Source organism: Paenibacillus sp. Soil787 (assembly GCF_001429545.1).
Taxonomy (GTDB): Bacteria; Bacillota; Bacilli; order Paenibacillales; family NBRC-103111; genus Paenibacillus_E.
On the sequence record NZ_LMSP01000034.1, the window covers coordinates 189,102 to 304,444 of the forward strand.

Consider the following 115,343-nt stretch of genomic DNA (forward strand, 5'->3'; position numbering starts at 1 on the left):
TCAGAATGCGGGAAATAGAGGATCCTCGTTCCGCCAAAACGTGAAATACGTGTTTTTGAGCAATATAAGGCATCTATGTTCCGCCAGCATAGTGTAGTGCCGGGTAGAAAGATAACTACAATTGATACACCGTAATAAAGCCAGCAGCTACGTTTCCCAAAAAAATCAGAAAGGGTGTACCTCTAGCTCTAGCTCTAGCTCTAGCTCTAGCTCTACCTCGAAACTTATTCTTTCTGTTATCTTAAGAAAAACCTGGCCGATGGCCAGGTCCTTGTCTAAACCCATGCATTTGAGCATGGAGAGGGAATTGGATATGATTGGATATGGGGTTCCAACCTGTTTCTTGAAATCGTAGTGCTGCCTTCTACTTTTTCTGCCTTACTGTGGTGGAGCGAACTTCTCTTTGCTACCACTCGCTTGGATTAATACCAATTCGTCATCTTCTCGTCTGTAAAGATGAAATAGAGCCTGTCGATTAACTGTTCATAAATTCGGAAATTCTGCGGGAGACCACAAAATGTATGCGAAAAATCATACATAATGAGCGGCACACACAAAGAATCAGTCGATTCTATTCGAAATTTCATAAAACTGTCCACAATTAATCGACAGCCCCAAATATATCGTTACAGACACGACTCCACTTCACATCGTCTCTGTAACGATGAAATATATCTTTATAGCTTACGCCCTGGCTGTATGTTGTCGCATGCTTTGCAACAATATGAATCTGAATTGGCTTCATCCAATCCCGTTGGAAAATGTATAGTTCTAAGGGATGGCAGCTGAAAAGGAGATCTCTCATGCCACAGAAACATATACTTTATACCTTAAAAAAGGGGTAAGTTTCGCTCACCCTAAAAACAAAAACATATAAATTCTTAAATATTGAGATAAACCTGCCTACCGGCTAGGTTCTTTAATATAGTCGGGGATGAATAGGCCAGCTATTTGTGCCTATTCCTGCGAACTTCGATGTATCTCATGAGATAAGACCTCAGAGTGGACTTATCTCTTGCATTTCCTCACTTTTAGCGCGAATTAATTAACATGTAAAGAACTTAAACATTCTGATGTGGAAAAAAGCGGTCCACTTTCCGTCACCTGACGCGAAGTTGGGCCGCTTTTGATTTATTGTTTAATCGCATAACGCTGCTTCAAAAGCTCCATCATGCCCTGTATCTCTTCATCACTCGGATAGCCCAGGATATCCCTTGGACTCTGCACTTTCACACCTTTGGCGCCCATCACCTGTACGAAATTATCTGTAAAACGATTCGCACTTAACTCTATTTGTAAGCATTCCGATAAACTCGCCATACTCCCTGGCGCCACTAGAGGATAGTCGCTTGGTGATGCTGAACCCGCCGCGCGCTCGTAAAAGCCTCTGGCCAAAGATGCTTTCGCTTCCCCCAGACCTTCCACGATAATGAACGCTTGAACCGATAAGGCATGTTGTTGTCTACGCTGCGCAATGCCGCAAAACTTACGTCCACCGACACTTAAATCGAATTCCCCCGGACAAAATGAACCCATCACCTCACCCTGATCGATACGGTTGGTAATTGTGCTCATGACATCTCTAATCAAGGCTACCATTAGATCAAAATCCTTACGATGCTCCATGTCACCCGCGCGTTTGGGTAACAACAGGGATACATTCACGACGCCCAAATCGAGAGGCACTGCTGCCCCCCCAGAGTTTCTTACCGCTGTATCATAGCCTTGACCTAGCAACCATTCATTAGCTTCGGCCGCATTTGGGAGGCGACTGTCTCTAAGTCCCATCACAAAGGCTCGTGGATGCCTCCATATGTGTAGAATCGGTGGTGCTGCTTTACCTATTGCTCGGCATAAAAGCTCTTCCAGGGCAAAAGCATAAAGAATAGGTTGCGTTGCGGTTGCACCGGACCGATCATGAATAACCATTGAAGAGGGTAGTTCTAAAGTCGTCATTTGCTTAATCTCCTGAGCCTACGATTTGTATCCATGTACAGAATTGTAAGCGATACAAGCTTAAGCTGCAATAAAGAGCAACTACAGGCAGAGGCACTTTTTACATTGAAAATGGATATACAGCAAGTTTCCGTCAGAACTTGTCAAAAAACATCAAAATTTTGGAAAGAAATCAAAGGAATTTCAAGTTTTCTGTCGAAATAAATATAAACACAAATTTTTAATTAAGTAGGCGAGATCCTTGAATGTAATTGACGACTTACTGCTCAATATACTAGCTTTAACACTCCCCATCTTGCTATGTCATATTTTAGTGCTGGATCGCCCCTGTCCCTTCCGCTTTAATCTTTCGAACCGAGCATCTATTGGGCTCATTTGTTCACTAGCAGCCATATTTAGCATGTCTCATCCCTTTTTCACGATTACAGGCAACAATTTCGATCTGCGTACGATCCCTTTACTAATTGCTTTCCTTTATAGCGGCATACGTTCCGGACTTGTAGTCTCCGCAATTATTCTAGCCTATAGCTACTATGTCGACGGTTCTGATTTTTTATGGATTGTTACCTTGTCCGCTTTGCTTGTACCTTTCATCTTGGCTTTCATTGCACTTAGCAATTGGAAGCACCTAACCCCCAAAGTGATGTTTCCAAGTCTTCTCGCTTTTATTAGCGCCTTAGCAACCTTCTGCATGACGATGCTCTATCGCATTGTTTCGAATGTTCCCGTGGATAAAAACTTTCTACTATACGGCTTATTGTTTTGTATGGTTCAAATGCTGACGATGTGGATGTTAACCTATTTAATTGTTCGTATCAGCGAGAATGTAGCGATGCGCCAAGAAGTCCAGCGTTCCGAGAAACTGAATGTTTTAAGCGAATTAGCTGCTTCGGTCGCCCATGAAATTCGCAACCCGATGACGGTTGCCCGCGGCTTCATGCAAATACTCAGCCAGTCAGAAGTGACTGAAGAGAAAAAACTTATCTATACGACCATGGTTATTGAAGAAATCGACCGAGCACAAAGCATTATTACGGATTACTTATCCTTCGCTAAGCCGCAAGCCGAGAAGCTTGAAGAGGTGGATGTTTCCACGTTATCTCTTAAATTAAGCAATCTCATTAATCCTTACGCGTCAATGCGCGGTATAGAAATTCATATCGATATGGAGTCTTCTCTTCTTGTAAAAGCCAACAGCGAAAAAATGATTCAATGCTTAGTTAATTTAACGAAAAACGGCATCGAGGCGATGCCTAGCGGAGGCACGCTGCTAATAACAGGCTTCAAGAAAAACGCTAAGGTTATTTTGCAAATTAAAGATAACGGTATTGGCATGACACCTGAGCAGGTAAACCGTCTCGGAACACCCTTTTACTCAACGAAAAATAAAGGCACCGGTCTTGGCATGATGGTCTCCTATCGAATCATCAAAACATTTGGCGGACTCATCGAAGTAACTAGCCAGCCAGACCAGGGAACTTGCTTTACAATTTCATTACCTAGCGTTTGAATCACTTGCTAGTATATCCATAATCCCTTTGAACAATGGGATGGACTTATTGCTCTCGGTTGGATCCATGTTCTTGATGACAACAGAAACCGCATATTTCGGTGAATCAACTGGTCCATAACCAATAAACCACTGATTCACCTTTTCTTGCTTACCAGTCTCTAATTGTGCCGTACCGGATTTCCCAGCCAGCTTCCATTTGGCATCCTTTAAGCCTTGCCCCGTTCCATCGGTTACCACTTCTCTCATCCAATTTACTAATGTGCGACTGGTCGCAGCAGAAACCCGCCCCGCCTCGGAAGTTAATAATTGAACAGGAAATTTCTCCATCACACGATCCGTCTGATACCGAATTTCTTGTACAACTCTTGGTGAATAACCCTTTCCGCCATGCAGCAAAGTAACAATCATATTAGACGCCTGCAAAGGGGTCATCCTGACATCTCTTTGACCAATGGCTGTTTGCATAAGCACTCCTTCATCATTATGCGGGGTATGGGCTCCAAATAGCTGTCCTTGCTCCTCCGTATCCAATTGATGGAGGATTTGCTCACTATCCGTCTTCCCCGTCCAGCCTACTTCATCCAATACACCAAGCTTATGTGCGTAGCTTTCCAATTCAGCAGGTGTCAACCGCTGCATAACTTTGGCAAACACAATATTACAGGACTGCGCATAGCCCTGCTCTAACGTTAAAGGCCCATGTCCGTCTCTTCTCCAACACGTAAAACCATATTTCCCAAGGGCACCTTCACAATTGAAAGTTTCTTTGGGATCAACGACCCCCGTATCTAATGCGGCAGCAGCCACAATTGTTTTGAAAATCGAGCCAGGCGCCGTTGCCTTGAGCGCATAATTGCTCCAGTTGTTGCTAGCTAGATCAACTTCTGTCTGATCATAGTTGGGTCTGCTCGCCATTGCGACGATATCGCCTTGTGCCACTTCCTGAACAACCGCCGCACCTTCACGAATATTAAGCTTATCCATGAGAGTTTCAATTCGCTGCTGCACGCTTAAGTCTAGAGTCGTCACTAATTTGACTGGATAAAAGGTATTGTCCGGTGCAATCATTCGGGCATCTAGGCCAGCTAACGGTCTTTTTCCTGCGTCTGTAAAATAGGAGATTGACGTCTCACCAATGCCTCGAAGCCAAAGATCGAACGTTTTCTCAAGGCCCGCACCTCCGATTTTCGAGGTTAGCGCAACTTTTCCTTTCTCCAGATCAGCACCGTAGATACTCATCACTCTATCCGGATTTTGCCCAATAAACCCGATCAATTGACGCGCTGTCATGCCTGACGGATAACGATCCTCCATCTTCACGACTTTCAAAAAGGGCAAACCGAGGGCATTGATTTGATCCTCCTGTTGACTGCTTAACATGACCGGTTTCCCGCCTTCAGCAGTACGCCATATTTGCGGTTCTTTCAAATCACGAGAGAAAGCAAGCCACTCAGCTGTATTCGTCCGCAAAATGCTAGCCAACTGCTTTATTTGCTGTGGATTACCTTGGTAGTAGCTGTTTATAGGAAACGCCACTAGGGCTTTAATGATTTTTCCCGTCATCGATTTTAGATCACGATCTAAGATCTCGCCACGCCCGCTTTCAAGCACAAGGGCACGCTGCCTCTGTACGACCGAGTTTTTGACCAAATTAACTCCTCGAGAAGAGTAACTTTCCGTTGTCGCTATTTGTATCCAAAAAAGCTTGCCAACGATCCCAATAAACAAGAGTAAGATCGTGAGGAGAACAAGAAAAATTCGACGTTTTTCAAAAGAAGATAATTGGTTAATCCTCATGCTACTGACTCCTTTTAACTAACCATAACTGCTGTTGTTTTCAGTATCGTCATTCCTGTAGTTGGTCAAACTGTCCGATCCTGTTAAAGCTCTGTAAAACAAAAAAATCCACCCTCCTATATGGAGAGTGGACTACGTATTCTTTGATGATTATACTTCGAATTTGGATAAAGTGTCGTTAAGTGACTTGGACAGCTGATCCAGCTTGTCCGACAATTTAACTAAACCGTCGCTGATGCTAAGCTGTTCTGAGCTGAGCGAAGCAACTTCCTCTGATGTAGCTAAGGATTCTTCTGCTACCGCGCTGACATTGGTCATTGCATCGGAAAGCACAACTTGTGATTGCTCGAGAGTGGAGATTGAATCACTTACCGTGCTTAGCTGCGTAATGAATCCACCCATGTGGTTCGTTACTTGTTTGAAGATGGTGTCCGCTTCTTTTACAGCTAATATTTGTTCTTGGAAAATGGGTGTTGCCGTCGAAAGCACTTTCACCGTCTCATCGATTTCTTTCGTGATGGTTTCTGTAATTTGACCTACGACATCAATGGATTGTCTGGATTGGTCCGCTAGTTTACGAATCTCATCTGCAACTACCATGAAGCCTTTACCAGCTGCACCAGCACGTGCGGCCTCAATTGTCGCATTCAAAGACAAAATATTCGTTTGCTTCGTCATATTATTAAGAACATCCAGGATTTTACGAATAGAACGGGTGCTGTCTTTCAAATTATCGACTTTATCAACCATCGAGCGGATCATTTCTTCCGTCAGGTTCGTTTTCGAAATAAGTTCAGTCATGTACTTCGTTCCTTGCTCACTGGAGCTTTGAACATCCGCAGCAGCCGTTCCCATCTCGAGGTTGGCTTCGATTACCTGCTTCATTTGCTCGCCAATATGATAAGTCAACTCGTTGCCTCTCTCAGACTCCGTCGCCAATCCTCCGGCACCATTGGAAATCTCATCCGTCGCCACAGCAATTTCTCTTGCAGCTGTAGCTGTTACCTTAGAGGAATTCGTTAACTCTTGTGCAGTTTCGAAAACAGCTTGTGCAGAAGTGCTGGTTTGTTGAACCAAGGTTGTAATCTGCTGCATCATCACATCAAAGCTGGCGCCTAGTTGTCCAATTTCATCTTGTGTTTTGTAGTTCGCACGCACGGTAAGCTTTCCTTTAGCACCTTGCTGCATCAGGTTACGCAGATTAATCAGAGGACGTCCGATCATTCTAGCTACGAATAATCCAATTAGTACGGCAGCAATAGCCGCGAACAAGGCGATTAGAAGCGTATAATTAAAGATTTTCTTTGCATCCTTCACAAGCGAGCTCACAGGTATATCGCCTACGAGATTCCAACCTGATACGGCCGATTTATAATAGGCAACCAAGTGATCATCTTTCGTTATAAAAGAACCATGTTCCTCGTCTAACTGTTCTTTCGTCAGTTTGATGTCAGAATCTTTTTCTAATTCCGAAATTTCTTTATTTGCTATGTATTTGTTCCCTGCATTCGTAATGACAACCTTACTATCATCACCTAATGACATCCCAGTAAGCTCTTTCGTCAGTAAATCTGTATTAAGCTCGATCAGAAGAATGGCTGATGTGGAATTCGTAAGTGTATTTCTCATCACACGACCAATGGCAAATGTATTGGAGGAGCCGCTGGAATACCCTTTGACTTTACTATCTAACCAAGCCACTTTTCCACCATTCTCAACAATCTGCTTAAACCAATCATTTGTGCTTGAATTCTCGCTAAATGACGAACCGCCTGAACCTGTGATAACGATCAGTTTACCATCCGGTCTGTAAAGATGAAGCGTTTTAATTGCTTTGTTCGAGAAAGTCACCACATTCAATTTGTCCGTTAATTGACGAGTAACGTCAAGAGCTTCGTATGAAGATGGGTCTAAGGTAGGAATTGTTGCAAGCAAATCCTGCAGGTCCTTGTTAAGCATAATTTGTAGAGATACTTCATCCAAAGTTTGATAAAGGAAATCTAGTTTTTGCCCCGCTTGTGTTACAGTTTGAAGACTGGATTCAGACACTTTGTTCTTAATCACATTTTTCGATACCGAGTAAGAAATCATACCCACAGTGAGGACGAAAAAAAGAATACTTACAAAAAACATTAAAAACAGCTTCATACCTACGGATTTCACAGGATTTTCCACCTTGACTTGCTTCATTTCTTTAAACGCACTCGAACCCATTTGCTTAGATTTCTTGCTTGCCACGCCTACAATACGCCCCCATGGAACATTACGAATTGATTGAACTGCTTTGTCTAAAATACGTTGAAGTTTCTCTTTCATTTTGTCACCGCCATTAGTTTCTACTTCCTACACATACCTTACTTTTGAACTAGATCGTAAAGGGTTCACTTTACGTTTTTTAATAATTTCGACAACCTTTACCATTATCCTTCAAAATCCGATCTAAAATAAATAAAAAAAGAAACTTTATCCAATATACTAGAGTTTGGATAAAGTTTCCATAGTTTTATTTCCCTGTTTTCTTTCGCATCATATCCCATTTATTCACAGGCTTGTCGGTTTGCAATCTGACCAATTGCAGCGGATGTCTAGCCGCATCTAATTCTTGGCCATCTTCATTTTGTATACGGGCAACCTTTTGCTTAAAATGCGTACCATCCGGCCCGAAAAATTCAATTTCTTGGCCAGGCTTGAAATGATTTCTTTGCTGGATGAGTGCCGTACCCGTTTCAGCATCATACCCCATAACCAGACCAACAAAATCAAATCCAATGACTTTATCCTCTGGTTCAAAAATATGATCTTCATGTCCAGGCGCATCATAGAAGAAACCAGTGTTCAAAGGTCGGTTAGCCGCTTTATATATTTCATCCTGCCATACAGGGTTGACCTCGAAATGCTCTGGATCGGCAAAGTAGGCATCAATAGCTTGGCGGTAGGCATTAACAACCGTAGCCACATAGTGAATGCTCTTCATTCTGCCTTCGATCTTGAAGCTATCTACGCCAGATTCGATCATCTCCGCAATATGATCAATCATACTCAGATCCTTCGAACCCATCGTGAAAGCATCATCTTCCTCGCCAAACATAGGCAAATCCGTGGCCAGAGGAGCAGAAAGAGGTTGATCCTTGGCAAATAAATCGTACTTCCAACGGCACGATTGCGAGCAGCCGCCACGATTGGAATCGCGATCAGTGAAATGATTAGAGAGCACGCATCGGCCCGAGTACGAGCTGCACATAGCCCCATGTATGAAGGCTTCAATCTCTACATCGACATGAGCTTTAATCTCATCGATTTCTTCCATGCTGACTTCGCGGGCTAGAACAACTCGCTCAATTCCCTGGTCTTTCCAAAACTTCACGGTTTGCCAGTTCATAACGGATTGCTGTGTGCTCACATGGACTTCCAGCTTAGGGGCTACTCTTCTGCACGTCTCCATAATAATGGGATCGGCTGCAATAATCGCAGAAATCCCAACCTCTTGAAGTCCTCTCAAATAATCATCAAGACCTTCTATATCCTCATTATGAGCATAAATATTCGTTGCAACGAATACTTTTGCCCCATATTGATTAGCAAACTCTACGGCTTCGCGCATTTCCTCCAACGAAAAGTTATCCGCGTTTGATCGGAGACCATATTTCTGGCCACCGATATAAACCGCATCCGCTCCATAATGGATCGCAAATTTCAGCTTCTCCAAACTGCCTGCCGGAGCCAGTAATTCCGGCTTGTTAAGCCTAACACGTTTTCCTCTCGCTCGGGCTTCTATGGCTGTCGTCATCACGATAACGCACCTTCTTTCATCTATCAATATACCTGTTCTTTGTAGAAAAACCCATATGACAACTCACGTTCAGGATCTTGCAGTTTAACTATCTCATCCAACCATTCCTGTTGAAAAATATATCCTTCAGGATTAGCTGCATACGCATCGATTACAGCCCGATAACTTCTCACAACCGTTTCGTTGTACAGAGAAGATTTCAAAAGACCTTCGATTTTCAAGCTATCTATTTGACCGTCCATAAGCTCAGGTAAATTTTCCAACATACAAATATCTTCGGAACTCATAATGTGCGTGCCATTACTATCTTCGTATACAGGATAACGCTGATCACGGCGTTCATGTTCTATGAGGAAAAGCCCTCTCTTCATAGAACGATCCTGGTTAGCTGCATCTTTCCCTTGGTGCTCGATATAATTCTTCACTAGCTCGCGCTTAGAGTGATAAATATTTGTGATGCCATGCACTTGTACTTCAACAGCCAACTCCGCTTTCTCTTTAAAAGCCAAAACCTGCTCCATATTCAGTTCTCTAGCCAGGACCACACGGGCAGCTCCTTGCTTAGCCCAATAGTTCGCAGTCGCGTAATTGGTTGATGTCATCTCTGCATTCCAGTGCAGCGCTAGCGGCTTAGGTAAACTACGGGCAGTCATAAGTACCGCGGGATCACCGAAAATGACAGCATCCACACCATATTCCTGTAACTTAGCTAAATAATCAAACAGCCCTTCGAGGGCATTATTGTCGAAAATATTGTTTACAGCAACATAGACTTTAGCCTTCTGTTCATGTGCCCAGGACACAGCTTCCTGCATCTCATCCAGTTTCACATCTCCCGGCAGACGCATGCCGTAGCGCGCTTCGCCAATTATAACCGCATCTGCTCCTGCTTCGATCAATCTTTTCAGTTCTGCTACAGTGCTGCAGCTTACTACTAACTCTGGTTTTTTCACCTGCATCCCCTACCTTCTGTCAGCTTCCTATCTTAGTTCGTACTACTAATTCGCAGCCTTCTTACTTTCTGCAATATTCTTCTTGTGCTCTTCAAAAGTTTCTGCGAATAAATGTCCTTTGGTCCCATCCTTCTTTGTTACATAGAACAAATACTTCGTCTCTTCCGGATAAATAGCTGCTTTCATCGAGGCAAGGCTCGGACTTGCGATTGGTCCCGGTGGTAAACCTGTATTTAGATACGTATTATAAGGACTTTGTATCTGGAGATCCTTCTCCAGCAATCTCTCTTTGGACTTATCGAATAAATATTGCACGGTGGCATCAATTTGCAGGGGCATATTCTTCTTCAATCGGTTCTGAATAACGCCGGATACAAGTGCACGCTCTTCATTTACAACTACTTCACGTTCAATTAAAGAGGCAATAGTCAACATCTGGTGTACGCTAAGACCGCGTTCCTTGAGCTTGTCCTTCCACTCTGGCGGAAGTGTCGCCAGCTTCTTATCCAGCTGCTGCAGTGTTCGCTCAATGAAATCTTGTTCCGTGGAGTCCTTTTTAAACTCATACGTTTCTGGGAATAGATACCCTTCGAGACGGTGTTTGATATTTTTATTATCAGGAATCGTTGCGATCATTTCTCCCTTAAGCCCAGCAGGCGCATCCGCCATCTGTAGAAATACTTCCTTTTTCCAAGGAGTCTGCTCACTTAACTTGGCTGCAATCTGATCAATGGTATAGCCCTCAGGAATCGTAATACGGATGACTTCTTCCTTCACCGTCTCTCCATTATTCAGCTTATTAATCATTTCTTCCAAAGTCATGCCCGGCTTCATACTGTACTCGCCTGCTTGAAGTCTGGAGCCCAGTTTCTTCACCTTTAAATAATACGTAAAAATCGTAGAATTTTTAATAAGTCCCTTCGTTTCAAGCTCCTTGGCGATTTGCAAAGACCCCGCGCCTTGTGGGATCGACACCCTTACTTCTTGCTCTGAAGCAGTTACAGGCTGGAGCGCATTCGCGATATACAACCCGATACCGCCTGCAGTTCCAATGATAATGAGCAGCAATAGTCCAAAGATAAGAAGGAAGAGCTTAAGCTTACTTCTTCTAGGCTTATTCTGTTCATTCTCTTGTTCAAGCATGTTGTTCACAATAATCCTCCTAAGAGTTTTCGTAAGAAAACTGACTTCGTAAGCATGTATACCCCAAAGCAAACAAAAACGAGCGGATGCGCTCCGCTCGGTTGTATGCTTCTTACAATTCATCCTCTTTTGGAAATACCATCTCGTCGTAGAGCTCTGAAACGGTTTCCCATTCATCGTCATCCTCGATGGTTTCCAATTCATACTGTCCGTCACTATCTGTCGTCACTCGGAAAACAGCAACTTCGTCTTCCTTCTTGAGTTCATCAGATTGCAGAACAGCATACGTAGTATTTCCATAAACGAATTCTTTAAGAAGATGATACACCGTTGATTCATTTTGCTCATCAAACAAAATAATATCATCCCCGTAAGTATTACGCAATACGTCAGAAGGCATCGTACTCATGCTTCTTCTTCCTCATCGAATTCTGCCATTAAGGTATTAAATGTTTCTTCAACAATATTCCATTCTTCTTCATCCTCGATGGTGAACAGCTTCAAATCCTCGCCGTCATCATCCTCTTCATAACGAAATGCGTACACTTCATCGGATTCTTCATCTCCGCCTTCAGTAGGCACTACCATCATGTACTTCTTATCTGAACCGTCCACTTCGAATTTCATGATAACCTCGAACTCTTCTTCGTTGCCTTCATCGTCCGGGATGTAAATGATTTCTGGTTGTTCTTCATTCAATTCTTCTTTGGACACGTTCGTTCACCTCTTCATATTGGCATCCATATACCCTTGCAGAATGAGCTGTGCGGCCATTTTATCAATAACCTGCTTGCGTTTCTTCCGACTCACATCAGCTTCTAGAAGTGTGCGTGTCGCAGCTACAGTCGTTAACCGCTCATCCCACAAGTGTACAGGTACACTTAGTTTTTGTTCTAATTCTTGTGAAAATGCGATAGCAAGCTCGCCGCGTGGACCTATTGTGTTATTCATATTTTTGGGTAAGCCTACCACAATTTGAGTAACACCATACTGTTTGACAATGGCCTCCAGCCGCTGCATGTCTTCCCCAGGCTTACGACGATGTATGACTTCAAGCCCTTGAGCCGTCCAACCAAGCTCATCGCTCATCGCTACACCAATCGTTTTGTCCCCATAATCCAAGCCTATCCATCTCATGCCGGTTCTCTTTTCCTTCTATTTGTGTTGACCCAGATAAGCACGAACTAATTCTTCAATGAGTTCGTCCCGTTCCCGTTTACGAATGAGGCTCCGAGCATTGTTATGCCGTGGAATATAGGCAGGATCTCCGGAAAGCAAGTACCCGACAATCTGGTTGATCGGGTTATACCCTTTTTCCTGAAGAGCATCGTACACCGCTAATAACACGTCTTTGGGCGATGTCTCAATTTCTTCTGCCTTTACGTTAAACTTCATCGTTTTATCCATGGAACTCATCAGGAGCACCTCGCTTTCCTTGTGATACCTTTGTTAAATAATTGAAAATCAATCCGTGTATACTGGTTATATTCTCTATGGGTTTAAAAATTCCTGTCCCACAGAAAAATAATTATGCAAATTAGGAAAGAAGTCCTTCAACTCCGGACAATGCAGCTTGCAATTTGGATGCATCCTTACCGCCTGCTTGCGCCATATCCGGGCGACCGCCTCCGCTGCCGCCAACAGCCTGAGCCACTTCTTTAATGATTTTGCCGGCGTGGAAGCCTTTAGCCACAAGATCCGGCGTGACAGCAGCCACCAAATTGACTTTGTCATCAGCTACTGCACCAAGTACGATAACTGCGGAACCTAACTTTGTCTTCATCTCATCCACAATGTTGCGAAGCGAATCCATATCCGCTGCATTGACTTGTGCAGCCAGTACAGAAACCCCTGCTATTTGCTTCACTTGATCTGTAAGAGAACCCGCTTCAATTCGCCCAAGCTTGCTGCGCAGCGACTCGTTTTCTCGAGATAGTTCCTTCACTTGCTGAAGCGCAGCTTCCACACGTTTAGGAACATCTTGAATATTTGATTTGAGCAGGCCTGCGGACTCTTTCAGTAATTGCAATTGCTGGTCAAGGTATTCATACGCACTGCGGCCAGAAACTGCTTCAATCCGACGAACTCCTGAACCGATTCCGGACTCGCTGACGATTTTGAATAAGCCAATTTGACCCGTATTCTGAACGTGGCAACCGCCGCACAGCTCTAAGCTGTAATCGCCAACTTGCACAACGCGCACGATATCACCGTACTTCTCGCCGAACAACGCCATTGCTCCCATTGCTTTCGCGTCAGCGATTGCTTTGAGTGAAATATCCACATTCGTGTTGTTCCAAATCTGACGGTTTACACGCTGCTCTACATCCTGCAGCTCTTCACTGCTAATGCTTCCGAAATGCGAGAAATCAAACCGCAAACGGTCAGGTTCAACCAAAGAACCCGCTTGGTTAACATGCGTTCCAAGCACTTCCTTAAGCGCTTTGTGCAGCAAATGTGTAGCTGTATGGTTCTTAATGATGTCTCCACGTTCAGCGGCAGCAACAATAGCTTCTACTGAATCACCGTTACGCAGAACACCCGACACCACAAGAACTTTGTGAACGTGTTGGCCATGAGGCGCTTTGATAACATCTTCAACCTTCAATGACACTTGTTCATTTCGAATTATACCATAATCACTCACCTGACCGCCGCTTTCAGCGTAAAAAGGAGTCCGATCCAATACGACCTGACAGGTCTCACCAACTCCGACAATGTCAACGAGTTCATTCTCATGAACGATTGCCACGATACTAGCAGTAACTACCAATTCATTATAACCAACAAATTCACTTTTAATCGTCAAATCAGACAGCGGTCCACCTTGCACCTTCATGCCGCCTTCTTTATGACTGGCCGCTCTAGCACGGTCACGCTGTTCCTGCATGGAAGCATCAAATCCAGCACGGTCAACCGTTAAGCCCTTCTCAGAAGCAAAATCTTCGGTCAAATCGAAGGGGAAGCCATACGTATCATACAGCTTGAAAGCATCCGGTCCGCTGATCTGATTCGTACCAGCTTGACGTGTCTTTTCTACCATTTCAGCCAGAATGATCAAGCCATCGCTTAACGTTTCATGGAAACGCTCCTCTTCGGTTCGGATGACCTTCTCGATAAATTCTCGTTTATCTACAACTTCCGTGTAGTAAACACCCATTATTTCTCCAACGGTTGGTACGAGCTTATGAAGGAATGGCTTATCAAGTCCAAGTACTTTGCCGTAACGTACAGCGCGGCGCAGCAACCGGCGGATCACATAACCGCGTCCTTCATTGGAAGGCAGCACGCCATCACCAACGGAGAAAGCAACGGTGCGGATATGGTCAGCGATGACTTTGAGTGCAACATCGTGCTCATCGTTCACATGATATTTCACACCCGTAAGCTCACATGTTTTATCAATAATCGGTTTAAATAAATCCGTGTCAAAGTTCGAGTCCACATCTTGCAGAATTGAAGCAAAACGTTCTAATCCTGCCCCGGTATCGATATTTTTGTTAGGGAGCGGTGTATAGCTGCCGTCCTTATTATGGTTGAATTGTGTAAACACGAGGTTCCAAACTTCAAGGAAACGCTCATTTTCACCACCTGGCCAGCATTCTGGATCAGACAAATCACCGTATTTATCGCCGCGGTCATAGAAAATCTCTGTACAAGGACCACAAGGGCCTTCGCCAATATCCCAGAAATTATCTTCTTTGAGCTTATAAATACGCTCTTCAGGTATACCAATTTGTTTGTTCCAAATTACAAAAGCTTCCTCATCATCTTCATGCACAGTAACAGAAATACGATTCGGGTCAAAGCCGATCCACTGCGGATCCGTCAAAAATTCCCAAGCCCATGGAATCACTTCTTTTTTAAAGTAGTCTCCGATAGAGAAATTCCCCAGCATCTCAAAGAACGTATGATGTCGACGTGTTTTACCTACATTTTCAATATCATTCGTACGAATACATTTCTGGGCATTTGTAATCCGCGGATTTTCAGGAATTTCGCGTCCATCCAAATACGGTTTTAAAGGTGCAATCCCCGCATTAATCCACAGCAGTGATGGGTCATTATGCGGGACGAGCGATGAGCTTGGCTCCACCTTATGCCCTTTACTTGCAAAGAACTGCAACCACTTGGAACGTATTTCACTTGCTTTCATCTTGTTCAAACCTCCATATTTATCAATTGTTCGAAAAAAAAACAAAAAACGCCCCTGTAACATACAGGGACGAATAATCGCGGTACCACCCTGGTTATTGCATTCGACTCACCCTTGCTGCGAGCAAGAGGAAACAAACGCAATCTCCTTGTGCGGATCTGTAACGGGTCCAACCGGTGGAGTTCATCCACACTCCGAAACGAGCTTTGGGCCATCCTAGCACCGAAAGGTTCTTCCAGCCACTACTCGCAGTAACACTGCTCTAGCGGAACCTTCTCTCTGACGATGGACTATGGCTTACTAAAGTTTCATCAACGCTTTCAATTCAGATATAGATAAGGCAAATTATAACTATATGCTAATACCCTGTCAACCCGATAGCCGCTATAATCCTTTTGACTATATATTCAAAAATCTTAGTTGACAATCATTCTCAATGGAAGTATACTAACTTTAAGTGATAATGATTTTCATTATCGAACTAAGACATATGGCAAAGAATTCGTATACTTATTCCGTAGCCCATCCGATGGTTTACGTATGGCCACACCTTTCATATCCTCAACCCTCGTGCAGAACCCCTCTGAACCATGATCCCGCAAGTCATGGCTCAGAGGGGTTCTGTGCGTCTAATCCTAATGAAACCTCATGTCGTGGGCTTATGTACATAGTGAAGGAAAACATGTTGAATGATAACCTTCATGACGGCAAAGAAAGGTACAGCCAATATTAATCCCACAATACCCGCGACTTCCCCGCCTACCAGTAAGGCGAAAATGATAAATAAAGGATGCATATGAAGCGTTCTTCCTACCACCTGAGGTGAGATGACGTTCCCTTCGAGAATTTGCACAGCTAAATTAACGAGAGCGACGAACAACAACATTTTCAAAGAGATCGTTGAAGCCATAATGAGTGCGGGAGCCGCTCCAAAAAAAGGCCCCAAATAAGGGATAATATTAAACACCGCCACAACACTAGCCAGCAGCAAGGCATATGGCATACCAACAAGCCAATATCCCAAATAGGCAAGAACTCCTATAATCACGCAAACTAACAATTGACCCCGGATATAATTACCGAGTGCAGTATCAATATCAATGAGTAATTTGATTGTTTTCTTACGATGCTCACGCGGCACGATAGCCAGGGCTGTTTTCTCAATGATTTGAAAATCCTTTAAGATATAAAAGGCAACGAATGGTACGATAAAAGCGATGAACAGCATATTGATGGTATTTCCAATCTGATTCATGTAGTTCGAGATGGCCATGGAAATGCTATTTTCCAGCTTCGTAAGTGAATGATTAAATCCATTGCGTACACTGTCGGGGAGCAGTTGATTTTGATTAAAGCCGTCTACTATCGACTGCGCACGCATAGCCATTTGCGGCATATGCTCATTCAGTTCCGCTATTTGGGACATAAATATCGGTGTCATATTCATGATGATAACAGTCAGAGATGTGAGAAAAACACTATAAATAAGAAGAACAGCAATGGTTCTTGGCACTTTCCGCTGGTTAAGAATATTCACAATCGGGTTTAAAATGTAGGAAATAATGACAGCTATAAAAAATGGTGTCAAGATCGCTTTGATAAAGGCAAATACGTTAAACATGATAGGCTTTATTTGCAGCAGCATATACAAGCTGGCCAGGACAAGCAGGAGGTAAACCAGCCCGACAAACCATTTGTTTTTCCAAAAACGTTCCATTCTGTTCACCTCTGTTTATCCAAATAAACATACGCTCATACAGTATATGTACAACCCGTTCAAATTAACCCGTTGAAACTTGAGCTAAACAACAAAAAAACGCTACTTCTTAAGCGCCGCGGCGCTCAAAAAATAACGTTTCGTAATGTGTATTAACGATTAATTGGCATGTTCATGGACTTGAGGAATTTCTTCCTCAAAAAATAAATCATCCAGAGAACTCAACGTACCGTCTTCCTCTACTTGATACACGGACATTTTGTCTCCGTTCACACTGAGTTCAATAAAGCAACCCCAGCAGTAGAATTGATGGGAACCGATTTTTCCAATATCTTTGGAATTACAGTTTGGACAACGCATAATGCTCACCCTATTCTTCTTTGGATACGAAGAGTTCTTCTACTTCCTGAGCGCAATGTACAGGCACAATGACGGCATCTTCCCCTTTGGTTGCCGACTCCGGCATGGGAAGCCATCTTCGCCCTTCCTTTAAATCAGAAATAAACCCTTCGGACAATTCATAACCTATTATTTGTTTACCCCAATTCTGGTTTAAATAAACATCTTCTACCACGCCTAATTTGTGCCCTCCCACCGTAATGACGGGAAGGCCTTTAATTTTGCGGCTTCCTTCAAGAAAAGCATGGCACTCTTCCACATGCTCAAACTCGCGAATAACACTTTCGTTCGGTATGGTAATGGCATCCTCTCCAGCAGCGACGATTCCCTCCCACGGTATGTAACGTAAGGAGGAGAACCAATTCTTCACTTCGAGCATGATACCTCGTATGTTCCAATCAGGGCCTACCAACAAATCTTTAACTTGACCTATTTGTTTACCGGAATCTACCGTTAGAACGGGAAGTCCGATCAAATCATGCGCTTTGCGCAAGTTTTATTCCTCCTAGAACCACCCGGTACTAAGTAGTACGCAACCGCTTGACAATGGTTGCAATTTTCTGGGCAGCTGTTTCGATTTGTTCTTTAGAATTCCCCATTCCAAAGCTAAATCGAACCGCGGAGGCTGTAACATTTTCTGGGAGCTTCATAGCTTGTAATACATGCGATACTTCAAGTGAACCTGACGTACATGCAGAACCGCTTGCGGCAGCCACTTCTTCTAGATCCAGATTCATAAGAAGTGTTTCTGTCTGGATACCTGGGAAGCTGATATTCAAAATATGCGGGATACACTGTTCCTTGTGACCGTTAATCGTAAAGCTATCACAGCCTAGTTGCTGCTCAAGTATGCTTACCATAAGTTCGCGAAACTCAATGACTTGGGCGTGCATGCTGTCCATCATCGGGAGCGTTACTTCCACAGCTTTAGCAAAGCCTGCGATTGCTGCTACATTCTCCGTACCTGCGCGGCGCTTTCTCTCCTGAGAACCGCCATAGACGTGAGGGGTCAACCTCGTGTTCTTCGATACAAATAAGGCGCCTGCACCTTTGGGGCCGTATATCTTATGAGCCGAGAAACTCATTAAATCAACAGGAAGTTCACGAACATTCAGCGGTAATTTACCTAAAGCTTGAACCGCATCTACATGAAAAGGAATTTGCCGGCTCCGCGCTAGATGACCTACTTGCTCGATCGGTTGAATCGTCCCCACTTCATTATTCACATACATCATGGAAATGAGGGCTGTATCAGGTCGAATAGCCGCTTCCACATCTTCTATTTGAATAAGACCGGTCGGACCTACTGGAAGATAGGTCACCTCGTATCCAAGGCTCTCCAATCGCTCACAGGGATGCAAAACAGCATGATGTTCGATCTCCGTCGTAATGATATGCTTCTTGCCATCCTTGTTCGCATTCATGATCCCGAAGATCGCCATGTTATTGCTTTCGGTCCCTCCGCTTGTAAAAATAAGCTCAGCAGGTAAACAGCCTAACGATTTCGCCATAGAATCACGAAACCGGTTGAGTGCTGTTCTAGTAGCTCTGCCGAAGCTGTGAGTGCTCGAAGGATTTCCAAAAAAGGCTGTATAGAAGGGAAGCATCGCTTCCAATACTTCAGGATGCACAGGTGTAGTTGCTGCATGATCAAGATAAATGGGATTCATAGGACACCCTTAAATGTAAAACATGTAGTTATCGTTCTTGCCTTGGTCTTCAAAAGAAATCAAGTTCGCAAGTGTAGTAGAATCTAGTACGTCCGCAATACTATCGCGAATTCGAATCCACAGATCACGCTTAGCCGGATCATCTTCCTCGGTAAAATCGACCGGACTAATCGGTCCTTCTAATACACGAATAACCTCGCCTGCTGTTACTTGCTCAGCAGATTTTGAGAGAATATATCCGCCATAAGCACCACGGATACTTTTGACCAATCCTGCATTGCGAAGCGGAGCTACAAGTTGTTCCAGATAATGCTCAGAAAGCTGATGCTTTTCGGCAATACTTTTAAGTGAAGTAGGTCCTTCACCAAATCGATTGGCCAGCTCCATCATGATCGTTAAACCGTAGCGGCCTTTTGTAGAAATTTTCAAAGTTACACCTCATTCAACATTATATGCCATCAAGGAGTCTGATCGAGATTGCTAAAACTTCTATTGCCTACCATCTATTTTATCCATGTTCAGACACTATGGTCTTCCCTATCTTGGTACACAGCGTTTCCATTTTTCGCAAAAACATTCCTAAACATCCGTATATCGTATATATGGTATCATAAATTCCTTCTTCTGTGGGAGAAAAACAATGACATTCTCATGAAATATTTTAATTTTGAACAATAGAGAGGTATAATAGGAAGAGTTTTAAAAAAAAGTCTTACAAGATAGAAAAGAGGTTCACAGCTATGAGTAAAAAGACACGTGTCATATTGGGAATGTCCGGCGGTGTCGATTCTTCGGTTGCTGCGCTGTTGCTTAAGGAACAGGGCTACGAGGTTATTGGCATTTTCATGAAAAATTGGGACGATACCGATGAGTTTGGCCATTGTACCGCAGAAGAAGATGCAGAGGATGTTAGAAGAGTATGCGATCAGCTCGACATCCCTTTCTATACAGTTAATTTCGAGAAGCAGTATTACGACAAAGTTTTCGCCTATTTCTTGGACGAGTACACCAAGGGCCGTACGCCGAACCCGGATGTGATGTGTAATCGCGAAATTAAATTCGGGGAATTGCTTCAGAAGGTCATAGATTTAGGCGGGGATTACATTGCAACAGGTCACTATGCGCAAGTGAAAGAGCAAGATGGTGAATATGTGCTATTACGTGGTAATGATGCCAACAAAGACCAAACGTACTTCCTTAACGTGCTCAATCAGCAGCAGCTATCCAAAGCCATGTTCCCGATTGGCCACCTGCCGAAACCAAAGGTTCGTGAAATTGCTGAAGCAGCAGGTCTAGCCACAGCAAAGAAGAAAGACAGCACTGGAATTTGCTTCATCGGCGAACGAGACTTTAAAGAGTTCCTCAGCCAATATTTACCTGCTAAACCGGGCAATATGGTCGATATTCGTAACGGAGAAGTCAAGGGCCGTCACGATGGCTTGATGTACTACACCCTTGGCCAAAGACAAGGACTTGGTATTGGCGGGTCAGGCTCAGGTGAGCCATGGTTCGTAGTAGATAAAGATTTGGAAAGCAATCAACTGCTTGTCGTTCAAGGTGAGCAGTATCCAGGGCTATATTCTAAGGGCTTAACTGCCACAGATGTGAACTGGATATCATCGAGCAGACCTGTAGGCGCTTATGCATGTACAGCCAAATTCCGTTACCGTCAGCCCGACCAAGGCGTAGTCCTTACATTCATGGAGGATGGGACATGTGAAGTGGTCTTCGATCATCCACAAAAAGCCGTAACGCCGGGGCAATCCGTTGTTTTTTATGATGAAGACGTGTGTTTAGGCGGCGGAGTTATTGATAAGGTTCATAAGTAAGTTTGATCGACGGATATAAGAACAGGAAGGATGATCGTATTGGTTAAAGCGAATGATGTTGGTTGGAAAGCTGCTGCTTATGAGGATGTTACAAAGATCGTCAAAGAGGTAGGTATTCTTCCTCTCTCTTCATTCATACCAGATCATCCTTCACTTGAATCTATAACTGTGCCTGAACAATGGCATACCGGCCTCGAGACAGATCCTTGGTTATGGCGAGATCGTCTCCCTGGCGACGGCATAGCCGCTTATGGACGCTTTTTTGCAAAGAAGCCTCTTTTGATTTCTGCTGAGCTCTTCCCATTGATTAAAAATTTGTTAGACGAGCCTTATTCCGTTGAGGAGCGTTATGCAGACGGAGAGCTTCCCAAATCAGCTGTCGAGCTTTTTCAAGCTGTTCAAGAGAATGAAGGCATCGATGTGAAGGAGCTTCGCTCCAAGATCGGGATGAAAGCCAAGGAGTCGAAAAATGAATTCGACCGTGCACTGATAGAACTACAAAGCAAAACTGATATCGTCATAGCTGGGATAAGTGAACGCCTGAATGCCAACGGCACCAAGAACGGCTGGAACAGCACCTGTTATATGACTTCCGAACATTGGATGGAGCTTCATGGGATTAAGGTGAATACACTTCCAACTCCGGAAGCGAAAAGTCAACTCAGAGCGTTGCTTCAAGAGCGGTTTAGTCCTGCCGCGGGTATTTATTTGGGCAAGGTTTTTAAATTATAGGAATGATCATTTAATAGGAGCCCTCAGGGCTCCTATTTCTGTTCGCAGCGCTGTCGCCAGCAAACATATAAAACGGCATTCTTGTAGAAATTTACCGCTTACCTTTCAAGTATGCAGACTTAATTCTAAGCATAGGATAATCGCGAAAGGTGTGAGTGAATGGGTAGAAACTTAGCCGTATTTCTCATTATTTGGGCTTGTTGGACTGGAAGTTTGCAGGTGATAGCAGAGGCGGAAGAAATTATTTTAGGATATAAGCCTGAACAAGACCTTGATTATGCCAAATGGAGTCGTCTTGCCTTTCAGGAGGCTGGAAGACTATACACTTTATTAGATTATAAATATTTAGGGCGCTCAACTATCGCGCCAGGTGTTGTACAGCAGCAGTTTCGCTTCTGGGTAAGGCATCATGGTGTCGAATTTCCGCTGATTGTTTCGATTCGGTACGATCCTATTACAGAGAAGATTTTCACAATCGATATGGAGCAAGAAAAAAGAGAGAACCTACCGATTTTATAACCCTGTAGGTATCCCTCTTCTTTTTTGTTGATTGAGCTTCATCTTTTCTTCTGTTCCCTGTTCACTAGCTGCAAAAATGATCTCATTTCGAATTTCGTCAGGTAAGTACTGCTGCTTCACATAGTGTCCTGGATAATTATGCGGATACATATAGCCTTTATGTCCGAGCTGGTCAGCACCTTTGTAGTGCGTATCACGCAGATGAAGCGGTACATTCGCAGATTTCACTTGGTCCATCAACTGTTCCGCACGAGAGATGGCCATCGGTATCGAATTTGACTTTGGACTCTCCACGGCAAATAAAATTGCCTGGGAAATGATGTACTTTGATTCCGGCCAGCCAATCTTATGATAGGCATCCATGGCCGTTACGGACTGCACCATCGCCTGCGGATTGGCAAGGCCGATATCTTCACTGCAGGCGACGATAAGACGCCGCAGGAACGTCATAGGATCCATGCCGAGCTTCTCGACGGCATATAGGAACCAGAACAGCGCGGCGTCACTGGAGCCGCGTACGCTCTTGTGAAAAGCAGACAAGACGTCATATTGCGTCGACTCGTCCGCTTTCACGATGGGGCGGCGGATCGACTCTTCCGCCACCTCGCGCGTAATCTGAACCGTTCCATCCGGTTCAGGTGAAGTCGTCAGCGCTGCAAGCTCCAGCGCGTTAAGTGAACGGCGGATGTCGCCATTCGCCATCCGCGCAATGTGCTCCAGCGCCTCCTCGTCTACGTGGAGGCGCATGAAGCCGAGCCCCTTCACGGGGTCGGCGATGGCTCTTCGCATGGCGATGAGCGCATGCTCCGCCGTGAGGGCCTCGAGCTGGAACAGCGTCGAGCGCGACAGCAGAGCCCCGTTCACATGGTGAAACGGGTTCTCTGTGGTCGCACCGATGAAGATGAGGATGCCCTGCTCTACAGCAGGGAGCAGGGCATCCTGCCGCGAGGTGTTAAAGCGATGCACCTCGTCCAGGAACAAGGTCGTCTTACGACCGTACATCGCTTTATTGGTCTTTGCTAGCTCGATAATCTCTCGCACATCTTTGACCGAAGCATCAACGGCGTTCAACTTCATGAACTCACCCTGTGTTCGGTTCGCTATGATGTTGGCCAATGTTGTTTTCCCTGTGCCTGGAGGTCCATAAAGCAAGATTGAGGTCACTTGATCGGCCTCAATCGCACGTCTTAGCAGTTTACCTTTTCCGACGATTTGCTCCTGTCCAATATACTCATCGAGTGTTGTTGGCCGCATACGATCAGCTAACAGCTTTCCTGTTGGTTCTTGTGAAGAAGCATATGTAAACAAGTCCATAGGTAGTTTATCCTTTACTTTGCATTGAAAGATATAAACCCTATTATAACCCGCATACGAAACCATGTCATGTTTTGTCAGTAAAAGATCCCCTGATACGAAACCTGGAGGATCTTTCTTAATGCATTTATACAGACTGAGGAGTTGCATTCTCATCTGCGGTTCCGGACGTTGGACAGGTAACGTGAAACGAAGTGGCCCTGATATGAATGTAGCCGCAAGTCTGACAATACCGAAAATAATGCTTAAGATAAAGCAGTGCAGCACTCACGCGAATCAATTGATCAGGGAACTTCGATGCGCTTATTGCTATATAGCCAATGTAAGGCTGGTAAAAGCGGAACGTCGACGCGTTATTTCCTCTTAAAACAGCTTATTTCACTTTTTCGCGGAACGAGGATCCGCTATTTCCCACTTTCGAAGTCTAAAAACCTCCAAAACACCAAATAGCGTACCCATGTTCCCCATAGTGGCCCAACACTGACATATTAGCTGAAATAGCGGATCCTCGTTCCCCGCCAGCCTTAGAATAGCAGCAAATTTTGCCGATTCCACACCTGTACATCCTTTTCCATTTGTCCCTACTCGTAGACAGTGCATAAATAGGATGCTCCACCCATTAGGCAATTAAAAAAAACGGATGCCCGTTTTCATGGGCATCCGTTCTTCTATTTCTTCTTCAAACCAATTTCCAATAGTTCTTTCACAGCCACACTCACCATGATCAGTCCTGCCACAGGCGGGACGAAGGCATTGCTCGCCGGCGGTTGTTTCGCCTTGCGAATTTCTGGTGCATTCGCAGGAACGATTTGCTGCGTCACGTCCTCGCGGGGTTTCATCGGCTCCTCGGTCGAAAATACGACCTTCACGCCTTTTTTGATCCCTTCCTTGCGCAGTTTTTGACGCACCACACGGGCAATTGGATCCATGCTCGTTTTGGAGATATCCGCCACTTTGAACTGTGACGGATCCATTTTGTTGGCTGCGCCCATACTGGATACGATAGGAATCTTCCGCTCTAGACACTGTTTAATAAGATGGATTTTGTAGGAAATAGTATCGCTCGCGTCCAGCACGTAATCGATTGGATAAGCAAATACTTCTTCATACGTTTCCTCTGTATAAAACATCCGTAGCGCGATAACATCGCATTCCGGATTAATTAATTTGATTCGATCACGCATCAGGTCAGCCTTAGGCTGACCTACTGTTGTCGTAAGCGCATGAATCTGACGATTAATATTCGTGATGTCGACCACATCTTTATCGATCAGAATAAGACGTCCAACCCCTGTACGCGCTAGTGCTTCAGCTGCGATTGAACCTACACCGCCGATGCCTAGTACGGCAACCGTGCTATTCTTCATGATTTCAAGGCCCTCAGGGCCAATCGCTAGTTCGGTTCGTGAAAATTGGTGAAGCATAGAAACACTTCCTCTTCTATGTTCTTAGGCTTTGGCAGCAGGCTGTTTAAGCGCTAAGCGAATCGACAGTTGTTCAAGCTGTTTATCATCTACTGTACCCGGTGCATCGGTCAACAAGTCTGTTGCGCTTGCTGTTTTCGGGAATGCAATCGTTTCTCTGAGGTTCGTACGGCCTGTGATCAGCATCACCAAACGGTCGAAACCAAAAGCAAATCCGCCATGCGGAGGTGTTCCATATTCAAAAGCTTCGAGCAGGAAGCCGAATTTCTCAACAGCTTCTTCTTTGGAGAAGCCCAGTGCACCGAACATTTTCTCCTGTACTTCACGTTGGTAAATACGCATCGAGCCGCCGCCCACTTCATAGCCGTTCAAGACAAGATCGTATGCTTGTGCACGAATTTGACCTGGGTCTGTATCGAAGAAATGAACATCTTCTTCATTAGGACGCGTGAACGGATGATGCTCAGCCACATAACGTTTGGCTTCTTCGTCATACCCAAGAAGTGGGAAATCCACAACCCAAGCATACTTGAACTTCGAGTCATCGATAAGGCCAAGCTGACGACCGATTTTCAGACGAAGGTTACCTAGTACGTCAGCAACAACTTTTTTCTTATCAGCAGAGAATAGAAGCAAATCCCCTTCTTCTGCGCCCAAACGCTCTGTTAACGCAGCGATTTCAGCTTCATTGAAGAATTTCACGATAGGCCCTTTGAATTCGCCGTCTTTCACTTGAATCCAGGCTAAGCCTTTGGCGCCGTAACGTGCTGCGAATGGCAGGAGGTCATCGATCTCCTTACGACTCCATGTGCCGCAACCTTTCGCGTTCAATGCTTTTACTTGACCGCCGCCTTTAACGACGTTTGCAAACACTTGAACACCTGAAGTCTCAACGATATCAGAAACATCTTCAAGTTCTAGACCAAAACGCAGATCCGGTTTATCCGAACCATATTTCGCCATAGCATCCGCATACGTAATACGTTGGAATGGACGCGGAATCTCAACCTGAGCTGTTTCTTGCATTAACTTAACGACTAGCTCTTCCAAAATCTCAAGGAGTTGGTCCTGGGAGAGGAAGGAAGTCTCAATGTCGACTTGTGTAAATTCAGGTTGACGGTCTGCACGAAGATCCTCATCGCGGAAGCAGCGTGCGATTTGGTAGTAACGCTCCAAACCACTAACCATCAACAATTGTTTAAAAATTTGCGGGGATTGCGGAAGTGCGAAAAATTCGCCCGGATGCACGCGGCTTGGCACCAAGTAATCGCGAGCGCCTTCCGGTGTGCTTTTTGTCAAAATCGGTGTTTCTACATCAATAAAGCCTTGGGCATCCAGGAAGTTACGGAAAACGTTGGACGCTTTGGAACGAAGCATTAATGTTTTTTGCATTTCCGGACGACGCAGGTCCAAATAACGATATTTCAAACGAACAGCTTCATCCACATCTACGCCATCTTCGATGAAGAACGGAGGTGTTTTGGCTGCATTCATGATTTCGATTTCAGTCACCTGAATCTCAATTTCACCCGTTGTAATATTTTTGTTAACCGTTTCGGCATCACGTTCTACAACTTTCCCTTTAACCGCAAGTACGTATTCATTACGAGCACGGTCAGCAATAGCTAGCGCATCGCCTGAGAAATCAGGGTTAAATACCGTTTGTACAAGCCCGCTGCGATCGCGTAAATCGATGAATAGAACGCCACCTAAGTCACGTCTTCTTTGCACCCAACCGTTTAGTATAACTGTCTGTCCAACCTGAGCTTTCGTAAGCTCCCCGCAATGATGTGTTTTGAGCATCATGATATGTTTTCCTCCTAATATAGGGATCTTTGAGCGGAGCTCAAAGTCTCTCCTTTTTGTTTACCTACTCGAAAAGCGTCTTTGCCGCGTTCGAAGCAAGATCGGCTAAACTCACAGTCAATTGACTGCCTGTATCCATCTTCTTCAGCGTAATTTCGCCGCGGACCAATTCGTCATCTCCAAGAATCGCCACATAGGTGGCTTGAAAGCGGTCGGCCGATTTCATTTGTGCCTTCATTTTACGGCCTTGGTAATCCTTCTCCGCTTTCAGTCCTTGCACTCTAAGCTGGTGCAACAGCTTCGTTACTTCCTTCTCCGCCGCGTCTCCTAGACCGATCAAATATACGTCGAGCGGCTCTGGCTTCGGAATATCGACACCTTGTGCCTGCAGTACGAGCAGAATACGCTCAAGGCCAAGACCCAAGCCAACTCCCGGCTGATCGTTGCCATGGCCGCCAATCTGCTCAACTAGACCATTGTATCGTCCGCCTCCGCCAATCGTATCAATCGCACCGATCCCGGCTGCTTTGTACTCAAAAGCTGTATGCGTGTAGTAATCAAGACCGCGAACAAGGCGCGGATTAATCCGATACGGGATTTCCATTGCTGTTAAATGCTCTTGAACCAGCGCGAAATGCGACGTGCACTCTTCATCCAAATACTCCAAAATTTCTGGAGCACCTTCGCCATACTTTTGATCTATTTTACAATCAAGAATACGCATCGGATTCCGATCAAATCGGGACTGACAATCTTTACAAAGCAAATGTTTCACAGGTGCGAAGAACTCCTGCAGCTTCTCACGGTAAACCGTTCTAACCGCTGGTGTGCCAACGGAGTTAATTTCAACGGTTACTTCCTTAAGACCGATTTCTTTATAGAACGTGTAACCAAGAGCAATCACTTCCGCATCAATGCTTGGATCAACGGATCCAAAAGCCTCAATGCCGAACTGATGGAACTGTCGGTATCTCCCTGCTTGCGGCTGTTCGTAGCGAAACATGGGCCCAATGTAATACAGCTTCGTGAGATCAGGTATTCCGTAAAGCTTATTCTCTACATAAGCCCTAACAACACCGGCTGTTCCCTCGGGACGTAGCGTCATGCTGCGGTCCCCTTTATCGAGAAAGGTATACATTTCTTTACCCACGATATCAGTCGTTTCTCCGACGCCTCTAATGAACAAATCGGTATCCTCAAATATCGGCGAGCGGATTTCTTTGTAATTAAATCTTTGGCACAAGTCTCTTGCTTTGCTCTCTAGGTACTGCCACTTCTCCACCTCACCGGGAAGAAGATCTTGTGTGCCTTTCGGCTTTTGAATGCTCATGGGTCCAACCTCCCTTTATCTAACGTTCAAGCTATAAAACAAAAAAATCCCCCACCCCCGACTAACGTCAGGGACGAGAGATTTGATTAACAAATTCACCCGTGGTACCACCCACATTCAGAAATGCTGCTATCGTTTGCCAGAGGCAACGAAACAGAATTCTGCTCTTTACGGATAACGCCCGCTACACGCACAGCTGCTACTAGGCAAGTTGACATTAGCCAATATGCATTTCCCAGCCGGTCCTCGGGGAGGTCTTTTCGTTCGCTCATCATAGGAAGCTTGCAGCCTAGACTTCCTTCTCTGCTTATGTGGGGGCGACTTACTTTATCCCTTCAACGGATCACAAAAGTATCGAATTACATTATTGTTTATTGTAAACATTGGCAGATACAAAGTCAAGAGATAGAAGTACTAATCCTCCTATACCTCCACTATATTAGTTAATGTAAGTCCGCCCATTTTTGCAACTCGTCCATAACGGGTTTAAGCCCTTTTCCTTTGGCGGTTAATTCATACTCAATCCGAACTGGCGTTTCTGGGTATACATGACGGATGATGATCTCTGCAGCCTCAAGCTCCTTGAATCTCTCAGAAAGCATACGATCACTCATACTCGGGATGAGAACTGATATATCTTTAAATCGCTTCGGTCCAGAGAGCAAGACATGAACAATTAGTCCTGTCCAACGCTTTCCCAGAAGTTCAAAAGCATTCTCGAATTTGGGACACAGTTGATAGTCTTCCATATAAATCATCTCCTCAGAGTTTTCGTTAGAAAACTTGCATCGTAAGCTTTTCTTAAACAATTTTAGCATAGTCGCTTGACAAAAGTAAGTGCTTCGTAATAATATACTAACATAAAGTAAGTAATTAAACAAAATATATTGAAAGAGGAGTTGTTAGTAATGGCGTTAGGTCTTCTTATTATTCGTTTAGTGATCGGTTTATCATTCGCGGCGCACGGTTCACAAAAAGTATTTGGATGGTTCGGTGGCTATGGTCCCAAAGGTACGGGAGGTTTCTTCGATTCTATTGGAATCAAGCCAGGTGTGCTCATGGCTGTTCTTGCAGGTTTGGCGGAACTTGCAGGCGGGCTGCTCTTCGCTGCAGGTCTTTGGACACCATTAGGTGCTGCCCTAATCGTTCTAATTATGCTTGGTGCTATTATTAAAGTTCATGCCAAAAACGGTTATTGGGTAACTTCCAATGGTATTGAATACAATTTAACATTGATCGCTATCGCCGTTGGTGTTGCACTTATCGGAGCCGGTGAATATTCTTTAGATGCTTTGATGTAAAAATGATGTTCAGCCGTCCAGCTCATGCTGTGACGGTTTTTTGTATAAGAAAATAGCCTGCAGCACAGGGGCTGCAGGCCTCAAGTAAATATATTTTAAAGGGGGTCGACTATTATTATATCCGCACTTGATTAAAGGGATATGAAAATTAAATTACAATTTCATTACAGCATTTTCTTCGTATTTTCAGTCATTTTCATTTATTTTCACCGTATATTCAGGCCATTTTCACATATACATGTACAACAAGGCAGATGGCCTTGAATTTATCATCAGGAGGCTGTAACAATGACAATACAAAACGAGTTTCAAGAGGAACGGCAAGATCTAGTGGTGCTCTTCTCTGAAGATTCCGAAACCGAAGCCGAAGTTGAAGACGAAGTAGCTGAAGAAACAGCCGAAGAAGAGGCCATTGAAGAGTCGGACGAAGCTGAGGAAGCGGAAGAAGAAGAAGCTGTTGAGGAAGAAGTAGAAGCTGAGGATGTGTCCGAGGAGGATGCCGAAGCGGAAAGTGAAGAATCCGCCGAAGAAGATTCGGAAGATTCAGCGCAAGCAGAAGAGGATGCTGCGGACGCAGACTGAACCCCGTAAGAATGTAAGCGTAGACACAAAAACTTCCTTAGCTTCGAAAAGTTAAGAGCCTTAGTGCCACATTTACAAGCGGCATTAAGGCTCTTATTTGTTGTTCTATGGCTTACCTGTGACGCCAACTTTTAAATCTTTAATAAGCAAATACGTGTCGGCATTCGTTAATTTTTGCTTGTCGGCAATAAGCTTAACGGTCGTTTCTGTGAGCAGCTTATTCTCCATTAACTTGGATTGCGCTTCTGTAGAGGCAGCTTTCAATCCTAACGCTTGCGTGATTGTATAACTCGCCTGTTCTAATGTCAGAGGTATTTTATCGTTGTTTTGCAGATTCGCAATAGCGTGCGAAACATCCCCGATAAAGGCTTCAGGTTTCATCTTCCTCGCACTGCTGACGAGATTAACCATTCGTTTTGGATTGGCAGCGTCGTCTAGGTGGAAATTGTTATCATATGCACCCGATGCCAAGCCAAGCATTAGCGCAGATTTGAGACCTTCATATGCTTTATGCTCCATGAAAGGTTCCGGCTTCAGCGTAATCGGTTTAATCTCCATACCTTGGTTGTTTAGTTGATCCTGCAGCTTCGTAATCACCTCTTTGGAGACAGACATTTGGCGGAATGTCAGCTTCTCCTGCTTGGCCAACTTCGCGGCAGCACCAGCCGCCTGGCCTACCGCCATGCCATTCGGGATCACACGCGCACTTCCATGAGGCAACGTGTCATAGCTGGCCGCTTTGCTAGCGACAAGCAGACCATCCACTTTGAGCGGAACGATGCTGCGGAACGGAATCGCATACTGCTTCGGATCGCAGACGACATTTCCGTTATCCGTTGGCGATGTACGCTGAATGTCGACCGGATACGAGCCGAATCCGATCCGGTCCCACTGATCGCCGTTCGTGCATACATCTACGATATTCAGCCGATATTCCCCTTGAATATGCCGCGTTTCGCGCACATACAATTCCGATGCTGTGCCGGCCAGCTCAACACCAGCAAACTCAGGGAACGTTTGTTTCATGTAAGTGACGACATTCGGCAGCTCTTTGTTCGCAATGTCTATCGCTTCCTGCACCGACTTGGGATCGAACGTATCGACATTAAAAATTTGCAATGAATTGACAAGTGCCGTGTTATCGTTCTGCCTACCCATATTCAAACCGCGCATCTTTGCACGTTCTTTATTAATCGGCGGATAGTTGCTCATCTCTCCGTAACCCCAGACGCTGACTTCGTTCACACCAGTGCCGTCCGAACTATCGTTGTTCAGACGCTTCGCCATTTTATCCCATACTTCGGACGTAACGTTCTTGAGTTTGAATACCATGGTAACCGCCATCCGCGACTTGGGATCGCCAAGATCCTCGCGACCAAATGTGTAGGGCACACCTGCCGCTGCGGCAAAATCAGCATCCTGTGTCGCGTCGATGACAGAGGCCGCTTTCACGGTTTGTTTCGTTCCATCTGCTAAAGTGAGATTAGCGCCCTGTATGCTCGCATTTCCAGAAGCTTCTGGTACTACAACTGGGTCAATCTTTTGTGTATGCATCAAAATATCTATATTTTTCTCCGCTCGAACGAGGTTATAGAATGCATTGGCCGCTGTATTGACATCGAAAGAATCACCTTCGATTTTGCTATACCATTCCGAGAAGAAACCTTTGTTTAAGACCTCATCTTTGCTGAGTGGATTCAATTTGGGCACATAGTTCATATCAATTGTATTCAGATCGCCAAGTGTCATTAATCCCCCAAGTGCATCCCGATTCCGCCCATCTACAAGCAATGTACTCAACCCATTACGAGCAGCCGAAACGGCAGCAGCAACCCCCTCCGGATCCGTACCCACTACGATAACATCGTATTCATTCTTGGCTTTCTTTACTGATTTCACTTCTTCAATAGCTTGCTTAACTGAGCTATGTTCACCATGTAGAAGATGTTTATATTGATAATAGAGAGATGCGGCAGCAGCCAGCACCGCAAGTACAATCAATACCCCCATCAACCAAAGCCATCCTTTGGATGTGGAATTGTTACGATTCGAATTTGTCATTAGGACGAAAGCACCCACCTTGTCTCCTGCTTTTCATACAACTTACCAGTCATAAGGTTGATAAGTTTCTTCCAAGCAATTGATTAATTTCCAGTCAAAAAACATCACATGTTAGTTTACCACACTTCAGGAGTGTAGAGAAATATTGCGACAGTAACAAATAAAGCCGCGCACAGCTGAACGAGCAGCATGCGGGGCTTTATGGTTACCGGTAGGATTTTTTGGGAATGCTTTTCATCTTTTCTTGCTCGGACGTGAATTCTGCACTAATTTCGACATCAGCGAGCGCAGGTGCTTGACTCATCCGCTCAGCAAGTGTGGTATGGAGCAGTTGCTGCTCTGGTGCCGTCATGGCTCTTTGTTTGATCGATTGACGCATCTGGATGCTCCTAACCGCTAGTATATACACATTAAGTATAACCAGTCAGCTAGTTTATTATCCTTTAGAGCAACCTATTTGCTGTCGATAACCAACGTAACAGGTCCCCAATTCGTCAAAGATACATTCATCATTTCCCCGAAAGCGCCTGTTTCCACATGTAAACCTAAGGACCTTAGCAGCTCATTAAACTTATCATATAGCGGTTCAGCAAGCTCTGGTCTTGCCGCTGACATGAAATTGGGCCGCTTCCCTTTGCGGCAATCGCCATACAAGGTAAACTGCGAAACGGATAAAATTTGTCCTCCTGTCTCCAGGACAGAAAGATTCATTTTGCCGGTTTCATCTTCAAAAATACGCAGTCCAGCCACTTTATCGGCCAAATACTTCGCATCCTGCTCGGTATCGTCATGGGTAATCCCGACTAGCAGCATCAAGCCCTGATCAATACGGCCAATGGTTATATCATTGACAGTTACTTCGGCACGTTTACAACGTTGAACAACTACTCTCATTGCCTACCCTAATCTCCTTAACTTTATTACATCGGCTAGCTTTGCATAATACGCTGGACGGAATAAACATCTTTGACACGTTTAATTTTCTCAACAACGGACTGCAGATGGTCTATATTTTTGATTAAAATGGTCATATGGATTGTAGCCATCTTGTTCTTATCGGATCGCCCGGATACTGCGGAAATCATCGTTTTGCTTTCTGAAACGGCTTGGAGTACTTCGTTTAAGAATCCACGGCGGTCATGACCAGTGATTTCAATCTCGACATTGAAATTGGATTCAACCGCTTCGGCCCAATCGACCTCAATGACCCGTTCCTCTTCTCCCATACTCGTAGGAATGTTCGTACAATCAGAACGATGCACAGACACGCCGCGTCCTCTTGTGATATACCCAATAATCAGATCGCCAGGTACCGGATTACAGCAGCGTGCGAAGCGGACAAGCAGATTGTCGACACCTTTGACACGGACACCGTTGGTTGGACGGCTTTTGCGCTCGGATGACGTCGGCGGCTTGACCTCCTTGACCTCACTTGTAAGCTTCAGCACCTGTGCTTCTTCGGCTTCCTTACGCAGCTTCTCGGTTAACTTCGTACATATTTGTGCAGCTGTAATACCGCCAAAGCCTACGGCTGACAGCATATCTTCAATATCGCTAAAATTAAACTTCTTGGCGGCTTCAAGCATTTTATCGTCGCTCATCAAAGTCGGTGGATCGATCGCCAATCGTTTGAGCTCGCGCTCAATCATATCTTTCCCTTTTTCGACGTTCTCTTCACGCTTCTCTTTCTTAAACCACTGCTTGATCTTACTTCGAGCGTGAGAGGATTGCGCGATTTTAATCCAATCCTGACTAGGTCCGTACGAATGCTTAGAGGTCAGAATTTCAATAATATCCCCTGTTTTCAACTTGTGGTCCAAGGGAACGATCCGGGAATTTACTTTGGCACCAATTGTGCGATTACCAACTTCAGTATGAATGCGATATGCAAAATCCAGTGGCACAGAACCAGCCGGCAGCTCGATAACTTCCCCTTTTGGCGTAAACACGAAAACAAGGTCTGAGAAGAAATCCATTTTCATGGATTCCATAAATTCGGAAGCGTCATTGGTCTCGTGCTGAAGCTCCAGAATTTCACGGAACCAGCTCATTTTGTCCTCGAAAGTGCCCGAAGGAACTACAGAACCGCCTTCTTTGTAGGCCCAATGCGCAGCAATACCAAACTCTGAAGTCCTATGCATCTCCCAGGTGCGAATCTGTACTTCTAACGGCTCTCCCTTAGGACCAATCACCGTTGTGTGCAAAGACTGGTACATATTCGGCTTCGGCATTGCAATATAATCTTTGAAACGTCCAGGCATTGGTTTCCACAAGGTATGAATAATGCCTAAAGAAGCGTAGCAGTCCTTAATGCCATCGACAATAACACGAAGTGCCATAAGATCGTAAATCTCATTGAATTGCTTGCCGCGGGAGCTCATTTTTTTATAAATACTGTATAGGTGCTTAGGTCTTCCGGAAATATCTCCCTGAATGCCCATTTCATCCAGCTTTTCTTTAATGCTGTGAATAACGTCCTCAATATATTGCTCACGCTCTGTACGTTTCTTCTGCATGAGGTTAACGATCCGGTAATACTGCTGCGGATTTAAATAACGGAGGGCAATATCCTCCATTTCCCACTTAATCGTGGAAATACCGAGTCGATGCGCAATCGGACAGAAAATCTCCAGCGTTTCCTCTGCAATACGGCGCTGGCTCTCTTCGGATTGGTACTTCAACGTGCGCATATTGTGCAAACGGTCCGCCAGTTTAATAAGAATAACGCGAATATCCTGCGCCATCGCAACAAACATTTTGCGGTAATTCTCGTTCTGCTGCTCCTCTTTGGACTTGAACTTGATCCGTTCCAGTTTCGTCAAGCCATCCACAAGCATCGCGCAAGTTTTCCCGAATTTATCTAGAACAGTTTCGAGTGAAACTGTTGTATCTTCAACGACATCATGCAGAAGCGCAGCAATCACGGATGTGACATCCATCTGCATGTTCACCAATATATCTGCAACAGCGAGTGGATGCAGAATATAGGGCTCACCCGATTTGCGTACTTGGCCATGATGGGCCTCATCCGCAAATTCATAGGCCTCCCTAATCCTCTGCAAATCATTCTCTTTCAGATAGGTGGCGGCCTTCTCCAGCAGCTGCTCTATACCCATGCATCTACCCATTCCCTTTAATCGATTTTAATTCATTATGCCTGCAAGGCAGGCTCCACGTCAACTGTTCGCTCCATGCATTCGACAAAAAGCAGCATTTTCTCACAATTCACTGAAAATATTCCCGAAATGTTAGCTTTCATTGTACAAGGATAAACGACTCCGTCGCCCCTACTAAAAAAGAATCGAACACTAACATTCGATTCTTAACTTGACGATTTAATATTAATATTGAACTAAGGAAACCACATCAATCCCGTTAAACTTGCTTCTACCGTCTAAGTAGGATAATTCTATCAAAAATGCAGCCCCAACAACTTCTCCGCCAAGCTGCTTAATTAAGTCGATCGATGTTTGAATCGTTCCACCTGTAGCAAGTAAATCATCCGCAATCAGTACCTTCTGACCGGGTTTAATAGCATCTTTATGCATAGCTAATTTATCTTTGCCATACTCAAGAGCATAGTCAGCCTCAATCGTCTCGCCAGGTAATTTGCCACTTTTACGAATTGGAATAAAGCCTACTCCAAGTGAATAAGCGAGAGGAGCGCCAATTACGAAACCACGAGCTTCAGGACCCGCAATAACATCGATTTGTTTCTCTTTAATTAATGCTTTCATCTGATCGATTGCTTCTCTATAGACCGGTCCATTTTGCAATAACGTTGTGATGTCCTTGAAACGAATGCCAGGTTGTGGAAAGTCCGGGATAACGCGAATGTGCTCTTTGAAATTCATATGATTTCCTCCAAAATGTGATTTTCATTATTTATTTGATCGGCAATCCATTCTTCCAGCTCTTTGGCTGAAGAGTACATAACAATGGATTCAACTTCCTGGCGATGCAATCTATGTTGATACAAACGGGATGCTGTTAGATCTCTCTTTGCCGGTGATGCATGCAGTTTAACGAAGCTGCCTTGTTTTTCAACAAATTCAAGCTCCTCAAAAACGGATAAAATAAATTGAATCATTGCAGGAGAAAGACCCGACCGTTTACTAAATGAGGTCATTAATCGTACATCCTGAACATTCAGCGACCCTTCCTTTTGCAAAGTGCCATACAGCATTTTAAACATGTCTCGAGATGGCAGGGTACTGCCGCTGTCAGGCCCCAGCTCCGCAAATACTGGATAACATCGCATCATTCCACTGGCTTGATGAAGCACACTCTGCAAGCTAGCAACGCTTCGTGGGATCGTGTACAAGACAATATCTTGCATGTTAGCAAATTCAATTTGCTGGGCTAATTCGTTAGCGGGCCGTAATTGTTCATTATCTTGAACAATCCAGTAGGGTACTGAGCCACCTAATTGAAACGCAGTTGAAGTGAACAAGGCTGCATCGGCTTCGTCGAACAGAACGATAGCTGGCGTAATTGTACGGTTACTATTTCCTGCAGCAATCGTGCTCTGAAGTACGCTAAGCTTAGTGCTCAATTGACCTGCTCCACGCCAATCAAACAGCTGCATATGCGTTATACGAAGATCCTGCATCATGATTTGCGGCTTCCGCACACCGTTCCACTCGTTGATTGAAAGCTCTCCTAACACATCTACCTTAGCGGCAGGCGCGATCAGACCAACCAAGCTCCCTTTGCCGAAACCGACAGCTTCCACTGAGCAGCTTACTTCTTCCTTCATCTGGGAGAGGGCAAGCTTGAGATGCTGTTTCTCCTTGCCCATCGTCCGGATATCGCCGAGCGATAAATCGGTGAACATGAACCTCGGCGCAGGATTGCCCATACCGAAAGGCGCGAGCTTCTCTAACTGCTCAATACTTGCAATCGGAACATCTGACAAGCTGCACATCGCGTCTGCTTTCAGAAGTGGGATGAAATCCTGTTCCGTTAGTGAAGCAGCTGCTAGTTCGTTCAGCTTATGAGTGAATGCCTCCAAATGGCAGCTATTCAGACTCATACCCGCAGCCGCTTGATGGCCACCGTAGTGGTCGAGCATCTCTTCACAAGCTGTCAAAGCTTTGTGCAAATCGAAGCCGGCAATCGAGCGGGCAGAACCTTTGGCAATACCCGTCAGTGGATCTATGCTTAGCACTAAGGTTGGACGGTAAAACTTCTCAACGATCTTGGATGCAACAATACCGACAACACCGACGTTCCAGTGCTCCTTAGTGACAACTATCACTTTATCTAATCCTTTGGCTTGCTGCTGTTCGGCTAGAACAAAAGCTTCTTTCACCATGTCCTCAACGATAAGTTGACGTTCCTTATTCAGCATATCCAATTCAAAGGCAATTTGCTCTGCTTCTTTGCCATCCGATGTTGTGAGCAGCTTCACGGCAATATCTGCGGCTTCCAATCGGCCGCTTGCATTAATTCTGGGCGCCAGCGAGAAGCCAATATGAGATGCGGTGACTTCTTTATTTTCGATACCAGAAACACCAATGAGTGAACGAAATCCTGCGTAAGCAGAATCCTGCATACGGAGCAGTCCCTGTTTCACGATTAAGCGATTCTCCCCGGTGAGAGGCATTAAATCAGCAACCGTACCAAGCGCTGCAAACTCCAACAGTTCCTCAGGCAATCGACCTAGTAAAGCGTGCGCCAGCTTAAATGCAACGCCAACACCTGCAAGATGTTTATAAGGGTAAGGGCAGCCTGGCTTCTTCGGATTAATGACGGCTAAAGCTTGAGGCAGTATTTCAGGAGGCTCATGATGATCGGTTACAATAACATCTAGGCCTATTTCCTGACAATAGGCTATTTCTTGAACGGCACTAATGCCTGTGTCAACGGTGATTAAAAGCGTGACGCCTTGTTCTTTGGCTAATTCGATCGCAGAACGATTCAGCCCATAGCCTTCTCGAATGCGATGAGGGATATACGTATCGAAACGAGCGCCTAGGCCTTTTAACAAATGGGCCATCAATGAGGTGCTGCTTACACCATCTGCATCGTAATCACCGTAGACACGTATTAATTCATCGTTCTGAAGAGCCTTTCGGATGCGTTCTACAGCTGGCAGCATCCCGTCAAGCAAATACGGGTCATTATAATAGTGGACTCCGCCGTGCAAGAATTGTTCAGCATCTGGCACAGTGCGTATATCTCGAAGAACAAGCATCCTGGCAACGAGCGGTTCTATCTGCAGCTCGCGCGCAAATGTTTCAACGAGCATTTCATCCGCATTTCCTATGCTCCATCTTGCCTTCGGTGCTAGCACTTGGGTAGTGTCCTCCTTAGAGTTTTCCGTTAGGAAAACTAACTTCGTAAGCGTTACTGAGTTTTGCTTTGCAAAACTTTCTTCGTAAGCATATTTTTTCCGCTTATTTAGTGAATAACGGATGATTCATTAAGCTCAGAATCCGTATTATTTTTATAAGGATATCCTGCATCATAAGGGTTTACTTGAACAAAAACATCGGAAACATGATGGAATCGTTTCATCAACTGCTGTTTGATCTTTTTGGAAACTTCATGCCCTTCCCAAACAGATACCCTTGGATTCACGCTAATTTTGATATCGACAACGACATAATGGCCATGTTCCCTTGCCTGCAAATCATCGACGGTTATGACACCTTTAATCATTTGTACGGCAGCAATCAGTTCAGCGGCATCTTCCTGCAGAAGGACATAATCCGTTTTCGTATGTAAGGCTTCCTTAAGTAACGAATACCCCATCTTCACCACCATTAGAGATATAAATAATCCCGCAAGTGAATCCAAATAATAAAGAAAAGATAGGTTTAGGTAATTCCCTATTAAAGCTCCTAGCACACCAATGAGAGCTACAATAGAAGAGTATATATCGGAACGGTGTCCCCAGCTATTAGCAATTAATTCCTGAGATCCCAAACGCTTGCCCAACCTGTATGTATATTGAAACATGATCTCTTTTACCAAGAGCGAAATCCCAATGGCAACAAGTGCATACACCTTAGGAGCATGCTCTACGTCGACCCAGATGGATTTTATGGTTGAGATGCCTAGTTCAACACCTAGGACTAGAATAACTATAGACAGCAGAATAGATGTGATGGATACCTTCTTATCTTGACGAATAGGGTAACCTTCTTGAGGCACCGCTTCTGCAGCTCTTAGTTTAATTAATGCATCAACAGAACTTACTGCCTCGGATGCTGAATGTACCGCGTCAGCGAGAAGTGCTTTACTTTGCGACATAAACCCAACAATAACCTTGAGACAGGCAAGAGCTACATTGCCGGCAAGACCTACCCAGACAATGAGTTCTGTCTTTTGAAAACGCTCGTCATTCACTTGTACACTCCCCCTGAACGGATACAAAGGCCGCGCAACATTCACGCGGCCGGTTATTATGGTTATTACGCTGCAGCTTTCTTTTTAGAACTACGCAAAGAATTTCTTTTCAATAAATACCACAGAGAACATGCAATGAAAATAGACGAATAAGCTCCGCTTGTTAACCCGATTAATTTCGCAAGTGCGAAAAGTTTAATGGACTCACTACCGAAAATATACAAACTGCCTGCGGCTAACAATACCACTAATACGGTATTGATATTACGCGCCATCGTCTGCCAGATACTATCGTTGACCAACGCAACGAGATCTGCGTCCGTTTTGAGTTTAGCAAATCGCAGATTTTCACGAATACGGTCAAAGATAACGATTTTATCATTGATGGAATAACCGATTGTGGTCAAAACAGCCGCTAGGAACGGCAAGTTCACTTCAAAGCGGAAAATCGCAAACATGGCAATAACCATAAAAGCATCATGAAGTATGGCAATAATCGCTGCTACGGCAAAGCGCCATTCGAAACGAATACTTACATACAAACAAATTAAAACGCTGGAAATGGCAACAGCATATACCGCTTTAAGCAACAATTCCTTCGCTAATTGCGGATCAACGGTGTTGATTTCTTTGGAAACCTCAGTGCCATAAGCAGTTGCGAACGCTTTTTGGATCTTATTAACCGTATCATCATTCAAAACATCATCGAATCGAATGGAGACACGATCACGGTTATTACCGCCGATTGTTGGATCCGCAAAGTTCGATTTTACATCTCCACTCGTTGCAAGAGTATGTAAGATCTCTTCAACCTTTGCCTTGTCTAGTTGCTTGCCAACGACAAGATCAATATTCGTTCCTGCTTTAAAATCAACACCGAAGTTCATGCCAGAAAACAGCATTACGGCTAGTCCAATAATAAGTAGAGCACTCGAAACGACAAAAAATTTATTGCGGTTTTTCACAAAATCAAACTTTTTCTTAGAGTCCACGAATGTCTGCCTCCTTCACACCGAAATAACTTGGCTTTTTCAGCAAGTTGCCCCGTATGATAAGATGCAGCAGCCATCTAGAGAACAATACGTTCGTTAAGATACTGATTATAATACTCATCATCGTAATAACCGCGAATCCGCGAATTGCGCCGTTTCCGACGTAGTACAGAACAATACCAGCAATTAAATTCGTTACGTTAGCATCCATAATTGTACGGAAAGAATGTTTCGAGCCTGATTTCAAAGATGAAAGAATGCTCTTGCCGGCACGTATTTCCTCACGGATTCTTTCATAAGTAATAATGTTCGCATCGACCGCCATACCTGCTCCTAAGACAAGGGCTGCAATACCTGGCAGCGTAAGTGTTGCATTCATAAAGTCAAATATAGCTAGTAATACCCATACATAAGTAATCAGTGTAAAGGCAGCCACAAGACCTGGTGCACGGTAATACAGTACCATGAAGATGAAGATTAAAATCGAAGCAATCAAACCAGCTCTAGCCGTTTGGTGCAGCGATGCACTACCTAAAGTGGCATCCACACGCTGAATATACTTCTCTGTTAATTTCAATGGCATCGCACCCAAGTTAATCATCTTGGCTACATTCGTTGCTTCCGTTACACTCGTTTGTGTAATAATCGCCGAATCACTGTCAATGGGAAAATTAACAGATGCTGTCGACTTCACTTCATCATCCAAATAAATGGATAGTGTACTGCCAGTAAGCTTGGTCGTTACTTCTTTAAATTTCTCTCTGCTTTTCATCTTTATTTCGACAATCGGTTGCTTCGTATTTGGATCGTAGCTTAATTTAGCCGCGTTTTCTACGAAATCCGTTCCGTTCATATAAACCGTTCCATCCGGACCTCTAAAGGTAAGAACGGAAGGCTTAGACATTAAGCCTCTAACTTCTTCTTCATTTTTCACACCCGCAAGACGTACACGAATGCGATCCGACCCTTCCGGATAAACCTCCGGTTCGGCTACACCAAGTTTGTCAGCTCGTTTCGCAAGACTTTCTGCTGCTTGCGTAAGCGTTTCCTTCGTCAATGGTTGACCAGCTGCCAAAGGCTCTGCGGTGTACAAAATTTCAAACCCGCCTTTTAAATCCAATCCAAGCTTAATTCGTTCTACAAGACTAGGGCTTGTTGCTCCGATCGCTCCAAGAACAATAACAACCGTTAGAAAAAAGAACGATATTCTTTTCCAATCCACCATCTCTTGCTTGTCTCCCTTCCATACTCAATATGCCTATTATACTCAGGTCTGAAAATCGAGTCAATTTAAGTCGTTTCACGTAAAAATAAGCCCATTCTTAGAATTGGGCTCCTTTATACATACTAATCGTCATCCAGTTCATGAAAGCCGTTGATTTGAGCGACAAAATGTCATTTACGATTTGATGAAGCGATGGGACACCTGTTTTACGGTATTTGTCACTAACGCAATCCCATATATCTTTACCGCTTACATGTTCGTAGCCAAGCATAATAAATTCTTCAACTTTGCTTAAACATAAGCTTTCGATAATCTCATTAAGTTCTATATCTGTAAGGGAAACCACATCTTCCTCTGAGTCTATGGATGCTGTCTCGCTAACTTCTGCCTGTTCATTCTTATTATCCTCAGGATGTTGAGGTACTTGATCGTTATCTTCTCCGTTCATTGGGAGAACCTCCTAAGGTGTGATTTACCTTTACTCAATTAGAATAATTCGCTGTTCATCCACCATTTTCCTGCAAACTGCGACCTGTCCACAAAATGTTAGCATGAGCTTGGCCAGCCTTCGCATAGTCATAGGATATGACATGTATCGGAAGAGGGAATGGCAGTGACCAAGCAGTCGTTTATTAGAGGCACGATGATCCTGTTAGCCGCAGGCATTTTGAACCGTATTCTTGGCTTCATACCTAGAATTACATTACCGCGAGTCATCGGGGCTGAAGGTATCGGTCTTTATCATATGGGCTGGCCATTCTTGTCCGTCATCTTAACTATTATAACAGGTGGAATACCTGTCGCAATTGCTAAGTTGATAGCAGAAGCAGAGGCTGAACACAACGAAACGAGAATCCGCAGCATTCTAAAAATTTCGTTAGCCATTACCATTTGTCTCAGTGTCGTATTTACGATCGCTTGTGTTGCAGGAGCTTCGTGGATTACATCTCATTTATTAACAGACTCCCGAGTTTACTACACATTCCTATGCATGAGTCCAATGATCCCGATTATCGGAATCTCCGCTGTGTATCGCGGCTATTTTCAGGGGAGACAGAATATGATCCCTACCGCTACTTCTCAAATTATGGAGACCCTCATCCGTATTGTCATGGTTCTCGTTTGTTCATATGTAATGATCCCCTATGGGATCGAATATGCAGCAGCCGGGGCAATGATGGGTGTCCTTGCAGGAGAAATTGGCGGCCTAGTCGTCTTAGCCATCCATTTCAAGTACGACAAGAAAGCATCTCCAAAAGCCCCTATCGCGCAAATTGGTACGAATAAAACGAATGGCAGACTTTCTAATTTTCGTAGGATTATGAGAATTGCCATCCCTATCACTGGCAGTAAATTGATTGGGGCAAGCTCCTACCTGTTCGAATCCATTCTGATTGCTCAAAGTCTTGCGATAGCGGGCATTTCAACTTCATTGGCTACAGCCCAATACGGTGCCTTACAAGGGATGATTATCCCCATTATACTTCTGCCTAGCGCTCTTACGATGTCATTGTCAGTCTCGCTCGTTCCCTCCTTAAGTGAAGCTCTTGCCCGCAAAGATATCAAAACGATTCACATGCGGCTGCATCAGTCCTTGAAACTGGCTTTAGTAACCGGCGCTCCATTCGCTGTCCTTATGTTCGTTCTTGCTGAACCGATCTGTACCTACATGTACAATCAACCCGATGTAGGGGTCATGCTGAAAATGATGGCTCCTATCGCCATATTTATTTACTTTCAAGCTCCATTGCAGTCCGCCTTGCAGGCTTTGAACAAGCCAGGAGCCGCTTTAATCAACACCTTGATTGGCTCATCTGTTAAGCTTATTCTCATATATTGGTTAGCCAGCAAGCCGGAAATGGGCATTCACGGAGCTGTTTTCGCCATCAATGTGAACATCGTCTTGGTAACTCTTCTGCATTGGAATAGTGTTGTACGTCTGTTGAAATTTCGTATGGAAGGCAGAGATTTCGGTAAAATTGGAGCGGCTATGGCACTTTCCGGGCTTTGCAGTTACTTCGTCATGTATACGCCTTGGACTTCAACCGATTGGCTTCGTTTTTTGACCTCTTTTCTAATAGGGTTTATTGTATACTTAATGTTCATCACTGTATTTCGTTTAATTAGCTTAAAGGATATAAGCCGGCTTATGAGCATGGGCAAAAAAATCATACGTTGATGAGCGCCTATCTTTTGTGATCCAGAAAGATTCGCCCTCTATGATCAATGGAACAGTAAAACACTTCTTTAAAATCACGGACTCCTTTAACTTGGAGTTGATTTTTCAGCCAAAATCTGGTTTTTCCTATTTTATCCAAATTCTCGTCCTGTACTTTACCATCCATAATGAGAGGCAGAGGAAGTCCTTCATAGCGAATCGTTCCCTTCATTCCGTCATTGACTTCGACTGTCTCTTTCGCTTCTCTTTCTATTACGCTTAATTTCCCCGAAGGTTCTAACACCGCGAACTCCACGTCTGACACATTCATAATCTTATTTTGTCTTAGCTGCTGCATCAAATCATCTAAATTATAGCGATGCTTCTTCATTTGCTCTCGGTCAATCATACCCTTGTTGATTAAGACGCTCGGCTTTCCGTCAAAGAGAACTCGAACCGCTCTACTTTTTAACGTAATAAACGCAATTAAGATTTGGATGAGTACAAGCGTTGTCATCGGGACAAGCCCATCCATGAGTGGTTTGCTGGTATCCTCAATAACAAAGACCGCAATCTCTGCAATCATGATCGAGATCACAAGATCAAACAGCGATAGTTTACCGATTTCACGTTTCCCCATGATCCTTAACATGAGAAAAACGACAAAATAGATCAGCACGGTACGTAAAAAAATGATCAGAATCTCCATCGTAAGCCTCCCCTGATTAAGCTCTTGCTTGTTCTCGGAGTTCAATGGTATTCTGACCGCTCATGCACTTCATCATGCAGTATTTACGTATTCAATTGTTGCCAATTCCTACAGAAATAACTTGAAATAAATTGTAGCTGCTATGAATAAAAGCAGGGAAATCGGAGCTGCCACGATAAAATAGCTGCGTTGGGTCAGCCCTCCTCCCTCCTGATCAGACAGAGAGGCCGCATACATGCTTGTCATAGAACTCAGAAGAGTTACCCCGCTTCCAACGGCAGTTCCCATGATTACGGACCACCATAATGATGAAACGCTTGAGATACCGGATGCACTTTGCAGCATCGTGCCCATGTGATCTACGACTGGAATCATGGCAGCTGTATAAGGAATGTAGTCCATCATGGCAGAGCCAAAGCCAGTTAGCCATAACAGAAGAATGGACAAGAAAGGGATGTTTCCCTGACTGATTTCTAAACCTCTCGCTGCAATAAAGCCGGTAATCCCGGCATAGGTTAAACCACCGATCATGATGAATAATCCAAAGAAAAAGAGCAATTGTGATTCTCTCAAGCCTTGCCATACCGAATAATAGTCTCTTTGTTTCACCAGTTGGACTAGTTCTTTATAGTTTAATGCCAATAAAGTCACTGCCCCACACGCAGCAATGTACGAGACATTCCATCCAAGAGCGCCTTGAAGCAACAAAGCCAATAACGTTAGTCCAGTTACTAGAATGCTCCCAGCAAGAAATCCTCGATCTGAAGCCAAATGAGAGCTGGGTTGTAACATAAGCAGCTCTCTTTTATACGTTTCTGCTACAATCATCTTCTTCCCGTAAATCAACCATATCACGAGATATATGATGGCTAGCAAGATGACTACAAGAGGCCCCAGCTTTATTAGCATCTCCCCAGTTGATAGGTTCTCTGCTGCTCCAATCATTCGGTTTGGCAAATTCCCCATAAGCGTTGCAGCTCCACCAATATTCACGGATAAGAGAACGCTAATCAGAAAAGGAACTGGACTTAATTTCATCATTTTCGTCGTCTTCAGCAAGATGGGAACCAGTACAGCTATAGCTAGTAAACCGTCCAAAAGCGCTGATATGATCGCTGAAAGGACAGACAAACTAAGTAGAACTGTAATAGGCTTTAAACGAAACTTCCGTAGGATATGACTTGCTGTATAATCGATAATTCCAGTTTTCTGAAAAACGCCAGAAATAACAAATAAGCTTGTAAGAAGTAAAAGAACATGCCAGTTCGCGTAACTTGTAACTGCCTTGCCAAGAGGAACAATACCTATAATTACCATCAGAAGGGCTCCGCCTAATGCTGTATATATCCGATCCCATTTCTCAATCAAGATACAAACATAAGCCGCGGCAAAAATGATCAAGGCAATAATAGCTTGCCATAAAGCTGGACCTTGAGAAAATTCCGTCATAATTATCCACTTCCTTTTGAACAGTTTGTACTAATTCTATGTGCTTGGCCATACAATGATGTTAATGAAAAGAACGAATATACGAAAGGATTGGTGGCCTGTGAACCCTATGAAAACGGTCAGTCAGGTTCGAATAACGTCTCCTTTATTTTCCGGACTTGTTTATTCATTAAGCATGATGACAATTGGAACAATAGTGACGTCTTTATTTCTTCTTTTAACCAGCACACAAGAAAGCTCTCTGCATACATTAACTACGATTATTCATGCAGTTTCTCTATTTATTGGCGGCTGGGTTTCTGGCAAGAGAGCTGGAAACCGCGGCTGGTATCACGGGGGGATTGTTGGCTTTGTTTATTTTATCCTCATTTTTTTGGTGGGTTTTCTTGCATTCGATGCAGGTTTGAATCTTCAATCCCTTCAATTACTTAGCATTCTTTTCGTGTCAGGAGCATTAGGCGGGATACTTGGCGTTAACACACACAAATAAGACTTTTCCGTGAAGATATCACTTTCCCCCTTAGATTGTGGTATAATATCATAGTTATTGCCGCAAATAATTTCCAATATTAGGGGGAATACACCATGAGCCCTTTTCATTCTATGACGCATGCAACGGTCTATATAGTGATTACTGTTTTAATTTTCCTGATTGCTGCGACACGCAAAAGTCCATTTAATATTGCTGGGAGCTTTGTACAAGAAATATTTACTTCTCGAAAGTATCTCCTTCATTTTGTGGCACTGATTACGATCCTATTTTTTAATAAAGTCGAGATGTGGGTTGAAAAAAGTATCGATATCAAAACCGATTTCACTAAGTCGATCTATGGCATTGAAGGCAACTTTGTTTCAGCCATTCAGCACTTTTTTCATAATGATACTTTGACTTTAGTTAGCAGTTATTTTTATGTAGTCGTTTTTCCTGCTGTAATGATAACATCAATTGCCCTTTATACGTACCAGAAAAATTATAAACTCTTTTACGCCATTTGCTACGCACTCATGTTCAACTATATGATCGCCATTCCATTCTACCTGTTTTTCCCAGTTAACGAAGTTTGGTCGTTTCATCCTAATGTGAAGCTTTTGATACTTGATGTGTTCCCAACCTTTGAGCAAGATTATCGGCCGCTTTCTGGACTAGATAATTGTTTCCCAAGCTTGCATACATCGATCTCGGTTTCGATGGCTGTAATCGCAGTGAAAAGCCGCAGCACGTTTTGGAAAATATTCGTGCCCTGCTCTTCAGCATTTATTATTTTCACGATCTTTTATCTGGGCATCCACTGGTTATCTGACATGTGTGCCGGAGTTGTACTTGGTGTCGTAGCAGCCAGAGTGGGATTACGTATTGCCGATGGCCGTCTCGTTCTTGGTGAGCAAGTTCTGCTAAAACGCTTAAAGAATAATGAACTATAATGACTCTAAAATCCTTGTAGAAAACCAAATAAAAAGCGAGAACCTGATTGAAGGATCTCGCTTTTTTATTTTATTCTTTTGCTGTAGTTTGAGAAACAGCATTGATAGCAGAGCGATCAAATGTCATTTTTGTCGCATCGTTGACACGAAGTACACAAATGTCATCAGTGATTTCCATAATCGTTCCGTGAAGCCCACCAATGGTAACGACCTTATCCCCTTTTTTCAAACCTCCAAGCATTTGATTACGGGTTTTCTGTCTTTTCTGCTGTGGACGAATAAGTAAGAAGTAGAGAACAACGAACATGAGCACTAAAGGCCCGTATGTATACAAATACCCAACTGCGCCTGTATTCGCAGTATCTGCTGCTAGTAACATAGGTATCCTCCTTTCTTAAAATCCTCTTTCATTATCATTCAGCCCATAAGCTGCAAAGAATTCATCACGGAAATCAAGTAAACGATCTTCCTTGATGGCTCCTCTTACATCACGCATGAGCTGTAGTAGAAAGTGAAGGTTATGAATCGTTGTCAGTCTGATTCCGAAGGTCTCATCCGCTTTAATTAAATGACGAATATAAGCCCGGCTGTAGTTGGTACAGGTATAACATGTACATTTGGGATCCAGCGGACCAAAGTCAGTCGCATGCTTAGCATTACGAATAACAAGCCGTCCTTCGCTCGTCATACATGTCCCATTCCTGGCTATCCTTGTTGGCAGTACGCAATCAAACATATCGATACCGCGGATAGAGCCCTCAATTAGAGCATCTGGCGAACCTACACCCATCAAATAGCGAGGTTTGTTCGCAGGCATAAGAGGTGTTGTGTAATCAAGCACTTCATACATCAAATGTTTAGGTTCTCCGACACTCAATCCACCAATAGCATACCCCGGGAAATCCATGGAAGTCAACTGCTCGGCACTCAACCTCCTAAGATCTTCATGCATGCCTCCTTGAATGATGGCGAACAAACCTTGATCATTCGGCCTGCTGTGACTTTGCAAACAACGCTCTGCCCAACGCGTCGTACGTTCAAGTGATTTCTTCACATATTCGTACTCTGCCGGAAAAGGCGGACATTCGTCAAAAGCCATCATAATATCAGAACCAAGTGCATTCTGTATCTCCATCGCTTTCTCTGGGGAAAGAAACAGCTTGTCCCCATTCAAGTGGGACTTAAACTGTACGCCTTCTTCCGTAATCTTACGCATGTTACTAAGACTGAATACTTGAAACCCGCCGCTGTCTGTCAAAATAGGTCGGTCCCAATTCATGAATTTGTGCAAACCGCCAGCGGCTTTCACTATATCATGACCCGGCCTGATGAAGAGATGATATGTATTACTTAAAATAATATGAGCATCCATCGTCTTCAGTTCCTCAGGGCTCATCGTCTTGACCGTTGCCTGTGTGCCAACTGGCATGAAGGCAGGTGTTTCAATGACACCGTGAGGGGTATGAACACGTCCAAGACGTGCTCCGGATTGTTTACATGTTTTGATTGGTTCGTAAGTAACTGCTGCTGCCAATACATCCACTTCCTAACTTCCTATTCTAAGCGTCTTTCTGATCATTGATCCTAGTAAATTAACATGGCATCTCCAAAACTAAAAAAGCGATATTGCTCTCGAACAGCTTCTTCATAAGCTTGCAACACATTCGTTCTCCCAGCTAATGCGCTAATGAGCATAAGCAGGGTTGACTTAGGTAAGTGGAAATTGGTTAACAAAGCATCCACCACACCGAACGTATACCCCGGATAAATAAAAATGGAAGTCCAGCCTTGTGAAGGCTGAATAACTAACTGTTCGTTAGCGTCGTTACATGCTTGTTTACGGCTTAATCCAGCTGCCGTTTCTAACGTACGCGCAGACGTAGTCCCAACGGCAATCACACGCTTACCATTCATTTTCGTTTCGTTAATTAGCGCTGCTGTTTCCGCAGACAGCATATAATACTCCTCGTGCATCCGGTGCTCTTCAATGGTATCCACAGATACAGGACGGAATGTCCCAAGCCCAACATGCAAGGTGACAAATGCTAGACGGACACCCTTAGCTTGAAGTTTATCCAAGTAGGCTTCGGTAAAATGCAGCCCTGCCGTCGGTGCGGCAGCCGAGCCTTCATGCTTGGCATATACCGTTTGATAGCGGTCCCGCTCGGACAACTGCTCCTTAATATAAGGAGGTAGCGGCATCTCGCCCAATCGGTCTAGAATCTCATTGAAAATACCTGTGTAACTAAATTGGAGTACGCGGCCCCCCATATCTAGAACTTCCATTACTTCCGCTGTTAACAAAGGTTCCTCTTCACCTGTTGAGTTGGCGTTCACGCCAAAAACAGCCACAGCCCCTAATTGCATACGTTTTCCTGGCTTTACCAATGCTTCCCAGCGATCCTCGCCAAGGGGCTTCAGGAGCAAAATCTCCACTTTGGCCCCAGTGTCTTTCTTCGCACCAAAAAGCCGTGCTGGAATGACTCGTGTGTCATTCATCACGAGTAAATCCCCGGCTTCTACGTAATCAATTAGCTGTTCAAACGTCTGATGACTAATCTCACCTGATTGTTTGTTCAGCGTAAGCAGTCTAGACGCCGTGCGATCAAGCAGCGGCGTCTGGGCAATCAATGATTCAGGTAGTTCAAAATCGAAAGCTTGTACATCCATGTTGTGTATTCATTCCTTAGTTATGTTGACTCCAGCATAATAAGACTGAAGTATTTTCTTATAATCATAGCCTAATTCGGCATAACCTCTCGCACCCCATTGAGACATGCCAAGTCCGTGTCCATAGCCCGTTCCACGGAAAATGAACTGATTGCCTTGAACTCCCGTTTGCGGATTAGGAGGGGTCATCGGGGCTACCGACGAAGATGTCGGTTTCGACTGTCCCGCTATGCCTAAAGCCGTTAAATCGGTTATCTTCAAGGCTGTAGGCTGTGACTGACCACCGGATAGTACATAGACCGAATCAGAGCCAGCATTACTTGTCTCACTGCTTCCTGCACCCGCAATAGCTAGTCCCATTGGAACTGGGGTATTACCAGTATAACTTCCTCCCTGTACAATTTCAAACCGGGTGCTGGGTAATCCCCCAAGGGCTGTGCGCAGGGCATCGGGATAAGGCACCTTAACCACAACCCCGTTCGCTTTAAGTTCGGTCACTCTCCCTGAGGGGCCTCGCTTCGATATTTCAAGCGATTGCAGATCTCCGCTTACAATAACATCTGCTGCTGCTAATTTACTTTTAAGCTCATTACCTGTGTAAGGACCTCGAATCCAAGAAAAGGCATTCGATTCTTTTTCTTGGCCTAGCACTAACACTTTCTCTTTATTGGAAAGCCCTACGATCGAAGGATTAGCTGCATTATCTACATACGGTGCCAAGCGGACATTTACACCTTGTTCCGTGGCCTCGTAGTAAGAAGCGCCATCTTTCCCTTTCTGACCGGTATCTTTGAGGTACATGCTGTGCACGTAGCCCGTTCGACCATCGGATAGCTGAACGCGATACCAGATGGCTTTCCCTTTTTCAGCGCCTTCATCCGGGCTTGGCACGCTGCGCAAATAGGTTGATGGATTCCCCCATACTTCAGAGGGATCCGCCGTCATCCCACCTGAATTCGAAGAAAACACAGGTGAAATCAGTCCATTTTTATCCGATAATACTTCGTCTTTCGTCGCATCAACAGCTTGTATTCCCGCAGCAAATTCCTTTTGAATACCAAAGTAAGCCTGATCTAACGTTGTATCCGTAACTTGTGCAATCTCATACTTATCTCCTTGTTTGATTGCAAAAGTACGGGCAGCTACAGCTTGTGCCTTCAACGCCTCTATTGGCCATCCGGAACTAAGCTCAGAGCCCACGACAGCATATAAATATTGCTCCAGCGGCACTTCATTCACCAAGGCTAACTTGCCATGATATGTACTGATCTCCATGTCACCGCGGTAACTGCGGTCAGCTCGCTCCTTGATTGCAATTCCCTGACTCTTCGAAAGAATCACCGTTTTTTGATCCCCTGCTGCCGCAGCATAATGAGGCACCGAAACGGATCCATTGGAGGAAACCGTTACATCCGACCTGCGAAGCAAATAGGAGGATTTCGTATTCGCGAGTTGTAAAGGCAAGTTGGGAGCTGCTTGTAATGCTGCCTGCTTCAATGCTTCTAACTGTCCTGAAGTAGCTTCATTGCCTACCCATACGCTATAGGCTAGTTTACCAGCCGCATCTTCTTGCAGAGCAATATCTGCCTCGAGTCCCGCTTGGTTAAACATAAGCAACTGCTGCAAAGCAGCTGCCTCATTAGCATATGTACCCGCACTCCAATGCAGTGGACCCTTAACTACAGGAGGAACCGTTTTCGTCAACGCCGAAACGGTTGTATCTTTTAGCGTTTGCGCCGCAGCGCCCTCGGCTTCTTCCTTAGAAGGGAAGCTGCCGTAATAAACTTGGTACACCGTTCTTCCTTGTTTCACCCTACTTAACACATAGCTGTCTTCAGGCATCATAGCTAATTTAGCATATAAGGCTTTGGCTGCTGTGTAGTCTATCGTTTCGAGCATATTTACACTATACTGATCGATCGACATGCGAATCGAAGCATCCGAAATCGAGACCCACGGTTTAGCAACAGTACCTGCTGAACTGCGCACATTGATATCCATTCCGCCTGATGCAGTAAGGGTAACTACAGGTTCTACTTTCTTATATTTGGTTGAATCTATCAAAAGTGCAACACGAATCTGATCCAAATGTTTGATCCCCTCTGCATTTGCATGGGGCACCAGCGCAGGGAATGTTCCAAAGGTCAAAGCAGCCGTCGTAATCAAGGCTATTCTCTTAGGGGTAAGCAGCTTATTTCTCCAAGTCATTCGACACAATTTCCTTTCTTTCGCAGCATTCTACTAAGTTAGACTCTAGAAATTGGAAGAAGTTTTGTTTGATAGAATTATTAATAGGCAAAAAAATAACCATAAACCATCCCTATGTGAAAAAATTCTTCATGGGACTTCGATTGTTGTAGAAAGTGCAACAATGTAATCGGATTTCCCCCATAATCCTCCTCATGTTGCAAAAGTATGTAGAACCATATGAAGCCCCGAAATTGTTGTAGCAAGTACTAAACAAAACGTTTTCTTGCTCCACACACCTCGACTGAAATAAAAAAAACGTCAGGGAACTGACGGTCTTTTTTCGTGTTAACCCATACGTTTTGAGTAGGGGGAGGGAGGGATATGGGGTTCCAACCGTTTCTTGAAATGTGCTTCTTTAAATTTATTAAATGGTTATAACACGATTTCAAAGGCGGCCCACCGCAAAGCGCCTTTCCACCCTCACACCCACCCCTCTTCTGTTCTACAAGATGGCTCATTATTGGCAACTTCGATTTCGATGAGCTATCGTGATTACCCATGTTGTAGATTCTGCAACAATTCACATGCCAAAAGGCTATTTTGCTAGTAAAAGTTGTAGTTTGTACAACAATTCGAACCCATTTGTCGCAAAATCTTAAATTGTTGTACATTATGCAACATCGAAGGGATATGAGGTCGATTCTAGGCAGAATTGTTGCACTTTACTTTATACAACATCATTCGACCAAGAATGTGGATTCTACAAAAAATACAGCAATTCTAACACAAGAGTAGCTCTACCTCCTCTAAAAAGGCTAAATTACTCCAAAATAAGGTATCTATGTTCGCGAGCATAGTGGATATAAGCTGCTAATCTAGGTTAACGGGGAACGAGGATCCGCTATTTCGGCARAAATGCCGATATGRGGCTGGTACGCGGAACGTAGCGRCGCTATTTTGGTGTTTTCACRGCTTTTACAGCACGAATRCAGGAAATAGCGCTCCCTAGTTCCGCGAAAACTGGAAATATGCGGTTTTGAGCAAAATAAGGTCTCGATGGATAATCGGTGGTGACGAAAGGCTGTCCATTGCCGCCTGCAAAAATAACGATNACGCGGAACGTAGCGGCGCTATTTTGGTGTTTTCACAGCTTTTACAGCACGAATGCAGGAAATAGCGGCCCCTAGTTCCGCGAAAACTGGAAATAAGCGGTTTTGAGCAAAATCAGGTCTCTACGTTCCGCGAGCATAGTGTAGTGCCGGGTAAAACAGATAATTACAATTGATACACCGAAATAAAGCCAGCAGCTATGTTTCCCAAAAAAATTAGAAAGGGTGTCCTCTAGCTCTACCTCGAAACTTATACTTTTATCTCAAAAAAAATCTTTTGCCCGCCTTTCAGCTGTGGCAAAAGATCTCGAATTACCGTTGTTCCGGCACCGGTAAACCTAAATGATGATAGGCCTGAGGTGTTACCATCCGGCCTCTTGGGGTTCGCTGCAAGAATCCAATTTGCAGCAAATAAGGCTCGTAGACGTCTTCGATCGTCTGACTCTCTTCGCCAATAGTGGCGGCAATCGTTTCGAGCCCCACGGGGCCGCCTTGGAAGCTTTGAATGATGGCGCGCAGCATCTTATGATCAATCTCATCAAGTCCAAGGTCATCGACCTGAATGAGCTTGAGTGCCTCTTTGGCGATGTCCAGCGTGATAATGCCATCGCCCTTCACTTGCGCGAAGTCGCGAACCCGCTTCAGCAAGCGGTTCGCGATTCGCGGTGTTCCCCGCGAGCGCATGCCGATCTCGCGCGCAGCTTCACCGACGATGCCGACCTGCAGGATGTCGGCCGTTCGGCTGACGATGTAGGTGAGCTCCTCTACCGTATAAAACTCCAGCCGACTGACGACCCCGAAACGGTCGCGCAGCGGCGCAGAAAGCAATCCGACGCGTGTCGTCGCGCCGATCATGGTAAACGCCGGCAAGTCTAGACGCACCGAGCGCGCGCTCGGCCCCTTGCCGATGATAATATCAAGAGCAAAGTCCTCCATCGCCGGATACAGCACCTCTTCCACTGTACGGTGAAGTCGGTGAATTTCGTCGATGAAGAGCACATCGCCCTCCTGCAAATTCGTCAGGATGGCAGCTAAATCTCCCGGCCGCTCGATCGCAGGGCCGGAGGTCGTTCTAATATTCACGCCAAGCTCGTTGGCGATGATGTTGGACAGTGTCGTTTTGCCGAGCCCAGGCGGTCCATAAAGCAGCACATGATCAAGAGCTTCCTTACGCAGCTTGGCAGCCTCAATATAGATCTTGAGGTTCTCCTTCGCCTGCTTCTGGCCGATATATTCGGCCAAATAACGGGGACGTAGGCTGTACTCAATCGTGTTGTCCTCCATCATCAAATTAGCCGATATAATCCGGTCATTGTCCATGTTGATCCTCCTAAGAGTTTTGCTTTAGCAAAACTGACTTCGTAAGCATTGGCTAAATCCGCCCAATCCTCTTTCACTACATTGTATACAAAGCTTGCAGCGCAAGCTTCATCAACACATCAACAGAATCCGACGGATTCGCTTTTGGCTTCACTTGCAACCAAGCACGATCAGCTTCGGCTTCCGTGTAGCCAAGCGTCATCAAAGCTTCCTTCGCTTCGCTCCAGGCATGACCGCCATCGCTAAGCTGCGCCGATCCAACCACGCTTAAAGCTACCGCAGCTTCAGGGCTCGAGAAGCTTACTGAACCCAATTTGTCCTTCAGATCCAAAATAATTCGCTGCGCTGTCTTCTTTCCGATGCCGGGAAGCTTTGTTAAGAATGCTAGATTTTCCTGGCTAATTGCCAGAATCACAGCCTCTGGTCTTCCACCCGCAGCAAGAATGCCCAGCGCAACCTTTGGCCCAATACCCGTTACATCAAGCAATAAACGGAACAAGGATTGCTCATCCCGTGAAATAAAACCGAATAGCAAATGAGCATCTTCACGCACATGATAATGAATGAACATCGTCACGTCTTCATTTTCTTTATGCGGCAGCGCATAGGGATTCGGACAGAATACACGGTACCCTACGCCATTCACATCCAACACAGCATAATCGCTTTCACGCTGCGCAACTTTTCCTCTTAAGAAGTCTATCATCGTTTCCCAACCTCATTTATCCTAGATTGCAAAGCTGAAGAATGCGCATGACAAATAGCAATCGCAAGCGCATCCGCCACATCATCTGGTTTAGGTATTTGCGATAGTTTAAGTAAAATTTTGACCATTTCCTGCACTTGATGTTTCTCAGCATTCCCATAGCCAACAACAGATTGTTTGACCTGAAGCGGCGTATATTCAGCAATCGGCAACCCAGCCTGAACACCCGCAAGAATCATGACACCCCGCGCTTGTCCCACTGTGAATGCCGTCGTTACATTCCGATTAAAGAACAATTTCTCTATCGACATCGCGTCGGGTTTATACTTCTCTATTAATTGCGTCGTAGCATCATAGACATCTTTCAGCCTGATCCCAGGGTCCGTATGTGCTTCGGTTTGAATTGAACCATACTGCACAGGAATGAGCTTACTTCCGATCTTATCAATAAAGCCAAAACCAACAATCGCGATCCCCGGATCAATACCCAGAATACGCACAGCCATTCTCTCCTATCTTTAAAAAAGCGAACATATGTAGTCATTTCATTATAGCAGATAACAAAAAAAAGAGATAGACTCAGGAATCTCCCGTTCTACCTCTTCATTTTACTATCACCTAATTAAGGACTTGTCATTGCCCGTTCAGCCTCTTGGGACGGCATGGCATAATCGCTGAAAGTTGATAATACGCTATTATACTCCTCCAAATCAGTGACGCGGATCCCCTCATGGAGCTGCTCCACCGTTTCGCGTGGAAGACTGCTTTCTAAATGCTTAATATTCAATTGAAAAAATGTTCGAATCACATTATCCTTGGCCGGCGTTCCATTAAATAGGGACAGATTGCTGCTGCCGTCGATGCCGAATACCGCCTTTTCCTTGCATTCCGGCGATAAATCATCGATATTTTCGGTAAAAGTGACCTCTCCATTTGCCCCTATGCTCAGAAACCAGTTTGGGTGCTTCATTTGCATTTTCAATAATTCTTGAGAGGTCTGCAGGCCCAACTGACTGCGCTCTTCGCCACAAACATAAGTCTTAAGCAAATAGCTTTCTCTGCTATCCTTTATACTTTTCAGCGTTGTCGTCGCTTCTTGAAGACGTTGATCGTCTACCGGTGTAAGACCGGCAAAGGTCGATCTAATTGCTCCTCCAGGGCTTTCACCAGCACTTAGAAGGCTCCCGGTTGCATATAATATATAGCTAACCATAACGACGGCAAAAAACATTCCTAAAGTCAACCAACTACGTTTCCAGCGCAGCTTTCTTTTCAAATGCTTCAAAAATTGTCGTACATTCACCGATATCCCCTTCTATCTCGTTTTTCCGTATTGTTTCCATTTGCATGTGACACTATACATCATTTACCATAGAGGGAGAGTATGAAACCAATCAAGACGGACGGAGAGCCCAATCATGAACGGTAGAAAACGAATCAAACGTACTACACTCCTTATTATAGGAGTAGTCCTGTTATGGGGGGCAGTCGCCATTTGGAATGAAGTACAAAAAAAAGTATCAGGTGTAACCTCACCACATTCAACTTCAGCCTCATATCCAACTCCAGCTCAGAAAAGTCACCAAACATCCATGAATACGGTAACAAATGGGTATAAAATGAGCTCTCCCTAGCTTTAAAATTTGACTGTAGCCACAGAAATGATATAGTCAGAAGTAGATGAAATATTCACATACTTAATCAGGGAAACCGAGATATATTTGAAAAGGTAATTATAAGTTTACGATACCAGTTTTCTTACGAAAACTATAAACGAAGAGACTTTGAGCAAGCTCAAAGATCCCAAAGCAGAGAGACTTTGAGCTACGCTCAAAGATCCCTATATTAGGAGGGGAACAGCATGAACGTGGCAGAACTTCAATTAATTCAATTATCCAGACGAGGCGACCGCAACGCTTTCGTGGAGCTAGTCGAGTTATACCGTAACAAAATACAGAAACTTGCTTTTCGTATGCTTCATAACAGACCTGATTCAGAGGACATTGTTCAAGAAACATTTATCCGTGTTTATTTGAACCTAAACCACTTTGATGAGAGTCAGAACTTCTCTACTTGGATATATCGAATTGGTAAAAATGTCGCCATTGACTTGCTGCGCAAAAAAAGACCAGTTCAATCCTTAGATGCCGAGCTAAACGATTATGACGATGATTACAGCTATTACAGTAAGCTTGCAAGTCAAGATCAGTCGCCTGAGCATGTTGTTATCCAAACAGAAGTTCAAGAGCATATGCATACATCCATTAATAAATTAGCTGACAAATATAGAAGTATCATTACGCTTTACTATCTGGAAGAGCTCTCCCTTCAGGAAATAAGCGAAAAATTGAACTTGCCGATTACAACAGTGAAAACTCGTTTACACCGCGGACGTGAACTGCTTCGCAAAAAATGGGGCATGAATTTCGTTGTCGGTTTAATGACCTTTTTCACATTGGGTATGATTGCCTAATCCATAGGATAACGAAACTAAGAAGCCTCCTATTCCACAATCCAGTGGTTTAGGAGGCTTCTTGTTCATTTTCAGAGGTTAATCCAAGGTGCGTTTTGCTTGGCGTCCTGCTTTTCAGAAGCTCTCTGCTGCCGTTTCAAGAAAGCATTGAGTGCTCCTGTACCTGACAATTTCACTTTTTTTGAAGAACTTCCGCCGCTTGATCTATCTGCTTTCTTATCCGAACGGATGTCAATTTCAACAACTTCTTCTATATCAGTCTCCTGCTTAAGCTCATGCGTGTGGACTTGCGGCATAATAGGCGACTCATAGGGAGCTTGGTAATGAGCTCCAGCATAAGGAATCCCATAAGGAGCCTGCTGATAGTCATATGGAATATGTCCAGCATGATGCATGTCATAGGGAGCCTGCGCCTGCTGGTAGCCATACGGATTATGTGCAGTTTGCTGCATGTCATAAGGAGATGCTGGTGGAAATAACCCAGGAACTGTAGGAAACCCATGCTGATAACCATCCCACGGACTTTCTACGGTTCCGGTTGGATAACCCGCTGGGAATGTCGTCCATGGGTGTTCGATCATCGATTGGCCTCCGCAGCCACAACCATCTTGACTCATTGGATAGGAAGTTGGCTCTGCATGATATGGAAATTGCTCATATGGTGATTGCTGATACGGTGGAAAAGCCGGATATTTTGGCACCTCATGTTGCTCGGAACCTGGATAGGCAAATACCTCAGTCGCTTTAATGTGAAACTGCTTGAAGGGATGGACCGCTTGCTGCTCGTAGGGCGTTTGGAGACCTACAACCCCAGCCTCAGGCGCTTGAATGACTGGTACAGATGTCATCGGTGAAGGTACAAACGGTTGCTCAGTGAGCGGCATCGATTCTACATACGGCGCAGGCGGCGTTTGACTTATCGGTTCTTCTGCAATGGGCATAAAGGGTTGCTGATATGATTCCTCAAAAGTCCAAGGTTGTTCTGAAGGGACCGGAGCAAATGGTTCTGTCGATGGTTTAGGCATCGATAATGGTTTAACCCCTACGTGCTCATGATGCATCTTGGGCACATAAACAATTTCTCCCGTCATAAGGACATTGGGATTCTTCAGTTGAGGATTCGCTTTAATCATCTCTTGGAGGGGGACATCCCAAGCCTTACCCAGCTTCCATAAGCTATCCCCCTGCTCCACAACGTGTTTATAGACATAATCTGAAGCAGGTGGATCTACTGGCTTCGGTTTGGAAGGTATTTTCACCTTCATCCCGATGTCAAGATGATCCGGTTGTTCAATTTGCGGATTAAGTGCGATGACTTCGTCCAATGTGGTTTGATATTTTTTTGCAAGCTCGTACAGGGTATCGCCCTTTTTGACAATGTGGATTTTCAACACCATACCTCCTTAGAGTTTTCGTTAAAAAGCTTACTTCGTAAGCAAAAACTCGAGTTCTCGCATGAAAACTTGCTTCGTAAGCATTCGCTTAGTCACAATGATATTACAGTTTATGCAGGTTCCTAGGCTTTTGCCCCTTTTGGACAAAAAAAATCCCTCGCGTAATGAACGCAAGGGAAGAACGCTATTAACTCGTGTACGAATAACTCGGATAACAGCCCAAAATTCGAACCTGACAACCAATCGCTTCAATTTCTTGAATGGCAGATGGCAGGAGAACGGAATCCAGGGAATCAGCAATATCGATATAGAAATAATAAGTACCGAGTTTCTTTTTCGTCGGCTTGGATTCAATCTTCGATAGATTAATTCTGCGCCACGCGAAGGCAGAGAGCACCTGATGCAGGGCACCTGGGTAATCTTCAGGCAGTGTGACAAGAATGGTCGTTTTCATGTCTTCCGAGGACTTCAGCTCCGATGCTTCTGTACCAACCAGCAGAAACCGGGTCATGTTGTCTTTATGATCCTGGATTTCCCTTTGCAGCATAGGAACACCGTAATTTGTAGATGCAATAGCCGTTCCGATAGCAGCCACGGCAGGGTCTTGCAGCGTCGATACAATTCGTACTCCCTCTGCCGTGGTGCTTATTTGCTCAAACTCTGCTTCGCTCAAATACTGCTTCATAAATCTACTGCACTGTGCAGGGACGACTTGATGAGAAAGCACCTTACGAATATGTCTATAGGGGTTAGAAGCATCCGTTTGTCCGTCAGGGTTCGGATACCCGATGAGATTCATATCAATGGGAAAAACCCACTCTGCCCGAATGGGCAGATCAACCTCGTGTACAAGCCAGTCGACATGTAAATGAACGGAACCTTCAAGCGTATTTTCAATGGGAATGACACCTAATTCCGTTTCGCCTGACGCTGTCGCATTGAACACTTCAGAAATTAGCTTATATGAAACGTAAGTAAAATCTTCACCCAAAAAATGACGGGTAGCTTCTTCCGAAAAGGTACTTGGTCCTAAGATGGCAACCCGCTTCATGCAAGAACCTCCCCTTCAACAAAGGATAACAGATCCCCGTCACCTTCTTGCAGCAGAAAGGCCGACACGCCTTCTCCGCTCGGCTTTAACCAAAGCGTCTCCGCTTCAATCCCTTCCTTAGCAAGCGTGTCCTTCAGGAATGTCTCCAGCTCCTCTTTCTGGCCGCTTCGTGAATCCACTAGCGCAAGCATCGTCGGTCCAGCTCCGCTGAGTGCAACCCCAAGCGCACCATGATTCTCCGCTTGCTCAAGCAGCGTCTTCATGCCCGGAATGAGCTCCGCCCGGTAAGGCTGATGCAGCGCGTCCTTCATGGCATGACGGATCATTCCTAGGTTGCTGGTAGCTAACGCGGCAACAAGCAAGGATGAATGGCTGAGGTTGAACACCGCATCTTTCATGGCTACTTGCTTCGGCATCACACTTCTCGCCTTCTCAGTAGCAAGCTGGAACGCAGGTATCGCCACCAGCACTTCCAAATTAGCGTCCGGCTCTATTCGAATGGATTCGGCTTTCTCGCCGTCCCAGAACGCAACCACGATCCCGCCAAACAAGCTGGCCCCGACATTGTCCGGGTGCTTCTCCAAGCGGCTCGCGATTTGGAACAGCTCATAGTCTGTGAGCTTATTTCCAATTAGGGCATTGGCGCCGGCAAGCGCACCGACAATGGCTGACGCGCTGCTGCCTAGACCGCGTGTGAGTGGAATATCGCTGTACATGGTAATGTCCAGCTCAGGGTGAGAAACGCCCGCCTGTTCAAACACCATTTGCGCGACTTTATAAATTAAATTGGACTTGTCCGTTGGAATTCCGTTCATCTGATCGCCGATTAAGTAAATCGTCGTTTCATTCGAAATCGCCATATCAATCCAAGCATATAAGTTCAAGGCCATCCCCAGTGAGTCAAAGCCAGGACCTAAGTTTGCCGTGCTTGCCGGCACTTTCACTCTTACCTTTTTCACTGCCTTATAACTCATTTCGAAATTGCGCCTCTTTTCAATAAATTAGCCTTCTACGCGATAGACGCTTTTGATGGCATGAATAGCATCCATAGATTCGAATTGTCTCAGCACATTTTTCATACTGGCTTGGTTCGCATCATGTGTGATAATAATAATTTCAGCCTTCGGATTGGACTGGTTCGGGTGCTGGAACACAGACTCCAAACTAACTTCGTGCTGAGCAAAAATTTGCGTAATTTGTGCAAGTACACCCGCTTTATCTTCAACGTGCAGAAGAATAAAGTTTTTGGAAGCAATCTGTGCGTCCGTCTTCAGCTTCATTTCTTTGTAAGGCGCCAGCACCGTACGTCCATTCACGCCCAGCCTCAAGTTGCGCACAACGGCAACCAAATCTGCTACGACAGATGTTGCTGTCGGCAGCTCGCCTGCTCCAGCACCGTAGAACATCGTTTCGCCTACTGCTTCGCCTGTTACATACACAGCATTGAATACACCATTAACGGAAGCAAGCGGATGAGAGTTTTTCACCATAGTAGGCTGTACACTCACAGAGATATGACCATCATGATTTTCAGCAATTCCAAGCAGCTTCACTTCGTAGCCTAATTTTTTGCCATATAGAATATCTTCTTTGGTTACTTTCGAAATACCTTTCGCTTCAACATCGCTTAGAGCAACATTTGCGTGGAAACCAAGTGTTGATAAGATGGTCATTTTACGAGCTGCATCCAGCCCCTCAACATCAGATGTTGGGTCTGCTTCTGCGTAGCCAAGATCCTGCGCCTCTTTCAAAACATCGGCATAAGCAGCGCCTTCTTGACTCATTTTAGTCAAAATGTAATTGGTTGTACCGTTCACGATACCCATAATCTTCGTAATACGGTCAGAGGAGAAGCCCTCTACGAGTGCACGAATGATCGGAATACCGCCGGCAACACTAGCTTCGTAAAATACGTCGCAGCCGTGTTCAGCTGCTTTTGCCAAGATTTCAGCGCCATGCATGGCCATAAGATCCTTATTCGCTGTCACGATGTGCTTGCCATTGCCTAGCGCTGTTAAAATATGCTCTTTGGTTGCAGCAACTCCGCCCATAACTTCAACGACAACATCAATTTCACTATCACCAATAACGTCCCATACTTGTTCAGTCAGTTTATCTGCATCCACGGAGATATTGCGAAGCTTTGATTTATCTTGTACCAAAATTTTTGAAATTTCAATGGACGAGCCTGTTTGACGCTGTAAATCCTCTTGATGTCCTTCGATAATGCGGACTACACCTGTTCCTACTGTACCTAATCCAAGTAAACCAACCTTGATGGGTTTCATGTATGTTACCTCCTGAATATGTTTTTCTATTTTAACTGCCCTGACCGATGACCATGGCACGCTTGACCCCGTCTTGCGCTTGAAGTCGATTAATCAATTGACGGATCTCTTCCCCCATCGAGGAGGTTTCTACCGAAATGACGACATTCGCCATCCCCTGCAGAGGAATTGTCTGATGTATCGTTAATACATTCCCATCCAAATTAGCAATGAGAGCCAGTACGCGAGACAGAATCCCCGACCGATGCTCCAAATCCATGGATATTGTGATAATGCGCTCTCGTTCCAGTTTGCTGAGAGGGTGAATACCATCCTTATACTTATAGAACGCGCTGCGGCTGAGCCCGACTTGTTCAACGGCATCGTGAATCGTCTTCACTTCACCCCGTGCAAGCAGTTCCTTAGCCTGAGCTGTCTTGAGTACTCCTTCTGGCAAAATATCTTCCCGGACTAAGTAGTACCTCTCAGGACCGGTGTGCTTGATCGTTTGTAAAAACTCTTTGCTTTCCGGCACTTTACCACCGTCCTCTCTGGAAAGACCAATGTTCCTCTATAGAGGACATTATATCGAATCATACGAATTGAAGCAATAGGCAATTCACATCTTATTCTTTCATCTTTTGCAGCACCTAACTCCACTATGATAAGCTGATAGTACTAGATTAGAAAGGGATCGCCTCATGATTACATTACGCATGATGTCTACGGCTCTCCTATGGAACAGCCAGAACGAATTACTAATGATGAAACGCTCCTTAACGCGTTCGCTATCGCCAGGTTTATGGGCTGCTATTGGCGGTCACCTGGAGCCAAGTGAATTGAATAACCCGCGGGCAGCCTGTTTGCGCGAAGTGTGGGAGGAGACTGGCATTGAACATGATGAAATCCAAGGGCTGCGCATGCAGTATGTTTTACTTCGATTGAATGGTCAAGAAATTCGCCAGCAATTTTTTTATATCGGAACGACAGATGTGAATCCGCGAATCGTCACACCCGAAGGAGATCTTCATTGGATTCCTAAAGATCAGGTGTTGGAGCGCCCAATCCCTTTTATTTTTCGATGTTTGCTTGAACATTATTTCAGCGTAGGCCTTACTGAGCACCCATGGGTAGGTTCGGCAGGTATTCAACTAGATACAGGTGAACCTGCTATTCACTGGAACCCATTAGTAGATCCCTTGCAGACTTAAAAAGCATAACAAAAAAGGCAGACATCGATTTCTCGATGTCTGCCTTTTTGAACGGCTAGTTATAACGCACTGCCTCCAAATAAGAAACGATACTCCCAGTGGCGATTATCGATGGAATCAATCCGAACACCACCGCTGTCATTGGAGTATGTTGACAAGATTTGTCCATTTCCTAAGTAAATAGCCACGTGTGTAATGGTTTGAGTAGACTTATTAATGCCGCTGTAATTCGATTGGCTTGTCCCTTTGTAGGACATGAAGAACATGAGATCGCCAGCTTTCAGATCGTGCCAATTTGTTTTGGCATGCCCAAGAGATTTCACATAATTCCCTTGGCCTCTAGAGTCACTTGGCAGCTTCTTTCCAATGCCATCCAAGAAAGCCTGTCTGACAAAGTCAGAGCAGTCAAACGTTCTTGTGTTATCACGACTTGATCCATATTCATAGGGCGTGCCTAGATACTTTTTACCCGCAGCAATAATTTTTTGAACATTTACACTTGTTGAAGCTCCAGAACTACTGCCGGAACCGCCATTCGTATTGGAATCTCCAGGCGCTGTAACACCCGATGCTTGTATGTATTTGGTGCTTGTGCTTATGTAACCCTCACGGCCGTCAGAAGCTCTCACTTTGTACCACCAACTGTTCACTTTGGACAGGATGGTAACTTTCTCGCCTTCCTTCAAGTAACGGATACGCGTAGAATTCACATCTGCACTTTGACGAAAACTGACACTGGTCATAATTTGACCTGTTGATGCAGCCGAAGCTTCTTTAGGTAAAGGAATTGTCACAGCGCCAAAGATAAGGGCTGGAGCAAGTACGAGGGTCAGTAGTTGTTTTTTCATGATGTTAGCCTCCTAGCATTTTGTGTGACAGAACGAGCCTCATTCACATCTTTTTTCCATTTCATCAGACGACCTGGCTCCGAAAATTATTGTCCTTCATATCCATTCGTAATATCGGTCTCCTTTGGGTGGGTAAGATCACAATAAATTGGAAACTTACCTCTAATTCCTCTAGTCGATGGAAACAAAAAAAGCCTTCCTTTAGCTGATACAATACAGCATATAGGAAAGACCTTTATCCAATTTTGGCTGAGGAATCACGGATACTCGGATGATCTTGAAGCGTGAAGTGATGACTCTGATCCACCCATCGCTGCATGACTTTGTTGGCTTCTTTTCTTTGCAGCAGTGATTCCGCTAATTGAAAGCCCTCTTCATAACTCCCAACTTTATCAAACCACGTCAATCGAAGTCCCGTATTAAAAATGACATGATCACGTTCCCGCTTCAATTCCTCTGAATCTTCTCCAGCAATAATGCGCCGCACCATAGCAACCTGATCATCTTTACTTAAAGGCTGCAGAGGCTCGCTCAGGAAACCAAACTTCTGCGGTTCAACCACTCGCGACTCATCTCCCCAAGGGGTTACGATCCTTATGGTACTGTTCTGATAGATCGGCAAATCCTCGGACCCTTCTATTCCATTAACAATATACACATTTTGAAAACCAGATCGGATGGTTATGGGAATCAGTGATTCCATCGCTTTTCGCTGATTAACGCCTATAATCATATTGATTGAACGTACAGGATTTATGACTTTCTCAACGATATTCATCACGGTTCGCAATCCTAACTGCTCTCGAACCTGTTTCAGCTTCCCTAGCGGCGGACAAAGCTGATCTGTGTGAAGAAATCCAATATGCAGGTGAAACAACATCGTTTCCCATGCTTTCACTGACAAATCTATTGCAACGCCGAAGCTTTCTAATAGTTCTTTCATTGCGGTCCCCTGTCTAGGCGGAAGTGAATCACCTCCATGCAGTACTTGGGAGAAACCTACTGAAGCAAGCAGAAGGCTAACTGGCAGTGTGATGGGAAAATATTGCCGGCCTTCCGTCGGTCCCGCACAATTGAGTGAATCCGCAAAAGTATGGAAATTCAAAGAGTAGCTGCGGTAAACATCAATGAATGCCATCAGCTCTTCGTCAGCTTCCCCTTTCATACATAGAGCCATTAAGAAAGCTGCGCATTGAGCATCTGTAGAATCTCCTCTGGCCATCTCATGTGCTGCTTCTACAGCTTCCTCATAAGATAAATCACGTGATCCTTGCATACCTGTTCCCATTGCTTGAATCCATCTTTTCATCTAAATTCCTCCTCCCTCATATAGATACACTTCACGAAGTGTAATATTTATTTACATACAATTATGGTAATTAGTAAAATCGTAATCTTTTTCTTTTTATGTGTCAAGTTTTATGACATTAATCCGCATTGAAATATAAAAGAACGGCTTTCGCCGTCCGCGGGTGAGAGTATTTATTAAGGTTGCAGCCATGCATGTTACAACTGCGTGACGTATACGCTTTTGCTTTCGCTTTTTCTTTTGCTCTTGCTTTTGCTTGTCCGTGTGTTGTTGTACTTTGTGCAACATTTGGCAAGCTAATCCACTATTTTCACGCGATTGTTGCAAAAAATACAACAATTCCGCTCCAAAGTGGCCCATTAGAGTGAATTAAGGCTAAATTGTTGTATAACATACAACATCCTGAGCTTTTCAAGAAAAAATCAAAGAAATTATTGTACGTTATACAACTTGTAAATCTAATTTCCCTATTTCTCTCAAAAATCAGAACCAGAAGACAAAAATCAAAATTCAGAAAAACCAAACCCAGAAACACCAAACACATAAAAACCAAACACATAAAAACCAAACACATAAAAACCAAACACATAAAAACCAAACACAGAAAACCGTAGTCCCTAACGAAGCATCATGCAACTATTCTTAATTACACTCAGCATTAGCAAAATCCATAACTATCCATGCAAAATAAGGAGTAAGCTCGAGTTTACCCCCTGACCCAAATAAATTAAACTTTCTTAAACGCAAAAAAAAAAACACTCATCCTCAGGATAAGTGTTTCCATCATTTTAATGCTTCTCATCAAATTCGAAGTCAAAATCACCAATTTGGATCGTCTGTCCATGGACAGCTCCACGTTTACGCAATTCGTCATCGATTCCTATATTACGCAAAATACGAGCAAAACGAGCGATGCCGTCCTGTGTGCTGAAATTCGTTCGTTTGATCAACTTCTCAATGGAAGGACTTTCAACAATGAATACATCGTTCTCTCGACGAATCGTGTAATCATTCTCCTCGCGTTTCTCGAAGCGATACACTTTACGCTCTTCTTTATCAGCTACACCCTCAACTTCAGGAGCATTCGGGATACTTTCTACAATATCTGAGATCTTGTAGAGAAGCTCCTGCACACCGCCTCGTGTCAATGCAGAGATCGGATAAATCTCAAACTCTTTGCCATCTGCCGACATCTGCTCCTTGAACAAGGCCAGATTGTCCTCTGATTCCGGCATGTCCATCTTGTTGGCAACAACAATTTGCGGACGCTGCTCCAGCTTGGCATTATAGAGCTTAATTTCCTCATTAATCTTGAGGAAATCTTCGTAAGGATCGCGGCCGTCTGCAGCAGACATGTCCACGACATGCACAATCACTCGCGTCCGTTCTACGTGACGCAAGAACTCATGACCGAGTCCCACACCCTCGTGGGCCCCTTCAATAAGACCGGGAAGATCCGCCATGACGAAGCTGCGTCCATCGCCAACATCCACAACCCCGAGGTTAGGGGTAAGGGTTGTAAAGTGATACGCCGCAATTTTCGGTTTTGCGGCAGAGACAACCGACAATAGCGTGGATTTCCCAACGCTTGGGAAGCCCACTAAGCCGACGTCAGCCATGACCTTCATCTCCAGCACTACCCAACGCTCCACGCCTTCTTCGCCGTTCTCAGCAATTTCTGGCGCCGTTACGCGTGCTGTTGCGAAGCGTGTGTTGCCTCGGCCGCCTCGACCGCCTTTGGCCACGACAACCTCTTGACCATGACGCGTCAAGTCAGCGATAACCTCCCCAGTGTCATCGTCGATGATGGTTGTACCTGGCGGGATGCGTACAATCATATCTTCCGCATTAGCGCCATGCATCGACTTGTTACGGCCCTTCTCGCCGCGCTCCGCTTTAAAGTGCTTCTGATAGCGGAAATCCATTAGTGTACGCAGACCCTCGTCTACACGGAACACAACGTCGCCGCCGTTTCCTCCGTCGCCACCTGCAGGACCGCCCTCTGGTACATATTTCTCACGGCGGAAAGCAACTAAACCGTCGCCGCCGTCGCCACCTTTAACAAATATCTTCGCTTTATCAACAAACATTTCTACACCTCAACTAAGGAGAGACTTTGATCTTGGACCAAAGATCCCTTTATTATGTACGAAACGGTAACCGCCATGCGATGACCGCTTCTTCCTCTTGCCATTCACTTTGCTCCAGTGAATAAGAATCTACCTTCGAAAGCAGGATTGCCTTCACGGCTTTTTCAAGTTGCTCCCTGTGATAGGGGCCTTGATATACAAAATCAAGCAGTAAGCCATCTTCTTGAACATCAAATTCCAAGCTGAGTGTACCGCTTTCACCGTCACTTGCCGCAGCATGCTCTTGAACGCATTCCACGGTTTGACGAACCAATCTTTCGATGAGGCCGTCATGCAGAGGAAGTTGTCCAAGATTGATTTCTTGATCTAATTCAACTTCCAGCTCTAGTGATTTTGACTGGACGCGAAACATCAACAAGAAAACAATTAACGATGGAATACCTAACTTGGAGAGATTACTTTCCTGCTGCATAGTCATTTTTATTTTTTCCATATAGGGCTGTAAATTATCAAACTTCTTTAACTGAATATAACCAAACAAAATTTGGGTATCGTTCATCCAATCATGACGTGCACGATTTATGACCTGAATTAACTTTTGTTGAGCCTGTTGTTCCTGTTGGCGGAGCTCTTGGCTCCATTTCTCTTCCAATCTACTCGCTTCCAACTTGAAGGCGGTATAACCGCAAAAGACAATGATCAGTAATAATGAACCCCTGACAATCCAGGGCTCCACAAACATCATTCCCGTCAATCCAATGAGCACAAGTGCTAATAAATAAACTTGCGTACTTCCCGCTCGTTTCATTCCCCGTTCGCTCCGTTCTCCCTGCTTTGTAACCGTTCATCCAGTATATCATGATGTACTAGCAAACTTCACCAAACAAATGAGAAAACCTCTGCCCTCGGCCATTCAAGATGAGTGACCGCGTTTATTAGCTGAGAGACTTTGGTCTCCAACCAAAGATCCCTATATTAGGTTTGTACCGAATTAGAAAAAAATCCCTGGGCGGGCTTATCGCTCGCCAGGGATTCAAATTACGCTTCTAAAGCTGCAGCCACAGGAGCTACATCAACTGGGTATACGCTCACTTTTTTGCGATCGCGGCCCCAACGTTCGAATTTCACTACGCCTTGTACCAAAGCGAAAAGTGTATCATCCGAACCGATGCCTACGTTCGTTCCTGGGTGAATTTTCGTACCGCGTTGGCGGTAGAGAATGCTTCCAGCAGTAACGGTTTGACCGTCAGCACGTTTAGCGCCAAGGCGCTTAGAGTGAGAGTCACGTCCGTTCTTTGTGGAACCCACCCCTTTTTTGGAAGCGAAAAACTGGAGATCCAATTTCAACATGGTGTTATCCTCCTTTGTGATAGATTGTTTCAATCGTTATATAGTCACCGTAATTATCTGCAATGGTTTGTAGCATGACGACCATCGATTCTAGAAGCAATTGGACCTTATTCCATGTCTCCGGAACAGATCGTATACTTTCTGGAAGTGTAACATCCATCAAGCCTCGTTCCATCTCGTGAATGGGAATCACGCCCGTCAAGGATTCAATCGAATTATAAGTACCAAACGTTACCGCCGATACTGCAGCGCAGACCAGGTCTTTGCCAGGTACGTCATATTCAGCATGGCCTTCCACTACAAAAGATGAGATCTGAGGTGAATCCGGTGCAAGACGCTCTATGGTCACATAGATCATAAGGCTGCCTCTTACGCTTGGATTTTCTCAACTACTACTCTTGTGTACGGTTGACGATGACCTTGCTTTTTGTGATAGTTCTTTTTCGGCTTGTACTTATAAACGATGACTTTAGCGCCTTTACCGTGTTTCTCCACTTTCGCGGAAACTGAAGCACCAGCAACCAATGGAGCACCTACTACTAAGCCACTCTCTTTGGAAACCAAGAACACACGATCAAAAGAAACAACTTCACCTTCAGCTGCGTTCAATTTTTCGATGTAAAGAACATCGCCCTCTTGAACTTTGTACTGTTTACCACCTGTTTCAATAATTGCGTACATTTTCATTACCTCCTCATGTCTCAGACTCGCCTTGTCCAGGTGACGGTTAGGATCAAATCCAAATCCGTGCTTAGACCCGATTCGTGCGGTTACAGCATGCCTAAACAACACACTCCGAGTATTATATCACAGAAACATTTTGTAATGCAATTATTTTTTCCGCTTACGCGTCATCTCGAGCAGGCCTAGCTTAGTCCAACCGACAATAATCGTTTTGGAGCGATCCTTACGCACGGCTTGTGTGATGTTCTCCATCACGGCTGCTCGATTTACTTCCGAGCTCATGTCTATAAAATCAACAATAATAATGCCTCTTATATTACGAAGCCGCAGAAGCCTTGGAATTTCACTCGCCGCTTCTCGATTAATATCGGTGACTGTTTGTTCTAAATCAATGGATCCGGTGTACCTTCCCGTATTCACATCAATGACGGTAAGTGCTTCGGTTTGATCAATGACCAAATATCCGCCGCTAGGCAGCCAAATTTTACGTCTAAAGCTCTGATTCAGCTCTTCCGTGACACCAAATTGATCAAACAACGGTATCTTGCGATCATAATAAGCTATGCGTCCCCGCCAACTCGGCTGCTGTTTACGCAGTAACTGTTTCATCTCTTCGTACACTTTGGCATCATTGAGCCAAACCTCATGAACGTCATCCGTAATGACATCTCGGGCTAATCTTGGCAAGAGATCAAGATCTTGATATAGCCGCGCAGGTGCATGTGCCTCTTCCATTTTGGAGACAATGGCACTCCATAATTCTCGTAAATTTTGCAAATCATCACGAATCGCTTCTTCACTTTGACCAATAGCACCTGTTCGTATAATAACACCTTCACCAGGCAGCAAGCTGCCTTCTGCAAGCTGTTTGAGGCGCTGTCGTTCAACGTCCAAATCTATTTTACGGGATATAGCAATATAATCGGCGTTTGGCATATAGACAATCCAGCGGCCAGGAATGGAAACATGCGTTGTTACTCTTGCACCTTTGGTACCTTGCGGATCCTTCGTCACCTGCACCATCAGCGTCTGACCGACTTCGGCGAGCTCCGTTATAGATGGTTTAATCTTAGGCTGCTTGTCCAAGTGGACGGGTAGGAGGTCGTCTATATATAGAAAGGCATTCTTCGCAAGACCGATATCGACGAATGCCGCCTGCATGCCGGGAAGGACGTTGACGATGCGACCCATGTAGATGCTGCCTGCTCTTTGAGAATCAAGCGGATACTGCGTATCATACTCAACAAGACGACTTTCTTCAAGCAATGCCGCTTGTGTAAGATCAGGTGCGCAGTGAATTATAAGTTGCTTCATACACGTTCACCTCATCAGTTATTTTACATGAAAAGATCGGAAACTGCACTCCCCGGTTTTTTCCCATCCAAATAACCGCTCACTAATTGCTGTTCCGGCAATACGGCTTGTATGCGCCCCGTTTCTCCTACGATATAGATTAAATGATATTTTTCCCTCATAAAAAGCTTCAGTGTTTCCGCCATTGTGCGATGTCTAGTAATGACAATAGGCTGTGCTAATGTCCCGCGGCTCAAAAGCCTGCTCATTCGGGTTCCGCGACCCATAAGAAAGCGAAAAAAGTGATAGGGCAACTGACGATAGGCGTACCAATTGGATACAAGCAAGAAAATACCGATAACTAATATATTGAGCGGGAGGTGTCCGCTAATCAGTTGGATAATGGCTATAATAATAATGGCCGAGCTTAATATCATACTGATCCATGTTGTATATAAAATCGTGTTATGGTAGGACAATAAATACCCTAACAGCGACTGCATCACTTTGCCACCATCGAGCGGCATGACTGGAATGAGATTAAATAAGCCAATCATCAAATTAGCTTCAATGAAATAATCCCACCAACTGCTTGCGCCTACATCCGCCCATTTCATCAGCAGTGCAACGAGAATCATCCATACGTGCTGCAGCGGCCCAGCTAGGGAGACAATAAGCTCTTCACGCGTCGGAGCCGTTCCAAGCTCATCAACGATCAAGACTCCCCCAAAAGGGAGAAGCTGCACTTCCCGCACCCTCCACCCAAAGCCGCTCGCCGCAGCCAAATGACCAAGCTCGTGAACCAGTACGATGCCAAATAACGTAACGGCCTCCAGGAAGTAGCCTGTAATGGCAGAACCAATCATAATGAGTATAAATAAGGGATGGAATCGGTACGTAGTTCCGGACCATTTAATCAAAATTGATCACATCCGATGGATTGACAGGATGCCCGTCCTTCGTAACGGCAAAGTACAGCGTCCCTTTCGCAGGATCCTTCTTGGAAGCCTTGCCGATGGGTTCACCAACTTTCATCCAGTCACCTACCTCGACAGTTGCTTCACTCAAGCCGCCATACAAGGATTGAAGACCTCCTGGATGGCGAATCACAATCGTTAGACCCGTTTCTACAGCTACTCCGGAGAAAATGACCTGACCTGTATCTAACGCATAAACCGGTGCAAATTCAATGGTATTCAAATTAACTCCCATATGGGAAGTTCCGTCATATCGCGTGATAATGCTTCCCTTTGCTGGAGTGAAAAAGGTGCGCTTACTGGCATTCACTTTTATGGCCTCATTCCCTTCTCGGTTGAAGCTGGGAATGAATGAAGGTGACCCACCAAACTTATCGCTATACCAAGCAGATAATGATGAGAAATCGTACGATTGTGTAAGCGAAGAGGTCACGAATTGCTTCCCTTTATTAGCCCAAGGTTGATTAAGCTGGAACATCCCGTACAGCGCTGCAAACAAAACACAGCTAATGAAGAGTTTGACCGCAATCTTACGAGGCGAAGGCGGCGCTAACAAACCTCTTTCACCATCCCTCAAATAATCTCGTCCGACTAATGCTGGGTCCATCAATAATTTTTGCTGCCATGCATACTCGGGATCTTCCATTCGTCGTTTCCACTCGGGATCCACATAGAGAGGTACTTCGGAATGGTGATGTATGTGCAACGAATTCCCCCTATTTCGAGTGGGTATCATAGGACTTCCACTCCCGTTAGAAGGATCTGACGATTCGCGCAAATTGCGAAGTCGTTCTATCCTTCGCTGTTTCACTTTATCTTTGACTTCCATGGAAGCCCCTCCCCATCGTTAACCTTTGTACAGCCTATGAGAAGAGGGACAAGATTATGTGGACAAAAAAAGCCCCTGACCAAAGGTCAAGGGCGCTGCATTCCTATATAATTTAGAAAAATTCAGGTTCGCGTTCCTGATGCAGCTTTACGCTCATCACGAGGCCTAATGAAAGCATGTTAATCAGTAGAGAAGTTCCCCCATAACTGACGAAAGGAAGAGTGATTCCCGTTAACGGCATGATACCAATCATCATCCCGACATTTTCAAAAATTTGAAAGACGAACATGGAAACTACACCGACCACAATATAAGCTCCGCTAAGCTGAGTGCTTTGGATCGAGATGAGGATCATACGGTAGATCAGTAAAAAATAGATCAACAATAGAATAGCTGCTCCGCGGAAACCGAATTCTTCACCAACGACGACGAAAATCGAATCGGAATACGCGAATGGAATGAAATTACTATGAACAGAGGTGCCTTTCAGAAAACCTTCGCCTTCCAAACCTCCTGAACCGATCGCTCTTACCGCATTACGAACCTGATAATTATCATCAGCAGACACCTCTTGGGGATAAAGGAACGTATCGATACGATCCATCCAATGACTAAAGCCATAACCCTTAAGCACTTCAAATAAGGATTGATGGAAATACTTATATAACGTCAAAAGCAAGAATCCAGCGCCTATGAGTACGACGGTGCTAAGTAAGACATGCGAATATTTAATATTACCAATCCAAATCATACCCAATAGAATGATCACAAAAATGATCGCATTCCCTAAATCAGGTTGAATGAGGACAAGTATAAATGGTAACAAAACAGCCGCGCTCACAGGGATAAGGTCATTTTTGATTTGCAGTAGATCTCCCCCGCGTCTTGCCAGAAGAGCCGTAATGCAAATGATAAGGATTAGCTTCACGAGCTCCGCAGGTTGGAAGGTCAAGCCTCCTGGAAGCTCAAACCAGCCGCGTGCTCCATGAATTTTTTTACCAAAAAAATAAACCGCGATCAAGGAAACAATACCAAGTCCGTATAAAAAAGGAGCGATTCGAATAAGTACGCGATAATCAAATAAGCTGCAAGCTACAAAAGCAATTAATCCAATCGCGTATAAAATGAGAATCTTGGAAATGCTGATAACAATCGACGGGTGATCCACAGAAGCACTGTACACCATCATCGTACTTATGACCATGAAAGCAAATAAAATGACAACAATAGGAATATCAATGTTTTTCAGTTTGGAAAGCACAGGTCAATCATCCTATTCCAATAAACTTTTTCATTCGTTTGACCCAGCCTGTTTTGTCTTCTAATTGCATGAGCGGCACCGTGTCACCCAAAATACGACGAGCGATATTGCGGTAAGCAATAGCTGCGCGCGACGACGGATTCATCACGGTGGGTTCACCTAAGTTGGCTGCTTTGATCACATGCTCGTCATCTGGAACTATCCCCAGCAAATCGATGGCAAGTACCGAGCATATTTCATCAATATCCAGCATCTCGCCTTTCTTCATCATCATTGGACGAATGCGGTTAATGACTAACTTAGGTGAGGAAATCTTCTCATTCTCCAGCAAACCAATAATGCGGTCAGCATCACGTACAGCCGCGTTTTCCGGTGTAGTTACAACGATCGCTTTGTCTGCTCCGGCTACGGCATTCTTGAAGCCTTGTTCGATGCCGGCTGGACAGTCGATAATGACAAATTCGAAATCTTTTTTGAGCTCCAAAATAATATCCCTTACTTGCTCTGGGGATACGGCATGCTTATCCTTCGTTTGAGCAGCTGGCAAAAGATAAAGCTCATCAAAGCGCTTATCCTTAATCAATGCTTGCGGCAAACGGCAGCGGCCTTCTGCAACATCCACAAGATCATAAATAATACGGTTTTCCAGACCCATGACCACATCCAGATTGCGCAGCCCAATGTCGGTATCTACCATGCAAACTTTTTTCCCTAAAAGCGCTAGTGCCGTTCCAAGATTCGCAGATGTCGTTGTCTTGCCAACGCCACCTTTTCCGGAAGTAACGACGATTGCCTCTCCCATATTTTCTCACCCCACACGCTATTTTCACATATACTAACGATTATTTTACATTCGGTTCCGGCCAGATACGATGAAGCTGATGCAGCTTATCGATTTCCATTTTTCCTTCTTTTACATAGGCAAATTCCATGAAAGCCTCATCGATTCCCCATTCATCCGGTGGACGGCTAATGATTCCGGCAATCCTAAGCTGCGTGGGACGCATATGAGAAGCAGCAATAATCGCATTCTCATCGCCATCCACCCCCGCATGCGCCATGCCGCGAAGAGATCCCATGATATAAATGTTCCCTGTAGAGGTAATGGTTCCGCCAGGATTAACATCACCTAAATATAATAAATCACCCTCATTGTGCAGGGTTTGTCCCGACCGAATCATTCCTTTGAGCGTTGTCATAGAAACCGCAGACTCTTCTGCAGCTTCCTCTTTAGGCGACTCACTTTCAATCGATTGGATAAGCAGGTTGCCTTTTTGCCGGATGACGGACCGAATTTCTTCCTTCTGTTCTTCGGTCGCTTCTCGGCTGCCTAATTTAACATGCACATGAATAATCGGTCCAGTCAATATTTGCTGATGCGTTTTCTCAAGCTTGTGCTGCAGCTCTTGCAGCAAAATTTGCCATTCGCAAGCGTCGTTTAGCAAAAATACAAGGCCATCCTTGACCCCTTTTATCATCACATGGTGCTTTGTTAAGGACATAATTGCGCTACGACCTCCCAACCTATACATTTCGGTTCATGTCCTGAATTCTCCTGCCTAGAGCCTGGAAAATTAATCTTCGTTCCCGGACGGCACAATCCGCTTTCCTTCAAGCAGCTTGCGGATGGGAACGTAGCAAATCAAGGCGATAAGCAGATTAAATAGAACACTCGGAAGCATATAATGGGTGAGAGCAAACTTCAAATCAATATCAATAAGCTTGAACAACCGGTTGATACCGTAATTAATAAACTCAAACAAGAGCAAACCGACGCCAGTTATGAGTAAATTATAAAAAATCAAATTAGGCTGCCTTCGCTGCGCCAGTCCGGCCAAATAGCCAGTAAGCCCCATACCGAAGGAATATACACCTAGCATCGATCCATAATAGTTAAAGTCGTGCAATAATCCGAACAAAAGCCCATAAATTAATGCGGTATGACGATGATGAAAAAGTCCGATAAACAAAATGAATACAAGTGTTAAATGGGGTGTAACATTAACGTTAGATTGCCATGCTGAAGGGATCAGCCAAACAAGTAAGGTTCCTTGCAGGATAAACAAACCGAGTAAAATGAGCCACAATACATGTCGAATCACTTAACGGCTCACCTCATTTCACTTCCGGGACTTCGACAACAAACACTTCACGGATACGGTTGAACGAAGCTTTGGGCTTCACCATAACCTTGTATGTAATGCCGAATTCCCCTGGACCTATGGAAGAGATTGTCCCTACCTCAATGCCCTTAGGAAATACTTGCCCCAAGCCTGATGTGATGATTGTATCCCCGATCTTCATATCGTCCGCATGTTCGACCTTGTTCATCACAAGCTCGCCGGTTTTGGAGTCATAAGACTCAATCATCCCGAAGGGTTGATTCTCATTCCCCTTCACAGTGACAGCAATCGCCTTGGAGTTATTATCGGTATCATTGGTTTCAGTGAGTAATTGAACATTAGAGTGAAAACCAAACACTTTACTCACCCTGCCGACCAACCCGTCTACAGTCATGACAGCCATATTCTCCTTGATGCCATCTTTATCGCCTAAATTAATCGTAACCGTGCTATTATACGGATCCGGATCAATGGTTACGACCTCAGCAATGCGATACGTATACACGTTAGCCTGACGCTGTCTTTCTGTGAAGCCAAGAGCCTCCATTAATCGCTTGTTTTGTGATTCTAGCTCATTTAAACGCTGTGTATCTCGTGCATACTGCGTAAGCGTCAGTTTCAACGTCTTATTTTCCTCGTAGATGACTCTTAGCTGCCGGATATCTTCGAAGAAACCCGCTACCTGCGCAGCGGGCTTGTAGAGGAGTCCTTGCGTCCATGATACCGAGTCTTTAACAAATTTCTCCGGCCACGTCATGGGTGCCCGGTTCCCGAGTGTCAGTCCCATCAATATAAAGAAGCAGACTAGACCGAACATCAGAAAAATCAGCCTCTTATTACCCATAAATTTAAACAAATTAGCACCTTCTAACGAATATTAACGCTTATATCTCGAACTGGATCCTGATCTATTCTTGAACAAATGGATATTTTCCAAAGCGCGACCCGTTCCAATCGCCACACAATCTAGCGGATTCTCAGCGACGAGTACGGGCATTCCGGTTTCTCTTGCAAGCAGACGGTCAAGATTACGCAGTAAGCCGCCGCCACCCGTCAGCACAATTCCCCGATCCATAATATCCGCTGATAATTCAGGCGGACACTTCTCGAGAGTAACCTTCACAGCTTCAACGATCGCATTCACCGTGTCCGTCAACGATTCCGTAATTTCATCGGAAGAAACGCTTAACGTTTTCGGTAATCCGGAAACAAGGTCACGTCCTCTTATTTCGAGGGACTCAGGCTTGTCCATAGGAAGTGCCGACCCGATTTCCAGCTTAAGCGTCTCGGATGTACGTTCCCCGATCATCAAATTATACGTACGTTTAATGTATTGAGTGATAGCTTCGTCCATTTCATCGCCGGCGATACGAATGGAACGGCTCGTTACAATCCCTCCAAGCGAGATGACAGCAACTTCCGTTGTTCCCCCACCAATATCGACAACCATGCTTCCTGTTGGTTCCCAGACTGGAAGATCAGCACCGATCGCTGCTGCGAAAGGCTCTTCAATGGTGTAAGCTTCGCGTGCTCCAGCCTGCTTCGTCGCATCCTCAACAGCACGCTTCTCAACAGCTGTGATGCCTGAAGGCACACAAACCATGACATTCGGGTGGCGCGGGAACAACCAACGCTGCTTCTGTGCTTGTCTTAAGAAGTAGCGAATCATCGTAGCGGTCGTCTCAAAATCAGCGATTACCCCATCCTTCATTGGACGAATTGCGCGAATGTTGCCTGGTGTACGACCGATCATTTTTTTGGCGGCGTCTCCTACAGCCTCGATTGTTTTTGTATCAGTACGTAGAGCAACCACGGACGGCTCCCTAACGACAATTCCTCTGCCTTTTACATAAACCAGTGTATTCGCTGTACCTAAATCAATTCCTAAATCTTTGGTAAAACCACCGAACATGGCAGTTGCTCCTTTCCTATTGCGTTATCTATTATATTACATAAAGCCTTGTTCCTTCAAACTTATGAATCTCTGATCACCAATGATAACATGATCAAGCACTTCAATACCAATTATAGTTCCCGCTTCCATTAGCCGGTGTGTGAGCTGAATATCCTCTGGACTTGGCGTTGGATCACCGCTTGGATGATTGTGCACACAGATGATCGAAGCACTGCTGCGTTTGATCGCCGCACGAAACACTTCACGAGGATGAACAATTGATGCGTTGAGGCTGCCCATCGATAATGTTTCCTGCGCAAGCAGATGGTTCTTTGTATTGAGAAATAAGCAAACGAAATGTTCCTTCTGCAAATAACGAAGATCTTCACTCACTAAATCTGCGATATCCTTGGGAGAACGAATCGTAACTCGCTCCGCAAATGTACTCTTGGCCAGTCTGCGACCAAGCTCGATCCCGGCTTGAATTTGCAAAGCCTTGGCATCGCCAATTCCCTTGATTTGGGTAAGCTGGTCTTTGCTCATGTCAACAAGGCTGCGCAGCCCGCCGCTTTCACTCAATATTCGACCTGCTAGCCGCAGCGCAGACTCCGACACCGTCCCTGTTCGAAGTAAAATGGCCAGGAGCTCTGCATGACTTAACGCACCTGCTCCGTATTGGAGCATTCGCTCTCTAGGTCTTTCCTCTTGCGGTACTTCTCGTAGCATCAAGCTTGTGATTTCCATGAATTCCCCTCTTTCATTATGTAGGTTGTGTTACTTAAACGCATCCCATTCATACGGATAAGTGCTCATAAAACAAAATAAAGCCCGCGGATTTGTAAGATCCGAGGGCTTCTAGGACAATTGCTCTTTATTCGATTGTGGACACTCGAACGATCTGATTTGTTCCAGCATACTGCCGATGGTATGTCCATCAAAGTATATTTCCATCTGCTTCTCTGCGTCAATGAAAACCTTACCCATCAATAAATCCATTTTGGATGAAATGACGCAGGTCTTATTCTCATCACCAGAGCACCAGCTCGGTTTCAAGGAACCTTGACAAGTTAAACGGTAAATTTCTCCGAGTGTCACCTCGTCCGGATTGCAGCTAAGTATGAATCCGCCACCGATCCCTTCTTTCGTTGAAACGTAGCCTGCTTTTCGTAGAAAGCCCATAACTTTACGTATACGAGCAGAATGGGTGGATACATTCGCAGCAATTTCTTCACTGGTTGCCATATGATCAGGCAAATGAGCCAGAAATACGAGACTGTGGACGGCTATCGTAAATTCGCTGTTTATGGCCAATACCTCCCAGAAGAATGCGAAGTCATGTCGCTTACTGTCATTGTAACCGTTACAGATTACACAGTCAATGTATGAGTCCTACTTTGGACATAAATGCCAGCTAGGATCAATTGATTATAGGACTTGAATTTCAAAACTTAGCAGCAGATCACTAAGCAGAGAAAGCGGCAATCCAACAACGGTAAAGTAATCACCTTCAATAGATTCCACGATCGTTGCCCCGATCCCTTGAATCGCATAGGAACCTGCTTTATCCTTAGGTTCTCCAGTAGCGATATAACGTAGAATTTGTGCGTCAGACATAATCTTCATCTTCACATGTGTCACACGATGAGAGACAACCTGCTTACCTGTAGCCGCGTCCACACAAGCAACTCCACTGTAAACCTGATGTGTACTGCCTTGCAATGCTTTAAGCATCCGGAAAGAATCCTGTTCATCCACCGGTTTACCCAAAACTTCATTTTGATAGACAACAACGGTGTCAGAACCGATGATGATTCCTTCTTTTTCATTAGCTTCAAGCATTTCTAGAACAGTTGAAGCCTTACGTAAAGAGAGCACTTCTACAAGCTCAGAAGGCAATATTTTTTCTTCGACGGTCTCATCTGCGTCACTCACTCGAATGATATAGGGTAAACCAAGTGATTGAATAAGTTCCTGCCTCCGCGGCGAAGACGAAGCAAGAATAAGTCTTTGTTTAGGGGAATTACTCAAAAGAAACAACTCCTAGCTGATTGTAATATTTACTATGGCTTTCCAAATGCGATCCGGTTACACCTTACGATACAGGAGGTACGCCCCCACTAATCCAAGAATACTGCACAGGTTTAGTTTCACCAAAAGATGGAACTCATATTTCACGACTTGTAAATCAGCTTTGGGCTCCCATGAAATTTGCGCCGATTTGGTCAAAAATGCGAGAGCAGGCACTGCAGCCAACAGCTGGCCTATGATAATCCCGGTAATTAAACCGACGATTAAAAATACGATCAAAGTGAAGGTACCTTTTTTCATTCCTGTCATCCTCTCTTTATGTACAAGCCCTATTATACGGGTAGATTCTTCTTTTTTCCAAGTAAAAATATGATAGGGTGGCGATTCTTACCAGCTTACAACGCAAGCCGATCCTAGTAAGATAGTTAGCGGAGGTATTTCAACTTATGACTCTACTTAAAAGACTTATCCTTTTATCCTTATTACTCACATTTGCATTTCCTTATCAAGCCTTCGCTTACAAAGTTGTCCTCGATGCCGGACATGGTGGAAGTGATCCTGGTGCGACCGGTATAAACGGTTTGCGCGAAAAAGATGTCAATTGGGATATCACCCAGAAGGTACGGAACGAGCTAGTCGCAAAAGGCTACGAAGTCGTCTTAACAAGAACAGATGACTCCTATTGGTCACTTGCGCAGCGAGTCGAATTTACAAATGCACAAAAAGCGGATTTATTCGTATCTATCCACGCCAATTCGCATCCGGACGGCAAAACGAAGGGAACTATGGTTCTCTACTACGACAATGATTATCCACAGGAAGATTATCCAGCAAGTGAAACGATGAAAAAGTTAACTCCGTATAGCAAAGACCTCGCACAGCATGTTTTGGATTCTCTACTAGCTGCTGCCGGCACCAAAAACTTAGGTCTCGTTCCAAGTGCTGTTTATGTTGCCAGAATGGGAACAATTCCGAGTATTCTCGTGGAGACGGCCTTTCTTAACCAAACAAGCGACGCGGCTTTGCTTGCAAGCGACTCCGTTCGGTCTAAAATGGCTGCAGGTATTGCGGATGGGATTGCTGCCTACACGCCGCCCTTGTTCACGGATTCCCTTGGTCATTGGGCCAGAGAAGCGATTTTGCGGATGAAAAATAAAGGGATCATCGAAGGCATTGCTAATCGTTATGAACCGGAACGTGCTTTAACAAGAGCAGAATTTCTCACATTAATGGATCGGGTATTTACGTTCAGCAAGTTGAAAGCCGTCTGTGAACCGAGCGTAACCGTGACATCCAGCGTTTATGGCTGCCAAGCTCCCGCTGAGCAAAGTTACATAGACTTGCCGTCATCTCATTGGGCAAGCCCAGTATTTGCCAAAGCCAAAAACTTAAACCTCTTGCAAGGCTACTCCGATGGAACGATTAGACCCAATCAATCGATCACGAGAGGCGAAGTCGCTTTTCTCTTTAATCGACTTTTGCAAATGTCGTCTATAACAACGAATAGCCAACCGGATGCAGCATCATCCGCATCATTCAACGATGTACCTCAAGCATTATGGAGTGCGAAGGCCATTTATACTCTAAGAAATAAGGGCATCATTGATGGCATTACGGATACCGAATTTAAACCAAGTCAAACCATTACCCGCGCAGAGATTGCTGCCATGCTTAATCGGTACTACTAAAATAAACGGCTACGCCTTCCTACTAGGACGAGTGCGTTTATCAAAAAATATAGCCGACTTATTGTGTGAAACATATAAATTCTTATATTTCAAGGATAAACGACTCCGTCGTCCTTCAGGGACGAGCTCGTTTGTCAAGGTAGATGCGAAGCAAAAGTATAAAACTTATACTTTCTACAAATAAAAAGCAGTGTGTCCAAACTCCTGAGAGTTTTGGGCACACTGCTTTTTCATTAGGATACGCTGATTTTCTTGAGCAGCTCTCTCTGGGCAATAATGTACTGCATCATGGATGATTGAGCTTGCCACAGCATAGCTGTGGAAGGACTCTTCTTGTACTCTTCCATTGATTGAACCGCGCTGTTGATCGATGTTGTCATTTTTTGCACGAATGATTTCGTGTCATCACCCACCCCCTCGCTTAGCGAGGACGACAATGTGGTAATCAGCTGATGCGAAGTGCGCATCGCTTGCAGCGATGTTTCAGCCAGCGGGGTTGGCTTCGTCTCAGCCAAATGAACAAGCGCTAATCCATTGATCGTATTCACCAGTTTATCACCTTCACTAATGAAGGTTGGAACTGACTCCGGTTTCGAACCGCTCCAACGAATTCCTGTGGCCGCAGGGATATCCATATTTTTCATATAGACCTCAATGGTTTTATCCGTTGTTTGCAGTTGTTCTCTTAAAGCGAGAGCGTCATCACGGTTTTTGGCAAATCCGACGAATACGGTTAGCTTATCTGTGGTGTCAAGTACAGTGGCTAATCCTTTCTTCTTCAAGGTATCTTGGATAGCTTGAGCTCCCTGCAGGTTGCTAAACACACCATTTTGAAGGAAAGTATACGACTTCGCAGGAATTTGAACCGTTGTGACAACTGAGGCAGAAGCTGGAATGGCAGGCGCTTGATCTGTCGTCGTTTTAGTTGCTCCTGTTGGCGCTTTCGATGGAGCTGCTGCTTGTACATTAGGTGAAGTAACTGTAATCGAATTATTAATCGATGCCGTAGTTTTGGTATCACGATCGCTTGAAAACATGGAGAGAACAAAGAAACCAAATGCAATGCCCGTCACCACCGCACCTGCCACTGATGTAGCAATTCGAATCCAAGGAGTACTCGTGGATTTCGCGTATCTGGCACCTGTCCCCGCTTCCGTATATGGTTCCTTAGACGTCCAGGTTGACCACTCATCCCGATGTCTGTCAGAAGTAGGCTCAGCTCTCTCTGTTGACGGATTTCTTACAGTTGGATTCTCTCGGGCCGCCTGTGACTCACGAATGATCCGTTCCACTCGCTCACCTTCCGATTCAATCTGACTGTTCCAGCTTCCAAAATCTGTCGTGAACGTATTTAAAGCATGAGGTTCAAATAAATGTTCGACTTGCTCCCTCTCTGCTTGTTGATAAGGAGTCACCTCATCCGATGTATGACGGTCAATCGTAGAATCTATAACTTTAAATTCTTCCTGATAGAGTGATATCACTTTCTCCTCTTGATCAGGTACACGCGATGCTTTGCGGGGCGATTCCGACCTTTCTTGTGGATCGAAACGGTAAGTTATTCTTGCTTTATTCTTGTTCATCTCTCAATCACTCCTCGTAAAATTTATTTGGAATCGGGCATAGCGCCGCGTCGTCTTGTCCAAATCTTCTGTTACTAGATTATGATTGAGAGAGCCCTATTATGTTTCTTTCAACAAAAAAAGACCGCCTCCAGCCATTTGGCTTGCAGCGATCCTTCTTCTAACTATTCGGTTCGTACTTTTTACGCAGCGATTTGGCTAAACCATCAGCTGCTTTCCAGATGTCGCCCGCGCCCATGGTTAACACCAAGTCACCAGGCTGCACATGCTGAATCAAATATGTGAGTACCTCATCCCGAGTTGCCATATGCTGAACGTTCGGGTTGCTGTTGCTGCGGATCAATTGGGCCAGCTTGGCTGAATCTATTCCCTCAATAACCTTCTCGCCGGCTGGTGAGTAGATATCGGTAATAATAACCTCATCAGCTTCATCGAATGAGCGGCTGAACTGTTCAAATAAATAATAGGTTCGCGTATAACGTTGCGGTTGGAATACAGCTATGATCCGTTTGCCCGTTGCTTTTGCTGCGGAAATGGTAGCTTGAATCTCCGTAGGATGATGCGCGTAGTCATCAATGACCAACATGTTCGCAACTTCTCCCAGCACTTGGAATCTACGCTTTGCACCGCGGAATTCTTGAATGGCTTCTGCAATGTTCTCGAAGCTGAGTCCTGCTTCCAGACAAGTGATAAGCGTAGCTAGTGCATTATACACGTTGTGTTTGCCTGGTACGGACAAGCTTACCTGACCGAGTGCCGCCCCTTTGAACTGTACAGTAAACGTAACCTTACGATCACCTAACGTAATATCGCTTGCAATATAATCAGCCTCAGTATCTATGCCATACGTAATAACTTCGCTCTCAATATGCGGAATCATTTCACGTAAGAACGTATCATCATTACAAACAATAGCTCTCCCGCCAGGTCTAACTTGACTGAGGAACTGCTTGTAAGCTTTCTTCAAATTCTCGAAATCACCATTATAATTCTCCAAGTGATCCGCTTCGATATTGTTCACAAGTGCGAGAGTTGGGTGATATTGAAGAAAGGTTCCATCACTCTCGTCCGCTTCTGCCACGACGAATTCGCCCTTGCCAGCCTTGGCATTACTGCCAACATTCATGATCTCGCCACCGATGATATAGGTCGGATCTATTCCACAAATCTCCATGACTAAAGCAATCATTGATGATGTAGTTGTTTTGCCGTGTGCCCCGGCTACCGCAATGCCTTTGCGTTCGTTCATGAGCCGAGCAAGCATTTGTGAGCGATGAATAATCGGAATATTCAATTGTTCCGCAGCTTGCATTTCTACATTGTCTTTGGCCAGAGCGGTTGAATACACAACTAAATCGGCCCCTGACACGTTCGTAGCTTCATGTCCGATGAAAACTTGCGCACCCTTCGCTTTCAGTTTTTCAGTAAGCTCTTGCTGTGCCAGATCGGAACCGGATATCCGGTATCCCATTTCCAGCATGACTTTGGCAATGGCACTCATGCCGTATCCGCCGATGCCTATAAAATGTACGTGTTCTGCTTGACTCACGCCGTTCTCACCATCCTTTTTCAGAATCGGTTTGATAGGTAATCCAAGAACGAACATCAGAGATTAAATACAGCGTGCCGGATACGACCGCCAGATCATCCTGCTCAGTTCTGCTTGTTAGTGTTTCTAAGGCTTGCTTCCAGTCTCGCTCGACAATGATATCTACCGTTCGATTCATCTCGCGCAGCAGCTCACTTGCAATCTCAGCAAGCATAGAAGCGTCGCCTTTTTTATGAAAATCAGGTTCCGTAATTATAAGAGTATCCACCAATGGTAGTATATGCCTTAAGTAGCCTGTATGATTCTTCGTCGAGAGCATACCTACCATCATATGAAGCTTCCGGTACGTATATACACGTTGAAGCGCGGCCGCCAGAGTTGCGGCCCCTTCGGGGTTGTGAGCGCCATCGAGTAATATACGGGGCTCGCTCGAAACCATCTCAAGCCTGCCCGGCCAACGTGTCTCCTTGAGTCCTTTGAACAGATCTTCATCATCTACGATGCATGCATAATATTGACGAAGAACTTCAAGCGTCATTACGGCCACTGCTGCGTTCTTCAATTGGTGCTCACCGTTCAATGTAATCGGCACACCATGAATATTTCGAAACGGCCCGGTAAAATCAAAAGTTTGGCTATCTAGCTCACTAGTCACATTCGTGAAATTGAATTGTCCGCCAAGTGAGTAGAGTGTTGCTTTTTTCGCCTTGGCTGTTTGATCGATCACACTCCAAACCTCATGGGGCTGGGCAGCGGTAATGACAGGTACACCAGCTTTAATAATTCCCGCTTTTTCTGCTGCTACTAATTCGAGTGTATCTCCCAAGATTTCCATATGGTCATGGCCGACATTCGTAATGATGGTTACGACAGGATTCACAATATTCGTGCTATCCAGCCTTCCCCCGAGACCTGTTTCCCATACTACGTAATCGGGATATGCCACTTTGCCGAAATACATAATCGCTAGTGCGGTCGAAATTTCAAACATAGACGGAGGACCGGCCTCAGTCTCTGCAATTTCGTCTACGAATGGCTTCATATCATTCACCAGTCTGAGCAGCACGTCGTCTGGAATGTCGGCTCCGTTCACTTGGATACGATTCGTATACTTCTCCAAATAAGGAGAGGTGAATGTACCCACGTCATATCCGCAAGCCTGCAACACAGAAGATAGATAGGCACATGTAGAGCCTTTGCCATTCGTCCCAGCCACATGAATGAATTTCAGCCTACGTTCAGGGTGACCTAGTTTCTCCATTAACATCTGCATTCGTTGAAGCCCCGGCTTCATACCGAGCTTCTCCATCCGGCCGACAATCCAGGCTATGGCTTCTTGCGCGGTCTGGAATTCAGCCGAAGGGGTGTCTTTGATTTTATCCATCGATCTCATCCTCATTTACTATATGAATCAGCTTGTTTTAGTAACTAGGCATTCGTTTGTTTTACCGCAATTATCCTTTTAACTCCGCCAATCGAGCAATCACTTTGTCCCGCTTATCGGCATAATCAGCAAGCTTTGCTTTTTCTTCCTCGATGACCTTGGCTGGTGCCTTGGCTACAAAGCCCTCATTGCCCAGTTTCTTCTCGATACGCTCTACTTCACCGTGCAAAGATTGTAATTCTTTATCCAAACGCGTGAGCTCTTGCGCAATGTCGATAAGACCAGCCAGCGGCAAGTAAAGCTCGGCTCCTGTAATGATAGCCGTCATAGCTTTCTCCGGAGCTGCCATCTCTGCGTCGATTTGGAGCAGGGATGTATTACAGAAACGCTTTAGGTATTCTTCATTGCTGCGGAGAATACTCAGCGTTTCGCTGCTAGCCGGCTTTACAAGCAGTTCAACTTTCTTACTCATCGGCACATTCACTTCAGAGCGAATGTTACGAACGGAACGAATAACGTCCATCAAGAGTTCCATCTCACGAACAGCGTCAGGCGATTCGAAAGCCTTATTCTCTACTGGCCAAGATGCAAGCGTAATGGTCTCACCCACATGCGGCAGATGCTGCCAAATCTCTTCCGAAATGAAAGGCATGAACGGATGAATCAAACGCTGTGTATGATCAAGAACGTAAGCAAGCACGGACTGCGTTTTACTCTTAGCAGCTGCATCTGCTCCATATAAGCTTAATTTACTAAACTCAATGTACCAATCACAGAGATCATCCCAGATGAAATTATACAGCAAGCGGCCAGTTTCGCCGAATTCATAACTGTCTATTAGACGCGTCACATCACGAACGGTTTCATTCAGGCGGTGCAGAATCCAGCGGTCTGCAGTACCCAGTTGACCCGTTAGATCAATATCCGCTGCGTTTACACCTTCGAGATTCATTAATGCAAAGCGAGAGGCATTCCAGATCTTATTGGCAAAATTCCGCGCTTGCTCCACACGCTCCCAGCGGAAACGCAGATCTTGCCCCGGTGTGCTGCTCGTCGAAATCATATAGCGCATAGCATCAGCACCGTACTTCTCGATAACTTCAAGCGGATCGACACCATTGCCAAGTGATTTTGACATTTTGCGGCCTTCAGAATCCCGTACAAGACCATGCATTAATACATCTTTGAACGGAATTTGCTGTGTAAATTCCAGCCCCGTAAAGATCATGCGAGATACCCAGAAATAAATGATATCATAACCCGTTACAAGCACATTCGTCGGGTAGAAACGCTTCAAATCCTCTGTTTCATTAGGCCAGCCCAAGGTTGAAAAAGGCCACAATGCCGAGCTGAACCATGTATCGAGTACGTCATTGTCTCGATTCAAATTCGTGCTTTGGCAATGAGAACAAGCCGTAGCGTCCTCACGTGTTACCGTGATTTGAGCACAATCTGCACAGTACCATGCTGGAATCCTATGTCCCCACCACAATTGACGAGAAATACACCAGTCACGAACATTTTCAATCCAGTTCAAGTACGTTTTCTCGAAGCGATCCGGTACGAAATTAACGCCATTGCCTGATTTTTGCGTATTAATCGCTTTCTCAGCAAGCGGCTGCATTTTCACGAACCATTGTGTTGACAAATAAGGCTCGATAACCGCACCACTGCGTTCACTGTGACCCACTTGATGGACATGCTCTTCAATCTTAATAAGAACACCTTGCTCCTTCAAATCCGCCACGATTTGCTTGCGGCATTCAAAGCGATCTAGCCCTTGATACGGCCCCGCATTCGCGTTCATCGTACCCGTTTCATCCATAACAAGAATTTGCGGCAAGTCATGGCGTTTCCCTACTTCGAAATCGTTCGGGTCATGCGCAGGTGTAATTTTAACAGCGCCGCTTCCGAATTCTTTTTCTACGTATTCATCCGCAATGACCGGAATCTCACGATTCACGATAGGGAGCAGCAGCATTTTGCCAATGAGGTGCTGATAACGCTCATCCTTAGGATGAACCGCAACCGCAGTATCCCCGAGCATCGTCTCAGGACGAGTCGTGGCAACAACGATTGAACCTGTTCCATCCGTCGTTTTGTATTCTAAGTGATAGAGCGCGCCTTGCACCTCTTTATATTCTACTTCAATGTCAGATAGCGCTGTACGAGCCGCTGGATCCCAGTTAATAATATAATTCCCGCGATAGATGAGGCCTTTCTCATAAAGGCTTACGAATACTTCACGAACGGCTTGTGATAGGCCCTCATCCAAGGTGAAGCGTTCACGCGAATAGTCCAGCGAGAAGCCCATTTTGGCCCATTGCTCACGAATCGTGTTCGCATATAGCTCCTTCCATTCCCACACCCTCTCCAAGAACTTCTCGCGTCCAAGATCATAGCGTGATTGTCCTTGCTCACGGAGCTTTTGCTCTACCCTGGTTTGGGTGGCAATACCTGCGTGGTCAGATCCAGGCAGCCAAAGTGCGTCATATCCCTGCATTCGTTTGGTACGAATTAAAATATCCTGCAGTGTAAAATCAAGCGCATGCCCGATATGCAGCATGCCCGTAACGTTCGGAGGCGGGATCACAATGGTGTAGGTTTCCGCATCAGGACGGGTGCCCGCTTTGAAAAATTCATTTTTAATCCAGTAATCATACCACTTGCGCTCAGCTTCTTTAGGATCGTACGTAGTAGGCATTTGCAATTGTTCTTTGGTCTCATTAGCTTCTGTCATAAGATTACCTCCATTACTATTATCTCTGTTAAACAGGCTTATAAGGCCTGTAAGTCATCTCACATCGGCGTCCATTCAAACAAAAAAAACCCTCCGCCCGCAAAGGACGAAAGGCTTGCTTCCGTGGTACCACCTTCATTCCGCGCAGCTTCAAAAGAAGCGCGTGGCTCTCAAACAGATAACGGCTGCGGCCGGCGAATGCTAATGCTGCTCACCGCATAAACGGGCGCATACAATCACATTCACAACTCCAGGGCGACTTCGTTCGGTTGCTTCCTATGGAACCTTTCAGCGCTACCAGTTCCACTCTCTGAAGGGCTTACCGCCTACTACTCCCTATCAACGTTTCCAATATTACTCAAAATGGTTTACATCATATGATATCGAACATTTGAAATAGAGTCAATATATCATTCCAGTATTACCGTTTATACATAAAATATGCTTGCTTCCGAATGATGTTACGAAAATGAATAAGAGCCTCCAGCCGCTATAAGCAGCCAGAGGCTCTTGCCTATGTATCCTGATATTTATCTAGGCAGATAAATAACCTGACCAACTGAAATTTCTTGATCACTCATACGGTTGAGAAGTTGAAGCTCACGCGGGTTGACCTGATATCGTTTGGCAATAGATTCCAACGTATCTTCTTTTTGAACAATGCATAGTTTTAGTTTCCTGAACTCTTGCGTTCCTGAGTTGCTTTGAAGAAAGAGTCTCTTCCACTCCACAGCATCTATTCGCGTCTCTTCCGCAAGTGCAGCTTGCGCTTCTGCTTCTGCATTCCTCTTATCGGTTAAATACGAGCCTGCCTTAGAAAGCAGCGATTTAATACCGTACGGATTGATGTCAACAGCCTCATTGGCCTTTTTGCCAAAGGCGACCTTGAGTTCTTTCTTGTCTTCCGTAACCACCGTGCTATCTTGATGGGGGGTCGCTTTTAATTCGGTTTGTTCAATCTCCACGACAACGGCACCATCGTCAGAATCAACCTCATCTTGAACGGGGGCCACATATGGAATAGCAGCAGCAATAGACACTACATTCTCAGGTTCTCGTATGGTTGGAATTGCCGGTGGTTCCTGCAAAGGCTGCGGCTGATAGGGCATAGGTGGCTCGAAACTTGGGATGTTAACCTCATGAACGAAAGAAACTTCCTCTTCTTCCCGCCAGTTCTCTGGCGGAGCCGAAACAATTTCGACGCCTTGCAGGGAAAGAACACCTGTAACATTCAGACTTCGCGCTGATAAAAGATCAATATCAAAATTTTCAATTTCGACCTGAATATCTTCTACACGATGAATGCGATTCAAAGGTAATGTGATCTCGACTGGAATCAGATGCTCAAGTGATCTGGGTGTATCCCTTTCTTCACTGAAATAATTACCCGTGAGCAGCAAGTTTCCTTTCAGGATTGCCTGATCATCCAAAGTAATTACCTGAATATGAGGAAGCAATTCTACATCATTTAATTCTTGTATCCCCGCCAAATCTTCTTGCAAATGAACTCGCTCATAGATATCGAACCTTAAACCTGGTTGTTGTTCAGACACCGAATTAATCCTCCCTTCCATCAAATCCAGATGCTGGACAGCATTCGGATTGTTTGGCCATTTACTTGTTTGTCTTTAAAAGTATATGGGTGGGAAGGGCTAGGCATGACTACATTTTTACAGGGCTGAAACTTCTTCTAGTAATAGCTTGAAATCTTGCGGCAGTGGAGCATGCACGATGACCTGCTTTTGAGTAACCGGATGATCGAATAAAAGCTTCTCTCCATGCAAGGCTTGGCGATGAAACAAACGCGATGAACCCCCGTATAGAGAATCCCCTACTAATGGGTGGCCTAAATGACTGAGGTGGACCCGAATTTGATGGGTTCTCCCTGTTTCTAGCGTAAGTTCCACAAAAGCTGCTTTCTTCAATTGCTCTAAAACCCGATAATGCGTTACCGCTTGATCACCGCTTGATGAAACTCTTCGCTTGCCTGAGATATAGCGATCTTTACCGATAGGTTCATCTATCGATCCTTGCTTTGTTCGGAATACGCCTTCAGCTAGCGCCACATAGCGTCTATCAATCCGTTTGTCACGCATGGCTTCATCAAGAAGCACATGCGCCCACTCATTTTTGGCATAAAGTACAGCGCCCGTCGTATCTTGATCTAAACGATGTATGTGCCGAACCCCGCAAGCCTGGCCAGTCGATTCAAAATAGAAGGCTACCGCCGAAGCCAATGTACCGCTTTGCCCTGCTTCTGCTGGATGTACGGACATGCCTGCCGGTTTATTAACGACAAGGCAAAAGTCGTCCTCATACAAAATGCCAAGATCATAAGGCTCCGGTCTGAAAGCAGCCTTCTCTTCAGGAAACACATGGAGTCGAATTTTGTCATCTTGAATCCGAATTAGGCCTTGAGAGGCTAGTCGGAGAAAATACTTTCTTGGAATCGGCAGAATAGCTGCTAATTCTTCTATAGCTCCTGGTTTAAGCGGCTTCCATAACGGATTTGGAATCGGGAGCTCCAACCATTCACCGCTGCGCTTCCACACTGTCATTTAAGTGTTCCTTTACGAAAAGAGAGATAGATTACGAGCAAAATCACTAGAAAGACAAAAACAACGGCCATTAAATCTATTGGAAAATCAAAAAAGTAATATCGCTTCATAGAATCCATGACTCCTTAAGAAAATAGGGATTATGTACACTTTATTTTAACAATTACCAATAACAATTGCATGCTAAAATATGATAATATAAGTCTTGTATTGTTTTTTTTCGACATTACTAATCAAAATATCTAATACACAAATAGAATAATAGAGCAGGAGAGGACAACCTTGGGTAGTTCAATATTAGAACATTTTCGGAGTTATAGTTGGCTGAAACGCACTTTTCTCGTCATAGCTGTATGTACTTTTCTTAGTTCAAGCTTCTTATTTCTAACTCCACCTGGGAAATATTTGCGCGAATATTTGGCTAAAACGGTTATTACCACGCAGCATCGTGACTGGGCCTGGATTTTCGTTGGTGCTGAGCGTAGAGATCAGATGGTTCTCGAAATGCAAAATTTGACCGAAATCAACTCTGTTGAAAAACAAGATTTGCGTGCGGTTCAATTTAATAAAAATCGTTCTAGAGAAGGTCTCGTGAAAGTCGAGGATATTTCTGGTCAGTTTTGGAAGGGCAAGAAAATGTATGTGTATGACCCACGAACGATTCGTGTCGTTGTACCCGCAAAGCAAGGTGAAGGGGAAAGAATTACCTCCATGGTAGAGCGTACTGGCGCTGCCGCTGGCGTAAATGGCGGAGGCTTCAACGATCCAGACGGACTTGGAAACGGATTTGCGCCAATTGGTGCTATTATGTCCGGCGGAGAAATTCTTTATACAGACCAAGAAGGCAGCGTTCCTCAACATATCGTTGGATTCACAAAAGAAGGCACACTCATTATCGGGAAGTATACGATTGATGAGCTGCTCAAACTTGGTGTCACTGACGCCGTATCCTTCTATCCGCGTGTTATTGCTAACGGAAAACCGCTCATTACTAGCGGAGACGGAGGCTGGGGACGCGCACCTCGTACAGCTGTGGGACAAAAAGCCGACGGAACGGTTATCTTCATCGTGATCGATGGCCGACAAGCACACAGTGTAGGTGCAACTCTCAAAGAGGTACAGGATCTATTCCTCGCAGATGGCGTCATTAATGCTGGCTTCTTGGATGGCGGAGCTTCCTCCGAGATGGTATACAACGATGAATTGATTACGAAGCCCTCCAGTCGTTATGGGGAGCGTCGCTTACCTTCTGCTTTCCTGGTTTTTGATCATCCTGACCAAGTAAAGGTCAAGAATGTTTGGGAAGGACTTAAGACAATCGATCCAGGTGGTGCCTATGACCACCCTGAATTCTTGAAAGAACAAGCAGAAAGAAAGGCCAACCCGCCTAAAGCAACAGCTACACCGAAAGCAACAACATCAACCAAGCCTGAATCCAGCAGTGAAGCTGTTAAGAATGGCACGTCTAATCCTCCTTCAGGATCAGACAATGGTGCGGTCAAACCAAGTCCGTCAGCGAAGCCTGAAACTTCACCTACAACCTCTACGAAGCCAAGTCCTTCTCCGAGTACAGGAACTGGCAACGCAGGCACAGGAAGCTCCTCACCAGGAGCTTCCACATCATCAAAGCCGAGCCCGACGCCTACACCGAGTACAAACCCTAACCAAGGGCAAACAAACAATGGGAATCCTGTATTGCCATCTCCAACCGCTGCTCCAACTACAAAAACAGAATAAATCTTCTACATAAGTCGCAAAAGACCTGGCCACGTAGGCCAGGTCTTTTGCATGTTCACTAACTTATAATCGTTTCAACGCTTCGCGATGAGCATCAATTGTTGCATCAATATCTTCATCGGAGTGTACCGTAGATACAAACATCCCTTCGAATTGCGAAGGTGCAACCGAAACTCCCAAATCCAGCAAATGGCCAAAATAAGCATTAAACTTAGCTAAATCAGACGTTTTGGCTATATCGTAATTCGTGACTGTCTGCTCGGTGAAGAATGGACATATCATGGAACCTACTCGGTTTATTGTGCTTGCTACGCCAAATTCAGCAGCATTCCCAGCAAATCCAGCTTCGAGCTTCGCGGACTTGCGTTCCAATTCCTCATACACATTAGGCTCGTCCAATAAGGATAACGTTGCAAAGCCTGCTGCCATTGCTAGCGGATTGCCGGATAAGGTTCCCGCCTGATAGATTGGACCTGCAGGAGCAATCTGCTCCATGATGTCCAATCGGCCTCCATAAGCGCCAACAGGGAGTCCTCCGCCAATAACCTTACCTAGACATGTTAAATCAGGTGTAACGCCGTACAAGCCCTGAGCGCAGTGTTTATGTACGCGAAAACCAGTCATCACCTCATCGAAGATCAGCAAGGAGCCATATTGCTGCGTAATCGTACGTAAACCTTGTAAAAACCCTTCAGCTGGTGGTACTACGCCCATATTCCCTGCAATCGGCTCAACGATGATAGCCGCGATTTCTTCCCCGAACTTTTCAAACACTAATTTAACGGACGCCAAATCATTGTAAGGCACGGTGATCGTATTCGAGGCCACGCTATTTGGAACGCCTGGACTGTCAGGAAGGCCAAGCGTAGCTACACCTGAGCCAGCTTTGATCAGCAACGCATCTGCATGTCCATGGTAGCTTCCTTCGAATTTCATGATCTTATCTCGCTTCGTAAATCCGCGGGCTAACCGTAGGGCGCTCATCGTCGCTTCTGTCCCTGAATTTACCATGCGAACCATGTCAATGGATGGCACACGTTCAATAACCAGCTTTGCCATTTCCGTTTCTAGAAGCGTCGGAGCTCCGAAGCTCGTTCCCTTTTCGGCCGTACTTTTAATGGCTTCCAGCACGACAGGGTGAGCATGTCCTACAATTAGTGGGCCCCAAGAACCTACATAATCGATAAAGGTATTGCCGTCAATATCCGTTACGCGAGAACCTGAGCCCTTCTCCATGAACAAAGGTGTTAAACCAACTGACTTGAAGGCGCGAACAGGACTGTTCACTCCACCAGGAATGATCTTCTTAGCTTCTTGAAAGGCAGCCGAAGAGCGCGTGTCGATTCTACTCGAATTTTCCATAATTTCATACCCCCAGTAATCTATCTATGATAAATTTCAAATTAGATTTGGCTAAGCTTCGTTAATTCGAATTGGCTGTTTCAACGGCTTCCTGAGACTGGTTTTGAATCAGATCGGCAATCTGCCACGCAGCTTCTTTCCCTTGCCTTATACAGTCAGGAAGACCCACGCCATGGAACCCCGCACCCACGACAAGGACTTGAGGCATAGCTGCAGCTAGCTCTTCACGTAACTGTGCAATATGCTCCAGATGACCGACAGGATATTGGGGCATGGAATGCATAAGGCGAGTTACATCCGTAAAGAGCGGTTCCGCCTTTAGTCCTAGCAATTCCCGAAGATCATGGCGAGCCTTGCTAACTAGTTGTTCATCTGACCACTCCGGCCACTCTTGCTCACCTGCTCGACCGATATAACAGCGTAGAAGCACCTTTCCCTCTGGGGCTGTATGCAGCCATTTAGCTGATGTTAAGGTACACGCCGTAATCGTCCTGCCCTCGGTTTTCGGTACTAGAAAGCCCGAGGCATCCAATTCAAATGGAATGTCTTTGCGATCGAAAGCCATAATAACATTCGCTACGGAAATGTAATCAATCTTCTTAAGCTGATTTGCTGCAGGCAGATCTACTAACATCTCCGCTGCCTGATAAGTAGGCGTAGTAAGGATAACGCCATCTACCACTTCACTATGCCCATCCTCAAAGATAACCTCGGCTTGCTGCTGCCCCATTTTACGAACAGATACAACCCCAACACCATTTCGCAGATCCACGGTCTTCAAGGCGTCTTCTAAGCCCGAAACCAACGTCTGAAGTCCCTTCTTGAACGTTACAAAAAGAGAGTTACGAACACCGGAAGGTAAGTGAGCACTCTCTTCACTCACGTTTTTGCGGCTCGCCATCATCCCTAGAATTAAACTTCGATGCTTCTGTTCCATCGCTCGAAACTGTGGGAATGTTGCTTTCAAACTAAGCTTAAATGTATCACCGGCATAAATCCCCGCTAGAAGCGGTTCCACGATACGCTGAAGCACTTCTTTCCCTAATCGGCGCTCCAGAAAATGCCCAAGAGATTCATCCGTCAATAAATCACGCTTAGGCAGGATCAGATCCAGTGCAGCTCGCATTTTACCTAATGGGGAAATGAGGCCCGTCTTCATGAACGGTGTCATTTGCGTTGGTATGCCGAGCACTAAGCCAGGCGGCATGCGGTGAAGCTTGCCTTGACGCACAATGTAGGTCTTTTTCGCCCCAGGATTCGTTCCTGTAAGCTCATGCTCAAGTCCAAGGTCATAAGCCAGATCAATAATAGGGCGCTTCCGAGCAAGGAAGGAATCCGGCCCCTTTTCAATGACGAAACCGTCTCGCTCAATGGTATGAATTTTCCCGCCAAATGCCTCGGACTTCTCCACTACAGATAGCCGAAAAGGGGCTCCCGCTGACTCCAACCTTTTCTTTAAGTAAAAAGCTGCGCTAAGCCCCGTAATCCCCCCGCCAACAATCATGTAGTGAGGAATTCTAGTACTCATGATAAACGGGTAACCTCTTTCCATTTCTTGTAGACAACATCACTCAATGTTTCCAGATACAGGGGGTCTGTATTTAGCGATTCTGTTCGTTCCAAATGCAGTCCAAGCTCCTTGGCCAGGGCCTGTGCTTCAATATCAATATCGTAAAGAACCTCCAGATGATCCGAAACAAAGCCGATTGGACATAGGAGAACATTCTTGACGCTTTCCTCTTGATTGATCTTACGTAACACATCCAAGATATCCGGACCAAGCCACGGCATCGCTGTTTGCCCTGCGCTTTGCCAACCGAACTGCCAATTCGTCAGACCTACACGCTCAGCAATAACTTTGGAAGTGGCAAGCAATTGATCTGGATATGGGTCATTCATTTCAAGTATTTTCTCAGGCAAGCTGTGCGCAGTAAAGATAACTCGCACATCATTTCGATTCACACCTGAGAATTTCTCCAAGGCTTTGTCAACACGGGTACTAAGGGCATCTACCAATTTAGGATGAAGATGGTAGTCAAGAACGAAATCAATCTTCAGACCAAGCGCCTCTGCCTTATCTTTCGCTCTTTTCACATAGCCGCCAACGCTCATAGTGGAGTAGTGAGGGGCAAGAACGACTCCCACAGCCTCCGTAATACCGTCCTTAACCATTTGCTCTACACCGTCTTCTACGTAAGGCTGAGCATGCTTCAAACCCTGATAACAGACGAATTCAAGGTCTGGATGTTCTAGACGAAGTGTATTCTCCAAGCCTTTAACCTGCTTGTTCGTATTTTCACGCAGCGGGAAGAACCCTCCTACAATGGCCTCATAACGAGCTGTTAATTCATGCAGCTGCTCAGGCGTTGGAGGATGCCCGCGTCTAATATGTGTGTAATAAGCTTCAACTTGATCCAAACTTTCCGGAGTACCATAAGACATGACCAAAACACCAATACGCTGACTCGCCATGCTAAACACCACTCTTTTCTGCTTGCTGCGTTAATACGGAATGTGAGTAAGTATGAATGAATGTAGTCAAATCCTTTAACTTCTCAAGCGATGCTTCCGGGAATAAACCATGGCCAAGGTTAAAGATATAACCTGGCTGCTGGATCCCCTCATCGATAATCGCTTTCGCCTGCTGCTCAATAACGCTCATCGGAGCTGTTAAAATATAGGGATCCAAGTTTCCTTGCACAGCAAAGCGTTCGCCAACTCTCCCGCGGCCTACAGAAATTGGAATCCGCCAATCTAGACCAATGACGTCCGCTTGGATGTCTTTGAGATATGGAAGCAGCTCTCCTGAACTCACGCCTGGGAAATAAATCTTGGGTTCCTTCAAGTCCGCAAGTTCTTTGAAAATACGCGTCATTGTCGGCAGCACATACATTTGGAAATCCGCCGGAGAAAGCGCGCCAACCCAACTATCAAAGACTTGAACAGCTTTGGCGCCCGCTGCGATATGCGCTCGCAAGTAGGTTATGACCATATCACCAAGCTTCTCCATTAAGGCAAACCAAACGGTTGGTTCGGAGTACATAAGCTGCTTCGTGCGAATATAGCTTTTGGATGGTCTACCTTCAATCAAGTAGCTCGCAATCGTAAATGGCGCACCCGCAAATGAGATAAGGGGAACCTCAAGCTCTTTATCTAAAATACGGATCGTTTGAATGATATGCGATAAATCTTTCTCCACATCGATAGGACGCAAACGCTCAACATCTTGTGCTGTCCGAACCGGCGTATGAATGACAGGACCCACATCTTTGACAATATCAAAATCAACCCCAAGAGAAGCAACGGGATTCATAATATCTGAATATAAAATGGCGGCATCAACACCCAGCTTCTTAATGGGCATCATCGTAACTTCCGCAGCTAGCTCTGGTTGCTGACAAATTTCGAGCAGTGAGTACTTTTCTTTGATTTTGCGATAATCCGGATCGTAACGTCCAGCTTGGCGCATATACCAAACGGGCAGTGTATCTACCTGTTCTTTCCGGCATGCTTTTATAAAATTATCGTTGTAAGTCATGAGGCACCTTCCATATATAGGGATCTTTGGCCCTAAGCCAAAGTCTCTCCGATTGGTTTCCATCTATTCTCATTCATTATGCCCTAATTATAACCATGTCACAACTGAGGTAAGCTTAGGTTTTGCGACAAAAGTATGACAAAAGAACCATCCGCACTATGACTACATGCTGATCGTTTCCACCGGAAACTGCTCGCCTTGCATCTTAGGTGAATGGCTCTATATGGATATTAGTTATTTTTTCAGATATCGAGCAATGTCTTTGGCAAAATAAGTCAAAATAATATCAGCACCGGCACGTTTGAAGCTAGTCATTGTTTCCATTACGATAGCCTCTTCATTCACCCAGCCCTGCATGGCTGCAGCTTTAATCATCGAATACTCCGCACTCACATTATAGGCCACTACCGGCAAATCGAAGTTATCCTTCAGCATTCGAATGATGTCCATATAAGCAAGAGCCGGTTTCACCATGAGGAAATCAGCGCCTTCCGCAACGTCACTTTCCGCTTCACGCAAAGCTTCGCGCCCATTGGCTGGATCCATTTGATATGTCTTGCGGTCACCGAATTGCGGTGTAGAATCCACTGCATCTCGGAATGGACCATAGTATGCCGATGCATATTTAACGGAATAGGCCATAATCGGTGTATTCTCATAGCCAGCTTCATCTAAACCTGAACGAATCGCATGTACATAACCGTCCATCATGTTGGAAGGAGCGATAATGTCAGCACCCGCTTTGGCTTGCGAAACAGCCGTCCGAACCAATAGCTCCAAGGAAGCATCATTGGCCACATCAGCCTGTCCCGTAATCGGATGATGATGGATAACACCACAGTGGCCTGTATCCGTATACTGACATAGACACGTATCGGCGATAATGAGCAAATTCGGATTCAATTCTTTAATCAAACGAGTTGCTTGCTGCACAATGCCATCATCCATAAAAGCGGATGTTCCTTTCGCATCTTTATGATCCGGAACACCAAACAGGAGAATAGCTTGAATGCCAAGCTTTGTAATTTCTTCGATCTCTTCTTGCACTCTGTCTAAAGAAAAATGATAAACGCCTGGCATCGAAGCAATTTCGGACTTGATGTTCGAACCATGTGTAACAAAAATCGGTTGTACAACATCGTGAACAGTCACTTGATTTTCACGTACCAGATTACGAATAGCTGCATTGCCGCGCAAGCGGCGATTACGAACGATAGGGAAACTCATGAAGAATTCCGCCTCCTTATTGGCGATCAGATGCAGCTTCATAAGAAACTACATCTGAGACATTTTTATTATTTAGGTCAAGGATAAACGACTCCGTCGTCCTTCTGGGACATACTTTGTACTAATGATGCAACGGTAGCCTCTTCAGCCATATACGTTACTGGCAGCCCATATTGACTTACGGTTTCTGCGGTTTTGGGTCCAATACAGGCAATTTCAACACCTTGCAGCAAGGATAACGGATCTTCTACACCCAGCTGACGCAAGGCTTCAAGCAAATTTGTAACCGTAGATGAACTTGTAAAAGTTATGATATGAATGCTTTGATTTTGCAGAAGATGTATGATTTCATCCCCATCGTCTGTTGTTAGTACATTTTCGTAGACATCGACTTCGGTTACTTCAAGACCAAGTTCTTTGAGCTTAGCAGGCAAATAATCACGTGCCAGATCAGCCGTAGGTAATAGCATCTTCTGACCGGCTTTCAAATCTGCTTGAATGGCTTCCAAGATACCCTCGCCTTGATATTTGGCCGGGAGTACATCCGCAATAATGCCACGCTCAGCTAGCGCTTCAGCTGTCTTGGGGCCTACGGCTGCAATGCGAGCATTCCCCATTTTGCGAACATCAATCCCTTTTTCACGCAGCCTGCGGAAAAAATACTCAACACCGTTGACGCTTGTCAGCAGCACCCAGTCAAATTCATGAAGCTTGTCTAGCGCCAGATCCAATGCTTGAATGGCCTCAGGGCGACTTGGCGGTTGTAATCGAATAACAGGGAATTCGACTGCTTCCCCACCCATATCATCGATTAAATCCACAAGCTCACTTGCTTGGCTTCTAGCTCTTGTGACCAGCACTCGACGCCCAAATAGCGGCTTCTTCTCAATCCAGGCCAGCTTCTCACGCAGCTTAACAACTTCGCCAACAATAATAACGGCTGGCGATTTGAAATTAGCTTCTCTGACCTTTTCCGTTATGTCTGACAGCGTTCCTGTAATTGTAGCCTGATCCGCCCATGTTCCCCATCTGACAAGAGCAACAGGCATTTCCGGCGGTTTGCCGCAGCGAATCAATTCGCGACAAATTTGTTCAAGATTCGCTACACCCATCAAGAAGACCATGGTGCCAATCGCCTTAGCCAGATGCTCCCAGTCCAAACTGGAATAGGTTTTATTCGGGTATTCATGTCCGGTGATAATTGCAAAAGACGAAGTGAAGTCGCGATGTGTGACTGGAATTCCCGCATAGGCAGGAACCGCAATCGAGGATGTGATACCCGGAATAATATCGAAGATCACATCATTATCTGCGAGCAGCTCCGCTTCCTCTCCCACTCGACCGAAGACGCTGGGATCGCCGCCTTTGAGACGAGTCACGACTTTCCCTTGAAGGGCCAAATCCACGAGCAGTTGATTAATTTCTTCTTGCTTTAGTATATGTTTGTCCGGAAGCTTGCCAACAAAGATCAGCTCAGCTTCCGGTCTGCGATGCTTGAGCAAACGAGGGTTGGCCAACCGGTCATAAACGATGACATCGGCTTTCTGAATGGCTTCCATACCGCGAACCGAGATGAGTTTAGGATCTCCGGGACCTGCACCAACGAGATAGACTCTTCCTTTGTTCACGATGCTCACTTCCTTACCTCAGCCAGGATACGTTCTGCGCCTTGCGCAATAAGCTTATCGGCGACAAGCAAACCAAGCGCTTCCGGATCGCTCCCGGAAGCTGTTTCCTTGAGCATGGTGACGCCATCCGGCGTACCGACCATGCCCGTTAAAGTGAGCAGCGGCGCCTCTGATGCGCTGCTGTCTTCGCTTATGCTCGCGTAAGCGCCGAGCGGCACTTGGCAGCCTCCATTGAGTCTGCCGAGGAAAGCCCGCTCCGCTCGCACCGCGAGCGCGGTAGGCTCATGCTGGAACCTGCTCAGCAGGTCCAGCATGAAGGCGTCGCCGCCCCGGCACTCGATGCACAGCGCCCCCTGCCCTACGGCAGGGAGGCAGATCTCGGGCGGCAAGTACGCGCTGATGCGATCCTGCCAGCCGATCCGGTGCAAACCGGCCGCGGCAAGCAGAATCGCATCGAAGTTCTCATCATCGAGCTTGCGCAGCCTCGAATCAATGTTCCCGCGGATCGACTCGATACGGAGGTCCGGGCGGAGATGCTGCAGCTGGCTGGCGCGCCGCAGCGAGCTGGTGCCGACGAGCGCGCCTTGCGGCAGCTCGTCCAGGGAGCGGTGCCCGCGTGTGATCAGCGCATCGCGCGGATCCTCACGCTTCGGCACCGCTCCAACGACTAGCCCTTCGGGTAGCTCGAAGGGCATATCTTTCATGCTGTGGACGGCCATGTCGATGTCGCCGTCCACGAGTGCCTGTTCGATTTCCTTCACGAACAGACCCTTCCCGCCTACCTTAGATAAGGTGACGTCCAAAATGCGGTCGCCCTTCGTGACAATTTTCTTTATTTCAAATTGACACGCGATCCCATGTTCAGCTGCAAGCTGTTTTAATAGCTCCACAACTTGTCCTGTCTGAGTTAGTGCCAACGCGCTTTGCCTAGTTCCTACAATGATTGTTCTCATCTCTACCCGCCTCCCTGATCTCGCTGCCCGATATCCTTGATTGCTGCTAACCAAGCAGATAGAGCTGTACCTCTATCTCCGGCTTGCCCCTGCATCCAAGGTTCTTTCTCTATGGTTATGTAAAGCTTTTCTTTCCAACCTTCGAACGTTCCGCCCCGTATTTTGGAAAGCACGTCCCATTCTAGCATCTCTTTAAACACACGTTGTCTTACCTCTTTATCGGTCACCTTACTCTGAATCAATAACCGCAAATCACTAAGGAAATCGAGGTAAGTTTCATACTCCTCGCCATAAGCGGTGTCTAATTCTTGAGCAATCTTACGAGCAGCTGAAGGACTTGCGCCGCCTGTTGAAACGGCAATAACTAACTTCCCTCTACGAACAACGGAAGGTACGATGAAGGAGCTCAATTGTGGTTGATCAACAACGTTGATCAGCTGTCCCAGCCTTGATGCTATCTCATACACCCCGGCATTAACTTTCGCATCGTTCGTTGCAGCTACAACCAAAGTGTAAGGCGCAAAATCTGAACTTTCATCGATCATTATCGAAGGCTGAAACGTTTGCCTATAGAGGACCACTTCAGACTGGTTCTCCATCTTCATAAGCTCCTCAGTAAATTCTGTGCTTACGATTGTTACATGGGCACCTGCTTGCAGCAGCGATTTCACCTTTCGTTCAGCTACTGCCCCGCCGCCTACAACTAAACATCGGCGTCCAGACAGATTCATCATAATCGGATAGGGATGGTTCATCGTCGTTAGCTCCATATCCAGCCATGAAAACCTGAAACCAGATTAGAAACCACGAAATTGAGAACTACAATCAAGAATGCCGCAAGGTTCCAAGCTGCTAGCCTAGTGCCCGAAATACGCATAGAATGCTGCTGAAATAAATAAAAAGCGTACGCTGCTAATACAAAAAATGAATTAATTACCTTAGGATCATAAAGTAAATTACGATCTCCCTCCAGTACAACCCAAACCACACCCAGACTTAAAGCCATAAGAAGCAAGGGTGCTCCTATAATAACGGAGAGATAGGTGTAATGCTCAATTTTCTCAAGCGAAGGTAATCTCATTACCGTTTGTGAAAATTTCTTCGCTTTCAGCATTTTGTGTAAGAACACATACATGCCTGAGAAAATAGCTGCAATCGAGAATGCCACGTAGCTGCCAATCGCTAGGGTAATATGTATAAATAATAGCTCATCATTGATGTTCCAATCGGGCTTAATTGGCGTTACGTTCGGATTACTGAATACATTCAAAGCCAAAATGGCAAAACCGAGTACATTCACAAAAAATACAAATAATTCAATGCGGAAAAATCGGTTAATCAACAGTGATATCGTGACAATCAACCACGAAAACATAAAAAGTACGTCCGACCGGGCAAATGCCCATTCCGTCAAATGACCATACAAGTTCATTCCTAAGTAAGCGGTTTGCAGAACCCATACAAACAAAAGCAGCCCCGTCCCCATCCGTTTCGCACTTCGGTTCGCATTAGCGAAATCCGAAAAGTAAAACAATAGGCTCAGGGCATACATATAAATCATCGCATCAAACAACCAGCTACGTGTTACCATGGCACCTCTCCTAGGCGATTAGCGCCCTTTTCTTCAAGATTGGGCTAGAACATCAGCGTTCTGTAGACTAAGCACGGACATCTTATCATCCAGCGTCTGCTTAGCTTCAACTGCTTTATGTCCGGCTTCTCGTTCTTGTGCTAACTGATCGGCTTGCTCTTGTTGTTCAAGGGTCTCTTCTAGGGCAAACAGTTTCGTGAATAGCTCAAGCGCTTCATCGCCATGACGTTCTCCCGCCATTTCCTTAATGCGGAGGATCGGGTCGCGCAGCACTTGATTCACTATACTTTTCGTTAATTTACGAATCACTTTAATTTCACGTTCATCTAGGTCCGGCAGCTTCTTTAGCATATTGTCCATCGTCTCTTCGTGGATCTGACTCGCTTTTGTTTGAAGAGCGCTGATGACTGGACTTACTCCTAGCGTCTTCGTCCATTGTTCGAAAACACCCATTTCAGTTTCAATCATCGTTTCAATCTTAGCTGCTTCTTTCTTTCTCTCTTGCAAATGCTTATCTACGATATTCTCCAGATCATCGATATCATAAAGAAAAACATTAGGCAAGCCGCTAATTTGCGGATCTAGATCCCGAGGGACTGCAATGTCCATCATAAATAGCGGACGTGATTTTCTTTTTTGAACATAGGACTGAATATCATTCTTCGTTAGAACATATCCCGGAGCGCCTGTCGAGCTAATAATTATATCCACTTCCGCCAAATGCTCCAGCATATTATCCATGGTACATGGAATACCGTTAAATTTCTCGGCCAATTCTACTGCACGTTCAAACGTACGGTTAACCACGATAACTTTGTTAGCGCCATTCGCGTAAAGGTGCTTTACCGTAAGTTCGCTCATCTTACCAGCACCAATAATCATAACAGTCTTATTCATGTAGGTACCGAATATTCGTTTACCAAGTTCCACCGCGGCGTAGCTGACGGAAACTGGATTATTGCTTATGCCTGTTTCGGAGTGAGCTTTTTTGGCAAGCGTCACGGATTGCTTAAACAACGTATTGAAATAAGCTCCGGTTGCTTTCATATTTTGAGATGATAAAAAAGCATCCCGCACTTGTCCCAGAATTTGGGTTTCCCCAATAACCATAGAATCTAACCCGCTTGTTACACGAAATAGATGTTCAATCGCTTTTTCATTTTCATACATATATAAATGTTTTTGGAATTGATCCTTACCGACTTGGAACCAACGTTCAATGAAGTGTGTCAAATAATGACTGCACATCTGCGGTCGATCCACAACCGCGTAGATTTCCGTGCGATTGCAGGTGGCGACAATTACACACTCCAATATACTTTTCGTTTCTTTTAATTCTGCCAATGCCTTAGGTAAATCCTGATCGGAGAAAGCGAACTTCTCCCGAATTTCTACCGGGGCCGTACGATAATTCAAGCCTAGTGCGATAATATGCAAAGGTACCACCTGCCTTTCCGTCTAATTCTATGTACCATTATAGCACAGCAAAACATGCAATCCGACAAATTTTTTGTATAATTTATGAATGCTTCATTCTGCTCGTTAGTTTTAACAGTATTCGGTTGCTATATACCTAATATAGGGATCTTTGAGCGTAGCTCAAAATCTCTCCGCTTAGGGATCTTTGAGCGTAGTTCAAAGATCCTCCCTATAAACTCTTTATTGAAGTGCCTTTTTTCGTATAAAAGAGGTTAAATTTCGATCTAGTTCAGCCAGCTTCGTATTTTGGGACGAAACAATATCGCCATTCGAAGCCATAATTTTCTCATACACATCGTACAGACTCTTGTACTGAAGCCAAACTTCCTTCAAAACCTGGAGCTCATCAGGCTTTAATGGTCGCTCTCCCCCCACCTGCATACGCTTCAAGTATTGCGTTAGCTGGGTCATACTGTCCAGTGTAGTCAGATATTCACTTCCTCCTGCAGCAAGCACGAGGCGTTCATGTGTATAACTTGCCGAATAGAGGGCTTGCCCCACAGCATTCAAGCCATCGGTATCCTTGCTTTGAGCAGCTTCTTCCAGATAGCTCTTTAGAAGTTCCATCTGAAACAGAGATACTTGGTACAGGAGATGGGTAGCATCATGCTCTTCTTTATGCGGGCCTAGTATTTGAACGAGCTGATAGATAGGCCAGATGATTAGGAAAACAACAATACTGTAAATCACTGCTTTTCTAACTATTTTTCGTTTCAATTCCGTTCCCCCAGTTCATGTTTGCTTCATGTTCGGACATGTGTCGCAATAACATTGTATGGGTATCTGGACAAACAAATAACCACGGATTTCTCCGTGGTTATCGTTATTGTTATGCGCAGATTCTTATTTAACAAGCTCTGCATGCTTTATTTCAGGAGTTTCTACTTGCAGTTCACCCATTCCGCGAACTAATTTCTTCGCATAGAATGTTTCTGGTTTCAATACGGATACCATAAAGTCAATTGCTAATTGAGGGTCCACTGTCTCACCGCATGTATAACAGTCAAGCGCGGCAAAACCTCTCTCAGGATAAGTATGAATGGAGAGATGACTCTCGGACAACATAACAAGTACAGTTGCTCCTTGTGGTTCAAATTGCTTGGATTGTACAGATAGTACGGTTGCTCCGCATACCTCGGCAGCTTCTACCATCTGAGCCTGCAGCCAATCTGCATTGTTCAGAAGTTCGAAATCTACCCCCCAAGTATCTACAGCAACGTGTCTTCCGAAAGTTGAGTATTCAGTTTCCATCTTTCGGTTCCCCCTTCCTAGGAATAAAATGTCTGAAAAAAATTTCATCCGCTAGGACCTACGTCATTCACTTCCCGAGGGTATAATCTCTCGCAACATTCAATGTCCTGAGTGAATCCTGGTTCCTATATTGTTTCAACGAGAATAAAAATAACATCTATCGACGAGAAATGCAATAGTTTTTTTTGACAAGTGCCTTAAAACAAAAAAGACCCTAAAAAGGGTCTATTGTAATTGGGTATATGTGTAGTTAAGCCTCCAATATAAACAAACGATGTGTTAGCTCGTTGAGGCGAGTGTCGATCTGCTGATGTTCTTCCTGTTCCTGCAGTATATTGCGCAAATCAAGAAGATGGTTAATCTGATCGTAGATCATTTCAATCTCTTGCTCGACTTCTCTCTTTTGGAACATTTGCTGCATGAGACCAATGGTGTCTTTGTACTCGTAGATAACGGTCAACAATTGCCCTTTGACTTCCTCGATTTTGACGACGGTTCCACGTTCATAATAGTAAACCATGGTATAACTAGGGTAAATTCGGTTTACTGTTGCGCTTCCTTTAAACTCCGACACCGCTTTACGCATCAAATTAGCCAATAATGTGTTACTTAATCTGCAGGATCCTGTGCATTCATATAGGCCTGATTTCTTCTCAAATGAAAGGACGATTTCCTGACCTGCTCCATCTTGAAAAACAACCTCTTGGTTGCCATTTTCCAAGACTTTCACTTGCAATGTCACTTGATGATCCACAAACATTTGAAAAAACCTGAACATCTCGGCTTCTGTTAACTGGAGGCAGGTTTTGACATATTCAGTCGCTAACCTTTGTGCCATAAAAATCCCTCGATTCTTTGTTTTCAAGCCATTAACTATTACCTTGTTTATTATTATACTACATGCGTCTCTAATATTCCTGCGTGTATTTCATTATAATCAGCCAAATATTCTGAAAAAACCAAGAAATTACGGAATGCCAGCAAATTTTCCCCAGTAAACCTCACTTTCCCGTGTGCTTCTTCTTGATTTTCTCTGTCTTTTGACGTCCTTCTTATCCTTATATACAAAAAACCGCCCTATGAATCAGGACGGTTCTTGTTCTTTATCTTGTTCTTGCTGGGTCACAAGTTCGTTTGCTTCTTCAGGCTCAGGCTCTCCATAAGAAATAGCTTGCTCTAGAATCCCCCACAGCTCGTCTTTGCCGAGCCCAAGCTCCGAGGAGAACATCAACGGCTGGACACCTTTATCCATCCCCAGTGTTTCTCGCACAATCTTGATATGCTTCGGCCATCTGCTTTTCGGGATCTTATCGGCCTTAGTCGCAATGACGATGACAGGCACATCATTATGTCTTAGCCACTCGTACATAGCCTGATCATCTTTGGAAGGAGGATGCCGTAAATCAACTAATTGCATAACAAGGCGCAGTGTTTCTCGATTCATTAAGTAGCTCTCAATGAATTTCCCCCACTGCTCTCGTTTCGTTTTGGAAACTTTGGCGTAGCCGTAACCTGGAAGATCTACGAAATATAAGTCCTGGTTGATTTTATAATAGTTAAGCGTTTGGGTTTTGCCGGGCTGCGAGCTGGTTCTGGCCAAATTTTTGCGGGAGATCATACAGTTAATGAGTGAGGATTTCCCGACATTAGAACGCCCTGCCAGAGCAATCTCTGGCAAGGCATCCTCTGGATATTGGCTAGGTCCAACCGCACTGATAATAAACTCAGCTTGATTGACTTTCATGGATGTTCAACTACTTTCTATCGTTATCCGACTTGCACGGGAGGCTTATTTTTGACAAGCGCATGTTCAAGCACTTGATCCATATGGCTGACTGGAATGAAGGTCATCTCGGCGCGGACACTTTCTGGAATTTCGATGATGTCTTTCTCATTGTCCTGAGGCAGCAGGATGGTACGGATACCAGCACGATGTGCAGCTAGCGCCTTTTCTTTGAGCCCACCGATAGGAAGTACTCGGCCGCGCAATGTAATTTCACCTGTCATAGCAACTACACGAGAAACAGGAATATTCGTTAATGCTGAAATCAATGCGGTAGCCATCGTAATCCCTGCGGATGGACCATCCTTTGGAATGGCTCCTTCAGGAATGTGAATATGGATATCGTTCTTCTCATGAAAGTCAGGTGCGATGCCGAGCACTTCAGCTCTCGAGCGTGTATAACTAAAAGCTGCTTGAGCCGATTCCTTCATCACATCACCGAGTTTACCTGTCAAAGTCAATTTGCCTGTTCCAGGCATAACGGTGACCTCAATAACTAAAGTATCTCCGCCAACTTCCGTCCAAGCAAGGCCTGTTACAGCACCTATTTGATCTTTCTCTTCTGCTACACTATAGCGGAACTTGCTCGGTCCTAGATAGTCCTTCAAGTTTTCTTCCGTTACATGTACTGGTGTAGTTGGATCAGACACGATCTTTTTGGCTGCTTTACGATTCATACCTGCGACCTGCTGCTCTAAATTACGTACACCCGCTTCACGCGTATATTCACGTACGATTTTCATTAAGGCAGCCTCGTCCACGACAAGTTGATCTTCTTCTAGACCATGTTCACGCTTCTGTTTAGGCAGCAAATACTTTTTCGCAATTTGCAGTTTCTCAATCTCTGTATAACCAGGAATATAGAGAACCTCCATACGGTCTAACAAGGGGCGAGGAATATTGTGAACAGCATTTGCCGTTGTCACGAACATGACATTGGATAAGTCAAACGGAACTTCAATGAAATGATCACTAAAAGTGCTATTCTGCTCGGGATCAAGAACTTCAAGCAATGCCGAAGCAGGATCGCCGCGGAAATCCATTGCCATTTTATCAATTTCATCTAGCAAGAAAACAGGATTATTCGTTCCAGCGTTCTTCATTCCCTGGATGATCCGTCCCGGCATAGCCCCAACATACGTACGACGATGACCGCGAATTTCAGCTTCATCTCTGACCCCGCCAAGCGAGATACGAATGAACTGTCTTCCCATGGATCTAGCAATCGAACGAGCAATGGAAGTTTTACCAACGCCCGGAGGACCAACTAAACAAAGAATAGGTCCTTTCAGCTTCTTAACAAGCTTCTGTACCGCTAGGTACTCGAGTACGCGCTCCTTTGGCTTCTCAAGTCCAAAATGATCCTCATTCAGGATTTCTTCGGCTTTATCCAAATCCAAGTCATCATCGGTGTTTTTGGACCAAGGCAGTCCCAGCAGCCAATCAATATAGTTGCGAATGACGCCTCCCTCGGCCGAAGTCGCTGGCATCTTCTCCAGACGGTCGATTTCCTTCTCAACCTTCTCGCGGACTTTCTCTGGCAATTCGGCTTCCGTTAACTGGTTGCGCAGGTCATCCACTTCGCCAGCGCGGCCTTCCTTATCGCCAAGCTCCTTCTGGATGGCTTTCATCTGTTCGCGAAGGTAGTACTCCTTCTGCGTTTTTTCCATTTGCTTCTTAACACGTTGACTAATCTTACGTTCGAGTTCAAGCACTTCTCGCTCATTATTCAAGATATTGAGCATTTTCTCGAGACGCTCACGTACATCGACGGTCTCCAAAATCTCTTGTTTATCCTTAATTTTGAGCGATAAGTGACTGCATATGACATCCGCTAAACGGCCTGGTTCATCAATATCCGAAACAGCAGCAAGCGTTTCTGGTGTAACTTTTTTAGACAAATTAATGTAATGCTCGAATTGGCTTAGTACACTTCGCATGAGCGCATCGATCTCAGGATCGGTGATTTCTTGCTCTGGTAACTCCTTAGCCGTGACTTCATAATATTCATCATTCACCAGGTATTCAACGATCTCAGCACGCAAAACGCCTTCTACCAAGACACGAATGGTTCCATTCGGCAGTTTCAGCATTTGTCGTACCTTAGCAATTGTACCAATGCGATAGATATCCTCTTTGGCAGGTTCTTCTATGTTGATCTCTGATTGAGAGCAGAGGAGAATCATGCTGTCATCCACCATTGCCCGCTCGAGTGCTTTAACCGACTTTTCTCGCCCTACATCCAGATGTAGAACCATGCTCGGATAAACCAGCAGTCCCCTAAGAGGCAATAGCGGCAATCTGCGCACCTTGATTTTTCCGGGTCCCATCCTCTGCACCTCCATTTATAGGGATCTTTGAGCAGAGCTCAAAGTCACTTCATTTTGGGATCTTTGAACGGAGTTCAAAGTCTCTCCGCTTCTTGGAACTTATTTCTATACCCTCGTTGCCCTTTACATTTTATCAAAACTGCAAACAAAATACCAACTGGCACCCTGACTCGTCATGTAAGGTTTCCTTCACTCTGATTTAGGAGTCAATTGTATGTTGTGAATTCGCATGTAAAATGGGTAGAGACGAAGCTGGAATCGTCCTTTCCGTGGCAAAAGGCAAGTGAATCACATTATCATGAAGCTCTAAGCCTAATGCAACTTCCAGCACTTCTTCGATTGAGTCGGCAGCAAGTACCTCTACCCCCGGCAAATTAGCGAACATTTCTTGCCAGTTTTCTTTAGGGATAATGACTTTGGTAGCTCCCGCTTGGAATGCAGCTTCAACCTTCGCGACAACGCCGCCAACGGGTTTAACTTTACCATGGATACTCATTTCACCCGTCATTGCCAATTTATTATCTACTGGTATTTTATGTATCGCAGATGCAATAGCTGTTGCCATGGAAATGCCTGCAGAGGGTCCATCGATAGGCACTCCGCCAGGGAAATTAATGTGCAGATCATAATCTGACGTATTAAATCCAAGTTTGCGAAGGACTGTCAGAACATTTTCCACCGATCCGCGAGCCATACTCTTTCTGCGAATGGTTCGAGAGCCTCCTCCCATTTCCTCTTCATCTACAACACCCGTAATATTAAATTTCCCAGTACCGGCAGCTGCAATTGGTATCGCGGTCACTTCGATCTCAAGTAGTGTACCCAAATTAGGCCCATACACAGCTAATCCATTGACGAATCCAATTTGCGGTTGCGCTGGTATTTTCCGCTCTGGTCTCGGTGGAATTTGTGATGAATTGACAACCCACTCAATGTCGGCTGCAGTAATCTCATCACGCTTATCCGTTAAGGCAATACCCGCGGCAAGCTGAATCACATTCACTGCCTCTCTGCCATTGGTTGCATATTTCGTTACAACTTGAACAGCAGCCTCACATTTCTTGAAGCCAATCTTATCAAGGGCTTTCCGAGCAATTTCCCCTACCTCACCCGGTAAAAGAGGACGGAAATAAATTTCCAAACAGCGCGAACGGATAGCTGGAGGAATCTCACTAGGTGTACGTGTTGTAGCCCCTACTAAGCGGAAATCAGCGGGTAGACCATTTTGAAATATATCATGAATATAGCCTGGAATATTCGTATCCTCGGAGCTATAATACGCGCTTTCCAGAAATACTTTACGATCTTCCAGCACCTTTAATAATTTGTTCATCTGAGTGGGGTGTAATTCACCGATCTCATCGATAAATAAAATGCCGCCATGCGCCTTCGTTACGGCACCTGGCTTAGGCTGTGGTATCCCCGCAACCCCCATTGCACCTGCACCTTGATAGATAGGATCATGAACAGAACCAATCAGAGGGTCTGCAATTCCTCTTTCGTCAAAGCGCGCTGTTGTAGCATCGATTTCTGTAAATTTGGAGTCCGGACGGAAGGGTGACTCCTGATTTTTCTTAGCTTCTTCTAAAACAACACGAGCGGCAGCCGTTTTACCAACCCCAGGGGGACCATAAATAATGACATGCTGCGGATTGGGACCGCATAGCGCGGCTTTTAGGGCTTTCAATCCTTCAACCTGGCCAACGATATCCTGCATCGAGGACGGTCTTGTTTTCTCTGAGAGCGGTTTTGTTAATGAAATGGATCTCAGTTTTCTTAATTTCTCCAATTCTTTCCTGGACTCTCTATCGACAGCAGACTTGTTCGTCTGTTGATTACGCAGCAAATTCCAGAAATACAACCCAATCACAACGGCAAAGAAAACTTGAATTACCATAAGAATAATACTTAAACTCATTTGTCATAACCTCCTAAGAGTTTTGCTTTAGCAAAACTGTCATCGTAAGCATTGGCTAAGTTTTCGCCAGAAAACTGTCTTCGTAAGCGTAAGCTGAGTTTTGCTTTGGCAAACTGTCATCGTAAGCACATGCTTGGTTTTTCGTAAGAAAACTAATTTCGTAAGCTAGTCTTTGCTAACTTCCGTAAAAACAACTCAAACTTTTGTCATAGCTTCCATTATTCCCGTGAAAAAGAAGGTTAATCCAATACATGCAAACTTTTACGTGATGTATGATGGCCCCCTTACAGAAGAAGGATAAGAGGAGATATTCACGCAAAAGGACGTGGTTCGCTTGAAGCAAATCTTGATGATTCTACTTGTCTTCCTCTGTCTTTGTAAGACCTCTGATGCATCCGCTTTGGCTAATGATCCCCTACTGCCTAGTGCTGATATCATTATTGACGTTGGGCATGGGGGCATAGACAGCGGTACTTTGCACGGTAAATATCTAGAAAAAGATATGAATTTAGCCATATCCAAAAAAACATATAAGCTGCTGAAAAAAAGGGGCTATCGCGTCATCATCAACAGGACAGAGGACTACGCTTTAAGTGAAGATAACAAGTGGTCTTTCGGCGGAAGACACCGCAAAGATTTAGCGCAGCGCTCCGGAATCGCTAATACCATTAAGCCAAAAATGATGCTAAGCATGCATATTAATTGGTCTAGAAAACCTGATCGAAGAGGACCACTTGTCATTTATCAAAATCAATCGGAGAGCATTTTACTCGCTCAACTTTTACAGGATAACCTGAATCGACTTTATGGTACGGAAGAACGGGCTGTTTTCGGTAAAAAGTATTATGTGCTCAAGCACACGAAATGCCCCGCTGTTATCGTTGAACTAGGATTTATATCCAATAAAGCAGACCGCAAGCTGCTGAGTGATTCTCATCATCAAGCCAAGCTGGCAAAAGCCATTACTCAAGCCGTAGATCAGTACTTTGCCATGATTCATCCTAATTAAGATTTAGCTTCATTGTTTGTGAAATTGGAACAAAGGTAGCTTCCTTTTGAATGGCCGGAATAGCCTCTTTAATGACTTGGGCTGTTTTTTTCCCTGGTGGGCCCACATGTCCGATCGCGATGACCACGTCTCGTTGATGGATTAACTTTTTAAATTTCACCATTTGATTGCTAATGTGACTGTACGTATAAAGATCATCGAAGAAAAGTTGATTCTCAGAATACGGAACTCCGCTTTGGCCCGCCAACTTGCCAATTAGACTTTTTGGAGTCGTACGGCTATCTAATAAAATGAGATTCTTCTCTTTGCAGATTTCAACGAGAATTTTCATTACTCTCTCATCCGCAGTAGCTTTGGATCCCATATGATTATTAATTCCTATTACATAGGGAATATCTTCGATTGCCGCTACGATCCTTTTGTGAATCTCATCATTTGATAAGTCTGTAGTTATGGCCCCTGGACCTAACCAGCTCTTCTTGCCCCTCACAGGCTCCATAGGAAGGTGTAGAATGACTTCATGCCCCTTATCGTGTGCTAATTGCGCATCTTGTTTGGAAGAGGGGAGGAAAGGCATGACAGCGACAGTGAAATGGATGGGTAGATCCATCATCTCTTTGGTGCCGTCCATATTATTGCCAAAGTCATCAATGACAATGGCCACCTTCTTCGTCTTGATCTCAGCTGCATGCTGTGCAGGCATTACCGCATCTGAAGCATCCGTATGCCAAGGTAAAAGAAGCAAAAAAATCCCTACGATTACCGTAAGGGTAATGTGACGAGCAGTCCTATACTTGCTTGGCAAATTCATAGCATCTCCTTGTTTGCATGTATTCGTTAGAAAAACTTACTTCATATGAACATGCTTTCCATTTTTACTCATTATGCTTCTCTTGCGCTACAAATATGCGTATAAGGAATAAACGGCTTTTGGGAGCTTGCGGGGCTATATGGAAGCTAGGTGGGTGTAAGTGCAAGGGGTTAGTACGGGTGCGGGTCCAAGTGCAAAGGCTAGTTTGGGTTTGGGTGCGGGTGCGGGGGCGAGTAAGGGTGCGAGCAAGGGTACGAGCGAGTGCGGGTGCGGGGGCGAGTAAGGGTGCAGTAAGGGTGCGAGCGAGTGCGGGTGCGGGGGCGAGTAAGGGTGCAGTAAGGGTGCGAGCGAGTGTGAGTGTGGGAACTAATACAGGAACATATTCAGGTGCAGGTAAAGAAAACGAGGGAAAGGGAGAGAACAGTGCCGAAAAAAAGATCTCAAAGGGAACTACGATTCGTTATTTGAGCCAAAAACATACAAATTCATGATTACGAGGAACTACGGTTCGCTATTTCATTGTTTTCGTTTGAAAACCTCTCTTTTTTTAGAAATAGCGTACCCACGTTCCGCCAATTCAAATTTCTAGCGCATATTTCCAAAATAGTGCACTCTAGTTCCCTTTAAACACTGATTTATGGTTTTTTACCTACTGTTCTATCTACCTGTGTATCAGTAACAGCCCCGTATAATCATAGGTTCTGAATCTCTAACAGACAGCACCAAGGATAAACGACTCCGTCGTCCTTCTAGTACGAGCGCGTTTGTCAAGATAATGCGAAGCAATAGAATAAAACTTATACTTTCTGCCCTGAAAATTAATAATTTTTCATTCATCAGTGGT

At 45.0% G+C, this 115,343-nt stretch carries 103 protein-coding genes and 2 other annotated features; of the genes, 14 read left to right on the forward strand and 89 right to left on the reverse strand.

The genetic code is table 11. From position 1 onward, the window contains the following. Positions 1-1,131: 1,131 nt before the first annotated feature. Positions 1,132-1,956, reverse strand: a complete 825-nt coding sequence (locus tag ASG93_RS24550; RefSeq protein WP_056836206.1) for a biotin/lipoate A/B protein ligase family protein — start codon at positions 1,954-1,956, stop codon at positions 1,132-1,134. Between the two features lie 313 nt (positions 1,957-2,269). On the opposite strand from ASG93_RS24550, the gene ASG93_RS24555 reads away from it, so the two are divergent. Next, on the forward strand, positions 2,270-3,466 hold the full coding sequence (locus tag ASG93_RS24555; protein ID WP_268796058.1) for an ATP-binding protein: 1,197 nt from the start codon (positions 2,270-2,272) through the stop codon (positions 3,464-3,466). On the opposite strand, the gene ASG93_RS24560 is transcribed toward ASG93_RS24555, so the two are convergent. From ASG93_RS24560 to cymR, 15 genes are all read right to left on the reverse strand, one after another. Then, entirely contained in the window at positions 3,452-5,266 is a 1,815-nt protein-coding gene (locus ASG93_RS24560) for a peptidoglycan D,D-transpeptidase FtsI family protein (protein ID WP_056836211.1), read from the reverse strand. The two genes, ASG93_RS24555 and ASG93_RS24560, sit on opposite strands and share 15 nt — an antisense overlap. A gap of 150 nt (positions 5,267-5,416) precedes the next feature. Then, positions 5,417-7,582 carry a methyl-accepting chemotaxis protein gene (locus tag ASG93_RS24565; protein WP_056836213.1) on the reverse strand — a complete coding sequence of 722 codons (2,166 nt, stop codon included), beginning with the start codon at positions 7,580-7,582 and terminating at the stop codon, positions 5,417-5,419. A 187-nt stretch (positions 7,583-7,769) separates the two neighbouring features. After that, positions 7,770-9,053 carry a peptidase U32 family protein gene (locus tag ASG93_RS24570; RefSeq protein WP_056836215.1) on the reverse strand — a complete coding sequence of 428 codons (1,284 nt, stop codon included), beginning with the start codon at positions 9,051-9,053 and terminating at the stop codon, positions 7,770-7,772. 26 nt (positions 9,054-9,079) lie between these two features. Then, a complete protein-coding gene (locus ASG93_RS24575) occupies positions 9,080-10,015 on the reverse strand; it encodes a peptidase U32 family protein (RefSeq protein ID WP_056836217.1) in 936 nt (311 codons plus the stop codon). Between the two features lie 39 nt (positions 10,016-10,054). Next, positions 10,055-11,152, reverse strand: a complete 1,098-nt coding sequence (gene mltG, locus ASG93_RS24580; protein ID WP_056836642.1) for an endolytic transglycosylase MltG — start codon at positions 11,150-11,152, stop codon at positions 10,055-10,057. 112 nt (positions 11,153-11,264) lie between these two features. Then, positions 11,265-11,561, reverse strand: a complete 297-nt coding sequence (locus ASG93_RS24585; protein WP_056836219.1) for a DUF1292 domain-containing protein — start codon at positions 11,559-11,561, stop codon at positions 11,265-11,267. Continuing rightward, positions 11,558-11,866 carry a DUF1292 domain-containing protein gene (locus tag ASG93_RS24590; RefSeq protein ID WP_056836221.1) on the reverse strand — a complete coding sequence of 103 codons (309 nt, stop codon included), beginning with the start codon at positions 11,864-11,866 and terminating at the stop codon, positions 11,558-11,560. Before ASG93_RS24590 ends, ASG93_RS24585 begins: the two co-directional genes overlap by 4 nt. A 6-nt stretch (positions 11,867-11,872) precedes the next feature. Continuing rightward, positions 11,873-12,289 (reverse strand): Holliday junction resolvase RuvX, encoded by a 417-nt coding sequence (gene ruvX, locus ASG93_RS24595; protein WP_056836223.1) that lies wholly within the window; start codon positions 12,287-12,289, stop codon positions 11,873-11,875. An 18-nt stretch (positions 12,290-12,307) separates the two neighbouring features. After that, positions 12,308-12,568 carry an IreB family regulatory phosphoprotein gene (locus ASG93_RS24600; protein ID WP_028555746.1) on the reverse strand — a complete coding sequence of 87 codons (261 nt, stop codon included), beginning with the start codon at positions 12,566-12,568 and terminating at the stop codon, positions 12,308-12,310. 121 nt (positions 12,569-12,689) lie between these two features. Beyond that, positions 12,690-15,308 (reverse strand): alanine--tRNA ligase, encoded by a 2,619-nt coding sequence (gene alaS / locus ASG93_RS24605; protein WP_056836225.1) that lies wholly within the window; start codon positions 15,306-15,308, stop codon positions 12,690-12,692. A gap of 646 nt (positions 15,309-15,954) precedes the next feature. After that, positions 15,955-17,025 (reverse strand): AI-2E family transporter, encoded by a 1,071-nt coding sequence (locus tag ASG93_RS24610; protein ID WP_056836227.1) that lies wholly within the window; start codon positions 17,023-17,025, stop codon positions 15,955-15,957. Positions 17,026-17,184: 159 nt separating this feature from the next. Next, on the reverse strand, positions 17,185-17,388 hold the full coding sequence (locus tag ASG93_RS24615) for a hypothetical protein (protein WP_029196901.1): 204 nt from the start codon (positions 17,386-17,388) through the stop codon (positions 17,185-17,187). A gap of 7 nt (positions 17,389-17,395) precedes the next feature. Continuing rightward, positions 17,396-17,917, reverse strand: a complete 522-nt coding sequence (locus ASG93_RS24620; protein WP_056836229.1) for a PRC-barrel domain-containing protein — start codon at positions 17,915-17,917, stop codon at positions 17,396-17,398. Between the two features lie 28 nt (positions 17,918-17,945). Next, positions 17,946-19,094 (reverse strand): cysteine desulfurase family protein, encoded by a 1,149-nt coding sequence (locus ASG93_RS24625; protein WP_056836231.1) that lies wholly within the window; start codon positions 19,092-19,094, stop codon positions 17,946-17,948. 9 nt (positions 19,095-19,103) lie between these two features. After that, complete coding sequence (cymR, locus tag ASG93_RS24630) at positions 19,104-19,523, reverse strand: cysteine metabolism transcriptional regulator CymR (protein WP_056836233.1); 420 nt, start codon at positions 19,521-19,523, stop codon at positions 19,104-19,106. 311 nt (positions 19,524-19,834) lie between these two features. On the opposite strand from cymR, the gene mnmA reads away from it, so the two are divergent. The 3 genes from mnmA (at position 19,835) to ASG93_RS24650 (ending at position 22,174) form a co-directional block, all read left to right on the forward strand. Next, the gene (mnmA, locus tag ASG93_RS24640; protein ID WP_056836238.1) at positions 19,835-20,923 is read left to right on the forward strand and encodes a tRNA 2-thiouridine(34) synthase MnmA; all 1,089 of its coding nucleotides are present in this window, start codon (positions 19,835-19,837) and stop codon (positions 20,921-20,923) included. A gap of 39 nt (positions 20,924-20,962) precedes the next feature. Further along, on the forward strand, positions 20,963-21,655 hold the full coding sequence (locus tag ASG93_RS24645; RefSeq protein ID WP_156411030.1) for a hypothetical protein: 693 nt from the start codon (positions 20,963-20,965) through the stop codon (positions 21,653-21,655). Positions 21,656-21,814: 159 nt separating this feature from the next. After that, positions 21,815-22,174: a DUF3889 domain-containing protein gene (locus tag ASG93_RS24650; protein ID WP_056836242.1), complete on the forward strand. Its 360-nt coding sequence runs from the start codon at positions 21,815-21,817 to the stop codon at positions 22,172-22,174. On the opposite strand, the gene ASG93_RS24655 is transcribed toward ASG93_RS24650, so the two are convergent. The 5 genes from ASG93_RS24655 to ASG93_RS24680 all read right to left on the reverse strand — a co-directional run bounded on the left by ASG93_RS24655 (position 22,169) and on the right by ASG93_RS24680 (position 28,797). Continuing rightward, positions 22,169-23,488, reverse strand: a complete 1,320-nt coding sequence (locus ASG93_RS24655; protein WP_056836244.1) for a replication-associated recombination protein A — start codon at positions 23,486-23,488, stop codon at positions 22,169-22,171. The genes ASG93_RS24650 and ASG93_RS24655 overlap by 6 nt on opposite strands. Before the next feature lie 668 nt (positions 23,489-24,156). Beyond that, entirely contained in the window at positions 24,157-24,912 is a 756-nt protein-coding gene (locus ASG93_RS24665; RefSeq protein WP_029196910.1) for a ThiF family adenylyltransferase, read from the reverse strand. Positions 24,913-24,936: 24 nt separating this feature from the next. Next, complete coding sequence (gene aspS, locus ASG93_RS24670) at positions 24,937-26,718, reverse strand: aspartate--tRNA ligase (RefSeq protein WP_056836248.1); 1,782 nt, start codon at positions 26,716-26,718, stop codon at positions 24,937-24,939. Positions 26,719-26,782: 64 nt separating this feature from the next. Further along, on the reverse strand, positions 26,783-28,048 hold the full coding sequence (hisS, locus tag ASG93_RS24675; RefSeq protein ID WP_056836249.1) for a histidine--tRNA ligase: 1,266 nt from the start codon (positions 28,046-28,048) through the stop codon (positions 26,783-26,785). 443 nt (positions 28,049-28,491) lie between these two features. After that, on the reverse strand, positions 28,492-28,797 hold the full coding sequence (locus tag ASG93_RS24680) for a winged helix-turn-helix transcriptional regulator (protein ID WP_056836252.1): 306 nt from the start codon (positions 28,795-28,797) through the stop codon (positions 28,492-28,494). A gap of 159 nt (positions 28,798-28,956) precedes the next feature. Here ASG93_RS24680 and ASG93_RS24685 point away from each other — a divergent pair, with 159 nt between their 5' ends. Further along, positions 28,957-29,349 (forward strand): DoxX family protein, encoded by a 393-nt coding sequence (locus ASG93_RS24685; RefSeq protein ID WP_056836254.1) that lies wholly within the window; start codon positions 28,957-28,959, stop codon positions 29,347-29,349. 288 nt (positions 29,350-29,637) lie between these two features. After that, entirely contained in the window at positions 29,638-29,931 is a 294-nt protein-coding gene (locus ASG93_RS24690) for a hypothetical protein (RefSeq protein ID WP_056836256.1), read from the forward strand. Between the two features lie 105 nt (positions 29,932-30,036). On the opposite strand, the gene ASG93_RS24695 is transcribed toward ASG93_RS24690, so the two are convergent. From ASG93_RS24695 to ASG93_RS24735, 10 genes are all read right to left on the reverse strand, one after another. Then, on the reverse strand, positions 30,037-31,992 hold the full coding sequence (locus tag ASG93_RS24695; protein ID WP_056836645.1) for an FAD-dependent oxidoreductase: 1,956 nt from the start codon (positions 31,990-31,992) through the stop codon (positions 30,037-30,039). Positions 31,993-32,197: 205 nt separating this feature from the next. Continuing rightward, the gene (locus tag ASG93_RS35410) at positions 32,198-32,371 is read right to left on the reverse strand and encodes a hypothetical protein (protein WP_156411031.1); all 174 of its coding nucleotides are present in this window, start codon (positions 32,369-32,371) and stop codon (positions 32,198-32,200) included. Between the two features lie 74 nt (positions 32,372-32,445). After that, entirely contained in the window at positions 32,446-32,886 is a 441-nt protein-coding gene (gene dtd / locus ASG93_RS24700) for a D-aminoacyl-tRNA deacylase (RefSeq protein WP_056836257.1), read from the reverse strand. A gap of 35 nt (positions 32,887-32,921) precedes the next feature. Continuing rightward, positions 32,922-35,108: a RelA/SpoT family protein gene (locus ASG93_RS24705; RefSeq protein ID WP_056836259.1), complete on the reverse strand. Its 2,187-nt coding sequence runs from the start codon at positions 35,106-35,108 to the stop codon at positions 32,922-32,924. Between the two features lie 225 nt (positions 35,109-35,333). Next, positions 35,334-35,846 (reverse strand): adenine phosphoribosyltransferase, encoded by a 513-nt coding sequence (locus ASG93_RS24710; RefSeq protein WP_047676048.1) that lies wholly within the window; start codon positions 35,844-35,846, stop codon positions 35,334-35,336. Further along, the gene (gene recJ / locus ASG93_RS24715) at positions 35,843-38,290 is read right to left on the reverse strand and encodes a single-stranded-DNA-specific exonuclease RecJ (RefSeq protein WP_056836261.1); all 2,448 of its coding nucleotides are present in this window, start codon (positions 38,288-38,290) and stop codon (positions 35,843-35,845) included. The genes ASG93_RS24710 and recJ overlap by 4 nt, the downstream gene beginning before the upstream one ends. Positions 38,291-38,397: 107 nt before the next feature. Next, positions 38,398-39,348, reverse strand: a complete 951-nt coding sequence (locus ASG93_RS24720) for a cation diffusion facilitator family transporter (protein ID WP_056836262.1) — start codon at positions 39,346-39,348, stop codon at positions 38,398-38,400. Positions 39,349-39,413: 65 nt separating this feature from the next. Next, positions 39,414-40,340 carry a protein translocase subunit SecF gene (secF, locus tag ASG93_RS24725; protein WP_056836264.1) on the reverse strand — a complete coding sequence of 309 codons (927 nt, stop codon included), beginning with the start codon at positions 40,338-40,340 and terminating at the stop codon, positions 39,414-39,416. Beyond that, on the reverse strand, positions 40,330-41,565 hold the full coding sequence (secD, locus tag ASG93_RS24730; RefSeq protein WP_056836266.1) for a protein translocase subunit SecD: 1,236 nt from the start codon (positions 41,563-41,565) through the stop codon (positions 40,330-40,332). The genes secF and secD overlap by 11 nt, the downstream gene beginning before the upstream one ends. Before the next feature lie 97 nt (positions 41,566-41,662). Continuing rightward, on the reverse strand, positions 41,663-42,013 hold the full coding sequence (locus ASG93_RS24735; protein WP_082615071.1) for a post-transcriptional regulator: 351 nt from the start codon (positions 42,011-42,013) through the stop codon (positions 41,663-41,665). Positions 42,014-42,178: 165 nt separating this feature from the next. Here ASG93_RS24735 and spoVB point away from each other — a divergent pair, with 165 nt between their 5' ends. Beyond that, the gene (spoVB, locus tag ASG93_RS24740) at positions 42,179-43,744 is read left to right on the forward strand and encodes a stage V sporulation protein B (protein ID WP_056836268.1); all 1,566 of its coding nucleotides are present in this window, start codon (positions 42,179-42,181) and stop codon (positions 43,742-43,744) included. Positions 43,745-43,751: 7 nt separating this feature from the next. Here spoVB and ASG93_RS24745 read toward each other — a convergent pair whose 3' ends face one another. Together ASG93_RS24745 and ASG93_RS24750 are read right to left on the reverse strand one after the other, a co-directional pair. After that, positions 43,752-44,432 (reverse strand): DUF421 domain-containing protein, encoded by a 681-nt coding sequence (locus ASG93_RS24745; RefSeq protein ID WP_056836270.1) that lies wholly within the window; start codon positions 44,430-44,432, stop codon positions 43,752-43,754. 108 nt (positions 44,433-44,540) lie between these two features. After that, complete coding sequence (locus ASG93_RS24750) at positions 44,541-45,881, reverse strand: SLC13 family permease (protein WP_056836273.1); 1,341 nt, start codon at positions 45,879-45,881, stop codon at positions 44,541-44,543. A 109-nt stretch (positions 45,882-45,990) separates the two neighbouring features. Here ASG93_RS24750 and ASG93_RS24755 point away from each other — a divergent pair, with 109 nt between their 5' ends. Together ASG93_RS24755 and ASG93_RS24760 are read left to right on the forward strand one after the other, a co-directional pair. Then, positions 45,991-46,371, forward strand: a complete 381-nt coding sequence (locus tag ASG93_RS24755; protein ID WP_235550966.1) for a TIGR04086 family membrane protein — start codon at positions 45,991-45,993, stop codon at positions 46,369-46,371. Between the two features lie 95 nt (positions 46,372-46,466). Further along, positions 46,467-47,303 (forward strand): phosphatase PAP2 family protein, encoded by an 837-nt coding sequence (locus ASG93_RS24760; protein WP_056836275.1) that lies wholly within the window; start codon positions 46,467-46,469, stop codon positions 47,301-47,303. 70 nt (positions 47,304-47,373) lie between these two features. Here ASG93_RS24760 and yajC read toward each other — a convergent pair whose 3' ends face one another. The 8 genes from yajC to ASG93_RS24800 form a co-directional block, all read right to left on the reverse strand. Continuing rightward, positions 47,374-47,682: a preprotein translocase subunit YajC gene (gene yajC / locus ASG93_RS24765; RefSeq protein WP_056836277.1), complete on the reverse strand. Its 309-nt coding sequence runs from the start codon at positions 47,680-47,682 to the stop codon at positions 47,374-47,376. Positions 47,683-47,697: 15 nt separating this feature from the next. Beyond that, positions 47,698-48,837, reverse strand: a complete 1,140-nt coding sequence (gene tgt / locus ASG93_RS24770; RefSeq protein WP_056836649.1) for a tRNA guanosine(34) transglycosylase Tgt — start codon at positions 48,835-48,837, stop codon at positions 47,698-47,700. 50 nt (positions 48,838-48,887) lie between these two features. Then, entirely contained in the window at positions 48,888-49,973 is a 1,086-nt protein-coding gene (gene queA, locus ASG93_RS24775) for a tRNA preQ1(34) S-adenosylmethionine ribosyltransferase-isomerase QueA (RefSeq protein WP_056836279.1), read from the reverse strand. A gap of 9 nt (positions 49,974-49,982) precedes the next feature. Further along, complete coding sequence (locus ASG93_RS24780; RefSeq protein WP_056836281.1) at positions 49,983-52,181, reverse strand: SpoIID/LytB domain-containing protein; 2,199 nt, start codon at positions 52,179-52,181, stop codon at positions 49,983-49,985. A 1,403-nt stretch (positions 52,182-53,584) separates the two neighbouring features. Next, the gene (gene ruvB, locus ASG93_RS24785; protein ID WP_056836283.1) at positions 53,585-54,592 is read right to left on the reverse strand and encodes a Holliday junction branch migration DNA helicase RuvB; all 1,008 of its coding nucleotides are present in this window, start codon (positions 54,590-54,592) and stop codon (positions 53,585-53,587) included. Positions 54,593-54,668: 76 nt separating this feature from the next. Next, on the reverse strand, positions 54,669-55,298 hold the full coding sequence (gene ruvA, locus ASG93_RS24790) for a Holliday junction branch migration protein RuvA (RefSeq protein ID WP_056836285.1): 630 nt from the start codon (positions 55,296-55,298) through the stop codon (positions 54,669-54,671). Next, positions 55,295-55,798, reverse strand: coding sequence for a crossover junction endodeoxyribonuclease RuvC (gene ruvC / locus ASG93_RS24795; RefSeq protein WP_029194685.1), 504 nt, complete (start codon positions 55,796-55,798; stop codon positions 55,295-55,297). Before ruvC ends, ruvA begins: the two co-directional genes overlap by 4 nt. A gap of 122 nt (positions 55,799-55,920) precedes the next feature. Beyond that, positions 55,921-56,601: a BofC C-terminal domain-containing protein gene (locus tag ASG93_RS24800; RefSeq protein WP_063891959.1), complete on the reverse strand. Its 681-nt coding sequence runs from the start codon at positions 56,599-56,601 to the stop codon at positions 55,921-55,923. A gap of 558 nt (positions 56,602-57,159) precedes the next feature. Here ASG93_RS24800 and sigW point away from each other — a divergent pair. After that, complete coding sequence (sigW, locus tag ASG93_RS24805) at positions 57,160-57,771, forward strand: RNA polymerase sigma factor SigW (RefSeq protein WP_056836287.1); 612 nt, start codon at positions 57,160-57,162, stop codon at positions 57,769-57,771. Between the two features lie 71 nt (positions 57,772-57,842). On the opposite strand, the gene ASG93_RS24810 is transcribed toward sigW, so the two are convergent. The 5 genes from ASG93_RS24810 to ASG93_RS24830 all read right to left on the reverse strand — a co-directional run bounded on the left by ASG93_RS24810 (position 57,843) and on the right by ASG93_RS24830 (position 63,018). Next, positions 57,843-59,162: a LysM peptidoglycan-binding domain-containing protein gene (locus ASG93_RS24810; protein WP_056836289.1), complete on the reverse strand. Its 1,320-nt coding sequence runs from the start codon at positions 59,160-59,162 to the stop codon at positions 57,843-57,845. A gap of 190 nt (positions 59,163-59,352) precedes the next feature. After that, entirely contained in the window at positions 59,353-60,216 is an 864-nt protein-coding gene (gene pheA / locus ASG93_RS24815) for a prephenate dehydratase (RefSeq protein ID WP_056836292.1), read from the reverse strand. Then, positions 60,213-61,190: a homoserine kinase gene (gene thrB, locus ASG93_RS24820; RefSeq protein WP_056836294.1), complete on the reverse strand. Its 978-nt coding sequence runs from the start codon at positions 61,188-61,190 to the stop codon at positions 60,213-60,215. Before thrB ends, pheA begins: the two co-directional genes overlap by 4 nt. A gap of 27 nt (positions 61,191-61,217) precedes the next feature. Further along, a complete protein-coding gene (locus tag ASG93_RS24825) occupies positions 61,218-62,504 on the reverse strand; it encodes a homoserine dehydrogenase (RefSeq protein WP_056836296.1) in 1,287 nt (428 codons plus the stop codon). A gap of 31 nt (positions 62,505-62,535) precedes the next feature. Next, the gene (locus ASG93_RS24830; protein WP_082615072.1) at positions 62,536-63,018 is read right to left on the reverse strand and encodes an ACT domain-containing protein; all 483 of its coding nucleotides are present in this window, start codon (positions 63,016-63,018) and stop codon (positions 62,536-62,538) included. Between the two features lie 166 nt (positions 63,019-63,184). Between ASG93_RS24830 and ASG93_RS24835 the strand changes: the two genes are divergently transcribed. After that, positions 63,185-63,694, forward strand: a complete 510-nt coding sequence (locus tag ASG93_RS24835) for an NUDIX domain-containing protein (RefSeq protein ID WP_056836298.1) — start codon at positions 63,185-63,187, stop codon at positions 63,692-63,694. 59 nt (positions 63,695-63,753) lie between these two features. Here ASG93_RS24835 and ASG93_RS24840 read toward each other — a convergent pair whose 3' ends face one another. The 20 genes from ASG93_RS24840 to ASG93_RS24940 all read right to left on the reverse strand — a co-directional run bounded on the left by ASG93_RS24840 (position 63,754) and on the right by ASG93_RS24940 (position 80,680). Continuing rightward, positions 63,754-64,542 (reverse strand): C40 family peptidase, encoded by a 789-nt coding sequence (locus ASG93_RS24840; protein WP_056836300.1) that lies wholly within the window; start codon positions 64,540-64,542, stop codon positions 63,754-63,756. Positions 64,543-64,777: 235 nt separating this feature from the next. Then, entirely contained in the window at positions 64,778-65,851 is a 1,074-nt protein-coding gene (locus tag ASG93_RS24845; protein WP_056836302.1) for an anthranilate phosphoribosyltransferase, read from the reverse strand. 788 nt (positions 65,852-66,639) lie between these two features. Further along, a complete protein-coding gene (gene obgE / locus ASG93_RS24855; protein ID WP_056836305.1) occupies positions 66,640-67,941 on the reverse strand; it encodes a GTPase ObgE in 1,302 nt (433 codons plus the stop codon). Between the two features lie 52 nt (positions 67,942-67,993). Next, positions 67,994-68,749 carry a Spo0B domain-containing protein gene (locus ASG93_RS24860; protein WP_056836307.1) on the reverse strand — a complete coding sequence of 252 codons (756 nt, stop codon included), beginning with the start codon at positions 68,747-68,749 and terminating at the stop codon, positions 67,994-67,996. Between the two features lie 230 nt (positions 68,750-68,979). Continuing rightward, positions 68,980-69,291: a 50S ribosomal protein L27 gene (gene rpmA, locus ASG93_RS24865; RefSeq protein WP_029194675.1), complete on the reverse strand. Its 312-nt coding sequence runs from the start codon at positions 69,289-69,291 to the stop codon at positions 68,980-68,982. Positions 69,292-69,295: 4 nt separating this feature from the next. Beyond that, the gene (locus tag ASG93_RS24870) at positions 69,296-69,649 is read right to left on the reverse strand and encodes a ribosomal-processing cysteine protease Prp (protein WP_056836310.1); all 354 of its coding nucleotides are present in this window, start codon (positions 69,647-69,649) and stop codon (positions 69,296-69,298) included. A gap of 11 nt (positions 69,650-69,660) precedes the next feature. After that, on the reverse strand, positions 69,661-69,972 hold the full coding sequence (rplU, locus tag ASG93_RS24875; protein WP_029194673.1) for a 50S ribosomal protein L21: 312 nt from the start codon (positions 69,970-69,972) through the stop codon (positions 69,661-69,663). 12 nt (positions 69,973-69,984) lie between these two features. Continuing rightward, positions 69,985-70,073: a sequence feature (ribosomal protein L21 leader region), on the reverse strand. Positions 70,074-70,122: 49 nt separating this feature from the next. Then, the gene (locus ASG93_RS24880) at positions 70,123-71,289 is read right to left on the reverse strand and encodes an Rne/Rng family ribonuclease (protein ID WP_056836312.1); all 1,167 of its coding nucleotides are present in this window, start codon (positions 71,287-71,289) and stop codon (positions 70,123-70,125) included. Positions 71,290-71,312: 23 nt separating this feature from the next. Next, on the reverse strand, positions 71,313-72,188 hold the full coding sequence (locus ASG93_RS24885; protein WP_056836314.1) for a M50 family metallopeptidase: 876 nt from the start codon (positions 72,186-72,188) through the stop codon (positions 71,313-71,315). Then, entirely contained in the window at positions 72,181-73,074 is an 894-nt protein-coding gene (locus ASG93_RS24890; RefSeq protein WP_082615073.1) for a M23 family metallopeptidase, read from the reverse strand. Before ASG93_RS24890 ends, ASG93_RS24885 begins: the two co-directional genes overlap by 8 nt. A 112-nt stretch (positions 73,075-73,186) precedes the next feature. Further along, positions 73,187-74,335: an FtsW/RodA/SpoVE family cell cycle protein gene (locus tag ASG93_RS24895; RefSeq protein WP_056836318.1), complete on the reverse strand. Its 1,149-nt coding sequence runs from the start codon at positions 74,333-74,335 to the stop codon at positions 73,187-73,189. Positions 74,336-74,342: 7 nt separating this feature from the next. Next, the gene (gene minD / locus ASG93_RS24900; RefSeq protein WP_047675989.1) at positions 74,343-75,137 is read right to left on the reverse strand and encodes a septum site-determining protein MinD; all 795 of its coding nucleotides are present in this window, start codon (positions 75,135-75,137) and stop codon (positions 74,343-74,345) included. A 40-nt stretch (positions 75,138-75,177) separates the two neighbouring features. Further along, complete coding sequence (gene minC / locus ASG93_RS24905) at positions 75,178-75,837, reverse strand: septum site-determining protein MinC (RefSeq protein WP_056836320.1); 660 nt, start codon at positions 75,835-75,837, stop codon at positions 75,178-75,180. Between the two features lie 72 nt (positions 75,838-75,909). Next, positions 75,910-76,437: a rod shape-determining protein MreD gene (mreD, locus tag ASG93_RS24910; protein ID WP_056836322.1), complete on the reverse strand. Its 528-nt coding sequence runs from the start codon at positions 76,435-76,437 to the stop codon at positions 75,910-75,912. A gap of 13 nt (positions 76,438-76,450) precedes the next feature. Beyond that, a complete protein-coding gene (gene mreC, locus ASG93_RS24915; RefSeq protein ID WP_235550961.1) occupies positions 76,451-77,314 on the reverse strand; it encodes a rod shape-determining protein MreC in 864 nt (287 codons plus the stop codon). Between the two features lie 21 nt (positions 77,315-77,335). After that, positions 77,336-78,370, reverse strand: a complete 1,035-nt coding sequence (locus ASG93_RS24920; RefSeq protein WP_056836326.1) for a rod shape-determining protein — start codon at positions 78,368-78,370, stop codon at positions 77,336-77,338. 36 nt (positions 78,371-78,406) lie between these two features. After that, positions 78,407-79,096 (reverse strand): RadC family protein, encoded by a 690-nt coding sequence (radC, locus tag ASG93_RS24925; RefSeq protein WP_056836329.1) that lies wholly within the window; start codon positions 79,094-79,096, stop codon positions 78,407-78,409. A gap of 111 nt (positions 79,097-79,207) precedes the next feature. Beyond that, the gene (locus tag ASG93_RS24930) at positions 79,208-79,657 is read right to left on the reverse strand and encodes an RrF2 family transcriptional regulator (protein ID WP_056836655.1); all 450 of its coding nucleotides are present in this window, start codon (positions 79,655-79,657) and stop codon (positions 79,208-79,210) included. A gap of 120 nt (positions 79,658-79,777) precedes the next feature. Continuing rightward, positions 79,778-80,380 carry a Maf family protein gene (locus ASG93_RS24935; protein ID WP_056836331.1) on the reverse strand — a complete coding sequence of 201 codons (603 nt, stop codon included), beginning with the start codon at positions 80,378-80,380 and terminating at the stop codon, positions 79,778-79,780. A gap of 57 nt (positions 80,381-80,437) precedes the next feature. After that, the gene (locus ASG93_RS24940) at positions 80,438-80,680 is read right to left on the reverse strand and encodes a DUF4321 domain-containing protein (RefSeq protein WP_047675969.1); all 243 of its coding nucleotides are present in this window, start codon (positions 80,678-80,680) and stop codon (positions 80,438-80,440) included. Between the two features lie 146 nt (positions 80,681-80,826). On the opposite strand from ASG93_RS24940, the gene ASG93_RS24945 reads away from it, so the two are divergent. Next, entirely contained in the window at positions 80,827-82,068 is a 1,242-nt protein-coding gene (locus ASG93_RS24945; RefSeq protein ID WP_056836333.1) for an N-acetylmuramoyl-L-alanine amidase, read from the forward strand. 233 nt (positions 82,069-82,301) lie between these two features. On the opposite strand, the gene ASG93_RS24950 is transcribed toward ASG93_RS24945, so the two are convergent. The 6 genes from ASG93_RS24950 to ASG93_RS24975 form a co-directional block, all read right to left on the reverse strand. Next, complete coding sequence (locus ASG93_RS24950; protein ID WP_056836335.1) at positions 82,302-83,651, reverse strand: SPOR domain-containing protein; 1,350 nt, start codon at positions 83,649-83,651, stop codon at positions 82,302-82,304. Between the two features lie 160 nt (positions 83,652-83,811). Beyond that, complete coding sequence (murC, locus tag ASG93_RS24955; protein ID WP_056836657.1) at positions 83,812-85,200, reverse strand: UDP-N-acetylmuramate--L-alanine ligase; 1,389 nt, start codon at positions 85,198-85,200, stop codon at positions 83,812-83,814. A gap of 7 nt (positions 85,201-85,207) precedes the next feature. Continuing rightward, positions 85,208-86,584, reverse strand: coding sequence for a bifunctional folylpolyglutamate synthase/dihydrofolate synthase (locus ASG93_RS24960; protein WP_082615074.1), 1,377 nt, complete (start codon positions 86,582-86,584; stop codon positions 85,208-85,210). Between the two features lie 70 nt (positions 86,585-86,654). Next, positions 86,655-89,324 carry a valine--tRNA ligase gene (locus ASG93_RS24965; RefSeq protein ID WP_056836338.1) on the reverse strand — a complete coding sequence of 890 codons (2,670 nt, stop codon included), beginning with the start codon at positions 89,322-89,324 and terminating at the stop codon, positions 86,655-86,657. A 99-nt stretch (positions 89,325-89,423) separates the two neighbouring features. After that, positions 89,424-89,676 (reverse strand) — a binding site (T-box leader). Positions 89,677-89,854: 178 nt separating this feature from the next. After that, the gene (locus ASG93_RS24970; protein ID WP_056836340.1) at positions 89,855-90,877 is read right to left on the reverse strand and encodes a LysM peptidoglycan-binding domain-containing protein; all 1,023 of its coding nucleotides are present in this window, start codon (positions 90,875-90,877) and stop codon (positions 89,855-89,857) included. A gap of 117 nt (positions 90,878-90,994) precedes the next feature. After that, positions 90,995-91,882, reverse strand: coding sequence for an RluA family pseudouridine synthase (locus ASG93_RS24975; protein WP_056836342.1), 888 nt, complete (start codon positions 91,880-91,882; stop codon positions 90,995-90,997). Positions 91,883-92,164: 282 nt separating this feature from the next. Between ASG93_RS24975 and ASG93_RS24980 the strand changes: the two genes are divergently transcribed. Then, the gene (locus ASG93_RS24980) at positions 92,165-93,619 is read left to right on the forward strand and encodes a phosphodiester glycosidase family protein (protein WP_056836344.1); all 1,455 of its coding nucleotides are present in this window, start codon (positions 92,165-92,167) and stop codon (positions 93,617-93,619) included. 63 nt (positions 93,620-93,682) lie between these two features. Here ASG93_RS24980 and hemL read toward each other — a convergent pair whose 3' ends face one another. From hemL to lonB, 16 genes are all read right to left on the reverse strand, one after another. Next, a complete protein-coding gene (hemL, locus tag ASG93_RS24985) occupies positions 93,683-94,981 on the reverse strand; it encodes a glutamate-1-semialdehyde 2,1-aminomutase (RefSeq protein ID WP_056836347.1) in 1,299 nt (432 codons plus the stop codon). Positions 94,982-95,042: 61 nt separating this feature from the next. Further along, positions 95,043-96,509 (reverse strand): protoporphyrinogen oxidase, encoded by a 1,467-nt coding sequence (gene hemG / locus ASG93_RS24990; RefSeq protein ID WP_056836349.1) that lies wholly within the window; start codon positions 96,507-96,509, stop codon positions 95,043-95,045. Further along, positions 96,506-97,453, reverse strand: a complete 948-nt coding sequence (gene hemH / locus ASG93_RS24995; protein WP_056836351.1) for a ferrochelatase — start codon at positions 97,451-97,453, stop codon at positions 96,506-96,508. The genes hemG and hemH overlap by 4 nt, the downstream gene beginning before the upstream one ends. A gap of 1 nt (position 97,454) precedes the next feature. Continuing rightward, on the reverse strand, positions 97,455-98,519 hold the full coding sequence (gene hemE, locus ASG93_RS25000) for a uroporphyrinogen decarboxylase (protein WP_056836353.1): 1,065 nt from the start codon (positions 98,517-98,519) through the stop codon (positions 97,455-97,457). A gap of 234 nt (positions 98,520-98,753) precedes the next feature. Further along, positions 98,754-99,746, reverse strand: a complete 993-nt coding sequence (hemB, locus tag ASG93_RS25005) for a porphobilinogen synthase (protein WP_056836356.1) — start codon at positions 99,744-99,746, stop codon at positions 98,754-98,756. A 77-nt stretch (positions 99,747-99,823) separates the two neighbouring features. Further along, positions 99,824-101,374, reverse strand: coding sequence for a uroporphyrinogen-III C-methyltransferase (gene cobA, locus ASG93_RS25010; protein ID WP_056836358.1), 1,551 nt, complete (start codon positions 101,372-101,374; stop codon positions 99,824-99,826). 5 nt (positions 101,375-101,379) lie between these two features. Continuing rightward, positions 101,380-102,327 carry a hydroxymethylbilane synthase gene (gene hemC / locus ASG93_RS25015; RefSeq protein WP_056836360.1) on the reverse strand — a complete coding sequence of 316 codons (948 nt, stop codon included), beginning with the start codon at positions 102,325-102,327 and terminating at the stop codon, positions 101,380-101,382. Between the two features lie 2 nt (positions 102,328-102,329). Next, a complete protein-coding gene (locus ASG93_RS25020; RefSeq protein WP_056836363.1) occupies positions 102,330-103,082 on the reverse strand; it encodes a bifunctional precorrin-2 dehydrogenase/sirohydrochlorin ferrochelatase in 753 nt (250 codons plus the stop codon). Between the two features lie 5 nt (positions 103,083-103,087). After that, positions 103,088-103,918, reverse strand: a complete 831-nt coding sequence (locus ASG93_RS25025; RefSeq protein ID WP_056836364.1) for an inner membrane protein YpjD — start codon at positions 103,916-103,918, stop codon at positions 103,088-103,090. Positions 103,919-103,951: 33 nt separating this feature from the next. Next, positions 103,952-105,355 (reverse strand): glutamyl-tRNA reductase, encoded by a 1,404-nt coding sequence (gene hemA / locus ASG93_RS25030; protein ID WP_056836366.1) that lies wholly within the window; start codon positions 105,353-105,355, stop codon positions 103,952-103,954. A 222-nt stretch (positions 105,356-105,577) separates the two neighbouring features. Further along, positions 105,578-106,114 (reverse strand): hypothetical protein, encoded by a 537-nt coding sequence (locus ASG93_RS25035; protein ID WP_056836368.1) that lies wholly within the window; start codon positions 106,112-106,114, stop codon positions 105,578-105,580. A 126-nt stretch (positions 106,115-106,240) separates the two neighbouring features. After that, positions 106,241-106,648: an adenosylmethionine decarboxylase gene (speD, locus tag ASG93_RS25040; RefSeq protein ID WP_056836369.1), complete on the reverse strand. Its 408-nt coding sequence runs from the start codon at positions 106,646-106,648 to the stop codon at positions 106,241-106,243. 250 nt (positions 106,649-106,898) lie between these two features. Beyond that, a complete protein-coding gene (locus tag ASG93_RS25045) occupies positions 106,899-107,486 on the reverse strand; it encodes a hypothetical protein (protein WP_056836372.1) in 588 nt (195 codons plus the stop codon). Positions 107,487-107,732: 246 nt separating this feature from the next. Then, on the reverse strand, positions 107,733-108,392 hold the full coding sequence (yihA, locus tag ASG93_RS25050; RefSeq protein WP_056836374.1) for a ribosome biogenesis GTP-binding protein YihA/YsxC: 660 nt from the start codon (positions 108,390-108,392) through the stop codon (positions 107,733-107,735). 23 nt (positions 108,393-108,415) lie between these two features. After that, positions 108,416-110,761 (reverse strand): endopeptidase La, encoded by a 2,346-nt coding sequence (gene lon / locus ASG93_RS25055; protein ID WP_056836376.1) that lies wholly within the window; start codon positions 110,759-110,761, stop codon positions 108,416-108,418. A 199-nt stretch (positions 110,762-110,960) separates the two neighbouring features. Further along, positions 110,961-112,679 carry an ATP-dependent protease LonB gene (lonB, locus tag ASG93_RS25060; RefSeq protein WP_056836379.1) on the reverse strand — a complete coding sequence of 573 codons (1,719 nt, stop codon included), beginning with the start codon at positions 112,677-112,679 and terminating at the stop codon, positions 110,961-110,963. Between the two features lie 334 nt (positions 112,680-113,013). On the opposite strand from lonB, the gene ASG93_RS25065 reads away from it, so the two are divergent. Continuing rightward, on the forward strand, positions 113,014-113,688 hold the full coding sequence (locus tag ASG93_RS25065) for an N-acetylmuramoyl-L-alanine amidase family protein (RefSeq protein WP_156411032.1): 675 nt from the start codon (positions 113,014-113,016) through the stop codon (positions 113,686-113,688). Here ASG93_RS25065 and ASG93_RS25070 read toward each other — a convergent pair. Then, positions 113,681-114,499, reverse strand: coding sequence for a divergent polysaccharide deacetylase family protein (locus ASG93_RS25070; protein WP_082615078.1), 819 nt, complete (start codon positions 114,497-114,499; stop codon positions 113,681-113,683). The two genes, ASG93_RS25065 and ASG93_RS25070, sit on opposite strands and share 8 nt — an antisense overlap. Positions 114,500-115,343 lie beyond the last annotated feature (844 nt).

Coding starts and splice junctions, on each gene's coding strand:
- ASG93_RS24550 (WP_056836206.1), bottom strand. CDS start 1,956: ATGACGACTTTAGAACTACCCTCTTCAATGGTTATTCATGATCGGTCC.
- ASG93_RS24560 (WP_056836211.1), bottom strand. CDS start 5,266: ATGAGGATTAACCAATTATCTTCTTTTGAAAAACGTCGAATTTTTCTT.
- ASG93_RS24565 (WP_056836213.1), bottom strand. CDS start 7,582: ATGAAAGAGAAACTTCAACGTATTTTAGACAAAGCAGTTCAATCAATT.
- ASG93_RS24570 (WP_056836215.1), bottom strand. CDS start 9,053: ATGACGACAGCCATAGAAGCCCGAGCGAGAGGAAAACGTGTTAGGCTT.
- ASG93_RS24575 (WP_056836217.1), bottom strand. CDS start 10,015: ATGCAGGTGAAAAAACCAGAGTTAGTAGTAAGCTGCAGCACTGTAGCA.
- mltG (WP_056836642.1), bottom strand. CDS start 11,152: ATGCTTGAACAAGAGAATGAACAGAATAAGCCTAGAAGAAGTAAGCTT.
- ASG93_RS24585 (WP_056836219.1), bottom strand. CDS start 11,561: ATGAGTACGATGCCTTCTGACGTATTGCGTAATACTTACGGGGATGAT.
- ruvX (WP_056836223.1), bottom strand. CDS start 12,289: ATGAGATGGATAGGCTTGGATTATGGGGACAAAACGATTGGTGTAGCG.
- ASG93_RS24600 (WP_028555746.1), bottom strand. CDS start 12,568: ATGAGTTCCATGGATAAAACGATGAAGTTTAACGTAAAGGCAGAAGAA.
- alaS (WP_056836225.1), bottom strand. CDS start 15,308: ATGAAAGCAAGTGAAATACGTTCCAAGTGGTTGCAGTTCTTTGCAAGT.
- ASG93_RS24610 (WP_056836227.1), bottom strand. CDS start 17,025: ATGGAACGTTTTTGGAAAAACAAATGGTTTGTCGGGCTGGTTTACCTC.
- ASG93_RS24625 (WP_056836231.1), bottom strand. CDS start 19,094: ATGAATCCCATTTATCTTGATCATGCAGCAACTACACCTGTGCATCCT.
- mnmA (WP_056836238.1), top strand. CDS start 19,835: ATGAGTAAAAAGACACGTGTCATATTGGGAATGTCCGGCGGTGTCGAT.
- ASG93_RS24650 (WP_056836242.1), top strand. CDS start 21,815: ATGGGTAGAAACTTAGCCGTATTTCTCATTATTTGGGCTTGTTGGACT.
- ASG93_RS24655 (WP_056836244.1), bottom strand. CDS start 23,488: ATGGACTTGTTTACATATGCTTCTTCACAAGAACCAACAGGAAAGCTG.
- ASG93_RS24665 (WP_029196910.1), bottom strand. CDS start 24,912: ATGCTTCACCAATTTTCACGAACCGAACTAGCGATTGGCCCTGAGGGC.
- aspS (WP_056836248.1), bottom strand. CDS start 26,718: ATGATGCTCAAAACACATCATTGCGGGGAGCTTACGAAAGCTCAGGTT.
- hisS (WP_056836249.1), bottom strand. CDS start 28,048: ATGAGCATTCAAAAGCCGAAAGGCACACAAGATCTTCTTCCCGGTGAG.
- ASG93_RS24680 (WP_056836252.1), bottom strand. CDS start 28,797: ATGGAAGACTATCAACTGTGTCCCAAATTCGAGAATGCTTTTGAACTT.
- ASG93_RS24685 (WP_056836254.1), top strand. CDS start 28,957: ATGGCGTTAGGTCTTCTTATTATTCGTTTAGTGATCGGTTTATCATTC.
- ASG93_RS24690 (WP_056836256.1), top strand. CDS start 29,638: ATGACAATACAAAACGAGTTTCAAGAGGAACGGCAAGATCTAGTGGTG.
- ASG93_RS24695 (WP_056836645.1), bottom strand. CDS start 31,992: ATGACAAATTCGAATCGTAACAATTCCACATCCAAAGGATGGCTTTGG.
- ASG93_RS35410 (WP_156411031.1), bottom strand. CDS start 32,371: ATGCGTCAATCGATCAAACAAAGAGCCATGACGGCACCAGAGCAGCAA.
- dtd (WP_056836257.1), bottom strand. CDS start 32,886: ATGAGAGTAGTTGTTCAACGTTGTAAACGTGCCGAAGTAACTGTCAAT.
- ASG93_RS24705 (WP_056836259.1), bottom strand. CDS start 35,108: ATGGGTATAGAGCAGCTGCTGGAGAAGGCCGCCACCTATCTGAAAGAG.
- ASG93_RS24710 (WP_047676048.1), bottom strand. CDS start 35,846: ATGAATTTCAAAGAGCACATTCGCGTTATCCCGGACTTTCCACAACCT.
- secD (WP_056836266.1), bottom strand. CDS start 41,565: ATGGTGGATTGGAAAAGAATATCGTTCTTTTTTCTAACGGTTGTTATT.
- ASG93_RS24735 (WP_082615071.1), bottom strand. CDS start 42,013: ATGAACGGAGAAGATAACGATCAAGTACCTCAACATCCTGAGGATAAT.
- ASG93_RS24745 (WP_056836270.1), bottom strand. CDS start 44,432: ATGGAGATTCTGATCATTTTTTTACGTACCGTGCTGATCTATTTTGTC.
- ASG93_RS24750 (WP_056836273.1), bottom strand. CDS start 45,881: ATGACGGAATTTTCTCAAGGTCCAGCTTTATGGCAAGCTATTATTGCC.
- ASG93_RS24755 (WP_235550966.1), top strand. CDS start 45,991: ATGAAAACGGTCAGTCAGGTTCGAATAACGTCTCCTTTATTTTCCGGA.
- ASG93_RS24760 (WP_056836275.1), top strand. CDS start 46,467: ATGAGCCCTTTTCATTCTATGACGCATGCAACGGTCTATATAGTGATT.
- yajC (WP_056836277.1), bottom strand. CDS start 47,682: ATGTTACTAGCAGCAGATACTGCGAATACAGGCGCAGTTGGGTATTTG.
- queA (WP_056836279.1), bottom strand. CDS start 49,973: ATGGATGTACAAGCTTTCGATTTTGAACTACCTGAATCATTGATTGCC.
- ASG93_RS24780 (WP_056836281.1), bottom strand. CDS start 52,181: ATGACTTGGAGAAATAAGCTGCTTACCCCTAAGAGAATAGCCTTGATT.
- ruvB (WP_056836283.1), bottom strand. CDS start 54,592: ATGGACAATGACCGGATTATATCGGCTAATTTGATGATGGAGGACAAC.
- ruvA (WP_056836285.1), bottom strand. CDS start 55,298: ATGATAGACTTCTTAAGAGGAAAAGTTGCGCAGCGTGAAAGCGATTAT.
- sigW (WP_056836287.1), top strand. CDS start 57,160: ATGAACGTGGCAGAACTTCAATTAATTCAATTATCCAGACGAGGCGAC.
- pheA (WP_056836292.1), bottom strand. CDS start 60,216: ATGAAGCGGGTTGCCATCTTAGGACCAAGTACCTTTTCGGAAGAAGCT.
- thrB (WP_056836294.1), bottom strand. CDS start 61,190: ATGAGTTATAAGGCAGTGAAAAAGGTAAGAGTGAAAGTGCCGGCAAGC.
- ASG93_RS24825 (WP_056836296.1), bottom strand. CDS start 62,504: ATGAAACCCATCAAGGTTGGTTTACTTGGATTAGGTACAGTAGGAACA.
- ASG93_RS24835 (WP_056836298.1), top strand. CDS start 63,185: ATGATTACATTACGCATGATGTCTACGGCTCTCCTATGGAACAGCCAG.
- ASG93_RS24840 (WP_056836300.1), bottom strand. CDS start 64,542: ATGAAAAAACAACTACTGACCCTCGTACTTGCTCCAGCCCTTATCTTT.
- ASG93_RS24845 (WP_056836302.1), bottom strand. CDS start 65,851: ATGAAAAGATGGATTCAAGCAATGGGAACAGGTATGCAAGGATCACGT.
- obgE (WP_056836305.1), bottom strand. CDS start 67,941: ATGTTTGTTGATAAAGCGAAGATATTTGTTAAAGGTGGCGACGGCGGC.
- ASG93_RS24860 (WP_056836307.1), bottom strand. CDS start 68,749: ATGAAACGAGCGGGAAGTACGCAAGTTTATTTATTAGCACTTGTGCTC.
- rpmA (WP_029194675.1), bottom strand. CDS start 69,291: ATGTTGAAATTGGATCTCCAGTTTTTCGCTTCCAAAAAAGGGGTGGGT.
- ASG93_RS24870 (WP_056836310.1), bottom strand. CDS start 69,649: ATGATCTATGTGACCATAGAGCGTCTTGCACCGGATTCACCTCAGATC.
- rplU (WP_029194673.1), bottom strand. CDS start 69,972: ATGTACGCAATTATTGAAACAGGTGGTAAACAGTACAAAGTTCAAGAG.
- ASG93_RS24880 (WP_056836312.1), bottom strand. CDS start 71,289: ATGAAGCAACTTATAATTCACTGCGCACCTGATCTTACACAAGCGGCA.
- ASG93_RS24890 (WP_082615073.1), bottom strand. CDS start 73,074: ATGGAAGTCAAAGATAAAGTGAAACAGCGAAGGATAGAACGACTTCGC.
- minD (WP_047675989.1), bottom strand. CDS start 75,137: ATGGGAGAGGCAATCGTCGTTACTTCCGGAAAAGGTGGCGTTGGCAAG.
- minC (WP_056836320.1), bottom strand. CDS start 75,837: ATGTCCTTAACAAAGCACCATGTGATGATAAAAGGGGTCAAGGATGGC.
- ASG93_RS24920 (WP_056836326.1), bottom strand. CDS start 78,370: ATGTTCGGTGGTTTTACCAAAGATTTAGGAATTGATTTAGGTACAGCG.
- radC (WP_056836329.1), bottom strand. CDS start 79,096: ATGGAAATCACAAGCTTGATGCTACGAGAAGTACCGCAAGAGGAAAGA.
- ASG93_RS24940 (WP_047675969.1), bottom strand. CDS start 80,680: ATGAAAAAAGGTACCTTCACTTTGATCGTATTTTTAATCGTCGGTTTA.
- ASG93_RS24945 (WP_056836333.1), top strand. CDS start 80,827: ATGACTCTACTTAAAAGACTTATCCTTTTATCCTTATTACTCACATTT.
- ASG93_RS24950 (WP_056836335.1), bottom strand. CDS start 83,651: ATGAACAAGAATAAAGCAAGAATAACTTACCGTTTCGATCCACAAGAA.
- ASG93_RS24960 (WP_082615074.1), bottom strand. CDS start 86,584: ATGGATAAAATCAAAGACACCCCTTCGGCTGAATTCCAGACCGCGCAA.
- ASG93_RS24965 (WP_056836338.1), bottom strand. CDS start 89,324: ATGACAGAAGCTAATGAGACCAAAGAACAATTGCAAATGCCTACTACG.
- ASG93_RS24975 (WP_056836342.1), bottom strand. CDS start 91,882: ATGACAGTGTGGAAGCGCAGCGGTGAATGGTTGGAGCTCCCGATTCCA.
- hemL (WP_056836347.1), bottom strand. CDS start 94,981: ATGGAAAATTCGAGTAGAATCGACACGCGCTCTTCGGCTGCCTTTCAA.
- hemG (WP_056836349.1), bottom strand. CDS start 96,509: ATGAGTACTAGAATTCCTCACTACATGATTGTTGGCGGGGGGATTACG.
- hemH (WP_056836351.1), bottom strand. CDS start 97,453: ATGGCGAGTCAGCGTATTGGTGTTTTGGTCATGTCTTATGGTACTCCG.
- hemE (WP_056836353.1), bottom strand. CDS start 98,519: ATGACTTACAACGATAATTTTATAAAAGCATGCCGGAAAGAACAGGTA.
- hemB (WP_056836356.1), bottom strand. CDS start 99,746: ATGAGTTTCCCTATCGTTCGTAATCGCCGCTTGCGCGGCAATGCAGCT.
- hemC (WP_056836360.1), bottom strand. CDS start 102,327: ATGAGAACAATCATTGTAGGAACTAGGCAAAGCGCGTTGGCACTAACT.
- ASG93_RS25020 (WP_056836363.1), bottom strand. CDS start 103,082: ATGAACCATCCCTATCCGATTATGATGAATCTGTCTGGACGCCGATGT.
- ASG93_RS25025 (WP_056836364.1), bottom strand. CDS start 103,918: ATGGTAACACGTAGCTGGTTGTTTGATGCGATGATTTATATGTATGCC.
- speD (WP_056836369.1), bottom strand. CDS start 106,648: ATGGAAACTGAATACTCAACTTTCGGAAGACACGTTGCTGTAGATACT.
- ASG93_RS25045 (WP_056836372.1), bottom strand. CDS start 107,486: ATGGCACAAAGGTTAGCGACTGAATATGTCAAAACCTGCCTCCAGTTA.
- yihA (WP_056836374.1), bottom strand. CDS start 108,392: ATGAAAGTCAATCAAGCTGAGTTTATTATCAGTGCGGTTGGACCTAGC.
- lon (WP_056836376.1), bottom strand. CDS start 110,761: ATGGGACCCGGAAAAATCAAGGTGCGCAGATTGCCGCTATTGCCTCTT.
- lonB (WP_056836379.1), bottom strand. CDS start 112,679: ATGAGTTTAAGTATTATTCTTATGGTAATTCAAGTTTTCTTTGCCGTT.
- ASG93_RS25070 (WP_082615078.1), bottom strand. CDS start 114,499: ATGAATTTGCCAAGCAAGTATAGGACTGCTCGTCACATTACCCTTACG.